Source organism: Cellulomonas sp. Leaf395 (assembly GCF_001424125.1).
GTDB lineage: Bacteria > Actinomycetota > Actinomycetes > Actinomycetales > Cellulomonadaceae > Cellulomonas.
In genome coordinates, this window is record NZ_LMQI01000004.1 from 108,043 (window position 1) to 217,985 (window position 109,943).

Below are 109,943 nucleotides of genomic sequence, written 5' to 3' on the forward strand. Positions count from 1 at the left end.
ACCAGCTTGGCCTGGACGGCCGGCAGGTCGACGCTGACCCCGACGCCGAGCTGCACGTCGAGGTTCTCGAACGGGATCGCGGCGACGTGCGCGCGGTGGATCGCAGCCAGCGTCGCGTCCGGGGCGACGCCGATCCTGGCCAGGTACGCGTCGAGGTCGAGGCGGTCGACGCCCCAGGGGTCCGTCACAGCTCGTCGCGGGGGACGACGAGGACCGGGACGGGTGAGTGCCGGACGATCTTGGTCGCATGGGTGCCCAGGAACACGCGTCGGAGCGTACCGGCGCTGGAGGACCCGAGGACGAGCAGCTCGTTGGGCGTCCAGTCGACGGAGCTCAGCGTCTCGCTCCAGCTGGATCCGGACGCGACCACGAACGTCGTGTCAGGGTCGAGCTCGTCGGCGAGAGTGAGCGCGAGCGCCGACTGTGCCTGCGCCATCTGCTCGCGCCACTGCGCGGTGACCTCGGACTCGATGTCGGTGCCGATCTCCGGCGGGTACATCGGCGCGGAGCGGACCCCGAACGACGCGATCCGCAGCTGCACGTCGATCTCGCGGGTGAGCCGCGCGGCCCAGCGCACGGCCGACGCGGCGACGTCGGACCCGCTGAACGAGCAGGTCAACCGGTGCGCGGCGACGTCGGTCGTGCTCGGCGCGCACCGGTACGCGCGCGGGGCGATCGCCAGCGGGACCGGGGCGGAGTGCAGCAGGTGGTCGGCCGTCGAGCCGACGACGACGCGGCCCTCAGGGCCGTCGGGCGACGAGCCGAGCACCAGCGCCGTCGCATCCCGTTGCTCCGCGAGGGCGGCGAGCGCGCGGGGCGTCGAGCGGTCCGTCAGCCGGACGAACTCCACGGTCAGGTCGTCGGCGCGGCCTGCGATGACGTCGAGCGCCTCCGCCTCCGCCTCGTCCCCACGCGCCTGGACCCACTCCTGCATCTCGCCGTCGACGCGGGCCATGGAGGGCACGGTCCAGCCGGGCGGGATGACGGTGGCGATGACCAGCACGTAGGCGCCGGTCGCCTCGGGGAGCGTCCGGGCGAGCGTGATGCCGAGGTCGATCGCGCCGCGGATGTCGCCGAACGGGTTGGCGCCGACGACGATCGTCATCGCAGGTCCCCCTCGTGGACCAGGCCGGCATCGACCGCGCGCTGGAGCAGGGAGTGCTTGCGGCCCCACAGGAAGTAGAACGCGAGCACCACGCTGAGCCACAGCGCGAACCACACGTACGTGTACCAGTGCAGGCCGGACAGGATGTAGAGGCAGGCCAGGATCGCGAGCACGGGGGTGACCGGGTAGCCGGGGACCTTGAAGCCGCGCGGCAGGTCGGGGCGGGTGCGGCGCAGGATGATGACGCCCGCTGAGACGACCATGAAGGCGACGAGGGTGCCGATGGACACCAGGTCCCACAGGTAGTCGAGCGGGACGAACGCGGTGAGCAGGCCGACGACGACGGCGACGATGACCGTGTTGTTCACCGGGGTGTGGGTGCGGGGGTTGACCCGCGCGAACGCCCGCGGCAGCAGTCCGTCGCGGCCGATGGCGAACAGGATGCGCGTCTGCCCGTACATGGTCACCAGGGTCACCGAGAAGATCGAGATGACTGCGCCGGCGGACAGGATGGTGCCCGGCCAGGTCGCCCCGACCACTTCCTCGAGGATCTTGGCGAGCCCGGCTTCCGCCTGCTCGGGGTCGCTGAACGCCTGCCACGGTTGGGTGCCCAGTGCGGAGACGGCGACCAGGACGTAGATCGTGGTGACGATCGCCAGGGCGCCGAGGATGGCGCGCGGCATCGTCCTCTGCGGGTCGCGGACCTCGTCGCCGGCCGTCGAGATGGCGTCGAGACCGATGAACGTGAAGAAGATCGTCCCCGCGGCGGCGGTGATGCCGGTGATGCCGTTCGGGGCGAAGTCCGCGAAGTTGTCGGCGCTGAAGCCGGTGAACGCGATCGCGACGAACAACAGCAGGACCGCCAGCTTGATGATGACCATCACGGCGTTGACCGTGGCGGACTCGGACGCGCCCCTGATCAGCAGGACCGCGCACATGGCGACCAGGATCAGGGCCGGCAGGTTGATGATGCCGGGGTCGGCGTCCCAGGGTGCGGCGGACAGCGCGGTCGGGATCTGCCAGCCGAACAGGTTGTGCAGGAGCTGGTTCAGGTAGTCGCTCCACCCGACCGCGACGGCCGCCGTCGAGACGCCGTACTCCAGCAGCAGGCAGGCCGCGACACCCATCGCGACCACCTCGCCGAGCGTCGCGTAGGCGTAGGAGTACGTCGACCCGGAGACCGGTACCGCCGAGGCCATCTCGGCGTACGACAGGGCGGAGAGGCCGGCCGCGAGCCCGGCCAGGAGGAACGAGATGATCACCGCCGGGCCCGCGTCGGGCACCGCCTCGTGCATGACGAAGAAGACACCCGTGCCGACCGTCGCGCCAACGCCGAACATCATCAGGCCGAACGTGCCGATGGACCGCTCGAGCCCCTCGCTCGACCTCACGGACGCGGCGGTGATGGGCTTCCTGCGCCACAGCTGCGCCCTCAAGGTCGACTGCGGAACGGTCATGGACGGGCCTCTCCAAGAGGGCCCACATCCCCCGGGCCGTCGCCGTGTGTGTCAGCCACGGTAGGAGTCGGGTGGAGAAGCGGCAAATCCCTGCCGGTCGTACAGGGGGCTCACAGGAAAGACCCGATGAGACGGTCGCTCAAACCGGTCACGGCCGATGTCATTTGTCGCTACTGTCCGCGCATGATCACAACACTCGCCACCGAGGTGGCCAACACGACTGCCGCCGCCGGCGCCAGCGCAGGTGCGCTCGTCGGCGGCCTCATCGGCTACCTGATCCTCGCGTTCGCCCTCGTCGGCGTCTTCAAGAAGGCCGACGAGCCTGTCTGGCAGGCGTTCGTGCCGATCTGGAACTACATCGTCCTCATCAAGATCTCGGGCAAGCCGATCTGGTGGATCGTCCTGTTCCTGATCCCGATCGTGAACATCGTGATCATGGTCCTCGTCTTCCACGGCCTGTCGACCTCGTTCGGCCACGGCGCCGGCTTCACTGTCGGCCTGGTCTTCCTCAGCATCATCTTCCTGTACATCCTCGGCTACGACTCGAAGCCGTACCAGGGTGCCGCCGCCGGCGACCGCGTCGCCGGCTACGCCATCGCCTGACCGCGCTCTCCACGAGACGGCCGTACCCCCCGGGGTGCGGCCGTCTCGTGCGTGGGTCACCATCGCGGATGACGACTTTCGACGCTCTCGCCGATGAGGGGTTCATCTCCCTGACCACGTTCCGCAGGTCCGGCGTCGGTGTGCCGACGACCGTGTGGGTGGGCCGCGACGGTGACGCCCTGCTGGTGACCACCCCGCGGGGCAGCGGCAAGGTCAAGCGGCTCCGCCGGGACCCGCGCGTCTCGATGTCACCGAGCGGCCGGCTGGGGAAGGTCGAGGACGACGCCCCCACGGTGGCCGGGGTGGGCGAGATCCTCGACGACGACACCGCACGTGAGCGGTGCAACGAGATCCTGCAGGAGAAGTACGGCCTGGAGTACCGGGTGATGATGGGCCTCGAGAAGCTCGGCCGGAAAGGAGACGACAACCGCGTCATCCTGCAGATCACGAGGGCTGACCCGACGGCGTAGCCTGCCGCCGTGCCCCTGACCCACGCGGAGATCACCGCGATGTTGCGCGCCGCCGGCTGCGTGTTCGCCGAGGACGAGGCGGCGTTGCTCCTCGACGCGGCTGCGGGCGACGACCTCGAGCGGATGGTCGAGCGGCGGGTGGCCGGGGAACCGCTCGAGGTGGTCGTCGGATGGGCCGAGTTCTGCGGGCTCCGGATCGAGATCGACCCCGGCGTGTTCGTGCCACGGCGACGGACCGAGCTGCTGGTGCGGGAGGCGGCGCGCCTGGCGCGTCCGTCGGCCGACCCCGCCGTGGTGCTGGACCTGTGCTGCGGGTCCGGGGCCCTCGGCGTCGCGCTGGCGCACCGTCTCGGGTCCGTGTCGCTGTACGCCGCCGACGTCGAACCGGCCGCGGTCCGGTGCGCGCGGCGGAACGTCGGAGCCGTGGGCGGCCAGGTGTTCGAGGGGGATCTCGACGAGCCGCTGCCGGCGTCGTTGCGCGGGCGGGTCGAGCTGCTCGTCGCCAACGTGCCGTACGTGCCGACCGACGACATCGCGCTCATGCCTCCCGAGGCGCGCGTGCACGAGCCGCGGGTCACGCTCGACGGTGGTCCCGACGGGCTCGACGTCCTGCGGCGGGTCGCGTCCGTGGCGCCGCGCTGGCTGGCGCCGGGCGGGCACCTGCTGGCGGAGACCAGCGATGCCCAGGTCGCCGCGGCTCTCGACGTGCTCACCGCGGCCGGGCTGGCGGCACGGACGGTGTGGGACGAGGAGTCGGAGGCCACCGTGGTGGTCGGGACGCTGTCCCATGAGTGAGGTGGTCGGCCAGCTCGTCGCGCTCGCCGACCCGGAGCGGGCCGCGGGGATGGCGCGGTTCTTCCAGACCGGACCAGGGCAGTACGGCGATGGTGACCGGTTCCTCGGGCTGACCGTGCCGCAGGTGACGGCTGTCGCCAAGCAGCACCTCGCGATGCCCGTGGCGGAGCTGGAACGCCTGCTCGAGGACGAGCGGCACGAGGTGCGGCTGCTCGCCCTGAAGATCATGGCGTCGCAGTGCGCCGCGGCGAGGACGTCGTCGGAGCGTCGTCGGGAGCTGCTCGACCTCTACCTGCGGCGGACCGACCGCGTGAACGGCTGGGACCTGGTGGACGCGAGCGCACCGGACGTCCTCGGGCGCGCGGTGCTCGCCGGCCTGCCGACCGAGGTGCTGTACCGCCTGGCGGCGTCGGACGTGCTGTGGGAGCGACGCATCGCGATCGTCGCGACGTTCCGGCTGATCCGTGCCGGGTCCCTGGACCACACGTTCGCCCTGGCCGCGCTGCTGGAGGGCGACTCGCACGACCTCATCCACAAGGCGGTCGGCTGGATGCTGCGGGAGGCCGGCAAGCAGGACGAGCCGCTGCTTCTCGCGTACCTCGACGAGCACGCGGCGACCATGCCGCGGACCGCGCTGCGGTACTCGTTGGAGCGGCTGGAGCCCTCGGTCAGAGCCCACTACATGGGGCTGAGGAAGCGGCCCTAGCCGCCTGCGATCTCCAGCCAGTGCGGGTTGGTCATGATGCCGAGGAGGTTGCCGAACGGGTCGACCACGGACGCGGTGGTGAAGCCCTCTCCGCGCTCGCGGATCCCGTCGTGCTCCGTCGCACCCAGGGCGATCAGGCGCGTGAGGGTGCCCTCGAGGTCGTCGACGTGCCACGACACGACGGCGCCGCTGGGACCGCCGCCGTTCGGGACGTAACGGCGGTCGATGATGCCCAGCTCGTCGAGGTGGTCGCCGATCCGGAACTCGATGTACCCGTCGCGGGCGAAGTACGGCCCGAAGCCGAACAGCTCGGTGTACCAGGTGCGGGCGGCGGCGAGGTCGTCGGCGTAGAACGAGACGTTGGCAAGTCCCCGAAAGGTGTTCTTGGTGGTTGTCATGACTCCATCCTTCGCCGCTAAGTGCTCACCTTCTGAGCACTTTCTCTGCGACGCTTGAGGCATGCGCGCAGACCGGTTGGTGGCCACCCTCCTGCTGATGCAGGCGCGCGGGCGGGTGACCGCCGCCGAGGTGGCCACCGAGCTCGAGGTGTCCGCGGCGACGGCCCGGCGCGACCTCGAGGCGCTGTCCACGGCGGGCATCCCGGTCTACCCGCAGCCGGGGCGCGGTGGCGGGTGGTCACTCGTCGGCGGTGCGCGCACGGACCTCACCGGGCTGACGTCGTCGGAGGCGCAGGCGCTGTTCCTGCTGGTCGGGTCATCGTCCGACCGGTCGGCCGACGCGACGTCCGCCTTGCGCAAGCTGGTCCGCGCGCTGCCCGCGACGTTCCGCGCGGAGGCCGAGGCCGCCGGGCGCGCCGTCCTGGTGGACCCCGTCGGGTGGGGGTCCGCGGCCCGGTCCCGGCAGCCGTGGGTCGAGGAGCTGCAGGGTGCGGTCGTCCGGCGGCGGCAGGTCGCCCTGACGTACGCCGGCCGCTCGGGAGAATCGGTGCGGACCGTCGATCCGTGGGCGCTCGTCGACAAGGGCGAGGTCTGGTACCTCGTCGCCGGCACGCCCGCGGGGCGCCGGACGTTCCGGCTGGACCGGATCGTCGGTCTGTCGGTGCTGGACACCCCGGCGCCCCGGCCCGACGATCTCGACGTCGCGGGGATCTGGGAGTCGGTGGTCGACGAGGTCGAGCAGCGCCGCGGGCGCGTGACGGCGACTGTCCTGACCACGCCGTTCCTCGTGCGGGTGGTTCGGGACCAGTTCGGGCGGCACGCGTCGGTCGTCGGTCGCGGCAGCCTCGAGGGTGATGGTCGCGTGCGGCTGGAGGTGGCGTCGCACACCGCGCGGTCGGTTGCGGAGAAGCTCGCCGGGTTCGGGGCGGCGGTGGAGGTGCTGGAGCCCGAGTCGGTCAGGGACGAGCTCGCCGCGCTGGGTGCCGAGCTGGTGGCGCAGTACGTGACTGTCGGTGGGCGCGGCTAGCGTGCCGCGCATGATCACCGAGGGAACGTTCACCGTCAGCGGGTTCACCGGGGTGCCCATCGCGGAGGAGGGGCCGATCGTGACCGCGCTCGGCGTCGGCATCGCCACGATGGAGAAGCAGTACGCGGGCGGGGTCGAGGGCCGGTCGACCACGCTGTTCACGTTCGCGCACGACCAGGCGCGCGGCGTCGGCACCTATGTGGCCATGGAGTCGTTCGAGGGCAGCCTCGACGGTCGCGCCGGCACCTTCAACTTCGTGCACGCCGCGTCGACGAGCGGCACCGACCGCTACGCCGAGCACTTCCTGATTGCTCCGTCGAGCGGCACCGGCGACCTCGTCGGCATCGCCGGCAGCGGTGCCCTGGTGGTCGACGCGGACGGGACGCACCGGATGCGGTTCGACTACACGCTGGAGTGAGCTTGCGACCGTTCGGCACGCTCCTGCGCAGCGAGGGCCGACAAGGTCAGGAGCTGCTTGCGCATCATCACCAGGTCGCCCCACGCGAGGAGCCGGTTGCGGATCGCCGCCGCGCGGCTGGTCGGTCTCGTGCCACGGATGACCGCCACGAGCCTGCTCTGCTCGGGCCCCACGGGAACCGTCGCATACGTGAGGACGATGTCGCCGTACACCCGGGTGCTGAGCCCCGGCGCCATGCGGAAGGTCAGGTGCTCCCCGACGACGAACGACTCGAGCGTGAAGATCGTCGAGAACGTCTGCCCGACCTCCAGGTCCCACGTCCACGGCAGGGGCCGACGAGGGCTGCGACGGCCGGTGTTGTCGATCCAGTCGTAGCTGTAGGGCGCGACGCGGAACTGGCAGACCCACCTGAAGAGGACGTCCGCGGGGGCGGCGACATCCACGCCTCGCATCCACCGGTCCCCCGGGTCCGGCAGCAGGTGGTCGCACGGGTAGGTCCGCTCCTGCTCGGCACTCGTGACGCCCCAGGTCGTGGCGATGCTCATGGCTCCCCCTGCCGTCGTCGAGGCGACCCACGCTAGGGCGGTCGTGGTGCGTGCGCACTGGTCTCTCAGCGGGCACACAGCCCCGTCCCGACCCCACGCCTCCACAGACCCCGCGGCGGGCTCCTGTTCGTCGGCGGCGCCGCGGGCACTCGCTCGGCCGGTCGATCCCGATACGCTCGCCACCGTCGTCGACGAACCGACGGGAGGAGCCCCATCACCGTGATCGCCACCGTCCTGGACGCAGCCGTGTCCGACGAGCCGTGGCTCGTGATCGTCGCGACGCTCGGCCCGCTGGTGGCGGCGATCGGGGCGATCGGCGCGCTGATCATCGGCATCCAGACCGTGCGCCAGCGCACGGCGGCCGATGCCCAGACGCAGTGGTGGGCCCGGGTGCAGTGGGCGGCCGGCCTGGCGCTCGAGGCCGACGAGAGCAAGCGGTCCGTGGGGTTCGACGCTCTCGCGCTGCTGGCGTCGTCACCGCTGGCCGGGCCGGACGACGCCGCGTTCCTCGCGGGGCTGTCGTTCGACGTCCTGGGGGAGGTCCGGGACCGGGGCGTCGTCGACGACGTGGACTTCGTGCCGGTCGGCGACGAGCCGTTCGTGCGGACGTCCGACGCGCGGCCGGTGGTGGAGGTGACGCGGTCCGAGGTGTCCGCGGCGAAGCTGCGCGTGGTCGCCGACCGTGGCCGGGGGCGCGCGACGCCCCCGTGGATCGCCCGGCTCGCCGCGACCGCGTCAGGTTCCTGACGAGCGCCGAGTCCTGAGGCGCTCGCGCGTGGACGTCGAGCCTCGTCGGAAAGCGCGGTAAACACTTACTGCCCTGTCACCGTTTCTATTGACACGTGACACCAACCCGGTACCTTTTGTCCTGGCCGGCAACAAATGTCGGCTCTCGGCGCCAACGGCGGTGCCCCCTCGTGTGCGGGGACCCGTCGTGCGACGTGCCCTGAACGCAGAGAGGTCGCCCGATGCACCTTGCCAGGCAGAGCCCCGCACGTTCCCGTCGCAGGCGGACGGTGACGGCCCTCGCCGCACTCGCCGTCGCGCTCGTCCCCCTGGTCGCGGCCCCCGCCGCGCAGGCGGCCCCGCCCGTCGACCTCGGCCCGAACACGATCGTGTTCGACCCCAGCCAGCCGATCGAGCAGATCCAGGCCACGGTCGACGCCATCGCGACGCAGCAGGTGCCCGCGCACTTCGGTGAAGGGCGGTACGCGCTGCTGTTCAAGCCCGGCACGTACGGCACGCCCGAGCAGCCGCTGCGGTTCGAGGTCGGCTACTTCACCGAGGTCGCCGGGCTCGGTCAGGACCCGGGCGACGTCGTCATCAACGGCGCCATCGAGGTCTACAACCAGTGCCTGCCGGTGCCCGAGGGTGCCCCCGCGAACTGCCTCGCGCTGGTCAACTTCTGGCGCTCGCTGTCCAACCTGACCATCCAGTACGCGGCCGGCGACGCCGACGGCTGCCGCAGCTCCGCCAACTTCTGGGCCGTCTCGCAGGCCGCCCCCATGCGCCGCGTCAACGTGACGGGCGCCAACGTGAGCCTCATGGACTACTGCACCGCCGGCCCGCAGTACGCGTCCGGTGGCTTCATCGCCGACTCGACGCTGCCCTACGTGGTCAGCGGCAGCCAGCAGCAGTTCCTCGTCCGCAACGGCTCGGTGGCCGGCTGGAGCAACAGCGTCTGGAACCAGGTGTTCGCGGGCGTCCAGGGCGCTCCCGCCACGGACTGGGTGGTGAACAAGTACACGACGCTCGACACCACGCCCGTCTCCAAGGAGAAGCCGTACCTCTACCTCGACGACGCCGGGAAGTACCAGGTCTTCGTCCCGTCGGCGCAGAAGGACTCCGCCGGAGCCACGTGGGCGACGGGCAGCACGCCCGGGACGGCGATCCCGCTCAGCAAGTTCTTCGTCGCCAAGCCCGGTGACAGCGCCGCGAAGATCAACTCCGCGCTGGCGCAGGGCAAGAACGTGCTGCTCACCCCGGGCGTCTACCGCGTGAACAAGACGCTCAACGTGCTCTGGCCGAACCAGGTCGTGCTCGGCCTCGGGCTGGCGACGATCATCCCGGACAACGGTGTCGTGGCCATGCAGACGCTCGACGTCCCCGGCATCGACATCGCCGGGATCATGTTCGACGCCGGCACGGTGAACTCCCCGGCGCTGCTCCGGCTGGGTACCAAGGTGTCGACGCTCGACGGCAAGCTCACGAAGCCGCTCCTGAGCAGCGCGAACAACCCGACCGCCGTGCAGGACGTGTTCTTCCGGATCGGCGGCGAGGACGTCGGCAAGGCCACCCAGAGCCTGGTGGTCAACACGAACCAGACGATCATCGACCACACCTGGGCGTGGCGGGCCGACCACGGCACCGGCGTCGGCTGGGACGTGAACACGGCGGAGACCGGCGTGCTGGTCAACGGCAACGACGTCACCGCGACGGGCCTGTTCTCCGAGCACTACCAGAAGTACAACGTCATCTGGAACGGCGAGCGGGGCCGGACCATCATGTTCCAGAACGAGCTGCCCTACGACGCGCCCGACCAGGCGTCCTGGCAGCACGACGGCGTGAACGGCTGGGCCGCCTACAAGGTGGGCGACAAGGTCAAGGTGCACGAGGCCTGGGGCATGGGCGCGTACATCTACACCAACGTGAACCCGACCCTGCACGCCACCCGGGCGTACGAGGTGCCGGTCACGCCGGGCGTGAAGCTGCACAACGTGCTGACGGTCTCGCTGAACGCGGCGGGCACCATCGACCACGTCGTCAACGACACGGGCGACCCGGTGACGCCGACCTTCGCGGGGCCGAGCACGGTGCTGGAGTGGCCGGTGCCCTGACCTGAGGGCGGCACGGACGGGGGGCCCGACCCGGTGCGGTCGGGCCCTTCGTCGTCTGCTCAGTCGTCCGGCAGCGCGAGGCCGAAGATCCGGCGCTGCGGTGGGGCGAGGGTGTCGGCGCCGGGCTCGGGGGCCGGGAACCCGCCCGCGCGGGGTGGCCCGACCCAGAGCCGCCACCCGGCCCCGTCGCGGTACACCTGGCCCAGCGTCGCGAGGTGCGCGCGGCCCGCGGCGGCAATCTGCGCGCGCACGGACTCCTCGTGCGACGGTGGGACGAAGCCGACGGTGTGGTTGCGGCACACGAGCACGACGTGCTCGCCACCCTCCGTCTCGAACGTGAGGTCGACGCGGACCGGTGCCGACGAGCCGCGCTCAGCACCCGTCAGCGCCGCGGACAGGCCGATCTGCAGCGCGGCCGCCTCGCCGGCGACGAAGCCGTCGCCCACGTCCGCGGTGACCCTGCCCCGACGCGTGAACATCCCCACGGCACCAGGGTCCCACCTGCACCTGGGTCCAGGCGCGTGTGAACCCGACCCTGCCCCCCGCCGCGTCCCAGAACCGCGCGATGGCGGGGAGGTCGGAGGCGGGCATCCGTCCACGCGAGAACTCGTCGGAACATCGTGTCGAAGGACGCCGTCGCCGATCGACGACAGGGTGAAGGACCCCGGACCGGCACTAGCGTCGGACGGGCACCCAGCCGAAGGAGACAACCATGAAGGTCCTGGTCATGATCAAGGGCGAGGGCGTCGACGAGGACAGGGCCGCTCCCACCGACGAGATGTTCGCGGTGATGAACGTCTACAACGAGCAGCTGGTGAACGCCGGGATCATGCTCGGCGGCGGGGGGCTCCAGCCCAGCAGCAAGGGCGCCAAGGTTGTCTGGGACACCCGCGGGGAGGTCTCCGTGGTCGACGGCCCGTTCGCGGAGTCGAAGGAGATCATCGCGGGGTACTGGATCTGGCAGGTGAGCTCGCTGGACGAGGCAGTGGAATGGGCCAGGCGCTGCCCGTCCACCGCGGGGATGCGCTCCGAGCTGGAGATCCGGCCGTTCTACGAGATGGAGGACTTCGCCCAGGTGGTCTCCCCGGGGATCCTCGCGAAGGAGCAGGCCCTGCTGGACCGGGTCCAGGAGCAGCACGGCTGATGACCGACGCGCGGCGGACGGTCGAGGTCATCTGGCGGATCGAGTCGCCGCGCCTCATCGCCGCCCTCACCCGCCTGGTCCGGGACGTCGGCCTGGCCGAGGAGCTGGCGCAGGACGCGTTCGTCACCGCGCTGGAGCAGTGGCCGGTCACGGGCGTCCCGGACGAGCCCGGTGCGTGGCTCATGGTCACGGCACGGCACCGGGCGATCGACCTGATCCGACGGGAGCAGAACCGGGCCGCCAAGTACGCGGTCGTGGCTCACAGCCTGGCCGACGTCGAGGCTGCCGACCGGATCGTCGACGAGCCGATCGGCGACGACCTGCTGGCTCTCGTGTTCCTCACCTGCCACCCGGTGCTGCCACGGGAGTCGCGGATCGCGCTGACGCTCCGCCTGTTCGGTGGCCTCACGACCGACGAGATCGCCCGCGCCTACCTGGTGCCCTCGCCGACCATCGGGCAGCGGATCTCCCGCGCCAAGCGCACGCTCGCGGAGGCTCACGTCCCGTTCGAGGTGCCGCAGGCCGACCAGCTGCCGACGCGGGTGAGGTCGGTTCTCGAGGTTCTGTACGTGATCTTCACCGAGGGTCATTCCGCGACGTCGGGCTCCACGTGGGTCCGTCGGGACCTCGCCGACGAGGCGATGCGGCTCGGTCGGGTCCTCGCCGGCCTCCTGCCGCGCGAGCCGGAGGTCTTCGGGCTCGTGGCCCTGATGGAGCTCCAGGCGTCGCGGTTCGACGCCCGCGGCGACGGCGTGCTGCTCCAGGACCAGGACCGTCGACGCTGGGACCGCACGCTGATCGAGCACGGCATGGCGGCCCTGGACCGGGCGACGACGCTCGGTCGGCCGCTCGGTCCGTACACCGTGCAGGCGGCGATCGCGGCGTGCCACAGCCGCGCGGGCCGGTTCGAGGACACCGACTGGGAGGCGATCGTGGCCCTCTACGACGCGCTCGCGCAGCTGTCCCCGTCCCCGGTGGTCGAGCTCAACCGCGCGGTCGCCGTCCTGCACGCCGACGGACCGGAGGCCGCGCTGGTCGCGCTCGACGCGATCCGGCACGACCCGCGGCTCGCCCGCTACCACCTGCTCGGCGCGGTGCGGGCGGACGTGCTGGCGCGCCTCGGGCGGACCGACGAGGCCGCCGAGGAGCTCGAGCGGGCCGCCGCACTGGCGCCGACGCAGCGGGAGCGGAACCTGCTGATGGCCCGCTCTGCGGCCGTCGCGGAATCTCCCGCGCTCGATGTCGGAGGCGACTGACACGATGACGGACATGACTGAGGAGACGAAGGGAGCTGTCGTCGCCGAGGAGCGGCCCGGCTGGCGTCGCGAGGTCACGCTCTTCCTGTCGGGGCAGACGATCTCGCTGTTCGGCTCGATGCTCGTGCAGTACGCGGTGATGTGGCACCTGACCCTGGAGACCAAGTCCGGCGGGGTCATGGCCCTGTACGCGGTGTTCGGCTTCCTGCCCCAGGCCGTCATCTCGATCTTCGGCGGCGTCTGGGCGGACCGGCTGGACCGCAAGAAGCTGATCATCGGCGCGGACGCCACCATCGCGATCGTCACCCTGGCGCTGGCGATGTTCATGGCGGCGGGTGCGACCGACCTGTGGCTGATCTTCGTCGCCATCGCGATCCGCTCGGCCGGCGCGGGGATCCAGATGCCTGCCGTCGCGGCCCTGCTGCCGCAGATCGTGCCGACGGACAAGCTCATGCGGGTCAACGGCATCAACGGCACCATCCAGTCCGCCATGATGCTCGTCGCGCCCGCCGCGGCTGCCGCTGTCTACGCAAGCATGTCGATCGTGGCGGTGTTCTACATCGACGTCGTGACCGCGGTCATCGGCATCGGCCTGCTGCTGCTCGTCACCGTTCCCCGGCTGGTCCGCTCGGAGGAGACAGCGCACCTCGGCTACTTCGACGACCTGGTCGGGGGCGTGAAGTACGTGGTCACCCACACGTTCGTCCGCTGGATCCTCGTCCTGTACGCGGTCGTGTTCGTGCTCATCGTCGCCCCCTCGTTCCTGACCCCGCTGATGATCGTGCGGACGTTCGGCGAGGAGGTGTGGAAGCTCACCGTCAACGAGCTCGCGTTCAGCATCGGGATGGTGCTCGGTGGCGCGGCCGTCGCGGCGTGGGCCGGAACATGGAACCGCGTGCGGATGATCCTGGTCTCGACCCTGGTGTTCGGCGCCATCTCGATCGGCCTCGGGCTGTCCACGAACCTCTGGGTGTTCTTCGCGTTCATGTTCCTGCTCGGCCTGTCCGTGCCGGCCTTCTCGACGCCGTCGTTCACCGTGCTGCAGGAGACCGTGGAGCCCGAGATGCAGGGGCGGGTGTTCGGGTTCGTCGGGATCGTGATGGCGCTGTCGATGCCGTTCGGCATGGCGGTGTTCGGGCCGCTGGCGGACACGTTCAGCGTCGAGTCGCTGCTGATCTTTGCCGGTGTCGCGCTGCTGCTCGTCGTGGCGCTCGCGCTGGCCGTGCCCGGTGGTCGCCGCGCGGTGCGGGCCGCGAACGAGCACGCGACGGTCTGAGCGCTCGCTCGCGACGGGGTCGACCGGCTGACCGGCGTCGGTCTGCGTCGTCGGGCAGGATGACGCCATGCTCGCGCCGTTCACCCTCACCGGCCGCCACGTCCGGCTGGAACCGCTCGCGCTGACCCATGTGGACGGCCTCGCGGCGGCCGCCGCGGAGGAACGGGGCAGCTACGGGTACACGTGGGTTCCCGACGGGCCCGACGAGACGCGGACCTACGTCGTGGCGGCGCTGGAGCAGGCGGCCGGCGGACGCGCGGTGCCGTTCGCGGTCCGACGCCTCTCCGACGACGCGATCGTCGGCAGCACCCGGTTCCTCGACCTCGAGGTGTTCCCGGACCCGATCTCCTGGCCGCCCGGCATCGGGACCGGCGTGGAGCCGAGCGACCAGAGCCCGCCGTCCGTCGCCGAGATCGGCAGCACCTGGTACGCGGCGTCGGCGCAGCGGACAGCGGTCAACACCGAGGCCAAGCTGCTCCTGCTGACGCACGCGTTCGAGACGTGGCGGTCGCGTCGGGTCACGCTGAAGACCGACGCGCGCAACGCGGCGTCGCGGCGGGCGATCGAGCGGATCGGCGGCCGGTTCGAGGGCGTACGCCGGGTCCACACGGTGGCGACCGACGGGGGTCTGCGGGACACGGCGTACTTCTCGATCGTCGCCGCGGAGTGGTTCGTCGTCCGCGCAGGCCTGGTCAACCGCCTGACCTGACCACCCCGCACAACGTCCGCAGACGAACGCGCCCCAGCGCTCACTTGTGCGGACGTCAGTGGGGCTGCCCTTCGGACGTCCGCACATCAATGCGCCCCAACGCTCTGTCGTGCGGACGTTGCGGCGGGGAGCTTCGGACGTCCGCGCATCGTGTCCCAGCGCTCCTTTGTGCGGACGTTGCCGCCAGGCCTAGGACTCCGCGGTCGCGGTGCGTTGCTGGCGCAGGAAGTCGCGTTCCGGGGCGGTGGTCGTCAGCGCGAGGGCGTCGTCGTAGGCCGCGGCGGCCTCCGCCCGTCGGTCCAGGCGGCGCAGGAGGTCGGCGCGGACGGCGTGGAACAGGTAGAAGCGTTCGAGCGGCAGGTCGTCGACGAGGGCCAGCCCTGCGGCCGGACCGTCCAGCTCCGCCACCGCCACCGCCCGGTTGAGCGCGACGACAGGGCTCGGTGCGATCGACATCAGCTGGTCGTACAGGATCACGATCTGCCGCCAGTCCGTCCCGGCGGGCTCGCTGTGCACCGCCTGCATCGCGGCCTGGAGCTGGTACGGACCGAGGTGGTCGCGGCGCAGGCAGCGGCGGACGAGGGTGCGGCCCTCCTCGACCTCGGCGGCGTCCCAGAGCGACCGGTCCTGGTCGTTCAGGAGCACGAGCGACCCGTCGGCCGACACCCGGGCCCCTCGGCGGGCGTCGGTGAGCAGCATGAGCGCCAGCAGGCCGAGCGCCTCGGGCTCGTCGGGCATGAGCTCGACCAGCACGCGGCCCAGCCGGATCCCCTCGGCGCACAGGTCGTCACGGGTGAGTGCGCCGGAGCCCGTGGTGAACACCAGGTAGACGACGGCGAGCACGGCACGGAGCCGGTCGGGCAGGTCGGCGTCCGACGGGACCCGGTAGGGGATGCGGGCGTCGCGGATCTTGCCCTTCGCGCGGACCAGCCGCTGCGCCATCGTCGGCTCTGGGACCAGGAACGCTCGGGCGATCTCCTCGGTGCTCAGCCCGCCGAGCATCCGGAGCGTGAGCGCCACCTGAGCCTCGACAGACAGCGCCGGGTGGCAGCACGTGAAGACGAGGCGCAGCCGGTCGTCGCGCACGGGCCCCTCCTCCACCGGGTCGTCGCGCTGGTGCAGCAGCGCCGCCTGCGCGTGCCGGTCGTCGCGGGACGCCTCCCGGCGCAGCCTGTCGATCGCCTTGCGCTTCGCGGTCGTGATGATCCAGCCGGCCGGGCTCGGGGGGACCCCCTCGGTCGGCCAGTGCTGGACAGCCGCGACGAACGCGTCCTGGACGGCTTCCTCGGCGACGTCGAGGTCACCGAAGGACCGGGCGAGGACGGCAACCGCGCGACCGTGCGCGGCGCGGAAGACCCGCGCGATCGCATCCTCGTCCGCAGCGGTCACTAGTACCGGAAGGGTCGGACCTCGATGGGGAGCCCGGTGGCGACGGCCAGCTGCCCGCCCCAGTCCATCGCTGCGTCGAGGTCGTCGACGTCGATGATCGTGAAGCCGCCCAGGTGCTCCCTGGCCTCGACGAACGGGCCGTCGGTGGTGACCACCTCGCCGTCCTTCGCGCGCAGGACCGTGGCCGTGCTCGGGTCGTGCAGCCCGCCGGCGTAGACCCAGATACCGGCGTCGCGCATGGCCTCGTCGACCGCTCCGACGGCCTGCATGATCGGTTCGAGGAACTCGGGGGCGGGCGTGGGTCCGTCGGGCTCCAGCACGCTCAGCAGGTAGTGGCTCATCGCGTCCTCCTCGGTGTGCGGCGCCGGTCCTGCGCCGGCCGCTCACCCTCTGTACGAAGGGGGAGCGGCCGGATCGACAGGGTCCGCCGACCAAACTATCGAGGCACGTAGTCGAACGTCTCCGGGTCGGGGCCGGTGCGCTCGTCGCGGTTGAGACCGGAGATGTCCGCGACGTCCATGTCGGACAGCTCGAAGTCGAAGATCGCGAAGTTCTCCTCGATCCGGCTGCGCGTCACCGACTTCGGGAACACGATGTCGCCGCGCTGGATGTGCCAGCGGAGCGTCACCTGCGCCGGCGTGCGGCCCAGCGACTCGGCGATCCGCACGATCGTCGGGTCGTCCAGCACCTTGCCCTGGGCGATGGGGCTCCACGCCTCCGTGGCGATGCCGTGCTCGGCGTCGAACGCGCGCACCTCCGCCTGCGTGAGGTAGGGGTGCACCTCGACCTGGTTCACGGCGGGCGTGATCGTGGTCTCGGCGTGGAGGCGGCGCAGGTGCTGCGGCGTGAAGTTGGAGACGCCGATGGCCTTCGCGCGGCCGGACCGGTAGAAGTCTTCCATCGCCTTCCACGTGTCGACGAAGTTGCTCACCGTCGGCAGCGGCCAGTGGATGAGGAACAGGTCGACGTACTCGAGGCCGAGCGTGTCGAGCGTCAGGTCGAACGCGATCGCTGCGTCCTCCGGGTCGTGCGCGTCGTTGTTGAGCTTGCTGGTGATGAAGACCTCGTCGCGAGCGAGCCCGGAGGCGGCGACGGCCTCCCCGACGCCCTGCTCGTTCTTGTACATCTGCGCGGTGTCGATGTGGCGGTAGCCCACCTCGAACGCCTGCAGGACCGCGTCCTTGGTCTCCGCGGGGTCGATCTGGAAGACGCCGAAGCCCAGCTGGGGGATCTGCACGCCGGTGTTCAGGGTGATGTTCGGGACTGTGCTCATGCCTCCCATTCGAACCCCTCCGGAGCATCGGCGCATGCTACCGTGCCAACTAACCAGTTGGTTGCCCCCCTCCCGAGGAGCCCTCGATGTACGTCGTCCCCGACCAGACCGGACGCACGGTCGTCGTCACCGGAGCCAACAGCGGGACCGGTCGGGAAGCCGCGGAGCGTCTCGCCGCCGCCGGCGCCCACGTCGTCCTTGCGGTCCGTAGCGCGGAGAAGGGCGAGAAGGCGCTCGCGGAGATCCTCGCGGCCCACCCCGACGCCTCCGCCGAGGTGCGGATCATCGATCTTGCAGCGCTCGCGTCCGTCCAAGCCTTCGCCGACGACCTGAGCCGCGACCTGCCGCACCTCGACACCTTGATCAACAACGCCGGCGTGATGACCCCGCCCACCCGGTTCGAGACCGAGGACGGGTTCGAGCTGCAGCTGGGCACCAACTACCTCGGCCCGTTCGCGTTGACCACCCGCCTCCTACCCCTCCTGCTCGCGGCACCCGACGGGCGGGTCACCACGATGAGCAGCGGCATGGCGAACGTGGGCCGCATCCGGTTCGACGACCTGCAGTGGACCCGCCGCCGCTACAGCCCCTCGCGGTCGTACGCGCAGTCCAAGCTGGCCGACCTCCTGCTGGCCCGACACCTCGCCCGGGTCTCGATGCAGCGCGGCTGGGCGCTGCGCAGCAACGCGGCCCACCCGGGGTTCACGCAGACCAACCTCCAGACCGCGGGCGCGTCGCTCGGCAGCGACACCGTCCACCGCGCGTCCATCGGCAAGCTGCCGTTCGTGCCGTCGCAGCTGCCCCCCGAGGGTGCCGAGCCGATGCTGTTCGCGGCCGCCGACCCGCGTGCCGTCGAGGGCGGCTACTACGGCCCGAGCGGTCGGTTCGAGCTCGTCGGCCCCACCGGTCCCGCTCGGCTCAACCGGCGCATGCGCGACGACGACGTCGCGGCCCGCCTGTGGGCGGTCGCCGAGGATCTCACCGGCACGGCCCTGCCCGCCTGATGGCCCCCGACACCCCGCGACGGATCCTCGACGCGGCCGCCGACGAGTTCGCCGAGCGCGGGCTGGCCGGCGCGCGGGTGGACCGGATCGCGGAGCGGGCCGCCGCGAACAAGCAGCGGATCTACGCCTACTTCGGCAGCAAGGACCAGCTGTTCGACCGGGTGGTCGAGGACAGGATCGAACAGCTGCTGGACGCGGTGCCGTTCGACCCGGTCGACCTGCCCGGCTACGCGGTCCGGCTCTGGGAGTTCAACATCGCGCACCCGTCGCTGGTGCGGCTCCTCCTGTGGCACGCGCTGGAGCGGCCCGGTGTGCAGCTGTCGCACTCGGTGTCCTCGCACGCCCGGAAGGTGGCCGCGCTCCGTGCTGTGCGGGCGGACGACGACTGGCCCGCGGACCGGCTGCTCGGTCAGGTGCTCGCGCTGGTGCACGGCGTCACGCTCGCCCCCGCGCCGGACCCGGACCAGGTCCGCGCGGACCTGCACCGCGCCGTCGGCCGGCTGGTGGGCTGACAGGCTCGACCGCCGCTCGGGTCGGCTCGTGGCGGGCGGCGTCGACCGTCGGTGTCGGTGGTCGGTGGAAAGGTCGTGCTCGCGCGCGTGCGCGCGTGGCACCCTGCCTGTGACCGACCTGCAAAGGAGCTCCGGCATGTCGCACCCCCTCGCTTCTCTCATCACCGGACCCGTGCTCACCCCGGACGAGGAGGGGTTCGCCGACGAGGTCGCCCCCCACAACCGCGCTGTCGTGAACAGCCCCGACGTCGTCGTCGGTGCGACGAGCACCGAGGACGTCGTGGCGGCCATGCGCTGGGCCGCCGAGCAGGGCGTGCACCTGACCGTGCTGGCCACGGGGCACGGCGCGACCACCCCCGTGACGTCCGGCGTCCTGCTGACCACCCGCCGCCTCGGCGGCGTCGAGGTGGACCCGGAAGCCAGGGTCGCGACGATCGGCGCCGGCGCCCGGTGGACCGACGTCATCCCCGCCGCCGACGCGCACGGGCTCAACCCGGTCGCCGGCTCGTCCGCCAACGTCGGCGTCGCCGGCTACCTGCTCGGCGGGGGGATCGGGCCGTTCGCCCGGAGCCATGGGTTCAGCTCCGACCGGGTGGAGTCGTTCACCGTCGTGACCGGGACGGGGGAGGTGGTCGAGGCGTCGGCCGACGAGCACCCCGACCTGTTCTGGGGGCTCCGTGGCGGCAAGGTCGGCCTCGGCGTGGTGACGCAGGTGCGGGTGCGGCTCGTCGCGATCCCCGAGCTGTACGCCGGCTCGCTCTTCTTCGACGCCGAGCACATCGAGACGGCCCTGCGCGGCTGGATCGCGTGGACGGCCACCGCGGACGCGCAGACAACCACCAGCGCGGCGATCGTCACGTTCCCCGACCTGGAGGTCGTCCCGCCGCACCTGCGTGGACGGACGGCACTGACCCTGCGGGTCGCGCGGCCCGGCGACGAGGCCGCGGGCGCGGCGGCCACCGCACCCCTGCGGGCGCTCGCGCCGACGTTCCTGGACGCGGTCGGCGTGCTGCCGGTCGCACGCGCGGCGGAGATCCACAACGAGCCCGTCCATCCCGCGCCCAGCTGGACGCGGGGGATCATGCTCAGCCACGCGGACGACGACCTCGCGACCGCCTGGCTCGGCGCGGTCGGGCCGGGGACCGATCAGCCGTTCGTGGCCGCCGAGCTGCGCCACGTCGACGGCGCCACCGGGGTGGACGTGCCCGGCGGGTCAGCCGTCGCGGGACGGACGGCGGCGTTCGTCGCCGGTGTCGTCGGCCTCGACCCGGCGCAGTTCGACACGGTGCTGCCCGCGGCGGCTGCGGCCGTCGCTGATGCGGTGGCTCCCTGGACGGCGGCGGAGCTCAACCCGAACTTCGCCGGGAGAGGGGCCGCGGTGTGGGACCCGGCGACGGCAGACCGTCTGCAGCTGCTGCGCCGGACCTACGACCCGGACGGCGTTCTCGCGTGACCGCTGTCTGGGGAGGAGTGGTGAAGGGTGCTCCGTTTTCACCCGCTCGACCGTCGGGCGGTGACACGCTCTCGGAGCGTCGCCCCCGCACCCGTAGCAGTGTGCCGTGAGCGCGACCGAGCCGTGACGTGACGAGAGGACAGCATGACGTTCGCAGGGGAACGGGCAGCATCCAGACGACGACTCCTCGGTGGTGGGATCGCTCTCGCGACCGTCGCCGCCGGTCTGGCCGCGTGCTCGGCCGAGCCGCCGGGGCCCGACACCGCGACGAAGGCGCTCGCGACAGCGCTCGCCTCCGGCGACTTCGCCAAGGCGCCGTTCGCCGGCGGCACCGGGGACACGTCGGCAGCGACCGCCGCCAGGACCGCGGCGTACGAGGGCCTCGCCCCGTGGCAGCCGGAGGTCGCCGTCGTCTCGACGACCATCGACGAGCAGGACAAGGACCTCGCCACGGTGACCCTCGGGTACACGTGGGACGTCGACGAGAGCGACGCCGACTGGACGTACGAGACGCGCGCGAAGCTCGCCCGGGACGACGAGGACGTCTGGCACGCGACGTGGTCGCCCTCGCTCCTGGCGCCCGACCTCGTCGCGGGCGAGGTCCTCACCGTGGAGCGGGCGCGGGCGGACCGCGCGAACGTGCTCGGTGCGGGCGGTGCCGTGATCGTCGAGCCACGCCTGGTCCACCGCCTCGGCATCGACAAGACGCAGATCGCCGCCCCCGAGCAGGACGCGGCCGCGCGTGAGCTCGCAGGTGCCCTCGAGATCGACCCCGAGGCGTACGCGAGCAAGGTCGCCGCGGCGGGCGAGAAGGCGTTCATCGAGGCGATCACCGTCCGTGACGGCGACCCGAACTACGACGTCGCGGCCCTCGGAGTGCTGCCCGGCGTGAACGACGTCACCGACACGGTGCCGCTCGCTCCCACCCGCCAGTTCGCCCGCCCGATCCTCGGGACGGTCGGGCCGGCCACCGCGGAGATCATCGAGAAGTCGGACGGGGCCGTCTCGGACGGCGACCTCGCGGGCCTGTCCGGGCTCCAGCGCCAGTACGACGCCCAGCTGCGCGGGCTGCCCGGCCTCACGATCACCGCGTCGCAGGCCGACGGCACGGCCCCGCGCCAGCTCTACACGGTCGAGCCCACCCCGGGCACGCCGCTCACGACGACGCTCGACGTCGGGCTGCAGAACGCGGCCGAGTCCGTGGTCGCCTCGGTCACGCCCGCCAGCGCCGTCGTCGCCATCCGGCCGTCCACCGGGGACGTGCTCGCCGCGGCCAGCGGTGCCGGCGGTGAGGGGATGTCGACAGCGACCCTGGGCCAGTTCGCGCCGGGCTCGACGTTCAAGGTCGCGTCCGCGCTGGCGCTCCTGCGGTCCGGGCTGACCGCCGACGGTGACACCACCTGCCCGGCGACGGTCACGGTCGACGGTCGGTCGTTCACCAACTTCCCCGAGTACCCGGCGGACAAGCTGGGCACCATCCCGCTGAGGACGGCCTTCGCCCACTCGTGCAACACCGCCTTCATCTCGGCACGTGACGCGGCGGACCAGGACGCGCTCATCGACGCCGCCGGGTCGCTCGGCCTCGACCCCCATGCCTCGCTCGGGTTCCCCGCGTTCCTCGGGGACGTCCCCGGTGACTCGGACGGCACCGACCATGCCGCGTCGATGATCGGGCAGGGACGCGTCCTGGCGTCACCGCTCGGCATGGCGACCGTGGCCGCGTCGGTGGCCCGCGGCGAGACCGTGGTTCCGCGTCTCGTGGTCACGGCGGACGATGCGGCGACACAGGAGCCGACCGACGACGACACCGCGTCCAGCGGAGAGCCGACCGACGCCCCCCGACCGATCGTCCCGCTGACCGCGGACGAGGCCGCGACGCTGCACCAGCTGATGCGGGGCGTGGTGACGGAGGGTGGCGCGACGTTCCTGCTGGACGTCCCGGGCGACGAGGTGGCTGCCAAGACGGGCACCGCGCAGTTCGGCGAGGCCGACAACCTGCAGAACCACGTGTGGATGATCGCGATCCAGGGTGACCTGGCCGTCGCGGTGTTCGTCGACGTCGGCGAGTACGGGTCGACCACCGCCGGGCCGCTGCTGGAGGAGTTCCTGCTGGCGGCGCAGGGCTGACGCGGTGGTCAGAGGGCCACGGTCCGGGCGTCCTCGTTCGTGAACGTGTCCAGCTCGACCAGCAGGAACGCGCCCACGACGAAGATCACGGCGCCGGTCAGCGCTTGGAGGAGATCCACGAACGGCACGAGCGCGCCCTGCGAGCCGCCGGCTCCAAACCCGCCGGCTCCCGCGACGAGAAGCATCGTCGGGTACAGGCCGTTCCCGAAGACGGCGCCGCCGCCTACCCAGGCAAGGGTGACCGGCACCCAGGTGGCTCGCTGCGGCGGGCGACGGTAGACCAGGGCAAGAAGACCCACGGCAGCGGCGATCGCGAACAGCGCTGTCCCCGCGTCTGCCAACGCCTCGGCGACCCCTCGGGCCCCGATGAGACGCGGCGACAGGCCCGACGTCGAACCCAGCGCCCAGGACGACCGTGCGAGCACCACGACCGCGAGCATTCCGGTGATCAGCCACACGAACAGGATCAGCACCGACTGGTACGGACCCGTCGGGTGATCGGTGATGCGGCTCCTGAACACCCGCGGCCACCGATCGCGGGCTTAGAGGACGAACGACGCGGTGATGCCGATGGCCTGCGCGCCGAAGCTGCCGTAGACCAGGGGGCCGACCCACGGGGCGAGCGACCCGTCGCCCACAGCGGAGGAACCGGTCAGCGCCGCGACCGCCACGACCGACCCGGTGAAGATGAACGGAGCCAGCAGGCCGATCCCCACCCACGTGGGGGCGAGGACCAGCCACGCAGGTGCGCGGAGGCCCCACGAATGAGTGAAGGCCAGGATGATCACGATCGCGACGACCTCCATCGCGGCCGTGACCACGTTCCCGCCCCGGACCACGGCGGCACCCAGCGGTGAGACGGTGCTGATCCCGACGGTCGAGCCCGCGATCCAGAAGAGCTTGAGCGTGAAGTACGGCAGGATCGCGGCGATGGCGAGGTACCCCACGACCAGCCGGGCTCGGCCGGTCCGCCGCGGCGGGGCGGCGGCCGTGACCGCTGCGAGCGCGCCGGTTGCTTCCATCGATCGCACATCCCCCATCGTTGAACCGTATGAGGCGCGTGAAGTCTTTTGTCCAGCGGCGTCGCGGTCCACCGAGGAGCCGCAGGCGAGTCGTGAGGGCGTCGTCGTGAGAGCGTCGGAGTCATGAGTGACGACGACACCCGGACGCAGTACGACCGCATGGTCGCGGGCGACTGGTACGAGGCCGACGCCGAGATCCACGCCTTGACGAGTGCCGCGCAGGCCCGCGCGGAGCGGTTCGCGCAGGCGGTGCGCGACGGCGACGACGACGCCGTCGACCGGCTGCGGGAGCTGCTCGGCTCGCTCGGCGACGGCTCGTGGATCCGCCCGCCGCTCTACGTCGACCTCGGGGTGCACCTGCACGTCGGTGCGCGGTCGTTCGTGAACTTCGGTCTGGTGGCGCTCGACGTCGCGCACATCCGCATCGGTGACGACACGAAGATCGGCCCGAACGTGCAGCTGCTGACGCCGATCCACCCGGTGGACCCGGAGCCGCGCCGCAACAAGCTCGAGGCTGCCAAGCCGATCACCATCGGCGACAACGTCTGGCTCGGTGGCGGTGTGATCGTCTGTCCGGGGGTGACCATCGGGAACAACACGGTGGTCGGCGCCGGGGCGGTCGTCACCAAGGACCTGCCCGCCAACGTGGTCGCGGTCGGCAACCCGGCCCGCGTGATCAAGGAGATCTGATGGCAGAGCTGAGGACGGAGCGCGCCGTCGGCGTCATGCTCCCGCGGGACCTGCCCGCCCACCAGTTCCGGACGTACGCGCAGCGCGCCGAGACGCTCGGGTTCGACGAGCTCTGGGTGGTCGAGGACTGCTTCTTCCGCGGGGGTGTCGCGCAGGCGGCCGCCGCGCTCGCGATGACCGAGCGGATCCGCCTCGGCATCGGCATCCTGCCCGCCGCGGTGCGAAACGCGGCGTTCACGGCGATGGAGGTCGCGACGCTCGCGGAGCTGTTCCCCGGCCGGATCGACGTGGGCATCGGGCACGGGATGCCCGGCTGGATGCGGCAGGTCGACGCGTGGCCGGCCAGCCAGCTGACGATGCTCGGCGAGCACCTCGACGCGGTGCGGGCGATCCTGACTGGGGCGTCCACCAGCGTCGAGGGCCGATACGTGACGCTCGACGGCGTCGAGCTGAACACGCCGCCGAGCAGCGTCCCGCGGATCCTGGCGGGGGTCCGGGGACCGAGGTCGCTCGCGCTCGCGGGCCGGTCCGCCGACGGCACGATCCTCGCCGAGCCGGTCACGCCGGAGTACGTCGCAGAGGCGCTCCGGCACATCGCGCCGACGCGGGAGCACCGGATCGTCGCGTACTGCGTCGCGGTGGTCGACGACGACGCCTCAAGCGCCCGCGACGCTGCCCGGCCCGCGCTGGAGTGGATCGGCGACCCGGACTGGGACGTGCACATCGCGCCGTTGCCGTTCGCCGACGAGTTCCGCGCGCTGCGCGCCGGGGCGGCGAGCCGTGCGGACTTCGCCGCGAGGATGCCCGACGCGTGGGTCGACCAGCTCGCCGTCGTCGGCACCGTCGAGGGCGCTCGCGCGCGCATCGGGCAGCTGCACGACGCGGGCGTCACGACGGCGGTCCTGATGCCGGTCGGCCCGGACCCGCTGGACGCGCTGGAGGACCTGGCGCGGGTGCTCTAGAAAGACACCCGGCCGGACCCGCCTGGCAGGATGCCGCCATGGTCAGCGCAGTCCGACTCATCCGATCGTCCCAGCTCAGCGACGTCGCGCAGTACGCGTACGCGGCCACCGCCGACAAGGATTCCCGGCTCATCTTCCTCGCCGGCGCGTGCCCGCTCGAGGACGACGGGTCCACGGCGGCAGTCGGCGACTATGCCGGTCAAGCCGCCCGGTGCATCGAGACGCTCACCCTGGCGCTCGACGCCGCCGGGGCGACGATCGAGGACGTGATCAGCACACGCGTGCTCGTCGCGTCCTCGCGGCAGCCGGACCTCGTCGCCGCGTGGAACGTCGTCCGGGACGCGTTCGGCGACCACGACGTCCCGAGCACCCTGCTCGGCGTCACCGTGCTCGGCTACGCCGATCAGCTCGTCGAGATCGAGGCTGTGGCCGCCGTCGTCGACTGAGCCTCGGTCACGCGACCGTCGGCTGGAGATCGAGCAGGTCCGCGATCTGCGAGGCCACGGCCGAGGGCGGCCGGTCGTCGTTGCTGACGACGAGGTCCTCCAGGCCGGCGGCGACGAGCAGGACGGCGAGGACGTCGGTCCGGGCCAGGTGCCAGTCCCGCTCCGGGCCCGGCGGGTGCCGGGCGACCAGGCGGGCGTGCCGGGTGGCCGTCGGTGCGTCGATCCGGACCACCCGCATGGGCTCGCCGAGCGCGTCCGCGTAGGCGTCGCGCTGCGCGGCGGTCTCGATGACGCGCGGCAGGATCAGCACCTCGAGCCCGGCATCGCGCCAGTGCTGACGCATCGCACGGAGGTGGGCGACGACCATGCGCTCGTTGAAGGGGTCGTCGGGCGGCGCGGACGTCTCGTTGGCGATGGCGTCCACGTCGAGCTCACCGGCGGCGAGCCCGCGGACGAGCAGTGCGTCGCGCAGGGCGACCGCGAGCGTCGACTTGCCTGCACCGACGGTTCCTGAGAGCGCGATGACCTGCATGCCGCCCATCCTGCCGCCCATCCTGCCGTGTAAAGAACTCTTGACACGATGTCTGGTTCGTCATACCTTCGCCATGTCAATGTTTCTTTACACAGGAGACCTCCGATGGGCGCCCACACCGAGACTCGCACCATGCAGGCGATCGTCCAGCGCGCGTACGGCTCGCCGGAGGTGCTCACCTACGGGACGGTCCCGAGGCCGGCACCGAAGGCCGACGAGGTGCTGATCGCCGTGCGCGCCTCGTCGCTCAACTTCGCCGACGTCGCCATGGTCACCGGCCGGCCGGCCCTGATCCGGGCCGTCTCCGGGCTGCGCAAGCCCAAGCACCCGGTGCCCGGCAAGGACGTCGCCGGTGTCGTCGAGGCGGTCGGCGCGGAGGTGACCGACCTCCGGCCCGGCGACGAGGTGTTCGGGGAGGCCGTGGCGGGCGTGTGGGCGCAGTACGTGTGCGTCCCGGCGACGCTGGTCGCGCCCAAGCCTGCGAACCTGACCTTCGAGCAGGCCGCCACCCTCCCGCTCGCGGCGGGTACGGCGCTCGACTGCGTCGCCGGGGTCCAGCCCGGGCAGAAGGTGCTGGTCAACGGCGCGTCCGGTGGGGTCGGCTCGTTCTCGGTCCAGGTGGCCAAGGCGCTCGGCGCCGAGGTGACCGGGGTGTGCAGCGGGCGAAACGTGGAGCTGGTGCGCGGGGTCGGGGTGGATCACGTCGTCGACTACGAGCGCTCCGACTTCACCAGCGACGGCACCCGGTACGACCTGATCATCGACCTCGTCGGCAACCGGAGCCTCGCGGCCTATCGGCGGGCGCTGGCCCCGCAGGGCACGCTCCACCTGTCCGGTGGCGGCGGAGGTCGGATCATCGGTCCGCTGGCCCGGCTCGCGCAGGCGCTCGTCGTGAACCTGTTCGTCGGGCAGCACCTGCGGCCCGTCCTGGCGACCCCGAGCCGCGGGAAGCTCGACCGGCTGCGCGAGCTCGCCGAGGCCGGTTCGCTCACCCCGGCGATCGAGCGGACCTACCCTCTGAGCGACGCTCCCGAAGCGATGCGTCGCCTTCAGGAAGAGCACGCCCGGGGCAAGACCGTCCTCACCGTCGCGCAGGAGAGCTGATGTCGTACGAAGAGCGGAACATCTGGGTGTTCCTCGTCGTCGCGGTGACCTTCTACACGGCGTACGTCGTGGTGGTGCTGAGCCGGGCGCGGGACGTACCGCTGACCGAGGTGGACTACGCCGCCCCGCTGCTCTGGTCCATCGGCGGCGCGATCGTCGCGGGGATCGTCGGCAGCATCGGTGTCGGGCTGGCCAACCGGCGCGACGGCCACCTGACGGACCAGCGGGACAAGGAGATCAACCGCCTCGGCGAGCGCACAGGCAACTCGTTCGTCGTGATCGGCAGCCTCGCCGCCATGGTCCTCGCCCTGCTGGAGGCGGACTGGTTCTGGATCGCGAACGTCGTGTACCTCTGCTTCGTCCTCTCGGCGATCCTCGGCTCCGTCACCAAGCTCGTCGCCTACCGACGGGACTTCTCCACGTGGTGAAGCCCACGCAGGTCACCAACTCCATCCGCACTCTCCGGTTCACCCACGACGAGATGACGCAGGCCGAGCTCGCGCAGCGCATCGGCGTCACCCGTCAGACGGTCATCGCGATCGAGCAGGGGCGCTACTCCCCGTCGCTCGAGATGGCCTTCCAGATCGCCCGCGTGTTCGACGTCCCGCTCGACGACGTCTTCCAGTACCCGGGCTGATCGCACAGCACGCCGCACGGGGCCGCGAGGTCTCGCGATCCGTCATGCCCTCGAGAGGACTGTCCGATGAACGCACGCCTGGCTGGACTGCTGTACCTCGTCGTCGCCGTCTGCGGTGGCTTCGCCGAGCTGTTCGCACGGTCGACGGTGAAGGCGTCCGACGACGTCGCCGAAGCCCTCCGCGACGGTGCGGAGCTCATGACGGTCGCGTTCGCCGCCGACCTCGTCGCCTACACGTGCTTCCTGCTCGTCGGCATCGCCCTCTACGCGCTGCTCAAGGACGTGCACCGCCCCGCCGCGGTCGCGATGCTCACCATGAACGCGGTCAGCGTGGCGATCCAGAGCCTCAACCTGGTCAACCACGCAGGCGCCGGGCTCGCGGCACAGCGGGGGGCCGACGAGCTCGCCGTGCTGTTCCTCGACCTGCACGGCGTCGGGTACCTGGTCGCGCAGGTCTTCTTCGGCGGGTGGCTGATCCCGCTCGGCTACCTGGTGGTCCGGTCGGGCATGATGCCGCGCGTGCTCGGGTACGCGCTCGTGGTCGGTGGCGTCGGGTACCTGCTCGGCCTCGTCGTCGAGCTCACTGCCTCCTCCGCGGACGCCGCCGCCCTGGTTCTGGGCCTGCTGGGCGGGGTCTCCGAGATCGCGTTACTGCTGTGGCTCCTGGTCAAGGGGGTGCGCGCGCCCGTCCGCGAGGAGGTCGCACCGGCGTTCGCCGTGGCCCGATGACACGGCTCGACCGCCCACGGGCTCGTGGGCGGTCGAGTGGGCTGGCGCTCAGCTGATCTTGCGGCGGTACGTGCGCATCGCGAAGACGTAGGCGACGACGAGGATGCCGACGCACCAGGCCAACGCCACCCAGATGTCGTTGCCCACCGGCTGCCCGGCGAACAGGTCCTGGATCGTGTTGACGATCGAGGTGACCGGCTGGTTCTCCGCGAACCAGCGCACCGGACCCGACATGGTCTCGGTGGGGACGAAGGCCGAGCTGATGAACGGCAGGAAGATCAGCGGGTAGGAGAACCCCGCGGCGCCGTCGACGGACTTCGCCGAGAGGCCGGCGATGACGGCGACCCAGGTGAGGGCCAGGGTGAACAGGGTCAGGATCCCGGCGACGGCGAGCCACGCCCCGATCCCGGCCGAGGTGCGGAACCCCATGAGCAGGCCCACCGCCACGATGATCACGATCGTGATCCCGTTGGACGCCAGCGAGGTGAGCACGTGCGCCCACAGCACGGACGGCCGGGAGATCGGCATCGAGTGGAACCGCTCGAAGATGCCGCTCTGCAGGTCGGTGAACAGCCGGACGGCCGTGTAGGCGATGCCCGACGCGATCGCGATCAGCAGGATGCCCGGCAGCAGGTAGTTGACGTAGTTGTCGGTGCCTGCCTGGATCGCGCCGCCGAACACGTAGACGAACAGCAGCATGAGGGCGATCGGCGTGACCGCGGTCGTGATGATCGTGTCCGCGCTGCGGGTGATGTGACGCAGCGAGCGACCGGTCAGATCGGCGGTGTCGCTGACGAAGTGGGTGGTGGTCATGACAGGTCCTCGCTCAGCTCGTTGGTGCTTCCGGTGCCGACGAGCGCGAGGAAGATCTCCTCCAGCGTCGGCTGCTTCTCGACGTACTCGACGGTCGCCGGGGGGAGCAGCTTCTTGAGCTCCCCGAGGGTGCCGTTGGCGATGATGCGGCCGTGGTGCAGGATCGCGATCCGGTCGGCCAGCTGCTCGGCCTCGTCCAGGTACTGCGTGGTGAGCAGGACGGTCGTCCCCTGTGCAGCCAGCTCCTTGATGACCTGCCACACCTCGAGGCGCGCCTCGGGGTCGAGGCCGGTGGTCGGTTCGTCGAGGAAGAGCACCTTCGGCTGCCCGATGAGGCTCATCGCGATGTCGAGCCGACGACGCATGCCACCGGAGTACGTCGCCACCTTGCGCGAGCCCGCCTCGGTGAGGCTGAAGCGCGCGAGGAGGTCGTCGGCGATCTGGTCGGTGTTCTTCAGGTGCCTCAGCCTGGCCACCAGCACGAGGTTCTCCTTGCCGGAGAGGATCTCGTCGACCGCGGCGAACTGCCCGGTCAGGCTGATGGACTCCCGGACCTGGAACGCGGCGGTCGCGACGTCGGACCCGGCGACGATGGCCGTGCCGGCGTCCTGCTTGAGCAGTGTCGACAGGATCCGGATCATCGTGGTCTTGCCGGCCCCGTTCGAGCCGAGGAGGGCGAAGATGCTGCCCGGTGCGACCTCGAAGTCGACGCCGCGCAGGACGTGCAGCTCCTTGTAGGACTTCTCGATGCCCTGCACGCGGATGGCAGGTGCGGTGATGGTTGACATGGTCGTGCTCCTCTTCTCGGCTCTCACCGAGCGCGCTGGACGGTGATGTTGCCCGACTGGGTGCGGGCGCGGACGGCCACGGACTGCTCGGACTCGTCGGGGGCGCGGTCGCCCTCGAGCTGGTTGCGGACGTGGCCGCTCCTCGAGGACAGGTCGAGCCAGGCGGGAACGCCGTCCCGCACGCCGAGGGTGATCTGGCCGTAGCCGCTCTCGACCTGGATGGAGCCGCTCGAGATCTCGTGCAGCTGGATGCTGCCGTAGGAGGTCTTCGTCGTGACCGAGCCGAGGGCCCTCGTGATCTCCAGGTCGCCGTAGGAGAGCCTGGCGTCGAGGTCGCCGCCGGACTCCCCGACCTGGACGGACCCGTGCGACGCCTTGAGGACCGCGTCGCCGGTGACCGTGCCGACCCGGATCTGCCCGTGGTCGGCGGTGATCTCCAGGGAGCCGTCCACCGTGCCGACGGTCGCGTTGCCGTGTCCGGCGCGCAGCCACAGGTCGCCGGTCGAGTCGACGTCGACGGGGCCCATCGCGCACTTGATGCGGGTGGCGCCGAGCCGTCCGACGGTGTGCACACCGCCGAGCGAGCCGTCGGCGGTGAGCCTCGAGCCGGCCGGCAGCTCGACGCGCACGTCGACGGACTCGGTCGGGCCGATGATGCTGAAGCGGGGCTTCGGGCCCGTGACGGTGAGGCGCTGGCCGTCGAACTCGACCTTCGTCTCCTCCGCGCCCCGGCGGTCGACCGCCTTCGCCGGGTTGGTCGGCGACACGGTCACGACGGTGTCGGTGCGGTCGCCGGCGACGACCTCGATCTCGCCCACCGGCAGGTGGATGGCGAGGTCGATCGGGGTGGGCGTGGGGTACGTGGGCATGCTGACGCCTGCCTTCCTTCTGGGTGTGTTCGTCCGGCCCCGCGGGTCCGCGTGGCTGGTGGGTGTGCTCGGGTGGGCGGGTTAGCGCGCCCAGCCGGCGAAGCTGTCGCCGGTGCGCAGCGTGCGCTGTGCGGATCGTCGTTGCTTGGGCTGGAGTGCGGCGGCGACCGCCCGCACCAGCCACGTGTTGACGGACAGTCCGTCCGCGATGGCGGCCTCGTCGACCTTCGCCTTGAGGGCGTCCGGCAGGCGGAGCGTGGTGCGCGAGGTGCTGACGTCGTCGAAGTCCACCGAGGTGGCGGGCTCGTCGTCGCTGTCGGACTCGGTGCTCGCCTGGGAGACGACGAACTCGATCTCACGGCCGCGCAGTCGCAGGTCGACCGAGCCGGGTGCCAGGTCGCGGGTGATCTCCCCGGCTGCGGCCGAGAGGACGTCGAGCAGCACGAGTCGCGCCGCGGAGTCGAGGCCGGCGACGAGCCGTTCGGCGACGGCGCGGGTGTCGTCGGTGCCGTTCTCCGCGGATTCCAGCAGCTGACGCTGCAGGTCGTTGACGTACTGTCCCAGGTCCATGGCACCAGCATGACACCACTGTGGTGTCAGGTCAAGTAATTGTGGTGTCAGATTCGCGCAAAGTGGTGTCAGGCACCGGAAGCGCAGGTCAGACGGGCGTGGTCGACCACCGGCTGCTCGCCGTCGGCAGCGAGGGCGTGGTCGCGTTCGGGACGGGTCGAGGCTGGGCCACCGCTCAGGACGGCCAGGTCGTCGCGTGCCGCGAGGTTGGTGCAGCGACGGCCCGACATCTCGGACCTGACGTGATGGGATGTGAGGATGAAGCAGCCCGTCTACGCACCGGGTCAGCCCGGATGGATCCGCGATCTCGGTCGCACAGGCCTGCAGGTCTCGGCCGTCTGTCTCGGCGGTGGACCGCTCGGCAGCATGCCCGCGCTCTTCGGTCGCGACGTCTCCGCCGACGAGGGCGTCGCCACGGTCCTTGCCGCACTCGACAGCCCGATCCGGTTCATCGACACGTCCAACGGCTACAGCGACGGTGAGAGCGAGCGTCGCATCGGCGCCGCGCTCGTGGAGGCGGGCGGGGTGCCCGAGGGCGTCGTCATCGCGACGAAGGTCGACCCGGCGGGACGCGACTACTCCGCCGACCGCGTGCGCGCGTCCGTCGCGGAGAGTCGCGAGCGCCTCGGCATGGACCACCTGCCCCTGGTGCACCTGCACGACCCGGAGTCGTTCGACTTCGAGGAGATGTCCGCGCCGGGCGGCCCGGTCGAGGCGCTCGTCCGGTTGAAGGAGGAAGGGCAGGTCGGCGCGATCGGCCTGGCCGGCGGGCGGGTGCAGGAGATCGCGAAGTACCTGGACCTGGGCGTCTTCGACGTCCTGCTCGTGCACAACCGCTGGACGCTCGTGGACCGCACCGCGGGCCCGCTCCTGGAGGAGGCCGTCCGGCAGGACATGGGGATCCTCAACGCCGCGGTCTACGGCGGCGGGATCCTGGCGTTCCAGTCCGGCGGGCCGACGAGCTACGGCTACCGACCGGCACCGCCCGAGACGCTCCAGGCGGTCGAGGCGATGCGTCGGGTGTGCTCCGACTTCCACACCGACCTCGGCTCCGCGGCGCTGCAGTTCTCGCTGCGGGACGAGCGGATCGCATCGACTGTCGTCGGCATGAGCCGCCCAGGCCGCGTCGCCCGCACGCTCGACCTGGCCTCGGAACCGCTGCCGGACGCCCTGTGGCCGGCCCTGGAGGCGCTCGTCCCACCGCCGCACGTCTGGCTCGACGCCGACTGACGTCCCGGGTGTCGCGGCACCCCGACCGCGGAGCCCTCGGTCGGCGCGCTCGGCCGCTGCCGGGATAGCGTCGTGGGATGAGTCGTGTCGTGGTCACGGGTGGGTCGGGCAAGCTCGGGCGGGCGGTCGTGGAGGACCTGGCGACGCACGGGTATGACGTCGTCAACGTCGACACGGCTCTGCCACCGCCCGGTCAGAAGGCGGTGTTCAGCCAAGTCGACCTCACCGATCTGGGCCAGGTCACCGAGGCACTGACCGGGATCGACGACCGGTACGACGGCGTCGACGCGGTGGTCCACCTCGCGGCGATCCCCGCGCCGGGCCTGCGCCCGAGCGGCGCGACGTTCGCCAACAACGTCGTGGCCACCCACCACGTGTTCAGCGCCGCGCGCCGGGCGGGCATCAAGAACGTCGTCTGGGCGTCCAGCGAGACCGTCCTCGGGCTGCCGTTCGAGACACCCCCGCCGTACGTCCCCGTCGACGAGGAGTACGCCGTCCGCCCGGAGAGCACCTACTCGCTGGGCAAGGCGGTCGAGGAGGAGATGGCCAAGCACTTCACACGCTGGGACCCCGAGCTCAAGCTCGTCGGGCTGCGGTTCTCCAACGTCATGGACGTCGCCGACTACGCCGCGTTCCCGTCGTTCGCCGCCGACCCGCGCAGCCGCATCTGGAACCTCTGGGGGTACATCGACGCCCGCGACGGCGCCCTGGCGGTCCGGCTCGCGCTCGAGAGCGACCTGCGCGGGTTCGAGGCGTTCATCGTCGCGTCGCCGGACACCGTGCTGGAGCGACCGTCGGCCGAGCTCGTCGCCGAGTACTTCCCCGACGTCCCGGTCACCCGGCCGATCGAGGGCCGCGAGACGCTGCTGTCCATCGACAAGGCCCGCCGCCTGCTCGGCTACGACCCGCAGCACACCTGGCGCGACGAGGTCTGAGGCGCGCAGCCTTCACCGTTCGAGACCCCAGCGGTCTCCGCGGCCTCGACGCCGCGTTCATAGTGAGCGCAGGAGCGACCGTAGGGTCCCCGAGTGGCGCCATTCAACGGCCATGTCACCCGGTACCGGCGGTATCAGCAAGGGCTCCCGGCGTCCTTCTTGGGCACACCTCGATCCCAGGAGCCCACGATGAGCACCGCCGCCCCGTTCGCCTTTCTGGTCCACCCGCGCGCGCGGATCGGGGAGGACCTGGCCCGCGTCTGGCGTCCGCTCGGTCGGGTGCCGGAGGGCTGGATCGACTCTGCGGTGCGTCGCCTGCCGCTCCCGTCGTACGCGATGGCTCGGGTGCACCTGGACTCGGCGCCCGTCGGGCACGTCGTGCTCGTCCCGTTCGGGGCCAAGCACCTGCTGTCCGAGCCGCACGAGGGCCGGGCGCGCGTCGGTCGGGCGATCGACCACGCGGTCCGGCTCGGCGCGGGCGTCGTCGGGCTCGGGGCGCTCACCGCGACGGTCACGGCCGGCGGCGCGACACTGCGCAAGCGCTCGGACATCGGCGTCACCAACGGCAACGCGTACACGGCGGCCATCGTCGAGGACCAGCTGATGGCCCTGCTCACCGACCTGACGGACCGTCGCGTGGCCGTCGTCGGAGCCACCGGGTCCGTGGGGACCACGCTGGTCCGCCTGCTCGCGCGGTCGGGCGCCGTCGACTCTCTGCTCCTCGTCGCGCGCGGGGTGCCCAAGCTCGCCGCGCTCGCCGCCGAGGTGGGCCGCCGGGTGCCGACGACCACGTCGACGGACATGTACGACGTGCGTGGCTGCGACGCGGTGGTCCTGCTGACGGCGTCGGCCGACGCGCTGCTGGGCGCCGAGCACCTGGCGCCGGGCGCGCGGGTGCTGGACGCGACCCAGCCTCGCAACACGTCACCGGACCTCGCGGCAGCACGCCCCGACGTCACGGTGGTCGACGGTGGCGTGGTCCAGGTCCCCGGCATGCACCTGCGCGGCGGTGACATCGGCCTGCCGCGCGGGCAGGCGTACGCGTGCTTCGCGGAGACGTTCCTGCTCGGGCTGGCCGGGCACGTCGGACACTTCTCGACGGGCGTGCCGACCCTCGACCACGTGTCGCACATCCGGGGCCTGGCCGACCGGTTCGCGCAGCACGGGTTCGCGGCGGCCGCACCGGCGAGCTTCGGCCGGCCGCTCGTGGGTGTGCTGGCGGGTGCCCGGTGAAGCGCGTGGTCCTGCTCGGCGGCGGCTACGTCACTCTGCACGCCTACGGGGCGCTGGTCCGCCGGCTGCGCGGCGAGCTGCGCCGGGGCGAGATCGAGATCGTCGTGATCAGCGCCGACACGGTGCACAACTTCCACGGGTTCACCGGCGAGGTCGTCGCGGGACTGCTCCCGATCGCGCTGACCCAGACGCCGCTGACCGAGGCGATGCCGCGGGCCCGGGTGCTGCACGCGCGGGTCACGCGCGTCGACCTGGTCGCTCGGCGGGTCCACTTCACCGACGACGAGCTCGCCTACGACGCGCTCGTCGTCGGCACCGGAGGGCGCGAACCGCTCGACGCGGTCGACGGGCTCGCGGGGCGCGGGCTCACTCTGCGCGGACCGGGCGACCTGGCCGACCTGCTCCAGCGGGTGCAGGTGCTGGACGGTCCCGTGGTGGTCGTCGGCGGCGGGCTCGCGGGGGTCGAGCTCGCCGCCGCGCTCGCGGCCCGCGCCGCGCCGGTGGTGCTGGTCCAGTCGGCGGACCGGGTGGTGCCCGCGCTGCACACGGAGCAGCCGCGGCTGGCGGCCCGCTGCACCGCCGAGCTCGGACGGCTCGGGGTCGACGTCCGCACCGGGGTGCGGGTGGCCGCGGTCGACGACGGGTCGGTGACCCTCTCCGACGGATCCGTCGTCCGCACGCACGTCGTCCTGGCCACCACCGGTCAGCGCGCCGTCGCTCTGGCCGGCCTGGAGTCCCTCCCGCGCGACGACCGCGGTCGGCTGGTGACCACCCGCGACCTGCTCGTCGCGCCCGACGTCTGGTCCGCGGGCGACGCGGCCTGTGTCGCGCACCCGCGCAGCGGCCTGCCCGTCACGGCCAACGCGCTGTGGGCGATCAAGGCCGGTGACCACGTGGGCCGCAACGTCGCTCGCGCGCTCCGGGGACGGTCGGGCACGCCGTTCCGGTACCTCGGGCTGGGCCAGGCGGCCTCGTTCGGGGTCGGCCGCGGCGTCGCGGACCTGTACGGGTTCCCGCTGACCGGCTGGGTCGCGTGGCTGATGCGGGTCGGGTTCTTCCTGCGGTTCATGCCGTCGCGTTCCCGAGCGTTGCGTGTCCCGGGGGAGCTCGCCCGCCGGTCCCGGGCCGGTGGGCCGCCGACGAGCCTGCAGACCGCCGTGCCTCGGTGAGACGTCAGGTCCACTTCGTCCGTCCGCCGTGACAGGGTGGGGCTGGACAGGGCGGAGGCGGCATGACGGACACGAACGAGACGACGTTCCTCGCGCCCGAGGAGCCCGTCGACCTCGACAACTGCGCACGCGAGCCCATCCACGTGCCGGGGAGCATCCAGCCGCGCGGCGTCCTGCTCGCGGTCACGGAACCGGACCTGGTGGTGGTGCACACCTCGCAGAACGTCTCTCAGATCGTCGGCTTACCCGTGGACGACGTGCTGGGCCACGACCTGCAGCACGCGCTCGGCCCCGACGCGGCGAACGCGATCGAGCACCACGTGCGGACGTGGGGGAACCTGCGCGCCCGCAACCCGCTGCTGGTCGAGGTCGCCGGTGTCGAGCACGACGTCGTCCTGCACCGCGTCCTGCGCGGGGACAGCACGCTGCTGGTCGTCGAGCTGGAGCCGTCGTCGGGACCTCGCCCGTTCTCCTTCCCGAACACCTACCAGGCGGTGCGCGGCGCGGTCGAGCAGCTGAACCACGCGCACGACCTGGCGCAGCTCTACGAGATCACCGCGCGCGAGGTGCGGGCGCTGACCGGCTTCGACCGCGTGATGATCTACCGCTTCGACGACGAGTACAACGGAGAGGTCGTCGCGGAGGCCAAGCGCCCCGACCTGAACCCGTTCCTGGGGCTGCACTACCCGGCGTCCGACATCCCGCCGCAGGCCCGCGCGCTGTACGAGCAGAACTGGGTGCGGCTCATCTCCGACGTCGGCTACACGCCGTCGCGGATCGTGCCGGGTCTCGACGATGACACCGGCGAGCCGCTCGACCTCACGCACTCGATCCTGCGCAGCGTCTCGCCCGTGCACCTGGAGTACCTGGGCAACATGGGCGTCGCCGCGTCGATGTCGATCTCGCTGCTGCGCGACGGTCGGCTCTGGGGCCTGATCGCCTGCCACCACTACTCGGGTCCGCACGATCCGCCGTACGGGGTGCGTGCCGCCGCGGAGTTCCTCGGGTCCAGCCTCTCCCTGCGCCTGGTCGCCCGCGTCGAGGAGGACGAGCTCGAGGCCCGGCTCCGTGCGGCGGGGACCCTGTCGCGACTGCTCACCGCCGGCCGCGACCACGACCGCGCGCTGGCGACCTCGCTGGTCACCGGCACGTCCGTGCTCGACCTGGTCCCGGCGCAGGGCGCGATCGTCTCCGCGGACGGCGTCGTCGACTCCGTCGGCGACGTGCCGGCCGACCCCACCGCGCTGCTCGCGTGGGTGGCGGACCAGGACGCGGACGTGATCGTGCGCGGCGCCCTCGCCCAGGAGGAGCCTGCGCTCGCGGCGGCCGTGCCTGGCGCGGCCGGCCTGCTGGCGCTGCGGTTGCCCGAGGGTCAGGCCGTCGTGTGGCTCCGGCACGAGGCGGTGCAGAACGTCGACTGGGGCGGGGACCCGCACAACAAGGCGATCGCCAAGCGTGAGGGTGACGGCGTCCGGCTCAGTCCCCGCAAGTCGTTCGCGGCGTGGCGGGAGACCGTGCGCGGCCGGTGCGAGCCCTGGTCCGGACGCGAGGTGCGCTCGGCGGAGGAGCTGCGCGCGCGGCTGCTGGAGGCGCTGCTGCAACGGTCGCGGCTCCAGATCCGTACGGCGGAGACCGTGCAGCGCAGCCTGCTGCCCGCGTCCCTGCCGGATCCGGTCGGCTGGGCGGTGCACGCGCGCTACGAGCCCGCCGCGGGCGGTCGGGTGGGCGGCGACTGGTACGACGCGCTCGAGCTTCCCGACGGTCGGTTGGCCGTCGTCGTCGGTGACGTGGCCGGTCACGGGCTGTCCGCCGCGGCGGCGATGGGGCAGATCCGCAACGCCCTGCGTGCCTACCTGCTGCGGGGCGACTCCCCGGCCCAGACCCTGGCCTCGCTCGACCACGCGGTCCGATGGACGATGCCGTTCGAGATGGCGACCGTCGTCGTCGCCCTGGTGGACCTGGCGACGGGCGACGTGACGCTGTCTGCCGCCGGGCACCCGCGCCCGCTCCTGCTCGAAGCCGGCGGAGCGGCGGTTCTTCTCGACGCGCTGGTGGACCGGCCGCTCGGTGCCGGGTCGGGCGAGCCGCCGACGACCACGCTCACGCTCCCCCCGGGCGGCGGGCTCGTGCTCTACAGCGACGGACTGGTCGACTCGCGCCAGACCTCGCTGCGCGACGGGCTGCGGCGGCTGCTCGCGCAGTTCGACCACGACGACGGGCGGGCGGTCGACATCGACGCCGTGCTGCGCGAGTGCCGCGATCCCGCGTCGGTGGACGACGTGACGCTGCTCCTGCTGTGCCGGGACCGCTAGCCGCTCCCGCTCAGGTACCGTCCACCCCGTGACGCTCCGACGGACCCTGGCCCGCGCCTACTGGCGCCTCAGCCGCTGGACCCTGCAGACCGAGCGGGTGCCGGTCGACGGGGCGGGGCTGCTGATCGGGGCGCCCCACACGTCGAACTGGGACTTCATCTTCATGCTGGCCATCTCCGGCGAGGCCGACCTGCCGATCCGCTGGCTCGGCAAGCACCAGCTGTTCAAGGGCCCTGCCGGGCCGATCATGCGAGCCCTGGGCGGCATCCCGGTCGACCGACGCAACCCGGCGGGCCTGGTCGACGAGATCGTGGCGCGCATCCAGGGCGGTGACCGGTTCTACCTCGTCGTCACGCCCGAGGGCAGCCGCAGCGGCTCCGGCTGGAAGTCGGGGTTCTACCGGATCGCCCGCGCGACCGACCTGCCGGTGACCCTCGGCTACGTCGACCGGACGACGATGACCGCCGGTCTCGGTCCCACGCTGACGCTCACCGGCGACGTCGCCGCCGACATGGACGTCGTGCGCGCGTTCTACGCGGACAAGTCCGGGTTCGCGCCCTCCCGCCGGACGGAGCCGCGCCTCCGGGAGGAGCTCCCGGAGGCGGGGCTGCCGACGGCGGACTGAGTCAGACCAGCGAGCGGAAGAACGCGTCCACGTCGCTGACCAGGACGTCGGTCGCCTCGTGCGCGGCGTAGTGGCCGGGGGTGTCGTACACGTTCCAGCGCACGATGTTCGCGTGGTCGCGGCGCGCGAACCGACGGATCCCCGGGAAGTCGTTGCTCGAGCCGGCCAGCGCCGTGGGCGTCGTGGTGGGGCCCGTCGGCCGCTCGGTGGAGCCGGCCATCTCCTTGTAGAAGCGGATCGACGAGCCCGCGGTCTGCGTGAACCAGTAGACCGCCGCGTTCGCGACGACGAACTCGTCGTCCAACCCCACCATCAGCTGACCGTTCCAGCCGAGCAGCCCGGTCGGGGAGTCCGCGAGCGCGTGCGCGAGGGTCTGCGGCTGCTGCGACTGCAGCACGTTGAACGCACCCAGCGACTCCCAGAACCACTGCAGCTTGGCCATCGCCGCCTGCTCCTCCGCGGTGAGGTCGGCCAGCTCCGCGGGGTCGCCCGACGGGAACGAGAACAGCTGCGTGACGTGCACGCCGATCACGTGCGGGTCGATCCGGCCGAGCTCGGGGGAGATCATCGAGCCGGCGTCGTTGCCCACGGCGCCGTACCGCTCGTAGCCGAGGCGGGCCATGAGCTCCTTCCAGGCGCGCGCGGTCCGCGGGATGTCCCACCCGCGGTCCGTCGTCGGCCCGGAGAACCCGTACCCCGGCAGCGACGGGATCACCAGGTCGTAGCCGGCGGCGGCGAGGGGCTCGATGACGTCCAGGTACTCCACGACCGAGCCGGGCCAGCCGTGCGTGAGGATCAGCGCGACGGGCTCGGCCGCGCCGGAGCGGACGTGCAGGAAGTGGATGGTCTGCCCGTCGATCTCGGTGGTGAACTGCGGGTACGCGTTCAGCCGAGCCTCGAGCGCGCGCCAGTCGAACGTCGTGCGCCAGTGCTCGGCCCACGCCTTCACCTGGCTGAGCGCGACGCCGTACTCGCTGCCGGAGCCGGGGATCTCGTCGGTCCAGCGCGTGCGGGCGAGCCGGGCCTGCAGGTCGTCGAGGTCGGCCTGCGGGACGTCGACACGGAAGGGGTGGATCGTGCTCATGGCTGCCTCCTGTGGTGGAACGGAACATATCGTTCCGTCTGCACACCAGACTAGCGGAACGAAACATTCCGTTCAAGTGCTAGCGTCCAGCCATGAGTGCTCCCCTGAGCGGACGGAAGGCGCAGGCCGCCCGCAACGACGAGGTGATCCTTGCCGCGGCGCGCGCCGTCTTCATGCGCACGCCTGACGCCCCGATCGCTGCGGTCGCGCAGGAGGCCGGCGTCGGGGTCAGCGCCCTCTACCGGCGGTACTCCGGCAAGGAGGACCTGCTGATCACCCTCTGCGCCGACGGGTTGCACCGCTTCATCGCCGTCGCCGAGCGTGCCGCGCAGCTGCCCGACCCGTGGGACTCCTTCGCGGCGTTCGTCGGCGGCGTCATCGAGGAGGACACCCACTCGCTGACCGTCCACCTCGCCGGGAGGTTCACGCCGACGCCCGAGCTGGGTGACCTCTCGCAGCACGCGAGCAGCCTCGGGAACGCGATCTTCGACCGGGCGACCGCCGCGGGTGTTCTCCGTGACGACCTCGTGAGAGAGGACGTCGCGATGATCTTCGAGCAGGTCACCGCTGTGCGGGTCGACGACCCCGAGCGCACCCGGGTCCTGCGGGCGCGGTACCTCGCGCTGCTGCTCGACGCCGTCCGCATCGACGCGCGGACCGGCACCCTGCCCGGACCCGGTCCCACCGGTGCCGAGCTCGGTGCGAGGTGGACCCCGCGCTGAGCGGTGGGTGTCGGAGCCTCTCGCTACGGTCGACGTGCCGCACCGTTGCCTCGTGAGGAGTCCCGCATGGACGAGTTCGACTGGTCGATCCTGGGCGTGGCGACGCCCCGCGCGGTCGTCCGCGGACAGCTCGAGTACTCCTGGTGGGAGCTCGGGCAGCGGCTCGAGACCCTCACACAGGACGAGTTCGCGTGGGAGCCCGGGCCCGGAGCCCTCAGCGTCCGCCGCCGGGACGACTCCACCGCGCCGCGGAGGTTCGGCGTCGGCGAGTGGGTGGTCGAGTGGCCCGAGTCGGGGGTGAACCACCCTGGACCCCGGACGGTCGCGTGGCTGGTCGCGCACCTGACCGACGTGCTCACCGAGCGCTACGACTGGACCTTCGGCGACCACGAGGCCCGCCGTCCCACGCTCACCTACTCCGGCGAGGTCGGTCCGGCCGTCGCCGGACTGACACGCGTGGTCGACCTGTGGCGTGCGGGGATCGCGCAGATGTCCGACGATGACATCTTCACGGTCGGGTTCAGCCAGGCCACCGAGATCGACCAGCAGGCGCCGTTCGCGCACCTCGTGGCGCACATCAACCGGGAGATCATCCACCACGGCTCGGAGATCAACACGTTGACGGACCTGCACCGCGCGCGAGGAGGCGCCCATGTCTGAGAATCACGTCGCGCGGGCGACGGTCGAGATCCCCGCTTCTGCCGAGAAGGTCTGGGACACGCTCGTGGACCCGGAGTCCACCTGGATGCTAGGTGCGCGTGTGACCAGCACGTACGTCGTCGGCGTACCCATCACGTTCGAGGGCCAGTGGGACGGCAAGCCGTTTCAGGACCACGGCGAGATCCTCGAGGTCGACCGCCCGCAGCGCCTGCGCTACACCCACTTCTCTCCGCTCAGCGGCCGGCCGGACGTGCCCGAGAACTACCACCTGCTCACGTTCACCTTCGAGGAGCACGACGGGTCGACGGACGTGACCCTGGAGCAGGACGGCAACGGGTCCGCGGAGGAGGCGGCGCACGCGACGGCGAACTGGGAGCAGGTGCTCGGGGCGCTGCGGGATGCGGTCGCTCGGGATGCGAGCACCGGTTCATCGTCGTAGCGTCGAGTTGTTGCCAACCCGAGAGGAGTGATTCTGATGGGTCTCGACGACAAGATCAGCAACGCTGCGGAAGAAGCCAAGGGCAAGGTCAAGGAAACGGCCGGCAAGGCGACTGACGACGAGCGTCTCGAAGCAGAAGGCAAGGCAGATCAGGCCAGCGCGAACGTGAAGCAGGCCGGCGAGAACGTCAAGGACGCGTTCAAGTGATCTGAGTTCGGCACATCATGGCGAGGGCCTCCACCGATGGTGGGGGCCCTCGTCGCGTCCCGGCAGGGCGACGCGCCGACCGAGGGCGCAACATCCAGCAACACTCATTGCGCAATGACTATTGCGCAACGAGTGTTGCGAGTCCTACTCTCGACGCATGAGCACCAGTGAGGTCGGCGACACCCGCCCGAGCCCGAGCGACCCGGAGCGCATGCGAGCGCTCGCGCACCCGCTGCGGCTCGCCCTCCTGGAGTTCCTGGACGACGTCGGCGAGGCGACCGCGACGCAGTGCGCCAAGCACACGGGCGAGTCGGTGGCCAACTGCTCCTTCCACCTGCGCCTCCTCGCCCGCTACGGCTTCATCGAGCCGGCGGAGCAGCGCGGCCGCGAGCGTCCCTGGCGGAGTGCCGAGCGCACGTACTTCGAGCCCGACCCGTCCGTGCCCGGTTCGGTCCGCGCGGTCGTCGAGCTGGCCGAGGTGACGGTGCGCCAGAAGGCCGAGGGGTTCATCGGCTTCCTCCGGCAGCGGGCCGACCGCGCCGAGGAGCTCGCGGGAACCCCGCTGCCGGTCTCGATGACCAAGGACACGTTCTGGGCCACGCCGGCCGAGACCGAGGTGCTGATGCAGTCGGTGAACGCCCTGCTCGCTCCGTACATCCATCGCGTCCGGGACGCGGCTGACCGCCCGGCGGGCGCGCGCCTGATGCGCTGGTTCGCCACCAGTCATCCCGATCTCGCCTTCCCTCCCGCACCAGGTTCGGAGGCGTCCGACGCCCCCGACGCGGCGACCGAGCCGCCCGAGCCGTCCCCGCCCGAGAAGGAGGCGTGACATGGTCGCGCTCACGTACGACGTGCGCACGGTGCGCATCCCCGTCCCCCGGATCGTCTTCCGCATGCGCGCGCCACGTCGCCCTGCTCGACCCGCCAGGCCTGCACTTCGGGCACCCGAGCCGTGGCAGCGCGCCGAGCGCGCAGCCTCCGAGCGGCGCCGCGACGCCCATCGCGACGCGGCGCTCGCTGTCCACCGCTGACCGACCGCGCCCGCTCCGGGCGACCGTCGGCGACGACGGCGGAGTGGTGAACCGCTAGGCGTGGCGGGCGTCGGCACCTCGGCAAACTTCCTGGTCACGGCCGGATCCACCGGCCGAGGATCCCTCGAGCCCGACGGTCGTCACTCACCCGTCCGGGTGAAATGGACGTATGTCCGAATTTGCTCGGTTGACACGCTTCCGCGCTCTCTCATGTTGCTCTAATGTCTGAGTTTGTCAGCGATAACGGCAAACCCTCTGCAAGGAGGGGACGCAAAGCCACGGGACCTACACGGTCAGCCGGGCTACCGAACAGACAGGACATGTCATGGACCAGCGTGGGTACTCAGCAGACCCGTCCGAGACTTCCACCCCGGTTCTCCCGGCTCTCCGCGTCACGGCGTGGGCCGGGCTCGCTGCCCGTCGCAGCGCGATCGAGCTGGTGCCGGCGCAGCGTGAGCACGCGGCGGCCTGAACGACCACCCACCGGGATATCCCTCAGATCTTCTCTCAGAACCCCTCGGACCCGACGGTCCGAGGGGTTTTGTGACGTTGCAGGTCACACCTACCTGGCGCTCGCAATTGTGGCGAACTGTCGGTTAGCCTCGGGCGCAGCAGGCTGGCCAGTAGAGGCCGGCCGCCGTTGAGAGAAGGTCGCATGGACAGCTTTGCACAGTGGTTCTGGCTGCTGATCTGGTGGTTCTTGTTCTTTGCTTACCTCGTCATCCTCTTCCAGATCATCGGGGACCTCTTCCGCGACCGCGACCTCAGCGGTTGGTGGAAGGCGCTGTGGATCATCGGCTTGATCGCCGTGCCGTTCCTCGTCGCCCTGATCTACATCATCGCCCGTGGCAGGGGGATGGCCGAGCGGCAGCTGGAGGCAGTCCAGCAGGCCAAGGCCGACACGGACAGCTACATCCGTGAGGTGGCGGCGGGCAAGTCGCCCGCGGAGCACATCACCGAGGCGAAGGCGCTCCTGGACGCCGGCACGATCGACGCGAACGAGTTCGCCCAGCTGAAGGCCAAGGCGCTCGCCTGACCGAGATCGACCCCGTAGGACCAGCACGACCCTCCGGGCCGGCACCGCACAGGTGCCGGCCCGGAGGTGCGTCTACAGCTCCCCGGTCCTCTGCAGGTACCGCATGGCTGCCCACCCGAGCGGGATGCGCAGCCAGTAGGTGGCCACGCGGAAGAGCACCGCGATCGACGTGGCGATACCGGCGTTGATGCCGGTGGCGGTGGTGAGCGCGGTGGCGAGTGCCAGCTCGATGGTCCCCATCCCGCCGGGGGTCGGGACCAGGGCGCCGGCGGTGTTGCCGGCGAGGTACACGAGCGCCACCTGGATCAGGCTGGCCTCCTGCCCGAATGCGGCCAGGCAGGCGTCGAACGCGAAGATGAAGCCGAGCGTCATCAGCAGGTTCCCGCTGACGGCCAGTGCGAGGCGCCACGGCTGACCGAGCACCTCGATGAGCCGGGGCCAGGTCTGCCGCAGGGTCGGCATGGTCTTGGCGAGCACCCACTGGCGCACCTTGGGTACCAGCAGGCCGGAGGCGACGAGCGCGGCGACGATCCCGATGGCGAACAGCACGCCCGGGGAGATCGGCAGGGGCGACTCGTCGGAGCCGGACGCGATGCTGAGCACCAGGAGCAGCCCGAGGGTCACCACGAACTGGCTGACCTGGACCAGGGCGACGGTCGCTGCGGCGAGGGTCGTCGACACGCCGCGGCGGGTGAGCATCCGCAGGTTCAGCGCGGCGGGGCCGATACCGGCCGGGGCGGCGAGCCCCACGAACGTCGCGGCGGTCTGCACCAGCGTGGCGCGCCAGAAGGGCAGCTTGACCGGGGAGAACGCCACGAACGCCAGGGCGGCACCGAACAGCGTGACGAGGCCGAGCGCGAACGCGACCACCGTCCAGCGCCAGTCGCCCGCGGAGAGTGCGGACGTGATCTCCTCGACGTTGATGCTCGTGATGACGAAGACGATCGCGATGATCGGCACGACGATCGTCAGGACCATGCGGGCGCCGAACCGGACCAGCTGCTGCGGCTCCACGTCGGCCTCGGGCAGGTGGGCGACGAGCGCCGACCGCAGCTCGGTCAGCACCTTCTTGTTGGCGCGGATCTCGTCGCGTGTGAGGCGCGGCAGCGTGATCATCTGCAGCAGCGGCCCGATCGCGGCGATGTGCTCGTCGGGCAGGACGGCGGCCGCCGAGTCGAGGGCGCGCGTGGCGCCGACCCGCAGCGCGAGCACCGCCAGGAGCTGGGTGACGTCGATCCGCCTCGCCAGCTCCGACGACGCGACGTCGCCCTGCTCCCAGCTGGTCAGCCAGACGATCGGGCGACCGACGACCATCTCCACGAGCAGCACGTCGCTGGTCAGGGACCGGTGCGCGATGCCGGCGTCGTGCGCGAGCTGGAGCTGGGCCCAGATCTCCTGGAGCACCTCGTCGGTGAGCAGCTCGGCATCGAGGTCGCTCAGCGGCACCGCGCGGTCGGGCCGTTCCTGCACGAGCAGCATCGAGTCGTCGGCCTCGGCGATGCTCAGGAGCCTGGGCGTGCGGACACCGGCGGCGCGGGCGGCGTAGGCCAGCAGCGCGGCGCGCTCGGCGGCCTGGCGCAGCGACACGACCGACCGACGCTCGATCCCGCGCATCCGCAGGGACCGCCACAGCCGGTTGAGCATGCCGACCACCTGCCGGTCGCCGTCGATGACGACGAGGTCGAGCTCCTCGCGGTCGCGCGTGGTCAGCTCGTAGAGGCGGTGGTGGGTGGACCGGGTCAGCGCCCGCGCGGCCTGGTCGCCGTCCAGCTCGGGCGCTCCCGGCGCCGCGGACGCGGTGGTCTCGTCGGCCACCCGCAGCAGCCGCACGGGTTCGAAGCCGGCACGCCGGACGCCCGCGACGAGGCTGTCCCCGTAGGCCCGTTCGGACAGCACGCCCGACATGTACCGCACCCCGAGCCCGGTGACGCGACCGATCAGGAACGAGACGACGAGCCCGGGCAACGAGACGCCGGCGGTGATGAGCAGCACGCCGATCGCCACCCACAGCAGGTTCCACGACCACTTGACGGTCCGGCGGCGCCCGCGCGGACCCACGACGGTGAGCAGGCCGACCAGCAGCGCGACGTACCCGGGGAGCGTCACCACCCACTCGCCCTGGTCCCGGATGGACATCCCGATGACGAGCTCCTCGGAGCCGAAGCGCTCGATGGCCCCCAGGGCGGCCTCGTTGAGCGCGAACGCCACGAGTGCCGCGAGCAGGCCCTCGACCAGCTGCCGCCCCAGCCGCCGGAACGCGAGCTCGGTGATGACTGCGAGGGGGACGGCGAGGATGACGAACACCTCGAGGCCGCGCCGGGGGACGAAGAGGATGCGGTTGAGCAGGGTGGCGAAGCCCTGCACGTCCTCGGCCACGCCCGACGTCGTGTTGTGCGCGTACGTGGCCAGGACCAGGACCAGCCCGATACCCAGGGCGGACAGCACGGTGCCCAGCAGGTCGCTCGGGTGGCGGACGCGGACGACCGGGACGTCGACGATCTCCACGTCCGCCGGGCGTGCGTCCGCGGCGGGTGCGGCGTCGTCGACGGGCGCGGGGACGTCGGTCGCGGTGCCCGCGCCGACGCCCGCGCGACTGGTGGGCGTCGCGGACATACGGGCGAGTCTAGGCAGCCCTGCCTCCCGCGTCCGTCAGGCCGGGCGTGCGCCGTCGTTCTGCGGTGTGACCTGCCCGGACGCGGTTTCGCGCGAGTCGGGACGCCTCGTCCGTGTCCTCCCACTAGCGTGGCGCCCGACGACTGTCCCGCTCACGTGGAACCGACTCCCTGTGGAGGCCCCGATGTCCGACGACCTGACCACCGCCGACGTCTCGTCCGCGCTGCGTCGCACCTGGTGGCTCCCGGTCCTGCGCGGGGTGGTGCTGCTGGTCCTGGGCCTGCTGATGCTCGTGCAGCCGCTCTGGTCCGTGACGGCCCTCGTCTGGATCTTCGGCATCTTCGCGATCCTGGACGGCATGGTCACCATCTTTCATTGGTTCGCGAACCGCCAGGAGGCCGGCGCGGGGTGGTTCCTGCTGTCCGGGCTCTTCAGCCTCGCGCTCGGCATCGTGGTCGTGGTCTGGACCCCCGAGACGGCCGCGATCCTCTTCTACCTGATCGCCGGGTGGGTGCTCGTCCTCGGGGTGCTCGGGATCATCGCCTCGGTGGTGCTCTACCGGGCACGCGACGCCGGCTGGTACTGGGTGCTGACCTTCGGGCTGGTGAACTTCCTGTTCGGCCTGCTGCTGCTGACTCACCCGCAGGAGTCCGTGACGGTGGTCGTCGTGCTGCTGGGGCTCTTCGCGTTCGTCGGGGGCGTCGTCCTGATCGTCAGTGGGTTCGCGTCGAAGCAGGTGGTCCAGGAGCTGGGCACCGGCTCGGCGACGGTCTGACCTCGGTCAGTTCAGCCCGAGCGCCGCGATCCATGCGGCGGGGATCAGCGCGTAGCCGACGAACACGACCATGTCCATGATCGTGTGCGCCATCACGAGCGGCATCACCCGCCGCTTGCGGCGGTAGTACTCGGCGAACAGCAGGCCCATGATCGCGTTCCCGACGAACGCGCCCCAGCCCTGGTACAGGTGGTAGGAGCCGCGCACGAGCGCGCTGGTGACGACGATCGCGGGTGCGTTCCAGCGCAGCTCGCGCAGCCGCTCCATGAGGTAGCCGACGACGATGACCTCCTCGAGCAGCGCGTTCTGCAGCGCGGCGAGGAGCAGGACGGGGACGGTCCACCAGGCGGCGTTCAGCGCGGAGGCCTGCACCTCGACGGCGAGCCCGAGGGTCCGCGCGACCGCGTAGAGACCGAGCCCGGGGATGCCGATGACCGCGGCCAGGCCGGCGCCGACCGCCAGGTCCCGCCAGGGCCGGGTGAAGTCCAGCCCGATCCGGCGGACGGCCGACTTCCCGTTGGCGGACAGCAGGTAGAGCGCCAGCGCGACGGGCACCAGCGCGAAGCCGACCTGGAGCAGCTGGTACGTCAGGTCGAGCCACGGGCGTGGGGACCGGCTGGGGTTGAGCGTGGTCGTCTGCTCCGCCAGCGGGGGTCCGGCAGTGAGCCGGTCGATGATGTTGACCACCGCGTACAGCCCGGACTTGCCCAGCGACAGGCCGAGGACGATCCAGATCTCGGTGGTGATCCGGCGGCGGTACGCGCGCTGGCTCGGGGGTGGTGCGACGCCGACGGCTGTGTCCACGGCTCGGTCACCGGCTGAGGGACCCTCCGGGCGCGCGTCGGCAGGCGGCGGCGCTGTCATGCCCGAAGCGTAGGCCCGGTCTCTGGGCGCCACCTGGATGCCGCCTGGGCAAGAAAGGGGTTGCCAGTGCGAGTAGCACAAACTAGTTTGTGGTACAAACCTTTGGAGGGACGATGGCGACCGATGAACCGCGCGACGTGACGTCCCGCACCGACGACGCGGCGCCGGACCTGGCCGAGGCGCTCGCGATCATCGCCGCGCAACGCTCCCGCGCCGACGACACCCGTCCGTCGGGCACGCTGCTGTTCGGGATCTGGGGCGTCGCCTGGCTCGTCGGCTACGGCGCGCTGTGGCTGACTGCCCGCGACGGCGGCACGCCGTCGGTGCTCGCCGCCGCGATCGCGATCGGCGGCGGCATCGCCGCGGTCGCCGTCACGATCGTGCACACCACGCACCGCACCCGGGGCATCGCAGGCGCCAGTGCGCGGCAGGGCCTCCTGTACGGCCTGGCGTGGCCGATCGGGTTCGTGGCCCAGAGCATGATCGTCGCGGGCCTCGGGCACGCAGGAGCGTCGAACGAGGTGACTGCTCTGGCGGCCAACGCGATCGCGGCACTCGTGGTCGGACTGCTGTACATCGCCGGCGGGATGATGCTGAACCTGACCTCCATGTACGTGATCGGCGGCTGGATGGCGCTGACCGGCGCTGCGGCGGCCCTCGCGGGGGTGCCCGGCTCCTACCTGGTGATGGCGCTCGCCGGCGGCGGGGGGATGCTCGTGGGGGCTCTGGTCGAGAGCGTCCGGGCTCGTGGCTGACGTCGAGCTGGACCCCGTCATCCACGCGCAGGCGCGGCTGCGCGTCGTCGCCACGCTGGCGTCCCTGGGCGCCCACGACCGCATCGCGTTCCCGCGGCTGCAGAAGCTGCTCGACATGACCGCGGGCAACCTCTCCACCCATCTGCGCCGACTCGAGGAGGCGGACTACGTGCTGATCACGAAGACCCATGAAGGCCGGACCCCGGCCACGTACGTGGAGCTCACGCTGGCCGGACGGCTGGCGTTCCGGACGTATACCCAGTCACTGCGCGCGCTGCTGGGTGACGCGTCATGAACGCGGTCGTGGAGCTCACGGGCGTGACCCGCACGTTCGGGGCGGTCACCGCGCTGGACGACGTCTCGCTGAGCGTCGGCGAGGGCCAGCTGGTCGGGCTGCTGGGCCCCAACGGTGCGGGCAAGACGACTCTGCTCAGCCTGGTCAGTGGGCTGCGCCGCGCCGACTCCGGCACGGTCCGGCTGTTCGGTGGGGACCCGCGCGACGCGTCGTCGCGGATCGCGCTCGGCACCACCCCGCAGGAGACCGGCCTGCCGCCGACGCTGACGGTCGGGGAGGTGGTGGACCTCGTCGCGAAGCACTACCCGGCTCCCATGACCCGGGGGGAGGCGCTGGCGCGCTTCGGGCTCGAGGACCTGGTCGCGCGCCAGACGGGCGGGCTCTCCGGTGGGCAGAAGCGGCGCCTCGCGGTCGCGCTCGCGCTCGTCGGCCGGCCGCGGCTGGTGCTGCTAGACGAGCCGACCACGGGGCTCGACGTCGAGGCGCGGCACATCCTGTGGCAGGCGCTGCGCGACTATCACGACGACGGGGCGACCGTGCTGCTGACCAGCCACTACCTGGAGGAGATCGAGGCGCTGGCCGAGCGGGTGGTGGTCATCGGCGGCGGTCGCGTGCTGGCCGACGACACCCTGGCGTCGGTGCTCGGTCTCGTCGCGCTGCGCCGGGTGGTCCTGTCGCTGCCGCCTGGGCGGACCGTCGACCTCGCGCGGCTGCCGGGTGCCACCAGCGCGCAGCAGGCTCCGGACGGGCGCTGGACGGTCCTCGCCAACGATGCGGACCGGCTGGTGCGCGCGCTCGTCGCGCAGGACGTGCCGTTCCACGACTTGGAGCTGCGCGGGGCCTCTCTGGAAGAGGCGTTCCTGACGCTGACGCAGAACGAGGAGGCCGTCCGATGAGCACCACGACCCTGAGCCCGCGACCGTTCTGGGCACTGGCCGTCGTGCACGCGAAGTTCCAGTTCCTGGAGACCGTGCGCATCCCCATCGCGGTGATCGGCAACCTGTTGTTCCCGTCGCTGGCGCTGCTGTTCTTCGTCATCCCGCAGCGCGCCGTGGCCGACGACCCCCTGATCGCCACCGCGGCGGTCGCACAGCTCGGCGTCTTCGCGGTGATGTCGACGTGCCTGTTCTCGTTCGGCGTGGGCGTCTCCGAGGACCGCGCGATGCCGTTCGACCCCTTCCTGCGCACCCTGCCCGCCGGCGCCGGTCCGCGGCTCATGGGTCGGGTGCTGAACGGGGTGCTCTGGTCGTACCTCGCCCTGGTGCCACTGGTGCTGCTGGGCGCGCTCCTGACGGCGGCGACCGTGACGCCCACCCAGGCGCTGGCTGCGATCGTCATGGTGCCCGCGGTCGCGGTGCCGTTCCTCCTGCTCGGGTTGGCGATCGGGTACCGGCTCAGCTCGAAGGCCGCGATCGCCGTGGTGCAGGCGACCCTGTTCCCGCTCGCGTTCGCCGGCGGGCTGTTCATGCCGCCCGAGGCGTTCCCGGCCTGGCTCGACGCGATCAGCAAGGTGCTGCCGTCGCGCGCGGCCCGCGACCTGGCGGTCCAGGCGGTGACGGGCTACCCCGCGTACAGCTACGCGCTGCTGGTGCTCCTGACTTGGACAGCGGTGTTCGCAGCGATGGCGGTCACGGCCTACCGCCGCGACGAGGGCCGCCGCTTCCACTGACGTCTGGTGGATCGGGCGGGTATGCCGCCCGATCCACCAGGGTCGTCACTCGAACCGGCGCAGGCGCAGCGAGTTGCCGACCACCAGGACCGACGAGAGGGCCATCGCGGCGCCCGCGATCATCGGGTTGAGCAGCCCGAGGGCCGCCAGCGGGATCGCGGCGACGTTGTAGGCGAACGCCCAGAACAGGTTCTGCTTGATCACCCGCAGCGTCCGGCGGGACAGTCGGATCGCGTCGCCGGCGGACCGCAGGTCGCCGCGCACCAGCGTGATGTCCGACGCCTCGATGGCGACGTCCGTGCCGGTGCCCATGGCCAGACCGAGGTCCGCGGTGGCCAGGGCCGCCGCGTCGTTGACCCCGTCGCCGACCATCGCGACGCGTGCACCGTCCGCCTGGAGACGGGCGACGACAGCGACCTTGTCGGCGGGCAGGACGTGGGCGACGACGTCGTCCTCGGAGATACCGACCTCGCGCGCGGCTGCTCGGGCGGCACCGGCGTTGTCCCCGGTCAGCAGGACCGGGCGCAGTCCCAGCGCACGCAGCTCGGCGATCGCCTGCGCGGACGTCGGCTTCACCGGGTCGCGCAGCACCAGCACGCCGCGGGGCGAGCCGTCCCACGCCACCATGACGGCGGTCGCGCCGTCGGCTTCGGCCGCTTCTAGGGCGTCCTGGAACGCCGTGGGGTCGATGCCCTGGTCGCGCAGCCAGGCGGGCTTGCCGACGAGGACGCGGCGACCCAGCCCGACGCCCGAGTGTGCTGTGCGGACGACGCCGGAGACGCCGTGCCCCGCCTCGGCGCGGAAGTCGTGCACCTGGTCGGCGCCGATGACGACTCCGTCGGCGCCGGTCCGACCGACGCTCTCGTGCGGATCGACGACCGCGGCCGCGATGGCCCGGCCGATCGGGTGCTCGGCGAGCTGCTCGACGGCTGCGGCGTACCGGAGCACCTCGGCCTCGCCGACGACCTCGACCAGCGCCATCCGCCCCTCGGTCACCGTGCCGGTCTTGTCCAGCACGACGGTGTCGATGGTGCGGGTCTGCTCGAGGATCTCCGGACCCTTGATGAGGATGCCGCGCTGCGCGCCGCGGCCCGTGCCGACCAGCAGCGCTGTCGGAGTCGCCAGCCCGAGGGCGCACGGGCACGCGATGATCAGCACGGCGACCGCCGCGGTGAACGCCGCCTGCGCGCCGGCGCCGCTGAGCAGCCAGACGGTGAGGGTGCCCAGCGCGAGGACGAGGACGACCGGCACGAAGACCGCGGAGATGCGGTCGGCCAGCCGCTGCACAGGAGCCTTGCCCGTCTGGGCGGTGGCGACGAGCCGGCCGATCTGCGCCAGCCGGGTGTCCGCGCCGACCCGGGTCGCACGCACGACGAGTGCACCGGAGGTGTTGATGGTCGCGCCGGTGACGTCGTCGCCCGGACCCACGTCGACGGGCACGGGCTCGCCCGTGAGCAGCGAGGCATCCAGGGCGGACGTGCCGCTGACCACGACGCCGTCGGTGGCCACCTTCTCGCCGGGCCGGACGACGAACTGGTCACCGACCACCAGGCGGTCGACGGGCACGCGGTGCTCGGTGCCGTCGACCAGCAGCGCCACGTCCTTGGCGCCCAGGTCGAGCAGCGTGCGCAGGGCGTCGCCGGCCCGTCGGCGGGACCGGTGCTCGGCGTACCGGCCGGCCAGCAGGAACGTGGTGACGACGGCGGCGACCTCGAAGTAGAGCTCGGGAATCTCCATCCCCGTCTCTGCACGGGGCCACAAGGACGGCGTCATGTTCAGCCCGAGCTCGCCCGCACCGCCGAAGAGCAGCGCCCACAGCGACCAGCCGGTCGCCGCGATGATGCCGATGGAAACCAGGGTGTCCATGGTCGAGGCGCCGTGCCGGGCGGCCCGGAACGCGGCCCGGTGGAACGGCCAGGCGGCCCAGGTGACCACGGGCAGTGCCAGCGCGGTCACCACCCACTGCCAGCCGGTGAACTGGAGCGCGGGGATCATCGACAGCAGCAGGACGGGGACCGTGAGGACGCTCGCGACCCGCAGGCGGCGGCGCAGCTCGGTGCCGCGCGCGTCGGTCGGGGCGGACGTGTCCTCGTCCGGGTCCATGTCGTGGCCGGGTGCCATGGCGTGACCGGAGAGGGCGTGCTCGAACGGGTCCATGTCCTCGTGGTGCATGAACTCCGCGGACGAGCCGTGGTGCTCGTGCGGTGCCGGTGGTGTCGCCGGGGCGTGCCGCGCGCCGACGACGGTGGCGTCGTAGCCGGCGGACCGGACGGCTGCGACGAGCGCGTCGGTGTCCACCGGTCCGTCCACGGTCACGCGGGCCGACTCCAGCGGGAGGTTCACCGTCGCCTCGACCCCGGGCAGGCGGTTCAGCTTCTTCTCGACGCGCGCGACGCACGAGGCGCACGTCATGCCCTCGATCGCGAGGTCGACGGTCCGGTCGGTCTCTGTCACAGCAAGGACCTCCGCGGGGTGACGGCGTATCCCGCCTCGACGACGGCCTCGGAGACGGCGTTGTCGGGAAGCGGCGCGTCGGAGACGACCGAGACGGACGACGACCCGCCGACGACCAGCTGGATCGCGACGTCCTGGACGCCGGGCAGGGCGGTCAGCTCGGAGGTGACCGCGGAGACGCAGTGGCCGCAGGTCATGCCGTCGACGCCGAACGTGGTGGTGTGGGTCATGGTGTGCTCCTTGGGGTTTCTCAGCTGCGGACGAGGCGGGCGATGGCGTCGGAGGCCTCCTTGACCTTCGCCGCTCCCTCCTCGGGGGACTGGCGGGCGGCGTCGACGACGCAGTGTGCGAGGTGGTCCTCGACCAGGCCGATGCTCACGGCCTGCAGCGCCTTCGTGACGGCGGCGACCTGCGTGAGGATGTCGATGCAGTACACGTCCTCGTCGACCATCCGGGCGATGCCGCGCACCTGGCCCTCGACGCGCCGCAGTCGCTTGAGGTAGTCGTCCTTGGCGTCGTTGTAGCCGTGCATGGGGCCCTCGTTCCGGGTCGGTCGAGTGGGTCTCTATGCACAACATCATACCCCTAGGGGGTATTCCCGGCCGCCGTCGGCGGCGCTACACGGCACAATCGACGGCATGCGGGTCTCGGCGAAGGCGGACTATGCGGTGCGGGCGTGCGCCGAGCTGGCGGCGTCCCCTCACGGGGACCCCGTGCGGGCGGACGACCTGGCGGTAGGGCAGCAGCTCCCCGTCGCGTTCCTGGAGCGGATCCTGGGCGACCTGCGGCGCGGCGGCGTGGTCACCAGCGTCCGTGGCCGGTCCGGCGGCTACCGGCTGGCGCGGCCGGCGGGCGAGATCACGCTGGCGGACGTGATCCGGGCCGTCGACGGGCCGCTGGTGACCGTCCGCGACGAGCGGCCGACCGCGCTGGAGTACGGGGGGTCGGCGCAGGCGCTGCTCGAGGTCTGGGTCGCGCTGCGCGTGAGCGTCCGTGACGTGCTCGACCAGGTGACGCTCGCGAGCCTGGTCTCCGGGGAGCTCCCGCCGCACGTCCACGAGCTCGGCGCTCGCGAGGATGCCTGGCTCAACCCGTAGCTGTCCACCATCCGACTGTCCATCTCACGTGGTGACACGGGACTACCGAGAGACCAAGACGGTCGGGATTATCGGGTGTTCGTTCCCCGTCTCCGAGGTGGTTCCTGTGCCCGCGTTGCTCCTGCTCGCCGTCGTCGGGTTCGCCGCCCAGCTGGTCGACGGCGCCCTCGGCATGGCGTACGGCGTCACGTCGACCACCCTGCTGCTGGCCATCGGAACCAACCCCGCGGCGGCGTCGGCCACGATCCACCTCAGCGAGATCGGCACCACGCTGGTGTCGGGCTTCTCCCACTGGCGGTTCGGGAACGTCGACTGGAAGGTCGTCCTGCGCATCGGCGTCCCCGGCGCGATCGGCGCGTTCGTCGGCGCCACCGTCCTGTCCCACCTCGCCACCGACACGGCCAAGCCCGTGATGTCGACGATCCTGCTCGCGCTCGGCGTCTACATCCTGATCCGGTTCACGCTGTTCGGTCTGCGCAAGGACCGCCTCGGCCTCCCTCTGCGCAAGCGGTTCCTCGCGCCCCTCGGCCTGTTCGCCGGCTTCGTCGACGCGACCGGCGGCGGCGGCTGGGGTCCCGTCGGGACGCCGGCCCTGCTCGCCTCGGGCCGGATCGAGCCCCGCAAGGTCATCGGCTCCATCGACACGTCCGAGTTCCTCGTGGCCCTCGCCGCCAGCCTCGGCTTCCTGTTCGCCCTCGGCTCCCAGGGCGTGAACCCGGTCTGGGTGGCCGCCCTCCTCATCGGCGGCGTGCTTGCGGCGCCCCTCGCCGCGTGGCTCGTCCGCAAGATCCCGGCCCGGATCCTCGGCTCGGCGGTCGGTGGCCTGATCGTCCTCACCAACGTCCGCACCCTCATCCGCGGCGAGTGGGTCGGCCTCGCCGACACCCCGGCCGAAGGCCTCATCCTCGGCGCGATCGCGATCGTCTGGGCCGGGGCCATCGCCTGGTCGGTCAGGGCGTACCGCAACGAGCTGGCCCTGGAGGCCGCGACGGTGACGGCGGACGACGAGGCCCTGCTGGACGTCGAGACGGTCGGCGCCGCCCGACCGGCCAGCTGACCCCCGCTCGACGACGAAGGGACCCGCCGCGGGGCAGGTCCCTTCGTGGTTGTCGGGCGTCAGGCGGTCGGTGCCGTGGCCCGTGCGGCGGCGCGGACGGCGGCCGGGAGGGCGGAGACGATCCGGTCGACCGCCGCGTCGTCGTGCGCAGCAGAGACGAACCAGGCCTCGAACGGCGAGGGCGGTGCGTACACGCCGGACTCGAGCAGCGAGCTGAAGAACGGGGCGTAGCGCCACGACTCGGTGGCGAGGACGGCCGCGTAGTCCCGGGCACCGTGCGCGGCGGCGTCGGCACCGAAGAACGTGCTGAACAGGTTGCCGGCCCACTGGACGGCGTGCGGCTGCCCCTGTGCCGACAGCGCGGCCGTGAGCTCACCGCGCAGCTGGGCGGAGACGGCGTCGACCCGCTCGTAGACCGACGCGTCAGCGAGGCGCAGCGTCGCCAGGCCGGCCGCGGTCGCCACCGGGTTCCCCGACAGGGTGCCCGCCTGGTAGACGGGGCCCGTGGGCGCCAGCAGGTCCATGACGTCCCGGCGCCCGCCGACCGCGGCGACCGGCAGGCCACCGCCGATGACCTTGCCGAACGTGTGCAGATCGGCCGCCCAGCCCTCGCGCAGGCCCTCGAGCCCCCACCAGCCGGAGTACCCGACGCGGAAGCCCGTGAGGACCTCGTCCTGGATGAGGAGCGCACCGTGCGCGAGCGTGAGGCGTCGCAGCGTGGCGTTGAACCCGGGCAGCGGGGGGACGACCCCCATGTTCGCGGGTGCGGCCTCCGTGATGACGGCGGCGATCCGGTCGCCGTGCTCACGGAACACGGTCTCGATCGCCTCGACGTCGTTGTAGGCGACGACGACCGTCTCGCCGGTGACCGCGGCGGAGACGCCGGCCGAGTCGGGCAGACCGAGCGTCGCGACGCCGGACCCGGCCGAGGCCAGCAGGGCGTCGACGTGCCCGTGGTAGCAGCCGGCGAACTTCACGATCAGGTCGCGGCCGGTGAACGCTCGCGCTAGGCGCAGCGCCGTCATCGTCGCCTCGGTGCCCGTGGAGACGAGCCGGACCTTCTCGGCCGGGGGGACCCGCGAACGGATCTCGTCGACGAGCTCGGTCTCGGTGACCGTCGGGGCACCGAAGCTCAGGCCACGACCGGCCGCCTCGCGGACCGCCTCGACGACCTCGGGGTGCGCGTGGCCGAGCAGTGCCGGGCCCCAGGAGCCGACGAGGTCGACGTACTCGTTGCCGTCGACGTCGGTGACGTAGGCACCCTGCGCGCTGGCGAGGAACCGCGGGGTCCCGCCCACGTTGCCGAACGCGCGCACCGGCGAGTTGACGCCGCCGGGGATGACGGCCTGCGCGCGGGCAAAAGCAGCGGCACTTGTCGTCGATGTCGAGGTGGTGACGCTCATCGGATCTCCTCTGCCAGCCAACGGGCCAGCTCTGTCGCAGAGTATGTGAGGACGTGATCGGCACCGGCGCGGCGGATGCTGAGCACGGACTCCAGGATCGCCCGTCTGCGCTCGATCCAGCCTCGTGCAGCGGCGGCCTCGATCATGGCGTACTCACCCGAGACCTGGTACGCGGCGACCGGAACCGTGGACATCGCGGCCACGTCGGCGAGGATGTCCAGGTAGGCGAGGGCCGGCTTGACCATGACGATGTCGGCGCCCTCGGCGAGGTCGATGGCCACCTCACGCACGGCCTCCCGACGGTTCGCGGGGTCCATCTGGTACGTGCGCCGGTCGCCCTCGAGCTGGGACTCGACGGCATCCCGGAAGGGTCCGTAGAACGCGGAGGCGTACTTCGCGGCGTAGGCCAGCACGGCGACGTCGTCGCGACCTGCGGCGTCAAGGGCGTCCCGGACGTACCCGACCTGGCCGTCCATCATCCCGCTGAGCCCCACGACGTGGGCCCCGGCCGACGCCTGTGCCAGGGCCATCTCCGCGTACCGGACCAGGGTCGCGTCGTTGTCGACGGCCCCGCCGGGCGTCAGGACGCCGCAGTGCCCGTGGTCGGTGAACTCGTCGAGGCACAGGTCGGCCTGCACGACGAGCGCGTCACCCACCTCGGCGACCGTGTCCGCGATCGCGAGGTTGAGGATCCCGTCCGGGTCGGTCGCCTGCGAGCCGACGGCGTCCCGCACGGTGGGGATCGCGAAGAGCATGACGCCCCCGAGGCCCGCCCCCGCCGCCTCGGCGACGGCCTTCCGCAGCGAGTCGCGGGTGTGCTGGTGGACGCCGGGCATGGAGCTGATCTCGCGCGGCTCCGTCAGGCCCTCCTTGACGAACACGGGGAGCACCAGCTGCGCGGGGTCGAGCCGCGTCTCGGCGGTCAGCCGGCGCAGCGCCGGGGTGGCGCGCAGCCGGCGCGGGCGGACGCGTCGAGCGTCGGTCATCAGAGCTCCTCGGGGCTGGGGAGGGGGCCGGGCAGGACGGTGGTGACCGCACGCGTGAGGGCGTCGACCATGCCGAGCATCGTCTGCTCGGTGGCGACGCCCGCCAGGGGCAGGCCCAGGCGCGCGGCCTCGGCGGCGGTGGAGGGGCCGATGCCGATCATCAGCGTGGTCGTCGGCGGCGTCCCCAGCCGCGCCGCCAGCTCCCGCACGGTGCTCGCCGACGTGAGCAGGGCCGCGCGGATGGTGCCGTCGGTCCACGCCTCGCGCACCTCGACGGGCGGCGGGGCGGCCGGCACGGTCCGGTACGCGACGACGTCGGTGACGTCCCAGCCGAGGTTCCGCAGGCCGTCGGTGATCGTGGCCGCGGCCAGGTCGCCGCGGGGGAACAGCACCCGGGCCGGTTCGGTGAGCGGGGGCCACGCCTCGACCAGCCCACGCGAGGTCGACCGACCGAGCGGCAGCAGGTCCGGCTCGATGCCGACCTCCCGCAGCGCCCGGGCGGTGCCGGGCCCGACGGCGGCGACGCGCACCTGGCCGTCGGCGAGCAGCTGCGTCAGGCTGCCGGCGCTCTCCTGAGCGCGGTCCACGAGCACCGGGACGGTGGCCGCGCTGGTCACGACGAGCCACCCGAACCAGCCGGACTCGAGGGCGAGCAGCGCGTCGTCCAGCTCGGTGGGGTCCTCGGGCGGCACGGTCTCGATGAGCGGCACGACAACGGCCTCGGCGCCGACCGCCGCGAGGGCGACGACCGCGGGACTGTGGCCGCCCGTCGGTCGGGGCACCAGGACCCTCCACCCGGACAGCGGGAGCACAGGCGTCGCGGTCATCGGGCGGCGCCCAGGGCCGCGAGGTCGGCGGCGCCGGCGTCGAGGAGGATCTCCGCGAGCCGGGTGCCGAGCGCACGTGCGTCGGCGGCGCTGTCGGCGCCCAGCGTCGCCGTCAGGCCGTGGCGCAGCGTCGCGCCGCCGTCCGGGCGGACGATCACGGCGTCGAGGAGCAGGGTCCGACCGTCGTCGGCGAGGCATCCCGTGGCGCCGATCGGGGCCGCGCATCCTGCTTCGAGACGGCTGAGCAGGGCGCGCTCGGCGAGGACCGCGAGGTGCGTGGGGCGGTGGTCGAGCGCGCGCAGGGCCCGCGCGAGCGGCTCGTCGGGGTCGAGCCCGCTCCGGACCTCGACGGCGAGCGCGCCCTGGCCGGGCGCGGGCGACATGACGTCGGGACCGAACGCCTCGGTGACGGCGTCGAGCCGCCCGAGCCTGGCCAGGCCTGCGCGGGCGAGCACGACGCCGTCCAGGTCGCCCGGCCCGGAGGTCGACCCGGCGACGCGGCCGAGCCGGGTGTCGACGTTGCCGCGGATGTCGACCACGACGAGGTCGGGGCGGGTGGCGAGGAGCTGGGCCGCGCGGCGGGGGGAGCCGGTACCGACGCGGGCGCCCGCGGGGAGCATCGCGAGGGTCAGCCCGTCCCGGGCGCACAGGGCGTCGGCGGGGTCCTCGCGCGGGGGGACGGCCCCGAGCACGAGCCCGTCGGGGTCCTGCGTCGGCAGGTCCTTCAGGGAGTGCACCGCGACGTCGCAGCGGCCGTCCAGGAGCGCGTCGCGCAGCGCGGCGACGAAGACCCCGGTGCCACCCAGGCTCTGCAGGGAACCGGTCAGGCGATCGCCCTCCGTGCGGACGTGCACGGTCTCGAGGGTGAGGTCGCCGCGGCCGAGGGCGGCGAGGGCGTCGACCACGTGACCGGTCTGCGTGAGCGCGAGGGCGCTCGCCCGGGTCCCGACGCGCACGTGCTGGAGCATGCGGTCAGTGTCCCTCTCGGCGGCGGGGATGTCGAAGCGCGGGAAATCCCTGAACTCTCGTGACCGGGTCGTGACACGTTGTCAGAAAATGCCTCAGGAAATGTGACCCACGACATTCTTCCGCCGCTTGCCGACGCGTTGTCAGAAAGTGACGAAGGAATTCCGCTCAGATCACTGACCGAGCCGCCGCCCGGGCGTCCGGGACCACCGAGGCCAACCCGTTGCCGGCCACCCACGCGCCGCACACGGCGATCCCCGCCAGCGGCTCGACCGCGGCCCGCACGTCGGCCACCACGCGCGCGTGCGCGGCGCTCGGCCGGGGCAGCGCCTGCGTCCACCGGACGACCGCGTGCCCCTCGAGCTGCCCGCGCGACAGCGGGGTGCCCAGCAGGACCGACGCGTCGCGCAGGGCCACGTCCACGTCGGGCTGCACGTCCTCGCCCGCCCGCCCGTACGACAGCCGCACCACGTGCCGGCCCGGCCCCGCGGCCTGCGCGAGCCACGCCCACTTGGCGGTGGCGTGCGTGAGGGCCTTGGCGGTGACGTCGTCGGCCTCGCGCGCGACGAGCACGCCGGTGCCGCGGGGGGGCGTGTCGAGCGCTGGGGCGTCCAGCACGAGGGTCACCAGCGTGACCTGCGCGCCCGGGTCCGGGCGGCCGACGGTCAGCCCCAGCAGGTCGACGGCCGACGGGGTGGCCAGCACCCACCGGTCGGCGGGCTCGTCGGCCAGGGAGGTCACGGTCACCCCCGTGCGGACGGTCCCGCCGTGCGCCTCGACGTCAGCCACCAGGGCGTCGACGAGCACGTGCATGCCGCCCGCGATCCCCTGCACGGCCGACCCCGCCGGAGCCGCCGCCCGCAGGCTCCGGACCGCCCGTGCCAGCGAGCCCCGCTCCCGGCGGAGCGCGTCGGGCAGGCCCGGCGCGACGGCACCGACCGCGAGGTCGTCGGGATCCGCGGCATGCACCCCACCCACCACCGGCCGCACCAGCCGGTCCAGCACGCGGGAGCCCATGCGGCGGCGGACGAGGTCGCCGAGCGACGTCGCCCCGGTGGCCGGGAGCACCAGGTCCAGGCTCGCGCGCACCGTCCCGACGAACCCGAGCGTCCGGCGCGCGGCCCACGGGTCCACGGGGATGCCCAGCAGGCCCGTGCGCGGCAGGGGGCCGTCGCCGTGCGGCAGGTGCACCCAGGCGCCCAGCGGCTCCGGCGTCCGGATGCGGTCCGCGAGCCCCAGGTCGTCCAGCAGCGCGGCCACCGTGCCGCCGCGCGTGGCGTAGGACTCCGCCCCCGCGTCGAGCCGCAGCCCCGCGACCGTGTGCCCGGCGACCGCCCCGCCGAGGGTGTCGCGCTCCTCCAGCACGAGGGTCCGCAGGCCCTCGTGGGCCAGCTCGCGCGCGGCGACGAGCCCCGCGATCCCGCCGCCGACGACGACCGCGTCCCAGGTCATCGTCAGATCTCGTGGACCAGCTGGGCCACGCGCGTGAGCACGGTCGGGTCGGTCTCCGGGGGGACGCCGTGCCCGAGGTTCACCACGTGCCCGGGGGCGACCGAGCCACGGGCGACGACGTCGCGGACGTGCGCCTCGAGCACCGGCCACGGGGCGGCCAGCAGCGCCGGATCGATGTTGCCCTGCAGCGGGGTGCTGCCGCCCAGCCGACGGTTCGCCTCGTCCAGCGGCAGCCGGTAGTCGACGCCGACGACGTCCGCGCCGACGTCGCGCATGGCGACGAGCAGCTCGCTGGTGCCGGTGCCGAAGTGGACCTTCTTGACGTCCAGGTCGGCGACGTGCGTCAGCGCCCGGGCCGACGCAGGAGCGACGTGCGCGGTGTAGTCGGACAGGCTCAGCGAGCCCGCCCACGAGTCGAAGAGCTGCGTGGCGCTGGCACCGGCCAGGACCTGCGCGCGCAGGAACGCGCCCGTCACGTCCGCCGCCCACTGCGTCAGAGCCGCCCACGTCTCCGGGTCGGCATGCATGAGGGTGCGGGCGGCCAGGTGGTCGCGCGACGGGCCACCCTCCACCAGGTACGCGGCGAGCGTGAAGGGCGCGCCCGCGAAGCCGATCAGGGGCGTCCCGCCGAGAGCGTCGACTGTCAGAGCGACTCCGTCCGAGACCGGCTGCAGCGCATCGGGCGTCAGCGGGCCGAGGTCGCGCAGCCGGGCGACGTCGTCGGCGGTGCGGATCGCGGAGCCCATCACCGGGCCGACGCCGGGCTTGATCTCCACGTCGACGCCCGCGAGCTTGAGCGGCACCACGATGTCGGAGAAGAAGATCGCCGCGTCCACGTCGTGCCGGCGCACCGGCTGCAGGGTGATCTCGCTGGCCAGCGCCGGGTCCAGGCAGGCGTCGAGCATCGCGGTGCCGCCGCGTGCCTCGCGGTACTCGGGCAGCGACCTCCCGGCCTGCCGCATGAACCACACGGGCCGTCGCGACGGGGCCTCGCCGGAATACGCACGGACCAGCGAAGAATTCTTCGTGCGGCCGTCGACGAGGGGGTGCGAGGAAGGAAGGTTCACGTCGCCGATTGTGCCGGACAAATGTCGAGATGATTAACTCAGGCACGTGGTGCTGCTGTCCCTCGCCGCCAGTCACCACGACCTCGACCTCGATGTGCTGGAACGTCTCTCGTCGGACGTCCACGCCGTCGCGTCCGAGCTCGTGGGCTCGACGGCCCACAGGTTCGTGTCCGGTGCCGTCGTCCTCGCGACGTGCAACCGGTTCGAGCTGTACCTGGAGGTCGACGACCCCGAGAACACCCCGTCGGCCCGCGCGGCAGCAGCACAGGCCGTCGCCGGCCGCTCCGGCTACAGCGCCTCGCAGGTCGACTCGCACCTGCGCGTCCGCACCGGCACCGACGCCGCCGCCCACCTGTTCTCCGTCGCCAGCGGGCTCGACTCGATGGTCGTCGGGGAGCGGGAGATCCAGGGGCAGGTCCGGCGCGCACTGACCTCCGCCCGCCGCGACGGCACGACGACCTCCGGCCTCGAGTCCCTGTTCCAGGCCGCCTCCCGCGTCTCGCGGCAGGTGGAGAGCCGTACCGGGCTCGGTGCCACCGGCCGCTCCGTGGTCGGCGTCGCCCTCGACATCGCCGAGCAGCACCTGCCCGACTGGTCCGCAGTCCGCTGCGTGCTCATCGGCACCGGCTCCTACGCGGGCGCGTCGCTGGCCGCGCTCAAGGCCCGCGGCGCCGGTGACATCCGGGTGTTCTCCACGTCCGGCCGCGCCCGCGCGTTCGCTGCCGCCCGCGGCGTCCGGTCGCTGCCCGCGTCCGCCGACCTCGCCGCCGAGGTGTCCGACGTCGACCTCGTGGTCGCCTGCAGCGGTGCGGCGGGCGCGGTCCTGGGGGTCGACGCGCTCGCCGCGGCCCGGCTGGGGACGTCCTCGCCGCTCACCGTCGTCGACCTGGCGCTGCGGCACGATGTCGACCCCGGCGTCCGCTCGCTGCCCGGCGTCCGGCTGGTCAGCCTGCACACGGTGGCCGAGCACGCGCCCGCGGAGCACGCCGCCGTCCGGGCCGCCCACGACGTCGTCGTCGCGGCGGCGGAGGCCTACGAGGCCGACCGCCGGGTCCGGGACTGGAACCCCGCGGTCGTCGCGGAGCGCTCGCGCGTGCTCGGCGGGCTCGAGGCCGGCCTCAGCGAGCTGCCCGACGCGCTGCGCGACGAGCGCGCCGAACGAGCGCTTCGGCGACGCACCCGCGCCGTGCTCCACGCCCCGACGGTCCGCGCCCGCGAGGCGGCACGGGCGGGGGACGCGATGACCTACGCGGCTGCCCTGACGGAGCTCGCGTCGATCCCGGTGCCGACCGTGGTGACCGACGCGCACTGACCGGATCAGTCCGCGACGTCGGCATGACTCGTGCGACGAGCTCGGCGCCGACGTCCGCGACGTCGGTCCGGCTCCCGTCGGCGATCGAGAGCACCAGCGCGGTGTCGGCCTCCGTGTCCACGCGGAGCTCGACCCCGTCGACGAGCGCGTGGTTGCCCCCCAGTGACTGCGAAACGCCCCTTCGGTCACGTGACCGAGGTCGCGTGACCGAAGGGGCGTGTTCGTCAGGGGTCAGCCGCGGATCCACTGCTGGGTCGGCGCCGCTGGGTCGCACGTCGCCAGTGCGAGGCCCCACTCGTTCGCGGGGGTCGCGAGGCACAGCGCGGGGTCGGCGACGCTGCTGATCGTCAGGTCGGCGTTCACCGTCCACTGCTGCTCGACGCCGCCGGAGCAGGCCTCGATCGCGAGCGCGCTGCCCGCGACGGGACCGTCGACGGGTTCGACGCAGAGGCGGCCGTAGACCGACAGCTCTCCGGCATCCGTCCAGTTGAACGACTGGTTGCCGCCGCCGTTGCAGTACCACAGACCCAGTAGCGTGCCCGGTGCGGTCGAGCCGCCCGGTACGTCGATGCACACGTTGTGCGCGACGCTCCTCAGGGGCTCGCCTGGAGGTGCGGGCGGCAGGTCGTTGAGCGGCTCCGTCTTGAGCAGCCCCCAGCCCCACTGGAGCTGTGCGAGTCCGGACTCGTTCGTCACCGTGAGCCCGCCGTCGGCGTTCTGCTCTGTCAGGGTGTACGAGTCGCCGGTGCGAAGCCCCGGCCAGTAGACGACGCCCATGCCCTGGTCGCGCGTCACCTCGGTGAGAGCGCCGAGGTACGAGGTCGACACGTCGCCCTCGTGGTTGCCGTAGTTCAGACCCGTGGTCATCGGCGAACCGGCCTCAGACACCAGGGTGCGCCAGCCGTACTCGCCGATGCGTGGCAGCAGGTTCGCCTTCCACGCGTCTTCGGTGGTGTCGCTCGCCCAGAAGCCGTAGAAGTGCAGGGAGAGCAGCGTGCCATCGAGTTCCTCGGCTGCGCCGACGCCGGTCACGTTGTCGTTGTATCCGGTGCCGGAGATGATCACGCGCGAGCGCGGCACGTCGGCGTGGTCGTCGAGCCACCCGGAGGCCAAGGACACCCATTCGTCGAGCGTGTAGCCGAACGGCTCGTTCATCGGCTCGAAGTACACCTTCGGGTTCTTGCCGTACTCGGCCACCACCGTGTCCCACATCGCGTCGAAGGCGGCGGGGTCGTCGACCCGCCCGTCCTTCGCGTCGTCGCCCTCCCAGTAGCTGAGGATGACCTTGAAGCCGCTGCCGACCGAGGCGTCGATCGCCGCCTGGTACGACTCCCACCAGTCGGTGCCGACGCTCGACGGGTTGATGGGCAACCGGACCGTGTTGGCCCTGACCTCCTGGCGGAATCCGCTGATGATCGCGGCGGACTTGTCGTAGGTGGTGCTGTAGTCGTCGTCGGCGCTGAGGCCCGACGGCACGACCTCGTCGTCGGCGTAGTTGTCTCGGGGGTCGGCCCAGTTCACGCCACGGAACTCGTTGGTGCTGTGCGGGCCTCCCTGACCTGCCATGGCCGGCAGCGGGGCGATGCACATCAGGAGGGCGGCGGCCGCGGCGGCCGCTCCGATCTGTCTCTTCATCGGGGTCCGTTCGGTTCGGGTGCGCGACTCTGCGCGGGCGTCGACGGGGTATCGACACCCCGCCAGCGTTGCACGCACCTGATCAAAACTCACGGGCTAGTACAACGTTGCTCGTCGAGCGTCCTGGCCGAACACCGAGGCTCGCGGACGCGCGAGCGCGGCTTCGAGCAGGCCGTAGTCGCGCACGTCGGGGGCGTGACCGAGGAAGGCCCCACGCAGGAGAAAAGAGCGTGCCGGGCCTGGACGGGGGGGAGGGCCAGGCCCGGCACGCGTCCCGTGAGGGTCACATCACGCTGGCGCGACCCTGGTACGGAACCCTCGGAGAAGTGCGCTCAGGAGCGCACCACCTGCTGTCGGGGGGCAGCAGGCCCGGGGGCCCAGGTGTGGGGGACCACCTGGTTGGTCTGGATGTCGGTGAGCTCGGCGGCGTACACGATGCCCTCGTACACGCCGGCTTCGACACGGGTGAGGTGGAGACGCTCGGCACGCTCGATGTCGTCCCCGAGGTGGGAGATCCGGGCGACGACGTACCTCTGGGCGTCCTGCCACTGGTCGACCACGCGGACGCCGAGGCCGTTCCAGCGGGCCGTGAGGTCCAGCTCGAACAGCTCGGTGACGTCCTGGCGGGCGACGCGGCGGTACCAGCGGCCCGACGGGGACTGGTGGAATCCGGTCTCCGCGAGCGGGGGGTTGGCCAGGGCGAGGACGACCGTGTGGCCACCGTCGACGACGTCAGCCTCGAGGTAGGCGCCGTGCCACTTGGCGACGGGCCCGACACAGCGGGAGAGGGACGCGAGCGACGGGCGGGGGGCGCCCAGCTGCGTGACCGTCCAGCCGGCACCGACGTCGCCGTAGCGCGCCAGCAGCGTGGAGGTCCCGTCGTCGTAGATGCGGATCAGCTCGGCGCCCGGGGGGATGCGCGAGTGGCGCAGCCACCAGAGCGGGAGGATGTATCCGGGCACGTCGCGGTACTGGAGCTGGGGGGATGACTCGAAGCGCAGCACATCGATCGAGCGGTCGTACGGGCTGAAGGGCGAACCCTCGTACCCGAGGCCGTGGACCTCGAACAGCTGCGCCGGGGTCGTCGCGAAGGCGACGTCCTCAGCACGCACCACGTACCCCGCCAGACGGTCGTGGCCCGCGGTGAGGTGCGCGCGGGTCAGCGCTGGCGTGATCGCTTTCTGCATGAGCGTCACGATGGGCATCCTTGCCAAGAAAAGGGTGATCCGGATGTTTCAGACCGGTCGGTGCACGATTGTGCAGGGCAAACCGGTCGCCTGTCCAGAAGCGATCACGGGTTCCCATGAAGTTGCAGGTCAGACCGCGTGAGAGCGATTCCGTCGAAGCGGTTTGTCTTCTGCGTGTGGGTCGGCAGAAGATGGTCGCGCGGCGTCGATCGTTCACCCGTTCGGAGCAGTTGCGGTGGCGGGCTCTGCCCGCAGGGTGTAGCCGGCCCGCTCAGGCGTCGAGGAAGCCGACGAGCGAGTCCGCGAGCCCCGTGTACGACGCGGGGGTGAGGTCGACGAGTCGTGCGGCGACGTCGTCGGGAAGCCCGAGCCCGCCGATGAACTCGCGCATGTCCGCGGCGGTCAGGCGCCGACCGCGGGTCAGCTCCTTGAGCCGCTCGTACGGGTTCTCCATGCCGGTGACACCCGCGACGGAGGCGGCGCGCATGGCCGACTGGACCGGCTCGCCGAGGACCTCCCAGTTCTCGTCGAGCTCGCGCGCCAGCAGCGCCTCGTCGACCGACAGGGCCTGCAGCCCGCGGGCCACGTTGTCGATGGCCAGGAGCGAGTGCCCGAACGCCGGGCCGATGTTGCGCTGCGTCGTGGAGTCGGTCAGGTCCCGCTGCAACCGGCTGGTCACCAGGGTGCTCGCCAGGGTGTCCAGCAGGGCGCTCGACAGCTCGAGGTTGGCCTCGGCGTTCTCGAACCGGATCGGGTTGACCTTGTGCGGCATGGTCGAGCTGCCCGTCGCGCCCGCCACCGGGATCTGGATGAAGACCCCGCGCGAGATGTACGTCCATACGTCGGTGGCCAGGTTGTGCAGCACCCGGTTGAACCGCGCGACGTCCGCGTACAGCTCGGCCTGCCAGTCGTGCGACTCGATCTGGGTGGTCAGCGGGTTCCACGTCAGCCCGAGGTGCTCGACGAACGCCTTGCTGACCGCCGGCCAGTCCGCCCCCGGCACCGCCACGACGTGCGCGCCATAGGTGCCCGTCGCACCGTTGAGCTTGCCCAGGTACTCGTCGGACCCGATGCGCGCGAGCTGGCGCCGCAACCGGTGCGCCAGGACCGCGAGCTCCTTGCCGAGCGTCGTCGGCGTCGCCGGCTGCCCGTGCGTCAGGGCGAGCATCGGCTGGTCCTTCAGCGACCGCGCGAGCTCGGCGACCTGGTCGACGAGGGCGGTCGCGGCCGGAGCCCAGACGTCCCGCACCGCACCGCGGACCATGAGCGCGTACGACAGGTTGTTGATGTCCTCGCTGGTGCACGCGAAGTGCACCAGCTCCCCGACGTCGTGCAGCGCCGACCCCTCCGGCGCGGCCGCCAGCCGGCTCTTGAGGAAGTACTCGACGGCCTTCACGTCGTGCACGGTGATCTTCTCGATCGCCGCCAGCTCTGCGACCTCGTCGGGCCCGAACGTCGCGACCACGTCCCGCAGGTACGCCACGTCCGCGTCCGTCAGCGCCGGGGCCCCAGGCACGACCCCGTTCGAGGTCAGGTGGATCAGCCACTCGACCTCGACGTGCACCCGCTCGCGGTTGAGGGCCGCCTCGCTCAGGTGGTCGACCAGCGGCGCGACAGCCGCGCGGTAGCGGCCGTCGAGCGGGCCGAGGGCGATGTGGGGGGTGACGTCCGCGAGCCGGACACGTGCGGGGGAGGTCATGTAGGCATCATCCCAGAGCGGGCCGGACGGGATCGGCCGTGTCCGAAGGCGTAGCCCTAGGCTGCCCACGACCGCCTCCCCCGTCGTCGGAAGAGCCCATGAACATCGCCCTGTGGATCGCCGCTGCCCTGCTCGCCATCGCGTTCCTGGCGACCGGCCTGCTGAAGATCACGCGGTCGAAAGAGCAGCTCGCTGCGGCGGGGATGGGCTGGACCGAGGGCTTCAGCCCGTCGACCATCACGGCGATCGGCGTCGCCGAGGTGCTGGGCGCGATCGGCCTGATCCTGCCCGCGGTGCTCGACGTCGCGCCGGTGCTCGTGCCCGTCGCCGCCGTCGGTCTGGCCCTCGTCATGGTCGCCGCGGCTACCACCCACCTGCTCCGCAAGGAGACGCGGATGGTCGTGCTCAACGTCGTCCTGCTCGCGCTGGCGCTGTTCGTCGCGTGGGGACGGTTCGGGCCGTACGCCTTCTGACGTCGGGCAGAAGTGGTGCGGCAGTCTGCGGTACGTTTCGCAAATCGCTACATTCCGGACATCGATGCGACGCTGCACCGTCTCGGTCACCACTGTCCCCGTCGCTCCGTTGCCCATCGCCGGCACCCGCGGCACGCCGGGTGGAGCACTGAGCGCGCACGAGGAGGAACGCATGAAGAACGTCCGAACGGGCCGCATCGGCGCCGCCGTGGGGGTGCTCGTCCTCACGCTGGTCGGCGTCGCCGCACCGGCTGGAGCGACCCCCCCGAGCGAGAGCTGGCAGGAGACGTGGGACGACACCGACGTCGTCGTGTGCGACGGGGGAACCGCCGACACGTCGGATGACCTCACGATCGAGGGGCACATCGTCGGCTCCATGGACTTCGTGCTGCGGGAACGAGGCAACACCGGGCTGTACTACATCGCGATCCACGGTCAGGAGAGCGGCACGTACACCAACGTCGACAACGACCTGTACTGGACCTCGACGAACACCTGGCGCGAGAAGGACCTCGACGTCTCCGAGGACGAGGACGGGATCCTCACCATCCGCGTCGGAACCTCGTTCTTGTTCAAGGTGCACAGCGCGGACGGCATCCCCGGCGGCGTCAACGCCGGCCGCTCCGAGTTCACCATCGTCTACGACCCCGCGACCGACACCGAGCTCTCCTTCACGGTGACCAAGGAGGTCGGTGCGCGGACGACCACCGACTTCTGCGACGACGCCTTCCGGTACACCAGCTGATCCGGCGTCGTCCGAAGCCCGATCGATCACGGAGGCGGTGCGTCGCCCCGCCTCCGTGATCGTCGTCGCGCCGCCGGACTCGAGATGGTGATCTGATCCGTCCGAGGCGACACTCCGATCAGTAGCCTGTGCCCACCGGCGCAGGTGGTCGGTCCCCCGACGACGAGGAGCCCCGTGGCGACGCAGGCTCGCAGGCCGAGCGCGGTCCTGCTCGTGGGAGCGTTCGTCGTCGTCGCGGTGCTCGGGTCGGCGCTGGCGGGACCGCTACGGCTGGTGCAGCGGAACGCGGACGGACCGTTCGTCATCCCCACGTTCGCACCACCGACGACCACCAGGACGCCGATCCCGTTCGAGCAGATGCTCGGTGCCGACCAGGTACCCGTGCAGACCCAGCGCTGGATCTACCTCGTGGGCCTCTTCGTCGCGGGCCTCCTGCTGGCCGTCGCGCTCGGTCTGCTGGTCCGGTGGATCCGGCGGCTGCTCGACCAGCGGGCGCCGTACGACGCCGACGCGGCCGACCCCGACGTCGAGCTCGGCGGGGACGTCCAGGACAGCGCGACACCGGCGCTGCGCGAGGGCGTCCGACGGGCCACGCAGGTGCTCGAGGAGGAGGTGCCGCCCGGCGACGCGGTGATCGCGGCGTGGGTGGCGCTCGAGGCGTCAGCCGAGCGCAGCGGGCTGGTGCGGGACCGTGCGCAGACCGCGACGGAGTTCACCGTCGAGGTCCTCGACGCCACCCGGGCGGACCCCGAGGCGACGCGCGTCCTGCTCCAGCTGTACCTGGCGGCGCGGTACTCGGAGCACGTCCTGACATCTCGTGACGTGGACCAGGCCCGGTCGAGCCTGGCGGCGATCGCCGTCGACCTGACCCGGCGGGCGGAGGACGCATGAGGTGGGACTGGCGACCGCCCGCGGGGTTCGTCGCGGCCTTTGTCGCGTGCCTGGCGGGCGGGCTCACCGTGGTGTCGGCGGGGCTCGTGGGACTGCTCGTGGCGGTGGCCGTGCTGCTGCTCACGCGGCTGGACGGAGCGCCCGATCCTGGCTGGGACCGCCGGCACTACGACCACCGGCACGGTGCCCGCGGGGAGGTGCAGGACCTCGCGTGGGGGATGGTCGGCCGGGACGGGCGGATCGGTGAGCGTGTCCTGCGCCAGCTGCGCGACGTGGCGCGGAGCCGGCTCGCGCGGCACGGACGCACGATGGACGACGCCGACATCGAGCAGGTGCTCGGTTCCCGTGCGCTCAGGACGCTGACCCGCACCCGCTCGCCCCTGCCCAGCGTCGCCGACGTGCGGCACACCTTGGACGTGCTCGACCGCCTCGGACCCGAGCGAGAGACCCCGACCCACGACCCCCGGGAGCCCCGGCCATGACTGAGCAGCAGCCCACCACCCTGACCGTCGCGCAGGTCGCGGACCGCGGGAGCGCGGTGCTCGACGAGGTCGCGACGCTCGTCGTCGGCATGCGTGAGCCGCTGAAGGTCGCGCTGGCGGCCGTCCTCGGCGGCGGGCACGTGCTGTTCGAGGACGTGCCCGGACTCGGCAAGACGCTGGCCGCGCGCAGCCTGGCGACCGCCCTGGGGCTCGCGTTCCGTCGGGTGCAGTGCACGCCCGACCTGCTGCCGTCGGACATCACGGGGTCGAGCGTCTTCGACCCGTCGACGGCGTCGTTCGCGTTCCGCCCCGGCCCGGTCTTCGCGGGGCTGCTCCTGGCCGACGAGATCAACCGGACCGCCCCGAAGACCCAGTCCGCGCTGCTGGAGGCGATGGCCGAGCGGCAGGTCACCGTCGACGGGGAGACGTACCGGCTGCCCGACCCGTTCCACGTGGTCGCCACGTCGAACCCCGTCGAGTACGAGGGCACGTACCCGCTGCCCGAGGCACAGCTCGACCGGTTCATGGTCCGCGTCGCAGTCGGCTACCCCGAGCGCGATGCCGAGGTCGACGTGCTGTCCCGGCGGCTCGCACGGCGGCAGGAGATGGGGTCGGTGCGGACCGTCGTCGACGCCGCGACGCTGCGCGCGATGCAGGCGGGCGTCGAGGCCGTCACGGTCGACGTCGACATCCTGCGGTACTGCGTCGACCTCGCGGCGGCCACCCGGGCGCACGACGCCGTCGAGGTCGGCGCCTCGCCGCGCGGGTCGCAGGCGCTGGTGCTCGTCGCGCGGTCGCTCGCCGTGCTGTCCGGGCGGGACTTCGTGACGCCCGAGGACGTCAAGGCCGTGGCCGTGCCCGCCCTGGCGCACCGGCTCTCCCTGACCCCGCAGGCATGGGCGACGGGTACCGCGCCGCAGGGGGTCGTCTCCGACGTCCTGACGCGGGTGGCGGGTCCGACGACGGCGCGACGCCTATGACCTGGGCGCGCTCGCGGGCGAGCGTCACCGGGGTTGCCGCCGGTCTCGTGCTGGTGGCGCTCGGTGCGCTGCTCGGGCGCCCGGACGTCGCGGTGCTCGGTGTGGCGCCCATCATCGCGGGGGTCTGGGACTGGCACCGTCGGCCGTCGGTGGACCCCACCGTGCGGATGGGGCCGTCGGCCGCACCGCCGACCGCGGGGACGCTGCGTGCCGACGCCGTGGTCGTGTCGCCCGGCACGGTGCTCGTCGGAGCCCGCCGCGGTGCCCGCGTGCTGCTCGACGCGTGGGTGCTGGTGGACGGCACCCGGCACCTGTCGCTCGTCGTGCACACCGTCCGGACCGGGCCGCAGGATCTCGCCTTCGTCGACGTGCAGGGCGTCGGCCCCGGCGCGGCGAGCGTCTCGGAGCCCAGCCCGCCCGCGACCCGCTCCGCCCTCGTGCTCCCCGGCGCTCGCCCGCTCGGCGAGCTGCCCCTGCCGCCACGGCTGCGCGGGCTCACCGGCGCGCACGAGTCCCGACGGCCCGGTGAGGGCGGCGGGCTGCGGGACGTGCACCCGTTCGCGCCCGGCGACCGGCTGCGGCGGATCGACTGGCGGGTCACCGCCAGGCGTGCCCCCGACCTGCACGAGCTCTACGTCCGGCGGGAGCACGCGCTCGCGGAGGCAGTCGTCGTCCTGGTCGTGGACTCCCGCGACGACGTCGGCCCCGACCCGATGACTTGGCGCGGCTCGATCCCGCCGAAGGCCCAGGACCCGACCTCGCTGGACCTGGCCCGGCAGGCCGCCTCGTCGGCCGCGCAGGGGTTCCTCGACCTGGGCGACCGGGTGGGTCTCGACGACCTCGGCGCGGTGCGGCGACCGCTCCCGCCGGGTGGGGGCCGACGACAGCTCGACCGCATCCGCCACGCACTGGCCCTGACGCGGCCCGAGGGTGACCCGCTGCGCCGCCTGCGTCCGCCGCGGATCCCGTCGGGCGCCCTCGTGATGCTCTTCTCGACGTTCCTCGACGACGAGGCCGCCCTGGTCGCGTCCGTCTGGCGCCGTGCCGGGCACCGCGTGGTCGCGGTCGACGTGCTGCCGACCCTGCGCGAGCGGCACCTCGGCGACCGGGAGCGGCTCGCGATGCAGATGATCCGGATGGCACGCGAGGACCGGCTGGCCGAGCTGGCCGACCTCGACGTCGAGCTGGTGACCTGGCGGGAGTCGCCGCACGTCGCGCTGGCCTCGCTGGCTCGGCGTGCGCAGCGCAGGGCGGGGGCCGCGCGATGAGCGAGGTGACCGTCGACCTCGTCCGGCCGATGCCGTCCTGGGTCCTGCGCGGGGTGGTGGCGGTGCTCGGTGCGGTGACCCTTCTCGTCGCGTTCGCCGGGTCGCGGCCTCATCAGTTGCTCGTCGCGGGGTTCGTCGCGCTGGTCGTCGCGACGGCGGTGGTCCCGGGTCTCGGCCTGACGGCGCTCGTCGTCCTGGTCGTCGCGATGCGGGTGGTCACCGGGGAGCCGCCGCCGCTCGGCATCGTCATGCTCCTGGTCCTGCTGGTGCACCTGACGCTCTGGGCGGGTGCGCTCGCGGCGCGGACCTCGTGGCGGACGCGGGTCGAGCTCGGCGTCGTGGTGCACGGGCTGCGTGACGTCGCGACGGTGCAGGTCGGGGCCCAGGTGCTGGCCGTGGTGGCGACGGTGCTCGGCGGGGTGTCGCTCGGCGTCGGCGACCTCTGGCGCGCGCTCGCTCTCGTGGCGGCCCTCGGGGCGTCGGCGCTGCTCCTGCCGCGCCGGCCGTAGGTGTCCGCCGCGCGGCGCCGAGTCGGCGTGGCGATCGAGCCGCCCACAGCCCACGGGGTCCACAGGGCTTCCCTGCGAGCACGCGGGGCTTCGTAGCGTCTCGGGCATGCCCTACGACGCACTGCCCCTCGTCCTGCGAGCGCTCGACGACGTCGAGAGCGTGTCTCGGAACCTGCGTGGCGCCGCGCAGACGCGGTGGTCGTCCGACGCCGCCGACCGGTTCCGCGTCGCCCTCGACGAGGCGCACGGCCGCGTGCACGACGTACGGATCGCGGTCGAGCGGACCGTGCAGCCGGTCGCCGCGGCAGGCCTCGGGGTGGGCGGCCGGTGAGCGGCAGCGCCACCGACGTCGCCACCGGGTACCGCGTCGCCGGCGGTCCCGGGCCGACCGTCGCCGACCTGGAGGAGCTGGCGTACGCCTGCCGGCTGCTCGAGGGCGCAGCGGACCGGCTCGACGCCGTGTCCTGGACCTTGGTGCGAGCGTCGCAGGCGTGCGACCCGCTGAGCCCGGCCGGGATCGAGGCTCGACGGGCCCTCGCGGCCGTGTCGGAGGGCCGGAGCTCCCCGTGGCGGGTCGCGGACCACCTGCGGGAGCTCGCGGCGGCGCTGCGCCGGGTGGTCGAGCTGTACACGGAGGCCGAGTCGTTCGCGCACCGGGCCTTCCGGGTCGGCGTCGTCACGGTCGCGGGGGAGCTCGGGGAGCGGCCGATCCTCGCGGCGACGCTCGGCGTGATCGGTGCCGGCATCGCCGCGGCGGCCCTGGGCGGCGTGGTCACCGGCATCGTGGGGCGGTCGGTGCTGTTCCAACGGCCGGATCCTTTCCTCCCCCTGATCGCTCACCACGCCCGCCGCGCGGCAGGGGCACTGCCCGGCGCGCTCACCGCCGACGGTCGCGCGGAGTTGGAGATGCTGGCGCTCGGCGCGTTCGTCCGCGCGTCCGCGCGCGGGCGGCAGGTCCCGACCCTGCGACCGGTCCCCGACGGCGCTCACATGCTCTTCGAGGCGGTGCCGTCGGCCGGGCCGACCGCCCTGCTGCTGCGCGCCGACCCGCCCCAGCTGCCCGCGCCGCGGACCGTGGCGGCCGTCCTCGAGAACGTGGCCCGCAGCTACGACCGCGAGCCCACCCCGTTCCGCCCGGGAACACCCGAGGGCGCGGTCTCCGTCCAGCTGCTCACGCATCCCGACGGCACACGCGCGTGGGTGGTCGAGATCCCCGGCACGGAGGACTGGGGCCTCAATGACGACAACACGATGGACGCGACGACCGGCGGCCGTCTCCTGGCAGGGCTCGCGGACGACATGACCGACGCCGTGCTCGACGCCATGCGGCTGTCGGGGGTCGGGCCCGACGAGCCCGTCATGCTGGCCGGCCACAGCCAGGGCGGGATGGTGGCCATGTCGGTCGCGTCAGCCGTCGGCAGTGCGTACTCGGTGCGCGCCGTGGTGACTGCCGGGGCGCCGGACATCCCGGCGCCGGCACCGTCGGGGGTGCAGGTGCGGCACTACCGGCACGCGGAGGACATCGTCCCGGACCTGGACGGCACTCCGGACCAGCCGGGTGCGGACGTCACGGTCGTCAGCAGGGACCTGGGCGCCACCGGCGGACCGACCAGCGCGTCGATCGAGGAGGCGCACTCGGTGCGCCGCTACGTCCAGACCGCCGCTCGGGCGGACCGGGAGCTCGCGGGGAGCCCCGGCATGCGGGCGTTCGACGCCGCCGCCCAGGAAGTGCTCGGACCGGACGGGACGACCGCCGTCACCCGCCAGTTCCAGGTGACGCGCGACCCGGCGCTGGTCGCCGCGCAGCCACCCCGGATGTCGCCTAGTAGGTGATCTCGGTGGAGGAGGAGGTCACGACCACGCGGTTGCCGGGGATGAGGACCGACAGGACGAGGCTGACGATCGAGATGATGATTGCGGCCCAGCACGCGACGCCGAAGTTGTCGATCCGCAGACCCCAGTCCGTCGCCTCCGTGATCCAGGCGGTCAGCATGAGCATGAGGGCGTTCACGATGATGGTGAACAGGCCGAGGGTGAGGATGTACAGCGGGATCGAGATGAACGCCACGATCGGTTTGACGATGGCGTTGACCAGCCCGAACACCAGCGCGATGAGCAGGATGATCGCGAGCGTCTCCCAGTTGCTGTCACCACCGACGATCGACAGACCCGGCAGGATCAGCGTCGCGAACCAGATGGCGACACCGTTGATGAGCACGCGGACGAAGAAGGCCATGCACCGATCCTGCCACCGGTCGGCGGTGCCCGGTGCGCGCGGTGGCATGCTGAACCCGTGACTCGCGTCCCCTTGCGTCCGGCCCTGGCAGACCTGCCGCCCTACGTCCCGGGGGCTCGTGTCCCGGTCGGCGCCGCGGCGTTCAAGCTGTCGTCCAACGAGAACCCGTACCCGCCCCTGCCGTCCGTCGTGCTGGCCATCTCCGAGGCGGCCGAGGACGTCAACCGGTACCCGGACATGTACGCGACCGAGCTGACGGCGGCGATCGCGTCGTCGCTCGCGGTCCCCGCCGAGAGCGTCGTCACGGGGTGCGGCTCGGTCGCGGTGCTGGGGCACGTGCTCACCGCGGTGTGCCGGCCGGACGACGAGGTCGTGATGCCGTGGCGCTCGTTCGAGGCGTACCCGATCGCGATCACGCTGGCCGGCGCCCAGGGCGTGCCCGTGCCGGTGGGGGACGACGGGCGGCTCGACCTCGAGGCGATGGCCGCCGCGGTCACCGAGCGCACCAGGGTCGTGCTGGTGTGCACCCCCAACAACCCGACCGGCCCCGCGGTGCACGCCGACGAGCTGGCCACCTTTCTGGCGGCGGTCCCCAGGGACGTGCTCGTCGTGCTCGACGAGGCGTACGTCGAGTTCGTCCGCGACTCGGAGGCGCCCGACGGTCTGGCCGTGTTCGCGGACCACCCGAACGTGGTGCTGCTGCGCACGTTCTCGAAGGCGTTCGGCCTGGCCGGTCTCCGGGTCGGCTACGCGGTCGCGCGTCCTCGCCTCGCGGCGGGGATCCGGGCGGCGTCCACCCCCTTCGGCGTCTCCCACGTCGGTCAGCTCGCCGCCCTCGCGTCGCTGCGCGCGACCGCCGAGCTCATGACGAGGGTGGACGCGATCGTCGCCGAGCGTGCACGTCTGCTCGCCTGCCTCCGGACGCAGGGGTGGGCCGTCCCGGACAGCCAGGCGAACTTCGTGTGGCTCGCGCTCGGCGACCACTCGACGGCGTTCGCGGAGCGCTCCGGGCGTGCCGGGGTGCTGGTCCGGCCGTTCGCCGGCGACGGCGTCCGGGTGAGCGTCGGTGAGCCCGAGGCGACCGATCTGCTGCTCGAGGTGACGGCGGACTGGCTGTCGCGCTGACGGTGCGGGAGGAGGTGTGGACGCTCCACAAGGGCGCGCTGAGGCTTGCCGGGGTCCTTTGCGCGTAACCTACGGTGCCGTAGCCTACGCTGTCGTAGGTTACGAGCCTCACCCCGGCGCGGCCCACCCGCCGCTGCACCGCGAAGGAGAACCGCGTGGTCCCGAACGGCCCCCAGACCGACGACGGCCTCGTGCAGCTGCTGACCCCGACCGGGCAGCGCACCGCACACCCCGATTACGACCCGCACGTCGCCCACCTCGACGCCGACCGCCTGCGCGCGCTCTACCGCGACATGGTGCTGGTGCGCCGGTTCGACAACGAGGCGACGTCGCTGCAGCGGCAGGGCGAGCTGGCCCTCTACGCGCAGTGCCTCGGCCAGGAGGCTGCGCAGGTCGGCTCCGGCCGCGCGCTGGCCCCGCAGGACCAGGTGTTCCCCAGCTACCGCGAGCACGGGGTCGCGTACACGCGCGGCGTCGACCTGGCGGACGTGCTGCGGCTGTTCCGTGGCATCGACCACGGTGGCTGGGACCCGACGGCGTTCGGGTTCCACCTGTACACGCTGGTCATCGGCTCGCACACGCTGCACGCCACCGGCTACGCGATGGGGCTGCAGCGCGACGGTGCGGTCGGCACGGGCGACCCGGCACGGGACTCGGCGGTCGTCACGTACTTCGGCGACGGGTCGACCTCGCAGGGCGACGTGAACGAGGCGCTCGTGTTCGCCGCGGTGAACAATGCCCCGGTCGTCTTCTTCTGCCAGAACAACCAGTGGGCCATCTCCGAGCCCACCAGCAAGCAGTCCCGCGTCCCGCTGGCCGACCGCGGTCCCGGCTTCGGCATCCCGAGCGTGCGGGTGGACGGCAACGACGTCCTGGCCACGTACGCGGTGACCGCGGAGGCGCTCGAGCGGGCGCGCTCGGGCGGTGGCCCGACGTTCATCGAGGCGTTCACGTACCGGATGGGCGCGCACACCACGTCCGACGACCCGAGCCGTTACCGCTCGGCCGCCGAGGAGGAGTACTGGCGCCAGCGCGACCCGATCGACCGGCTCCGGATGTACCTGGAGGACCGCGGCGAGCTGCCGCAGGACTACCTCGACTCCCTGGCTGCCGAGGGCGACGCGCTGGGTGAGCGCATCCGGATCGCGGTGCGCGCGATGGGCCGCCCGTCGCCCGCGTCGATGTTCGAGCACGTCTACGCGACGCCGAACTCCGTCGTGGAGTCCGAGCGTCAGTGGTTCGAAGCGTATGAAGCATCCTTCCTGGAAGGTGAGGGGAGTCACCGATGACCACCATCACGTTCGCCAAGGCGATCAACCACGGCCTGCGCAAGGCGCTCGAGCAGAGCCCCAAGGTGCTGCTCATGGGTGAGGACATCGGGGCGCTCGGCGGGGTGTTCCGCGTGACCGACGGGCTGCAGAAGGACTTCGGCCAGGATCGCGTGGTCGACACCCCCCTCGCGGAGTCCGGCATCGTCGGAACCGCGATCGGGCTGGCCATGCGCGGCTACCGGCCGGTGTGCGAGATCCAGTTCGACGGGTTCATCTTCCCGGCGTTCGACCAGATCACGACGCAGCTGGCCAAGATGCACTACCGGTCGAAGGGGCGGCTCACCCTCCCCGTCGTCATCCGGGTGCCGTACGGCGGCGGGATCGGTGCGGTCGAGCACCACAGCGAGTCGCCCGAGGCGCTGTTCGCGCACACGGCAGGCCTGCGGGTCATCAGCCCGTCCAGCCCGGTCGAGGCGTTCACGATGATCCAGCAGGCGATCGCGTCGCCGGACCCGGTGCTCTTCTTCGAGCCGAAGGGCCGCTACTGGGAGAAGGGCGACGTCGACCTGGACGCCGCGGTCGACGCCCCGCACCCCGCGCTCGACACCGCGAAGGTGCTGCGGCCGGGGACGGACCTCACGCTCGTCGCGTACGGCCCCACCGTGCAGACCGCGCTCAAGGCCGCCGAGACGGCCGCGGCAGAGGGCACCAGCATCGAGGTCGTCGACCTGCGGACCCTGTCGCCGCTCGACACCGCGACGGTCGCGTCGTCGGTCCGCAGGACCGGCCGCTGCGTCGTCGTGCACGAGGCCCCCGTCCTCTACGGCACCGGTGCCGAGGTGGCCGCCCGCATCACCGAGGACTGCTTCTTCCACCTCGAGGCACCCGTCCTGCGCGTCGGCGGCTTCCACACCCCGTACCCGGTGGCCAAGATCGAGCACGACTACCTGCCCGGGCTGGACCGCGTCCTCGACGCGGTCGACCGCTCGCTGGCCTTCTGAGGAGACGCTCCGTGCCGACCTTCCAGCAGTTCCCGCTCCCGGACGCGGGCGAGGGCCTGACCGAGGCCGAGATCGTCGCCTGGCACGTCGCCGTCGGGGACACCGTCGAGGTCAACCAGACGATCGTCGAGATCGAGACCGCGAAGTCGCTGGTCGACCTGCCGAGCCCGTGGTCCGGCGTCGTGACGCGCCTCCTGGTGGAGCCCGGCCAGACCGTGGACGTCGGGACGCCGATCATCGAGGTCGACACCGACCCGAACGGTCCGGCCCAGGTTGACGAGGGTCCGCCGGAGGTCACCGCGGCGGGGATCGCGCCGTCCGGCGGGGCGATCGAGCACGGCCACCGCGGCGGCGGAGACCGGCACGCGGGTGTGGAGCCCGGGGGTTCCGACGAGATCGCGGCAGCGCGCGCGGACCGCGCAGCCGACCCGCAGCCGGAACCTGCTGCCCGGGAGGCGGTGCTCGTCGGCTACGGGCTCGCCGAGCCCACCACCGGCCGCCGCGGTCGGACCGCGGATGGCTCACCGGCCGCCACCGCGCCGTTGGCGCCGCCTGCCGCCGCGGCGCCGTCGGCACCCCCGGCCGCCGCCGCGCCGTCGGCACCCGCAGCCGCCACCTCGTCGCAGCGCGAGGCCACCCGGCACGCGCTCGCCAAGCCCCCGGTCCGCAAGCTCGCGCGCGAGCTCGGGGTGGACCTGGACTCCATCTCGCCGACGGGCCCCGGCGGCATCGTCACCCGCGAGGACGTGCTCGGGCGCGCGGCCCAGGCGGAGGCGCGGACCCTGGCCACCTATCCGGGCGACGACGCCCCATGGCTGGCCAGCGGGACGGTCTCCTCCGACGGTCGCCAGACGCGCGTGCCCGTGAAGTCCGTGCGCAAGCGGACCGCGGAGGCGATGGTCACCAGCGCGTTCACGGCCCCGCACGTCACGGTCTTCCACACGGTCGACGTCACCAAGACGATGAAGCTCGTCGAGCGCCTGCGGGCCGACCGCGAGTTCGCCGACGTCCGCGTCACGCCGCTCCTCATCGCCGCCAAGGCGCTCATGCTGGCCGTCCGTCGGCACCCGGAGATCAACGGGAGCTGGGACGAGGCGACGCAGGAGATCGTCTACAAGCACTACATCAACCTCGGGATCGCCGCGGCGACCCCCCGCGGGCTCGTCGTGCCCAACATGAAGGACGCGCACCGCCTGAACCTCAAGGACCTGGCGAGCGCCCTCGCGGACCTCACGTCGACCGCGCGCGCCGGGAAGACGTCGCCCACGGACATGTCCGACGGCACCATCACGATCACCAACGTCGGCGTCTTCGGCATCGACACGGGGACGCCGATCATCAACCCGGGGGAGGCGGCGATCCTCGCGTTCGGCGCCATCCGGGAGCAGCCGTGGGTGCACAAGGGCAAGATCCGGATCCGGCACGTCACGCAGCTGGCGCTGAGCTTCGACCACCGGCTGGTGGACGGCGCGCTGGGCTCGCAGGTGCTCGCGGACGTCGCCCGCGTGCTGCACGACCCGTCGCACGGCCTCGTGTGGGGCTGAGCGGCGTCGCCGTGTGAGACTCGCCGGATGATCAGGACCCTCACCGAGGACGACGACCTCGAGCTCGAACGGGTCGGCTACGAGCGCGGGGACGTGCTGCGGCCGAGCACGGGCAGGCCGGACGCGCACCGGTACCGGGTCGAGGTGGCCAACCCCCTGGTGGTCGACGGGCTGGTGCTGCTGGAGGAGGACGCCGGCGCGTACCGGTTCCTGGACACCAACCGGGTCCCGCTGACCGTGCGCGACCTGCGCCGGTTCCGGGTCCTGGTGAAGGTGGCCGGAGCGCGCCCGACGAGCCACGAGGTGACCGGCGTCGCGTCGCAGCCGGAGTCGCCGGACCTCGCTGACCTGCGCGACGACGCCCTCGACAACGACCTGCTCGACGGGGTCGACTTCGCGATCGGCACGACCGTCGGCACGACGACAGGCACAGAGGCCATCACCTTCGACGACGGCTATGCCGTCGGCTACCGGGACGCCGGCACAAACACCACGCTGTTCGCGTCGCGGTCGTTCGCGCAGGCGCGTGCGGTGTTCCTCGACGAGGCGTGCTGGCTCGGGGCCGAGCGTGGGCGCGGGCCGTACGTCGGCCGCGACCAGGCTGTGGGCACCGAGGGCTGGACGTCCGCGCAGGTCGTCGCGGCCTACGAGCGTCGGCTGCTCGACGGTTCGTGAACGGTCCCGCTGCGGACCGGCGCGCGGCGTTCCACCAGGAGCGCCGCGACCCCCAGCACGATCGCCCCGATCTCCGAGATGGCCGACAGCCACACGGGGATGCCCACCCACTGCTCGTGCACGCCGAAGAACCCGCCGGGCGTGGTCGAGATGAGGAACGCCGTCAGGGTCGCGACGCCGAACCCGATGGCGCCCAGCAACGGCAGCCAGTGCCGCCAGACGAGCACCAGGACGCCGAGGACCAGCCCGCCGATTCCGTTGAGCAGGAACGCGGGGCCGACGACGGCGAGGGTGTTCATGCCGTTGGCCCACAGGTCCAGGTGGACCACCGCGGACAGCATCACGCACGCGGACAGGAGCGCTCGTAGGACGTCGGAGGCGGCCTGGGGGCCCGTGTGCCAGTCGCTGCGCCCACTCATGTCAGGCCTTCCCGGCCAGGACCGCACCGTTGCTGACGTGCACGTCGACCTCGGGGAGCGGTGACGGTGCGGGGCCGGAGACGTTCGCGCCGGTGAGGTCGTAGACGGAGCCGTGGCACGGGCACACCAGCTCGTCCTCGTCGGGCGCGACAGTGCACTGCTGATGGGTGCAGACCGCCGACAGCGCGACGATCGTGCCCTCCTCCGGCTGGACCAGGATGAGCGGGTTGCCGTCGGCGTCCTTCGCGGAGATCGCCCCGCCCACCGGGATGTCGGCCACCTGCGCCAGGGCCCCGCCGCTCGCCGCGGGCGCCACGTCGGACGGGGTGTCCGCGCCGCCGCACGCGGCCAGCACGCCCGCCGCCGCGACGCCCATGGTCACCAGACCGGCCCGGACCAGCACCTCCCGCCGGTCCAGGCAGCCGTCGCAGGAGTGGGGGACGGACGGTGCTGTCACGGACATCGGGACCTCCGGATCGGACCTGGTGGGGCTGACACCTGTGTCACGGTGCCGGGCCCGTCGAGGTTCACCCGGGTGCGGCACCAGTTCCAGGGTGCCCGCTCGGAGCCCGTTCGTCGTGGACGCGAGCCACGGCGGCCTCGTCGGCCACAACTGCCGTGACACCTCCGACGGCTGTTGTGCCTGCGGCAGTCGTGCCCGTCGCGGCCGCGGCGTCGTCGTCGAACCGGCCCTGGATGCCCGACACGTTGCGTAGCGGCAGCTCGGGGAGCATGACCGTGAGGATCACGCCGAACACCATGATGAAGGCGGCGAGCAGCAGCACGGTGTCCACCGACTGCGCGAAACCGTCGAGGAACGGCTGCGCGAGCCGCGGGTCGAGGTTGTTGATGAACGAGGAGTCGTCCAGCGACGGCACCGTGCCGCCGCCGTTCAGCATGCCCAGCACGGGCGCGTTCGCCGGGTCGGCCGCGACCGCCGGGTCCGCGACGGCCGCCTGGAACTCCGGCGTCGTCGAGGCCGTCCGGAACGCGGCCGCGATGTTGGGGCCGACCGTCGAGAACAGCACCGACAGGAACACGGCGGTCCCCAGGGTGCCGCCCATCTGCCGGAAGAACAGCGACGACGACGTCGCGACGCCCATGTCCCGCACATGCACGGCGTTCTGCACGGCCAGCACCAGCGGCTGCATCGTGAAGCCGAGACCGAGCCCGAACAGGATCGACACCGCGAACACGTACGGCATCGAGGTGTCGGCCTGGACCCGGGAGAAGAACAGCGCGCCCAGGCCCATGAGGACGGTGCCGATCACGGGGAACGCCTTGTAGCGGCCGGTGCGCGAGGTCGTCTGACCAGCGACGATGGAGCCCGTCATGATGCCCAGGGTGAACGGGATGAGCGACAGGCCGGCCTCGGTCGGGGACTGGCCCTTCACGATCTGCAGGTACAGCGGGAGCGTCGCCAGGCCACCGAACATGCCCAGGCCGATCACGGTGTTGGCGGCGGCGCCCACGGAGAACGTGCGGTTGCGGAACAGGTACAGCGGCAGGATGGCGTCGGCCTTGGCGTACCGCTCAGCCAGGATGAACGCCGCGACACCGAGCACACCGACGACGTAGCAGCCGATCGACCGCGGGGAGTCCCAGCCCCAGATCCGGCCCTGCTCGGCGACCACCAGCAGCGGGACCAGGGCGACGACGAGCGCCAGCGCGCCCGGGTAGTCGATCTTGTGGTCCACCCGCTTCAGCGGCGGCAGGTGCAGCACGCGCGCGACGACGATGATCGCGAGGATGCCGATGGGCACGTTGATGAGGAAGACCCAGCGCCAGCCCGTGATGCCGAGGATGGTCTCCGCACCCGCGAAGAACCCGCCGACCACGGGACCGAGCACCGACGCGGTGCCGAACACCGCGAGGAAGTAGCCCTGGTAGCGGGCGCGCTCGCGGGGGGCGACGAGGTCGCCGAGGATCGTGATCGCGAGCGCCATCAGGCCACCTGCGCCGAGGCCCTGGACGCCGCGGTAGACCGCCAGCTGGTACATGGAGTCGGCGGTGCCCGCCAGCAGCGAACCCACCACGAAGATCGAGATCGAGATCAGGTACAGCGGCTTGCGGCCGTAGATGTCGGAGAGCTTGCCGTACAGAGGCGTCGAGATCGTCGCTGTCAGCAGGTACGCGGTGGTCACCCACGCCTGCAGGGACAGGCCGTGCAGGTCGTCGCCGATGGTGCGGATAGACGTCGCGACGATCGTCTGGTCGAGCGCGGCGAGGAACATGCCGAGCATCAGACCGCCGAGGATCGTGAGGATCTAGCGGTGCGTCGGGGGCACGAATGTCCGGGGCTCGGTGACGCCGGCGGTGGAGTGCTGTGGGGGCATCAGGCCTTCTCGACCGGGGGGAATGATTGCGCGGGACAACCTATGGGACGCAACAACGGTGCACCCGCGACGTGTTTCCCGCCACAGAGACTCTCGTCCCGTGGCCGGGGGCGGACGATTGCGTCGGCGGGGAGGACGTGCCAGCTACCGTGTCCGGCATGCCCACGCTCGTGACCAGCCCCTGCGCCTCGCGCGCGGAGCGGTTGTGGCCGTCGTGACCGCCGCGCTCGCGGCCCTCGCGCACGCCCTGGCAGGCGGGTCCGCGACCACGCTCCGCGCCGTGCACCGCAGGAGGCGTCCGATCGTCGGGCTCGTCGCATCGGCGCTCGCCCTGGCGGCGGTCGTCCTCGGGGCGCCCGCGGCCCAGGCGCACAACGTCCTGCAGAGCACCGACCCCGCCGCCGGCTCCACCGTCCCGTTCGTGCCGGAGGTCCTCTCCCTGACGTTCAACGAGCCCGTGCTGGCCGTCGGGACGACGATCATCGTCCGCACCTCCGACGAGACCGTGGTGAGCTCCGGACCCCCGGTCCTCGTCGACAACACCGTCTCGCAGGCCGTCACCGGCGAGCTGCCCGCCGGCGAGTACACGGTCCTGTACCGGGTCACGTCGGCCGACGGGCACCCCATCGAGGACCAGTTCCGGTTCACCGCCGCGGAGGCCACGTCCTACGGGGTCGCGACGCCCGAGCCGACGACGAGCCCGTCGCCGACGAGCTCCGCCGAGGTCGTGGCGACCGAGTCGGCCGCGCCCAGCCCCTCGCCCACCCCGACCGAGGCGCCCGCCGCCGAGGGCAGCGTCTCCGGGGCTGTCCTCGTGGGCATCGCTGTCGCGCTCCTGGTGGTCGGCGGGGTCGTCGCGTGGCTGCTTCTGAGGCGTCGCCCGCCCGGGTCGCCGACGGAGCCGCCTGAGGGTTCGCCGCCGGGTTCGTGAGCGGGCCTCCGAGGTCATCCGCGTGACCGACGGCATGTCGGACCGGTCGTCGTGGCGACCTACGCTGGTCTGATGACTGCGCCGGTGACGAGCGCCGGCCGCGCAGGTGCCGGTGGGCCGGGGGTCGACGCGCGTCGACCCCCGAGCCCCTGGCGTGTGCTCGCTCTGGTGCTCGCCGCCGTCGCCGCCGCGTTGCTCGGAATCGCGTTCTCGGGCGCCGCGCTGCCGGCGCTGTTGCGTGACCCCGGCGCAGCCGTGCGCTGGGGCCTGCCCGCGACGGAGGTGCTCACCGAGCTTGCGGGGTCGGTGACGCTCGGCCTGCTCGTCCTGGCCGTGTGTGTGCTGCCCCGCCGAGCCGCCGTCGCGTCGACCCGCACCGCTCGTGCGGGCGTCGGCACGACCGACGGGCGGGCGTACCCGCGCAGCACGCTGCTTGCCGGGTTCGCCGCAGGCGCCTGGACGCTCCTGTCGATCGTGCACCTGGTGCTCACGTACGCGAACGTCGCCGGCCGGCCTCTGGACTCGGCGTCGTTCGGCGCGGAGCTCGGCGCCTTCGTCACGCAGATCGACCTCGGGCGGACGTTGCTGCTGATCACCACGGTCGCGGCGGTCGTCACCGCGCTCGCGCTCGTGGTCACCACGCCGACGGGCGCCGCCTGGACGGCCGCGATCGTGCTCGTGGCGCTCTGGCAGCAGGCGCAGCTCGGGCACGCCGCCGGCGCCTCGGGGCACGACATCGCGACCTCCTCGATGGTGGTCCACCTGGTCGGCGCCGCGATCTGGATCGGCGCGCTCACGGCCCTCGCCCTGCTGGTCCGGCGGGTGGGCACCGACCTGTCCGCGTCCGCCGCGCGGTACTCGGTCATCGCCGGCTGGTGCTTCGTCGCCGTCGCCGCCTCGGGGCTGGTCAACGGTCTGCTGCGCACCACCGGCTGGAGCGACCTGACGACCACCTACGGCCTGCTGCTGCTGGCCAAGGTCGCCCTGTTCGGCGTCCTCGGGCTGCTCGGCCTCGCGCACCGGCGCACGGTCCTGCCGCAGCTGGCGACACGCACCACCGACTGGCTGTTCTGGCGCCTGGTCCTCGTCGAGCTGACCGTCATGGGGGCCGTCTCCGGGGTGGCCGTTGCGCTCGGGGAGACTGCGCCGCCCGTGCCGGAGGAGCCGCCCGTCGACCCGTCCCCGGCCTACCAGCTCACCGGGCACCCCCTTCCGCCCGAACCGAGCGGGCTGCTCTGGGTCACCGAGTGGCGCTGGGACCTGGTGCTCGCGTCCGCGGCCGTCGCCGGGCTCGTCGTGTACTGGCGGTGGGTGCTGCGGCTGCGTCGCCGCGGCGACTCGTGGTCGATGGCGCGCGCGGCGTCGTGGACCGTCGGCATGGTCCTGTTCTTCTGGGCCACCAACGGCGGACCCGCCCTCTACGGGCACGTCCTGTTCAGCGCGCACATGGTCCAGCACATGGTGCTCGCGATGGTCGTCCCGCTGTTCCTCGCGCTCTCGGCGCCGATCACCCTCGCGCTGCGCGCCCTGCCGGTCCGCTCGACCCAGCTGCGCGACGACGACTCCCGCGGCCCCCGCGAGTGGATCCTCACGATCGTCGACAGCCACGTCGGCCACTTCCTCGCGCACCCCGTGGTCGCCGCCGTGAACTTCATCGGCTCGATGCTGCTCTTCTACTACTCGGGTCTGTTCGAGTGGTCGCTGCGCAGCCCCGTCGGGCACCTCGCGATGGTCGTGCACTTCACCGCCGCCGGGTACCTGTTCGTGAACGCTCTCGTCGGCATCGACCCCGGGCCCAAGCGGCTGCCCTACCCGCAGCGTCTGCTGCTCCTGTTCGCGACGATGGTGTTCCACGCGTTCTTCGGCGTGACCCTGGTGTCCGGCGACGTGCTGCTGGTCGCCGACTGGTTCGGCCTCATGGGCCGCCCCTGGGGGCCGTCCGCGATCGCCGACCAGCAGCTCGGCGGCGCGATCACGTGGGGCATCGGCGAGATCCCGACCCTGGCCCTGGCGGTCGGCGTCGCGCTCGCGTGGTCCCGCGATGACGACCGCACCGCCCGCCGCCGCGACCGCCAGGTCGACCGCGACGGCGACGTGGAGCTGGACGAGTACAACGCGATGCTGGCCAACCTGGCCGACCGCGACACCCACCCACCCGCCTGATCGATCGTCCGCGGCCCGCCTCCGCCGCCGAACCCGACATGGGTGCCGTCGTGGCACGCAGAACGGCATCCATGTCGGGTTCGCCACCACCCACGCGCCTGTCGCGTCGGGGGAGGTGTGGTGGGTGGCGCGCCCGCAGCCACGTCGGGTTCGGCGGTGAGTCTGGCCCGGGCAGGCGCAACGTGAGGCGCCCACAGCCCATCGACGCACGCGGTGGTCCACCAGCAACGGCGCGGGGGGCTCGGCGGCGGCGACGGACGCTTGAGATGGAGCTGTGCGTCGCGTGCAGCTTCCGCCCCTGTCCTTGATGACGCTGGCGCGCCGGCAGGAAGGGCTGGTGTCGGCCGGCCAGTGCGACCGTGCCGGGGTGGGTGCCGCGCGGCGCGGTCGGCTCGTCCGGGACGGCGTCCTGGAACATCCCACCAGGGGCGTGCTCGACGTCGAACCTGGTCGCGACCGGCGCTACGACGCCGACCATCGGCGACGCCGGGCGGCATGGCTCGGCATGCTGGCGCTCGGCCCGGGTGCGATCGCCGTCGGGGCGTGCGCGCTGGCGCTGCACGGTGTGGAGGGGCTGCCACTGGACATCCGGCCGGAGATCGCCCTGCCTGGTGGCTCCGCGGGTCGACACCGCGCGGACGTCCGCGTGCGCACCTTCGGGCGGTTCGAGTCGTTCCGGTACGGCGACCGCACGATCGCGGCTCTCGTCCCCGCACTGGTGCAGGCACTCCCGGAGCTCCCTCGCGCGCACGCGGTGGCCGTGCTGGACAGCGTTCTGCAGCGCGGACTGCTGACCGACGCGACCTTCGAGGTCGTCCGTGAGCGCGTGCGCGGTCGGCGCGGAGCGGCGGGGCTGGCCGCCTCGTGGCATCTGGTGGATCGGCGAGCCGAGTCGCCCCTGGAGACTTTCGCGCGGCTCGAGTGCGTCGACGCGGGCGTGCCGCCGGACGACCTGCAGGTGGAGATCCGCTCTTCACGCGGGCACCTGCTCGGGCGCGGAGACCTGGGCTGGCGTCTGCCGCACGGGCGGTGGCTGATCGCGGAGATCGACGGTCGCGAGTTCCACGAACGACCGGACGCACTCCTGCGCGACCGCAGCCGCCAGAACGCCCTGGTGAGCTCGGGCCGCGTCGACATCCTCCGCTTCACAGCGACAGACCTGTCCACGCGCGCGATCGTCCCGTCAACGGTCCGCACAGCCCTCAACCGGTACACCGAGCGGTCGAACCTGACATGAATGCCGTCACGGGCTCCGGAACGGCATCCGTGTCGGGTTCGCCATCGGGACACCGCCCAGCAACGGGTGGTAGGACGGAGCGCATGACTTCTACGCCCTTTCATGAGCTCGATCAGTACATCGCGATTCCTCGGGTGAGCGGGTTGGTGCTGTCGCCGGACGGGACGCGGTTGGTGACGAGCGTGGCGACGCTCGATGCCAAGTCGACCAAGTTCGTGACCGCCCTGTGGGAGGTGGACCCAACCGGGGAGAAGCCCGCCCGGCGGCTGACCCGCAGCGCCAAGGGGGAGGCCAGCGCCGCGTTCACGCAGAACGGGGACCTGCTGTTCACCAGCGCGCGGCCGGACCCGGACGGCAAGGAGGACGACGACGAGCCCGTCCCGGCGCTGTGGCTGATGCCTCGGGACGGTGCGGAGGCGCGCGTTGTCGCGGACCGCGCGGCAGGGCTGGGCGGGGTGCAGGTGGCTCGCGACACCGACGTGCTGCTGATCAGCTCGGACGTCCTGCCGAGTGCGACCGACGCCGAGACGGACGAGAAGCTGCGCAAGGCCCGCAAGGAGAGGAAGGTCCAGGCGATCCTGCACGACGGCTACCCGGTCCGGTACTGGGACCACGACCTGGGGCCGGAGTCGCCGCACCTGTTCGTCGCGGACATCGGCGCCGACGTCGTCGCGCCCCTGGCCGGGGCGAAGGACCCCCGGCTCACGCTCACGGACGTGACGCCGGGTGCACGGTCGGCGCTGGTCGAGCAGGCCGCGGCGATCAGCCCGGACGGGCGCACGGTGGTGACCGGCTGGAACCTGCCGCTCGCGCGCGGGTCGCAGCGGGGCCGGCTGGTCGCGGTCGACGTGGCGTCGGGGGAGCACCGGGTGCTCGTCGACGACCCCGCCGCGGACCTCTGGTCGCCGGCGATCTCACCGGACGGTCAGTGGGTGGCTTACGTGCGCGAGACCGTGTCGACGCCGCACGACGCTCCCCGCGTCACGCTCCAGCTGGTCGCGCTGGGCGGCGGGGAGCCGCGGACGCTCGCCGAGAGCTGGGACCGGTGGCCGCAGCACCCGGTCTGGCTGCCCGACAGCGCGGCCGTGCTCGTGACGGCGGACGACGACGGTCGCGGTCCGGTATTCCGGATCGATCTTGCCTCCGCCGCGGTCACGCGGCTGACCAGCGACGACGCCACGTTCACGGACGTGTCGGTGAGCCCGGACGGCTCGGTCGCGTTCGCGCTGCGGACGTCGTACGAGGCGCCGTCGCACCCGGTCCGGATCGACCTGGAGACGGGCGCGACGACGGCCCTGCGGAGCCCGGCCGCGACGCCCGAGCTTCCGGGCACGCTCACCGAGGTGGAGACGACCGCGGAGGACGGCCGACGGGTTCGCGCGTGGCTGGCGCTGCCGGAGACCGCGACGAACGAGAACGGCAAGGCTCCTTTGCTTCTCTGGATCCACGGCGGTCCGCTCGGCTCCTGGAACGCGTGGTCGTGGCGCTGGAACCCGTGGATCCTCGTCGCGCGCGGTTACGCGGTCCTGCTGCCCGACCCGGCGCTGTCCACCGGCTACGGCCAGGACTTCGTGCAGGCCGGCTGGGGGGCGTGGGGCGCAGCGCCGTACACGGACCTGCTGGCCATCACGGACGCCGCCGAGGCGCGCGACGACATCGACGAGACGCGGACGGCCGCGATGGGCGGCTCGTTCGGCGGCTACATGGCGAACTGGGTGGCGGGGCACACCGACCGGTTCCGGGCGATCGTCACGCACGCCAGCCTGTGGGCGCTGGACCAGTTCGGGCCGACGACGGACGCGGCCTACTACTGGGAACGCGAGATGACCCTGGAGATGGCGCTGACGAACTCGCCGCACCGGTTCGTCGAGAAGATCGTCACGCCGATGCTCGTCGTGCACGGCGACAAGGACTACCGGGTGCCCATCGGTGAGGGGTTGCGCCTCTGGTACGAGCTGCTGGCCAAGAGCGGCCTGCCCGCCGACGAGGACGGCAAGACACCCCACCGGTTCCTGTACTTCCCCGACGAGAACCACTGGGTGCTCAGCCCGCAGCACGCGATCGTCTGGTACCAGGTGGTCGAGGCGTTCCTGGCGGAGCACGTGCTCGCCCGGACGGGTGAGAATGCCCCGGTCTACCCCGAGATCCTGGGGTAAGGAGCGCTCTCGACGTGCGGGGTTGCCCGGTCGGCACCAGACTCACCGGTCGAGGCCGAGCGACCCACGCCCGGCTCGACGGAAGGACCGACAATGGGTATCGGAGGCGGAATCGCCCTCATCGTCATCGGCGCGATCCTCTCGTTCGGCGTCAGCGACGCCATCGACGGGGTCAACCTCACGGTGATCGGGTACATCTGCATGGGTGCGGGTGCCATCGCGTTGATCCTGGCCATCGTGCTCAACAACCAGCGCAGCAACACCTCCCACACGGCGGTCGTCGAGCAGCGCACCACGCCGAACGCGGCGCCGGCCCCGGCCGCCGCCCCGGTGCAGCAGGTCCAGCCGGTGCAGCCGGTGCAGCCCGTCCAGCAGCAGCAGCCGCCGGCAGCGCCCCCGGCCGTCTGACCGAGCACCACGAGACGCCCCCTCCTGCGGGAGGGGGCGTTTCTCATGCCTCCAGCGGGCCGCGCACGATGGAGTCTCCGGAGTGCGCCGGGTCGCCGTCGAACTGCTCCTCGGACACGTCCACCACGGAGAACTGCTCGAGATCGAGCCCGGCCGGCAGGTCGAACCGGCCGGTCGCGCCCTCCAGCGTGCCCACGCTGACCAGACCGCTGACGTCCGGCTTCAGCAGCCAGACCTCGCGGAAGCCGTCGTCGGAGGACTCGCTCTGAGCGAGATCGACCACGAGGACGCGTGACCCGTCGGACAGCGTCTCCACCACCGCGGACCCGGACGCGTCCCACCCGGGCAGCGGTTCGAGCACCGCGGTGGCGATCACGGTGGCCGGGTCCTCCTGCGTCACGACCCACCATGTCCCGGCACCGCCGACCACCAGGCCGACGGCGGCGGCTGCAGCGATCCAGCGCCCCGCGCGGGGGCGCCGGGAGTCGAGCGGGACGACCGGGGCGATCGCGTCGGCGTCCCCGGACGGCGTCGCCGTCGACGAGACGGGTGCGACAGGCGGGTCGGGCGCAGCGGCAGAGGTCGGAGCGGCGCCGGCCAGCCCGAGCTCCGCGGCGACGCGGTCCCAGACGTGCGGAGCAGGCGCGACGAGCGCGGCGTCGGCGCCACCGGAGCGCGCGAGGGCGACGACCTCGGTCAGGGACGCGAGCTCGTCGGTGCACCGCTCGCACTCCTCGATGTGCGCGAGGTCGGCCGTGGTCCCGGCGGGCTCGCCGAGGGCGAGGAGCGAGAGCAGGTCGTCGTCCACGTGAGACTCATCGAACGGCACCGTCCACCTCCCATCGGGTCCGCAGCCGGGCGAGACTACGCCGGACATGGCTCTTGACCGTGCCGAGCGGCAGGTCCAGCCTGTGCGCGATCTGGTCGTGCGTGAGGTCGTCGAAGAACGCGAGCCGCAGGATCGTGCGCTGCGGGTCGCCGAGCCGCTCGAGCTCGTCGGCGACGACGACCTGGTCGACCACCCGGGTGTCGACGGACGGCACGGGCCGTTCGGCCGCGCCGGCGACGGACTTGTCGCGCAGCCGCCGGTCGCGTGACCGCTTCTCGTGGGTGTCCGCGACGACGTGCCGCGTGATGCCCAGCAGCCAGGCGGGGAGCCGCGACTTCGACGGGTCGAACCGCTCCCGGCTGCGCCACGCCTCGACGAACACCAGCTGCGTCACGTCCTCGGCGTCCGTGACGCTGCCGAGCGAGCGGAGCGCGACGGTGTGCACGAGCGCGGACCAGCGTCGGTAGGCCTCGGCGATGGCCGTCTCGTCACCACGCGCGAACGCGGCGCCGAGCTCCTCGACGTTCTCACCGTCCGGGTCGAGCCGGTGCGCCGGGCGCGACGAGTCACCGGACCCGGGCGCTGGTGCGCTCACGGACGGCTCCTCCCTCGTCGGCTCCCCGACGACGGGAGCGATCAGCAGCGTAGTCACAGCTACCCACCGATCGGCTCGGCCGTGACGACGACGTTGTCCGTATAGTGCCCGATGTCGCGGCGGAACGTGCCACCGCAGGTCACGAGGACGAGCCGCGGCGCGCCCGACCGGTCGAACCACTGGTCCACGGGCGCCCCGTCCTTCGGGATCTTCTCGACGCTGACGACGCGATACTGGTGGGGGATCCCGTCGGCGGTCGTCACGGTCACGGCAGCACCGGCACCGACGTCGAGCAGCTTGGCGAACTGGCCGATGCCCGTCTGCACGCTGTCGACGTGCGCCGCGACCACGGTCGCTCCGGCGGGGTCGGCCGGCGCGGGTCCGAACCGGTACCACCCGGCGCGGTCGGCGTCCTCGGGGATCTCCATCTCGCCGTCGTCGCGGACCCCGACCGGGTCGACGGCCATGTCGATCCCGACGTCCGGCACGGCGAGCCGCACGGGCGGCGGCGTCGCGGAGGTCTGCGCGGCGCCGAGCGTCGCGTCCACCACGGGGACCGAGGGGATCGACGAGACCGACGGGACCGACGGCGGTGCGGGGGTCGGCCGCGGCGCCGCCGTGGAGGACGGCGACGCCGCGACCGCCGGCCCGGGGTCGCTGTCACGACCCGGGCCGGTGCACGCGGTCAGCAGACTCATCGCCGTGCCGAGTGCGGCGACGGTCGCGAGCGCGCGTGCCGAGACCCGGGAGCGCGCGGACGCACTCCCGGGTCGCGACGTGGTGATCATGAGGACAGTCAGCTCCGCTGGGTGGCGGCGCGGCGGGCGAACCCGGCACCGATCAGACCGGCGACGGCCAGGCCCACGATCGCGAAGGTCCACGCGGACGTGCCGTCCTCGGACACGAGGCCGAGCTCGCCGGCGCTCACGCCGGACGGGCTGCTGTGCAGGCCGGTGATGGTCTGCGTCGCGAGAGCGAGCGTGGCGGGCGACGCGGTCGCGCTACCCCAGGCGTAGACGATGGTGTTCGTGCCTTCGGCGACCGGCACGTCGGCCGGGCCGAGCAGGGCCGGCGTGGTGGTGCCTGTGGCGGTCACGCTGGCGGGCACCGTGCCGGCGGGGAGGTTCAGGACCTTCTCGTTCGGGTTGGTGAGGTTGGTGATCACGGCCGTGGTGCCCGCGAGGATGTCGACGCCAGGGGCTGCGGCCACGTGCCGGACGGTGAGTCGGCCCTCGCCCGCGGCGGTGGCGGAGATGTCGTTGGTGAACAGCGTGGCCGTCGGGGTGCCTGCGGCGTCCAGGTGGGCGGCTGCCGTGTAGTTCTTGCCGGCCTCGAGCGCCAGGTCGACGGGGCCGATGGCGGGTGCGCTCGCGTCGGCCGCGTCGGAGGCGGTGATCGCGACCGTGTACGTGCCGGCGGGCAGGTCGAGCGGTCCGGCCAGCGAGCCCGGGGTGAAGTCGTCGAGCGTGCGCTCACCGTTGACCCAGACGTCCACGGTGAGATCAGGGACGCCGTGCAGGACGGAGAGCTTTGCGGGGTCGGCTGCCGACGCCGGGACGGCGGCGAGCGTGACGAGGGCGAGGGTGCCGGCGGCGATGCCGGAGAACAGTCGTGCGCGCATGGTGCGTCCTTCGAGGACTGGCCCGGCGGGGGTTCCCCCGGGCGGCCGATGTGGTGACACCCCTTCTTCGTCCGCCGGGCCGTCCTCGGATGCACTACGCGCGTGCGGCCTCCGCGATCACCGCTGCCAGGTCCGCGGGCCGGGAGAACATCGGCCAGTGACCCGTCGGCATGTCGACGTAGGTCAGGTCGGTGATCTCACCCAGCTCGGTGTGGAACGGCGGACCGCCGTGGGCCATCGGCTTGAGCTGCTCGGACGAGAGGCTGGTGCAGATCGCAGTCGCCGGCACGGTGAACCGCCGCGGGTCGGTCACGTGCACCGCGCCTCGCACGACCTGGGCCGGGTGCGGGACGGCGCGACGTCGGAACTCCGCGAGGTGCTCGTCGTCGATGCCCTCGATGCTCGAGCCCTGAGCCGCGAACTCCTCCCACGTGGGCAGCGGGACCTCGGCGTCCTGGGGCGCGGAGGCGTCGATGGCGGCGCCCTCCTCGAGCGGGCCGGAGTCGACGTAGATCGCACGCCGCACACGGTCGGGCCGCCTGTCGACGACCTCACCGACGATCGCACCGCCGCCGCTGTGGCCGACGAGGACGACGTCGCCCTCGAGACCGTCGACGAGGTCGGCGACGGCCTGCACATGGTCGGCGCGCGTGATGTCGCCGCGGGCCGCGCCCGGCTCGAGCCCGGGGAGGTCCGGTGTGTGGACGTCGAACTCGTCGGGCAGCGCGGCGACGACGTCGTCCCACGCCCAGCCGCCGAGCCAGAAACCGGGGATGAGGATCAGTGGAGTAGTTGTCATGGATCCACGGTCCACCCGGTGCGGTGACACCGGCGTGTCACCTTCGTGTCACCATGATGGAGCCATGAACCGCACCGACCGCTTGTACGCGCTCGCGGAGGAGCTTCGCCGCGTCGGCCACGCCGGGACCACGAGCACGCGGCTCGCCCGGTTGTTCGAGGTGTCGCAGCGGACCGTCAAGCGCGACGTCTCCGCGCTGCAGCAGGCCGGGCTGCCGGTGGTCGCGCAGGCAGGGCTGGGCGGCGGTTACGTGCTCGACGCGTCCGTCGGCCTCCCGCCCGTGAACTTCACGCCCGCGCAGGCCGTCGCGCTCGCGCTCGCGGTCCGGGCGCTTCCTGCGGGCAGCCCGTTCGGCACCGACGCCGAGGCAGCACGCGCCAAGGTGCTCGACGCGCTGCCTGCCGCCGACCGCGCCCGAGCCGACGAGCTGTCCGGCCGCGTCTGGTCCCGACCGGACCGGGCCGCCGAGGTGTCGGCGCCGCACGTGCTGCGTGCGGTCGAGGAGTCGCTCGGGCGGCACCGGGTGCTGGCGATCGAGTACCGCCGCTCGGACGGCACCGTCAGCCGGCGTCGCGTCGAGCCTGCCCTGCTCGCCCGCACGGGAGGCCGCTGGTACGTGGTGGCGTGGTGCCAGTCGAGGGAGGACCTGCGCTGGTTCCGTCTGGCGCGGATCCTGCGGGCAGACCTGACACCCGAGCGCTACGACCCCCGGGCGGTGGCTGACGTCGGCGAACCGCCACCCGACGCCCGCCCGGTGTCGTCGCGACCCTCGGACTGACGCTCCGCGCAGAACGGCAGTTCCGGACGAGAGCGGCACCCTGAGCCGCCGCGCGCGTCGCACAGTCATGTTCTCGAGCCCATGTCCGAAAGGGGTGGAGCGTCCTCGCCGGAGCCACTACCTTGAGAGCGCTCTCAGCCGGCCGAAGGAGTCCCGCGTGCGTCCAGCCCTGCCTCCGGCCCTTGTTCCCGTTCGGGCTGTTCCACGAAAGAGGTCGTGATGCTCCGCTCCTGGTACCGCTCGGCGGTGCTCCCGCGACGGGACATCCTCCGGCTGCTGCCCACGGCAGGCGCGGGTCTCGTGGCCGGGCTGCTCCTGCTCGACGTCGTGCTCGGTCTCCTGCCGGTCGCGTTCGTGCTGGCCACGTCCGTCGTGGTCGGGCAGGTGCCTGCGGCGGTCGACGGCGGCACCGGGTCCGCCGCGTGGAGCGACCTGGTGCGCACGTTCGTCCTGGCCGCCGTGCTGTTCCTCGGCCGGCAGGTCCTCGCTCCCGTGCAGACCGCGCTCGGCGTCCGCATGCAGCGCCGCGTCGACGGCGCCCTGCGGGACCGGGCGCTGCGGGTCGCGCTGCACTCGACGAGCATCGCGCCGATGGAGGACCAGGCCACCCTCGAGGCGCTGACGGAGGCGACCCGGGAGTTCGAGGCCGAGTTCCGCAGCCCCGGGTCGGCGGCCGCGGGGCTGCTCGCGCTCGTCGCGCGGTACGTGCAGCTGGTCGGGTTCGCCGCGGTGATCGGCGTCGTCGTGTCGTGGCCGGCCGCGGCGGCGATCCTTCTCGCGACCCTCGTGTTCCGGTACGGGCAGCGCGGCGGGCTCCGTCGGTACTCGCAGGTGTGGTCGCAGGTCATCGGCTTCCGCCGCCGGTCGGTGTACCTCCGCGAGGTCGCGATGGGGCCCGAGGCGGCCAAGGAGATGCGGGTCTTCGGGCTCGCCGACTGGTTCACGGACGAGTACGTCGACGCGACGACGCACATGCTGGACCCGGTCGCCGCCCGTCGCCGACAGCTCTACCTGGTGCCGTACCTCGTCTACACGGCGATCGGGCTGGTGATCAGCGCGGCCGTGCTGGTGTCCATCGCGAGATCCGCATCGGCAGGGGAGATCACGCTCACCGCGCTCGCCCTCGGCATCCAGTCGGTGGTCGCCGCGATCGCGCTCGGGGAGTACTACCCCGAGTCGGACGTGCAGACGCAGTACGGGATGCAGGCCGTCTCGGCGCTCGCCGAGTTCGAGCGACGGATGGCCGACGCCGAGGCGCGGCTCCCCGACGCGGGCACCGGGCTGTCCGTGCCGACCGCGGCGCCGCAGAGGTCGCTGCGGTTCGAGGACGTGCACTTCGCGTACCCGGGCAGCAGCCGACCTGTGCTCGACGGCCTCGACCTGGAGCTGCCCGCGGGACTGTGCACGGCGATCGTCGGCGTGAACGGCGCAGGCAAGACGACGCTCGTCAAGCTCCTCACGCGCCTGCACGAGCCCACCGCGGGCCGGCTCACGGTGGACGGCACCGACCTCGCGAACCTCGACGTCGCCGCGTGGCGCCGCCAGGTCAGCGTGGTGTTCCAGGACTTCGTCCGGTACGAGCTGTCGGCCGCGGACAACATCGCGGTCGGCGCGGTGCACGCTCTGCGGGAGGCTGCGGTGGTGCGCAGCGCCGCCGAGCGCGCGGGGATCGCGGAGGCCGTCGACACGCTGCCCTCCGGCTTCGACACCACCCTGTCCCGCGCGTACGAGGGCGGTGCCGACCTGTCCGGCGGGCAGTGGCAGCGGATCGCCATCGCGCGGTCGCTGTACGCGCTCGAGGCGGGTGCACGCCTGCTGGTGCTGGACGAGCCGACCTCCGCGCTCGACGTCCGGGCGGAGGCCGCGTTCTTCGACCGGTTCGTCGAGCTCACGCGCGGAGTCACGTCGGTGCTCATCTCGCACCGGTTCTCCAGCGTGCGGCGGGCGGACCGGATCGTCGTCATCGACGCGGGCCGCGTGGTCGAGCAGGGCACGCACCACGAGCTCGTCGCCGCCGACGGGCACTACGCACGGCTGTTCCGGCTGCAGGCCGAACGTTTCGCCGCAGGGCTGGACGCCGACGGGAACGAGGTGGAGTCATGAGGCAGACGCTGTCCGGGAGCTGGGCGCTGTTCCGGCTGGCGGGGCGGATCAGCCCCGGCAAGCTCACGTTGTCCTCGATTCTCATGGTGCTGCAGTCGGTGGCGCTGCCGCTGGCCGCGCCCGCGCTCGCCGCCCTGACCGACGCGGCCGTCGCCGGGGACGCCCGGCGGGCGTCGATCGCTGCCGTGCTCGTCGCGGTGCTCGTGGTCGCCGCGCTGACCGCGGGGCACTTCGCGCACATCTTCTACTTCGAGCTGGGTGACGCGGCGGTCATGCGCCTGGAACGCGATCTCATCGCGCTCTCCCACGTCTCGCCGGGCATCGAGCACCACGAGCGGCCCGAGTACGCGGACCGGCTGCAGGTGCTGCGCACGGAGCTGGACCGGTCGGGCTGGGGATCGATGCAGGCGCTGCTGTCCGCCATCGGGCTGGGCGTCGCGCTGCTCATCACGGGTGTCCTGCTCGCACAGCTCAACCCGTGGCTGCTGCTGCTGCCGCTCGCTGCGCTCCCGCCGCTGATCCTCGGGCGGCGGGGTGAGAACGTCCTGGGTGGGGCGCGCGCCGCCGCCGCCGCCGACAATCGGCGCGCGCGGCACCTGTTCGTCCTGGCGCTCGACGCCGCGGCGGCCAAGGAGCTGCGCACGTGCGGGCTCGGCGAGGAGGTCCGGACGCGCCTGCGGACGTCCTGGGACGCGGCCACCGCGATCCTGTGGGCGGGCGAGGTGCGCGCGGACGCCCTGCGGGCGGCCGGGCAGCTGGTGTTCGCGGTCGCGTACGTGGCGGCAACCCTCCTGGTGCTCCGGGACGCCGTCGCCGGGCAACGCACTGTCGGCGCCGTGGTGCTCGTCATCACGCTCGCCTCGCAGGTGAACCAGCAGGTCACCGCCGCCGTCACCATCCTCCAGCAGCTCCAACGGGCGGCCCGGAGCATGACCGACCTGGCGTGGATGCGGTCGTTGGTGCAGGCGCAGACTGTGCACGGAGCGCAGGTGGCGGCACCCGACTCGCTGCGCGACGGCATCCGGTTCGACGGCGTCTCGTTCACGTACCCCGGCACGGACGCGCCCGTGCTGGAGGCGGTCGACCTGTTGGTGCCCGCGGGCACCAGCGTCGCGATCGTCGGTGAGAACGGCGCCGGCAAGTCGACGCTGGTCAAGCTCCTGTGCCGGTTCTACGCCCCCACCAAGGGCACCATCACCGTGGACGGCGTCGACCTGCACGACCTCGACCCCGTCGACTGGCGCGACCGCACCGCGGCGGGCTTCCAGGACTTCTGCCGGTTCGAGCTGCTGGCGCGCCAGAACGTCGGCGTCGGGGACCTGCCCCGGATCGACTCCGACGAGGCCGTGCTCGGCGCCCTGGACCGCGCGCACTCCTCCGACGTCCTGGCCCGCCTCGAGGACGGGCTGGACACGCAGCTGGGCACCAGCCACGCCGACGGCGCCCAGCTGTCCGGCGGCCAGTGGCAGAAGCTCGCGCTCGGCCGGGCGATGATGCGCGAGCAGCCGCTGCTCGTCGTGCTCGACGAGCCGACGTCGGCCCTCGACGCCCAGGCCGAGCACGACCTGTACGAGCGGTACGCCGCCCACGCGAAGGCCGTCGGCGCGACGACCGGTGCCGTGACCGTGCTGGTCTCGCACCGGTTCTCGACCGTCCGCATGGCTGACCTCATCGTGGTCGTCGCAGACCACCGGATCGTCGAGTCCGGATCCCACGAGGACCTGGTCGCGCGGGACGGTCTGTACGCCGAGCTGTTCGGGATCCAGGCGGCCGCCTACCTCTGAGCTCCGCTGGACGGACCTGCGCTTGTGGGTGCCGACGGGCAGACTGGCACCGCTCCGGGAGGTACCGGGCGGAACGAGCAGGGGGAGCTTCATGGACCACGGCGAGGCACGCAAGACCAAGGCGCAGGCGGTCGACCACGCACGGGAGCTGTCCGAGCGGGTCGTGCGACCGTCCGACATCGCGCACGGCGGTCCGGCGCTGGCCATCGGTCTCGCACCCCAGCCGGACGGGTCGTACGCGCTGGCGGTCCGCTACCGCCTGGGTCTTCCGTCGGTCCGCCGCATCGCGCGCGAGGTCGTCGCCGAGGTGGGGCCTGAGGTGGACGTCCGCCGCACGGGTCGGATCAGCACGCTCGCGGTCGGCGACGACCCGACGAAGGTGCGCCCGCGCCCGCCGGTGATCACCTCCCGCTCGCTGGGGGAGACCGGTCGCACGCGCCCTCTGCGGCCGGGCGTCTCCATCGCCCACGTGGACGTCACGGCCGGGACGCTCGGTGCGTTCGTCCACAAGGACGGGGTCGTGCACGCGCTGTCGAACTACCACGTGCTCTCGGGGTCGCCCCAGGCGAAGGTGGGCGACGTGATCCTGCAGCCCGGTCCCGCCGACGGGGGGCGGGCACCGCAGGATCGCGTCGGCACGTTGGCCGGCCGCGTGGACCTGGACCCTCGTCGCGACGCCACCGTCGACTGCGCCATCGCGCTCCTGGACGACCAGGAGGTGGACCCGGCGTACCCGGTCGGCCTCATCTCCACCACGGCCGTCGCGCTCGGCGGCGAGAACGTGGCGAAGATCGGCCGCACGACGTCGATCACCCGAGGGCGCGTGACCGCGATCGAGCTGGACAACGTGGTCGTCGGCTACGGCGAGGAGCTCGGGGAGATCAGCTTCGACGACCAGATCGAGGTGGAGTCCACGGGAAGCGGGCCGTTCTCCCGCGGTGGTGACTCGGGGTCGCTCGTGTACCGGGAGGACGGCGTCGCCCTCGGCCTGCTCTTTGCAGGCTCGGAGTCGGGGGGAGACAATGGCACCGGGTTGACGTACATCAACCCGATCGATGCCGTTCTGGACGCCCTTGGGGTCACACTGGTCTGACGACCGTCGGACCTGCCGCCCCTGCGGCCGCGTCGCGGTCGGCGGGAGGCGGGACACATGGCGGACCTCGAGCAGGCCCGGGCAGCGAAAGAGCGCCTCCGGATGACCTTGAAGGGGCGCTCCGACGTGCGCGGGATCGGGATCGCCCGTGCCGCCGACGGGTACCAGCTCCAGGTGAACATGTCACGGGACCCCGGCTCGGACCTGCCGGGGGCGGTCGACGGTGTCGACGTCCGGGTCCGGGTGGTCGGCGCCATCCGCGCCAGCGCCTGAGCGACTGATCTCGACCAGCCGGGCAGGGCGGAAGGCTACTGTTTCCTGACACAGCGTCAGTACCCGAGGAGCCCCGTGACCGCCAGCACCGTCATGTCCCCGCTGTCCGTCGCGCTCCGCGAGGGGACCCGGGACGAGCACGAGACGGCTGAACGCTCGGGATTCGTGGAGCAGCTGCTCGCCGGCCGGCTGGACCGCGCCGCGTACGCCGACCTCGCCGCCCAGCAGCTGGTCGTCTACACCGCGCTGGAGGCGGCCGGGGCCCGGCTCAAGAACGACGGTGACCTGGTGTTCGCCGAGCTCACCCGCGTGCCCGCGATCGAGCAGGACCTCGGCCACCTGTACGGCGCCGACTGGCGGACGCAGGTGCGCGTCCTGCCCGCCACCCGGGTCTACGCCGACCGGCTCGCGCAGACCGCGGACTCGCTGCCCCAGTACGCCGCGCACGCGTACACGCGCTACCTCGGCGACCTGTCCGGCGGGCAGATCATCAAGCGGATGCTCCAGCGCCACTACGGCTTCACATCCGAGGGCATCGCGTTCTACGACTTCCCCCAGATCCACAAGCTCAAGCCGTTCAAGGACGTGTTCCGGGAGCGGCTGGACGCCCTCCCGCTCGACGACGAGGCCCGCGCGGCCGTCGTCGAGGAGGCGCGTCTCGCGTTCCGGCTCAATGCTGACGTGTTCGGCGAGCTCGGGGCTGCCCACGTCCGGTGACCGCCGCGGTGCCGACCGGGCTCGCACGGGCTTCTGCTTGGGCAGGACGGGTGATCTCATGCACCTCTCATGCCTCCGCGTCGCCCCATCCGGTATGGAGGGTCGATGATGGGCGACGTGATGCGTCGCAGCTCGGCTGCTCCGGGTGCGCGCGCGGACAACAGGTCCGCCGCGGACCTCGTCGGCGTGCGCGCGCTCGCCGTGGCTGCGCACCGCCTCGACCGCTGCCGCTCGATCGACGAGGTCGCGCGCGTGGCGACGACCACCGGCCTCGAGGTGCTCGACGCGCGGCACGTCGCGTTCTGCCGCATCGACCAGGACACGTGCCGGATCGTCGTGGTCGAGCCGCCCCCTGCTGATCCACGCGCGGTCTGGATGGTGCGTGCCTCGTACCGCGCCGACGACCGCCCGGCGCTGCGCGCCCTCATCCGCGACCGTGCCAGCTGGGCCGCGCACGCGCGCACCGTGCACGACGAGCCGACCGTCCCGGACGACCCCGACGCCGGCGACCCGGTGGAGGTCGACACCCTGCGTGAGCTCGACGCCGCGTCAGCGCTGTCCGCGCCTCTGGTGGTCAACGGCAGCGTGTGGGGGCAGCTGTACGCCGTCCGCGGCCGACCGGGCCCGCCGTTCAGGGTCGACGACATCGCCCGCGCCGAGGTGCTCGCCGCGCTCGTCGCCGGCGCCGTCGCCCGCGTCGACCTCGAGGCGCAGGTGCGGCACCTCGTCGCCGACGACCCGCTGACGGGCCTGGCCAACCGCCGCATCGCGGACGCGGAGGCGGAGGCGGCGCTGGAGTCGGGCCACGAGACCTGCATCGTCATGTGCGACGTCGACGGGCTCAAGCGGGTCAACGACGAGCTGGGCCACGACACGGGCGACGACCTGCTGCGCTCCGTCGCCGACGTCCTCAGCCGGGCTGCCGCGGCGCTGCCGGGATCGACCGCCGCGCGGATCGGGGGCGACGAGTTCTGCCTGGTGACCGTCGGCCGGCGGCGCGCCGAGGTCGCGGACGTCATGGCGGAGACCATCGCGGCGTTCCCCCTCCCGCACGGTGCGGCGATCTCCTACGGCATCGCCTCCACGGCGGTCACCGGGTCCGTGTCCGCGCGGCACCTGTTCCGGCAGGCCGACACCGCGCAGTACAAGGCCAAGCGCGCCCGGGCACGGGCGCTGCGCTCGCTGGTGCCCGCCACGGCGGACGCCGCCGTCACGGCCGAGCGGGTGCTGGTGGCGGGGACGGCCGCGATCGTCGCCGCGCAGTCCGGCGTCGTCCCGCGGCTCTGCGCCTTCGCCGCGGCCGCCACCGAGACCCTCGGCGGGTCCGCCTGGGCCGTCCTCACCCGGCGCAGCGCCGCCGAGCCGCCGTCCGCGGTGGCCCGTGGCGGGAGCCCGGCGGAGCTCGGGGTCGAGTCGTCCACCGCCGTCGTCATCCACGACCTGTGGCAGGTCGAGATCGGCATGTCCGCGACGGCGGCCACGGGAGAGGTCGTCGCGACCTCCCTCGACGCGCTCGCGGCGGTCGCGATCCTCGGAGCTCGCTAGCCCCCTCAGCCGTGCAGCGGCAGCGTGAGGGTCGCAGGCGCACCCTCGACGAGCCGCACGGGCACACCCCAGTCCTGCGCGTTCAGGTGGCACGCCGGGTACTCGATCGCGGGGTCGGCGTCGCAGCTGGCCGCGTGTGCGGTGACGTGCAGGACGCCTTCCGGCACGGCCGGGTCGAGGCGGAGCACCCGGTCGAGGGGGACGTCGTCGCCGGCGCCCTCCAGGAGCAGCCCGGGCGGGGTCGACGAGACCTGCAGCCGGGTGGACGGGCCGTAGCGGTCGTCGTACTTCTGGCCGGCCGCCGGGGTGAACACGACGTCGAGCCGCACCTCGCCGGGTGACAGCTCCGTCACGGGCCGCCGCGTGCGGTGGGAGCCGGAGTCCAGGATCTGGCCGACGAGCGTCGCGGGCAGCGCGATCCGCGTGAGGCGGTGGGCCGCGGACTCGACGACGAGCAGGGTCGACCCGCCGTCCAGCACGACGATCCCGCTGGGCTCAGCCAGGCCGGTGGCCAGGGTGGTGACCTCCCCGGCCCCGCCGGCCCCGCCGTCGCCGTACCGTCGGACGGCACCGTTGTACGTGTCCGCGACGACCACCGAGCCGTCGGGCAGCGCCGCGACGCCGAGCGGGTGCTGGAGGCGCGCCTCGTCGGCGGGACCGTCACGGTGGCCGAAGTCGAACAGCCCCTCGCCGACGAGGGTGTGCACGGTCCGCTCCACCGGGTCCACCCGGCGCAGCGCGGAGGTCTCGGAGTCGGCCAGCCAGATCCGGTCGTCGGCCGCGATCGCGAGCCCGGACGGCTGCGCGAACCACGCCTCGTGCAGCGGGCCGTCGAGCAGCCCTTCGTTCATGGTGCCGCCGAGCAGCTCGATCGAGCCGTGCGAGTCGTCGAACGACCAGAGCGTGTGGTTGCCGGCCATCGCGACGACGAACGCCCCGAGCGGCTCCGACCACGCGACGTCCCAGGGGGAGGAGAGCTTGTGCCGACGAGGACCGGGGACGAACGTGCCGCTGCCCGCCGTCAGGCCCGCGACCGCGTCGCCCGGTTCCCCGACGACTGGGATCGACGCGAGCTCCTCGTCGGCCTCGTCCTCGTCCGACGGCACGAAGTTGTCCGCCGCGCCCACCATGTACTGCGCGCCGGTCCCCGCCACGGTGGTCACCGCGCCGTCCGCCAGCCGCACCCCGCGCAGCGCGTGGTTCACCGTGTCCGCGACGAGCACGTCGTACCCGAGCGAGTGCCGCAGATCCTCCGGGACCAGGCACAGGCCGTTCGGCTCACTGAACCGCGCCTCGTCGGGGCCGCCGTCCGCGAGCCCGCGTTCGCCGGACCCGATGCGCCGGACCAGCGTCTCGCCGTCGGGCTCGAGCTCGGCCAGGCTGTGGTGCCCGGCGTCCGCTACCAGCAGGTGCCCGTCCGGCAGCACGATCGCCTTGGCGGGGAACCGGAGCGTGCCCTCGCTGGGCGCCGGCGGGACGTACGGTCCGTCGCCGCGGTGCAGGGTGCCCTTGGCCTCATGCTCGGCGACCAGCTCCCCCACCAGGATCTCGACGTTGCGCTTGTGCCCCTCACCGGCCATCTGCGCGACGACGTAGCCCTCGGGGTCGATGACCACGAGCGTCGGCCACGCTCGCGCCGTGTAGGCCGACCACGTGACCAGCTCCGGGTCGTCCAGCACCGGGTGGTGGACCTCGTAGCGCTCGACCGCCGCGGCCAGCGCCACCGGATCGGCCTCGTGCGCGAACTTCGGGGAGTGCACGCCGACGATCACCAGCACGTCGCGGTGCTGCTCCTCGAGCTCACGCAGCTCGTCCAGGACGTGCAGGCAGTTGATGCAGCAGAACGTCCAGAAGTCGAGGATGACGATCTTCCCGCGCAGGTCCGCCAGGGTCACCGACCGCCCACCGGTGTTCAGCCACCCCCGCCCGACGAGCTCGGACGCACGGACCCGGGGCAGTCGACTCTCACGCACGGCTCCATTCTGCGCGACCGCGCCGCTCCCCCGCGCACGGGTAGCCCGCGACGGAGGCTCAGGTGCGGTCGAGGACGTAGATGCGCGGGTGGTGGCCCTTGGCGAACACCTTCGTGGTGGAGCGGACCCGCCAGAGGGCGTCCGCGTCGCGCAGGCAGCGCTCCATGACCTTGACCTCGTGCGTCAGCACGACGAACCGGGCGCCGGGCGCTGCCGTGTCGTAGGCCGCCTGGAGCATGCCGGCATGGACCTCGGCGTTGGTGGCGTGCGAGCCGTGCAGGGTGCCCCACGGCGGGTCGGCCAGGAGCAGGGCCCAGCCGGTGCCGACGGCCTCGACGAGCGCGGGGCCGGTGCAGTCCGCGCGCAGGAGTCGCGCGTCGACCGCGGCGGCGCCGAGGTTCTCCGACGAGGCGGTGAGGGCGTCGGCGGACAGGTCCACCCCGACCGCCTCGGCCGCGGGACCGGCGTCCAGGCGCTCGACCAGGAGCGTCCCGGAGCCGCACATGAGGTTGAGCACCCGGTCCTGCGCACCGACCCCGCCGAGGCGCACCATCGCCGCGGCGATCGTCGCGTTCGCGGCGCCGGGGAAGTCGGTGACGCGCCACCGCCGTGCGGACAGCGGCCGCGCGCCGACGCGGACCAGGACGTCCCACCCGGGGTCGCCGGACGCTCCCGGGCGCACCCCGCGACGCACGCGCAGGACCAGCTCACCCTGCGACTCGTCGTACCGCAGGCCGGTGGCCTCGGCGAGCAGCTCCGCCAGCCGTGCGAACACCGCCGAGTCGCTGCCCGCGGCCTCGAACCGGAACGTCGAGGAGCTGCCGACCTTCAGCGAGGCGTACATCGCGTCGACGATGCGCTGGAGGTGGTCGCCGCTGGTCAGCGACTTGGGGCGCGGGACGTCGAACCGCAGGACGACGAAGGCGGCGACGGCGGTCCTCAGGTCGAGGACGGCGGCCAACGGACCCCAGTGGGACACGTCGAGCGCATCCTCGCGGCCGGGTACCGGGGTCGGTGCGCCGTCGAGCATCAGCACCTCGGCGGCCTCGTCGGCGAGCACGTCGCCGAGGCCGGGCAGGAAGGTCAGCTCGAGACTCGTCGACCGCCGGACGGGGGGACGCGTCCGGGGTCGCCGCCCGACGGGGTGGCTGCCGTGATGAGCGGGAGGTGTACCGCCGCGTGCGCGCTTCGCCACCGGGTCAGGCCGGCACGGGAGCGGGCACCGGCGCGGCGCCGACGGCGCGGAGCACGAACGCCTCGGTCTGCTCGATCGCGCGCTCGCGCTCGGGCCCCTCCGCGGGGACGCCACGACCGGACAGGCACGCGTTGACGAGCGGGACGGTGACGTCCAGGTCCTGCGGGGGGAACGCGCCGGACTCGATGCCCGCGGCGAGGATCCGGCGCAGGATCTGCTCGACCACCATGACGTGCTCGCGGACGCGCTGCTGGGTCCCGCGCGAGAGGACCGACCGCAGCTCCGGCCCGGGGGCCAGGTGGTACACCCTCGTCAGCGCGGCCTGCTGGCGGACGTACGTCTGGAGCTGCTCGGTCGGGTCCTCGATGTCGTCCAGCGCACGCTGCAAGGTGGCCGCGTACTGCTCGGTCTCGTGCGTGATGAACCCGAGCAGGAGGGACTCCTTGTCGGGGAAGTGGTTGTAGACGGCCGTGCGTCCGACGCCGGCGGCGGACGCGATCTCGGCGAGCGTGATGGCGTCGAACCCCTGGTCGGCCATGAGCGCCGAGAGCGCCGCGAAGAGCTTCTGGCGCGTCTGCTCGCGGTGCTCGTGCAGGGACCCGCCGATGATCTTGGGCATCGTGACATGATCGCACGTTCTGTCACCAAATGGGTACGGGGCCTCGGCCGACGGGCGATGAACCGATCAAGACGCCCGTTCCGCGGGATCACCCGGCAGAATGCCCGTATTGTGCTCGACTCCGCGGTCCGGGTTCGTACACTCGGAACCGCGCGGGGGCCGGGCGGTCTTCGCGCGAGCGTGTGCGTTCTCGACGAGAGGTCGGGAGGAGTCGAGATGCCGGAGACGGTGGACACCGCCCGTGTGCGCGCTGCCCACGAGCGCTTCGTCGCCACGGGCCAGGTCTCCAGCCGCACGGTCCGCACGGTCGTCGCCGACTCGTGGCGGCGCAGCAAGCGCAGCGGCGTCGACCCCGAGGTCCAGAACGCGCCCGTTGACATGGGCGGCAACGACCTCACCGGCTACCGCAGCTCGCTCGCGCTCGCGGCCGCCATGCCGGTGGTCCGGGACCTGCTCGTCGCCCCCGGCTCGGACGCCGGCTGGGTCACCGCGCTGACCGACGACGTCGGCCGGATGCTGTGGGTCGAGGGGGACCAGGCGCTCCGTCGCCAGGTCGAGGGCGTCGGCTTCGTGGAGGGCGGGGTGTGGCGCGAGGACTCCGCCGGCACCAACGCGCTGGGCACCGCACTGGCCACCGACCAGCCGGTCCAGGTGGTGGAGTCCGAGCACTACGCGCGCAAGGTCCATCCGTGGAACTGCGCGGCCGTCCCCATCCATGCCGCGAGCGGGCAGGTCCTCGGCGTCCTCGATGTCACCGGCGGCCGGATGGTGGCGTCCGCTCTCGTCATGGCCCTGATCCGCGCCACCGTCGCGGCCGTCGAGGCGGAGCTCGCCCGCGCCGCTCCGCCCCCTCGCACCGAGAAGCACCCGGTCATCGTGCTCAGCGGCACGTCGACCGCGCGGCTGCGGGTGCTCGGCACGCCGACGGTGCACATCAACGGGATCGACGTCCGGCTGAGCCTGCGGCACGCCGAGCTCCTCCTGCTCCTCGCACGCCATCCCGCCGGGCTGAGTGCCGACGAGCTCGCCGTGCTGCTCAGCGAGCAGGAGCTCTCGGACGTCACCGTGCGTGCCGAGGTCTCGCGCCTGCGCCGGCTCGTCGGACCCCTTCTCAGCGAGTCCCGCCCGTATCGGTTGACGGCGCCGCTGCGCATCGACGTCGACATGGTGCACGCGCTGCTCGACACCGGAGACGTCGACGCCGCCCTCACCGCCTACCCCGGACCCGTCCTCGCCCGGTCCGTGGCGCCGGGGGTCGAGCGCATCCGCGACGACCTCGCCGCGGACGTGCGCGCGGCCGTGCTCGCCAGTCCGCTGCCCGGTGTGGTGAGCCGCTGGCTCGCCTCGGACGCGGGCGCGGACGACTGGCAGGCCTGGGAGCGGCTGGTCTGGCTGGCGCCCAAGGGGTCCCCGGTCCACGTGCGTGCCGTGAGCCGCCTGGACCTGCTGGGACAGCGCCTCGGCGCGCCCCGGCACGCCTGAGGACCCCGTCCCGATCCGACGCTCGCCTGCAACGTTCCTGCAACGTGCTGCGCCCTAGGTTCCTCGCGTAGCGAGGCGACCCGTGCTGGTCGACGGGCAGACGAGCGGCGGCTGGGCGAGGATCGGAGGGGAACTTCGCCCGGCCGCGGCGCTCAGTGCAGGGAAAGACCAGGGGGGCACGATGATCATCGACGCGGGAGAGCCCGGACGGGACGCCCGTTCCGGTGCGCGCGACGACGGGTGGATCGCCGGGGAGTTCGTCGCACCCGCCGCAGGCTGGATCGACGAGTCCCTCTACCGGCAGGCTGACGCTCCGGGCGCGACGTGGCTCATGACCTACTCGGGGTCCGAGGCGGACCACTAACCTGCGGTCCATGACGAACGACGAGATCCAGCCCGACACCAAGGACTGGACGTGGGTCCTTCATCAGCGCTGCCCCGAGTGCGCCTTCACGGCCACCGACGTCGACGGCCCCGCCATCGCCGGTACGGTGCGGGACCTGACCCCGCGGTGGGTGTCCGCGCTGCACCGCGTCGACGCCCGCGACCGTCCGGACCCGACCACGTGGTCGACGCTCGAGTACGGGGCCCACGTGCGCGACGTGATGCGGATCTTCGGTGCCCGTCTCGAGCTGCTGCTGACGCAGGACGACCCGCAGTTCGAGAACTGGGACCAGGACGCGACGGCGCTCGCGGACCGGTACGACCTGCAGGACCCGCAGGTGGTGGCGGTCGAGCTCGCGGAGGCGGCGGACAGCACCGCCGCCCTGTTCGACTCGGTGGGCGACGACCAGTGGAACCGGTCGGGCCGGCGGTCGAACGGGTCGGAGTTCACGGTGCTGACGCTGGGGCAGTACTTCCTGCACGACGTGGTCCACCACTTGCACGACGTGCGCGCCTGAGTGCGGGCATGAGTCTCCCGGGCACTGTCCACAGGCTGTGTCCACAGCCGTGTGCAACACCGTCGAACCTGTGGACAAGTCGCTGACCACTGCGGACCTCCCGTGAGCGCCACGGAACTTCACCTGCTCGAATCACAACCTGTGTACGGTCCTCCGGCATGAGCCTGCCGCTGGTCGACCTCCCCGGGGAGCTGGACGGTCGGAACGTCCTCGTGGTCCCCCACGGCACCGACGTCGTCGCCCTGGCCACCGCGTGGTTCCCTGACGCCGCCTGGACGCGCGAGCCGGTGAGCGCCGCCGAGGCGGCGAAGGTCCGCCCGATG

At 72.5% G+C, this 109,943-nt stretch carries 118 protein-coding genes and 1 riboswitch (2 of these 119 only partly in view); of the genes, 75 read left to right on the plus strand and 43 right to left on the minus strand.

Features of this window, described 5'->3' with window-relative positions; genetic code table 11:
- The 3 genes in view from ASG23_RS11755 to ASG23_RS11765 are tightly spaced (each overlapping or abutting the next) and all read right to left on the minus strand, a layout consistent with a single transcriptional unit that may run on beyond the window.
- Positions 1–188: the 5' end (the start) of an arylamine N-acetyltransferase family protein gene (locus ASG23_RS11755; RefSeq protein ID WP_056024948.1), read on the minus strand. Its footprint begins 592 nt before the window's first position; 188 of the gene's 780 nt are visible here — the first part of the coding sequence; it begins with the start codon at positions 186–188; its stop codon lies beyond the left edge, outside the window.
- Positions 185–1,105: a universal stress protein gene (locus tag ASG23_RS11760; RefSeq protein WP_056024952.1), complete on the minus strand. Its 921-nt coding sequence runs from the start codon at positions 1,103–1,105 to the stop codon at positions 185–187. Before ASG23_RS11760 ends, ASG23_RS11755 begins: the two co-directional genes overlap by 4 nt.
- Positions 1,102–2,562: an APC family permease gene (locus ASG23_RS11765; protein WP_056024954.1), complete on the minus strand. Its 1,461-nt coding sequence runs from the start codon at positions 2,560–2,562 to the stop codon at positions 1,102–1,104. Before ASG23_RS11765 ends, ASG23_RS11760 begins: the two co-directional genes overlap by 4 nt.
- 183 nt (positions 2,563–2,745) lie before the next feature.
- On the opposite strand from ASG23_RS11765, the gene ASG23_RS11770 reads away from it, so the two are divergent.
- The 4 genes from ASG23_RS11770 (at position 2,746) to ASG23_RS11785 (ending at position 5,136) form a co-directional block, all read left to right on the plus strand.
- Positions 2,746–3,165, plus strand: a complete 420-nt coding sequence (locus ASG23_RS11770) for a DUF5684 domain-containing protein (RefSeq protein WP_056024956.1) — start codon at positions 2,746–2,748, stop codon at positions 3,163–3,165.
- A 68-nt stretch (positions 3,166–3,233) separates the two neighbouring features.
- Complete coding sequence (locus tag ASG23_RS11775) at positions 3,234–3,635, plus strand: PPOX class F420-dependent oxidoreductase (protein ID WP_056024958.1); 402 nt, start codon at positions 3,234–3,236, stop codon at positions 3,633–3,635.
- A 39-nt stretch (positions 3,636–3,674) separates the two neighbouring features.
- Positions 3,675–4,430, plus strand: a complete 756-nt coding sequence (locus ASG23_RS11780) for a putative protein N(5)-glutamine methyltransferase (protein WP_056026208.1) — start codon at positions 3,675–3,677, stop codon at positions 4,428–4,430.
- Positions 4,423–5,136, plus strand: a complete 714-nt coding sequence (locus tag ASG23_RS11785; protein WP_056024960.1) for a DNA alkylation repair protein — start codon at positions 4,423–4,425, stop codon at positions 5,134–5,136. The genes ASG23_RS11780 and ASG23_RS11785 overlap by 8 nt, the downstream gene beginning before the upstream one ends.
- Here the strand turns inward: ASG23_RS11785 and ASG23_RS11790 are convergent.
- A complete protein-coding gene (locus tag ASG23_RS11790; protein ID WP_056024963.1) occupies positions 5,133–5,534 on the minus strand; it encodes a VOC family protein in 402 nt (133 codons plus the stop codon). The genes ASG23_RS11785 and ASG23_RS11790 overlap by 4 nt on opposite strands.
- 61 nt (positions 5,535–5,595) lie before the next feature.
- Here ASG23_RS11790 and ASG23_RS11795 point away from each other — a divergent pair, with 61 nt between their 5' ends.
- Together ASG23_RS11795 and ASG23_RS11800 are read left to right on the plus strand one after the other, a co-directional pair.
- Positions 5,596–6,561, plus strand: a complete 966-nt coding sequence (locus tag ASG23_RS11795; protein WP_056024966.1) for a helix-turn-helix transcriptional regulator — start codon at positions 5,596–5,598, stop codon at positions 6,559–6,561.
- Between the two features lie 10 nt (positions 6,562–6,571).
- The gene (locus ASG23_RS11800; protein ID WP_056026210.1) at positions 6,572–6,979 is read left to right on the plus strand and encodes a DUF3224 domain-containing protein; all 408 of its coding nucleotides are present in this window, start codon (positions 6,572–6,574) and stop codon (positions 6,977–6,979) included.
- Here the strand turns inward: ASG23_RS11800 and ASG23_RS11805 are convergent.
- On the minus strand, positions 6,964–7,524 hold the full coding sequence (locus ASG23_RS11805; RefSeq protein ID WP_056024968.1) for a hypothetical protein: 561 nt from the start codon (positions 7,522–7,524) through the stop codon (positions 6,964–6,966). The genes ASG23_RS11800 and ASG23_RS11805 overlap by 16 nt on opposite strands.
- A gap of 219 nt (positions 7,525–7,743) precedes the next feature.
- Between ASG23_RS11805 and ASG23_RS11810 the strand changes: the two genes are divergently transcribed.
- Positions 7,744–8,271 (plus strand): hypothetical protein, encoded by a 528-nt coding sequence (locus ASG23_RS11810; protein ID WP_056024971.1) that lies wholly within the window; start codon positions 7,744–7,746, stop codon positions 8,269–8,271.
- Between the two features lie 221 nt (positions 8,272–8,492).
- The gene (locus ASG23_RS11815; RefSeq protein ID WP_056024974.1) at positions 8,493–10,361 is read left to right on the plus strand and encodes a hypothetical protein; all 1,869 of its coding nucleotides are present in this window, start codon (positions 8,493–8,495) and stop codon (positions 10,359–10,361) included.
- 59 nt (positions 10,362–10,420) lie between these two features.
- Here the strand turns inward: ASG23_RS11815 and ASG23_RS11820 are convergent, their stop codons facing one another.
- On the minus strand, positions 10,421–10,846 hold the full coding sequence (locus tag ASG23_RS11820) for a hypothetical protein (RefSeq protein WP_157465630.1): 426 nt from the start codon (positions 10,844–10,846) through the stop codon (positions 10,421–10,423).
- Between the two features lie 227 nt (positions 10,847–11,073).
- On the opposite strand from ASG23_RS11820, the gene ASG23_RS11825 reads away from it, so the two are divergent.
- From ASG23_RS11825 to ASG23_RS11840, 4 genes are all read left to right on the plus strand, one after another.
- A complete protein-coding gene (locus ASG23_RS11825) occupies positions 11,074–11,505 on the plus strand; it encodes a YciI family protein (RefSeq protein ID WP_056024980.1) in 432 nt (143 codons plus the stop codon).
- A complete protein-coding gene (locus ASG23_RS11830; protein ID WP_056024983.1) occupies positions 11,505–12,761 on the plus strand; it encodes an RNA polymerase sigma factor in 1,257 nt (418 codons plus the stop codon). Before ASG23_RS11825 ends, ASG23_RS11830 begins: the two co-directional genes overlap by 1 nt.
- A 13-nt stretch (positions 12,762–12,774) precedes the next feature.
- Complete coding sequence (locus tag ASG23_RS11835) at positions 12,775–14,037, plus strand: MFS transporter (protein ID WP_056026212.1); 1,263 nt, start codon at positions 12,775–12,777, stop codon at positions 14,035–14,037.
- A gap of 67 nt (positions 14,038–14,104) precedes the next feature.
- The gene (locus tag ASG23_RS11840) at positions 14,105–14,746 is read left to right on the plus strand and encodes a GNAT family N-acetyltransferase (RefSeq protein ID WP_056024986.1); all 642 of its coding nucleotides are present in this window, start codon (positions 14,105–14,107) and stop codon (positions 14,744–14,746) included.
- 189 nt (positions 14,747–14,935) lie between these two features.
- Here the strand turns inward: ASG23_RS11840 and ASG23_RS11845 are convergent, their stop codons facing one another.
- The 3 genes from ASG23_RS11845 to ASG23_RS11855 form a co-directional block, all read right to left on the minus strand.
- Positions 14,936–16,135 carry an RNA polymerase sigma factor gene (locus ASG23_RS11845; protein WP_056024989.1) on the minus strand — a complete coding sequence of 400 codons (1,200 nt, stop codon included), beginning with the start codon at positions 16,133–16,135 and terminating at the stop codon, positions 14,936–14,938.
- Entirely contained in the window at positions 16,135–16,476 is a 342-nt protein-coding gene (locus tag ASG23_RS11850) for a YciI family protein (protein WP_056024992.1), read from the minus strand. Before ASG23_RS11850 ends, ASG23_RS11845 begins: the two co-directional genes overlap by 1 nt.
- Positions 16,477–16,571: 95 nt before the next feature.
- Positions 16,572–17,408, minus strand: coding sequence for an aldo/keto reductase (locus tag ASG23_RS11855; protein ID WP_056024995.1), 837 nt, complete (start codon positions 17,406–17,408; stop codon positions 16,572–16,574).
- 86 nt (positions 17,409–17,494) lie between these two features.
- On the opposite strand from ASG23_RS11855, the gene ASG23_RS11860 reads away from it, so the two are divergent.
- The 4 genes from ASG23_RS11860 to ASG23_RS11875 all read left to right on the plus strand — a co-directional run bounded on the left by ASG23_RS11860 (position 17,495) and on the right by ASG23_RS11875 (position 22,504).
- Complete coding sequence (locus ASG23_RS11860; RefSeq protein ID WP_056024998.1) at positions 17,495–18,412, plus strand: SDR family oxidoreductase; 918 nt, start codon at positions 17,495–17,497, stop codon at positions 18,410–18,412.
- On the plus strand, positions 18,412–18,924 hold the full coding sequence (locus tag ASG23_RS11865; RefSeq protein WP_056025001.1) for a TetR/AcrR family transcriptional regulator: 513 nt from the start codon (positions 18,412–18,414) through the stop codon (positions 18,922–18,924). Before ASG23_RS11860 ends, ASG23_RS11865 begins: the two co-directional genes overlap by 1 nt.
- A gap of 136 nt (positions 18,925–19,060) precedes the next feature.
- Entirely contained in the window at positions 19,061–20,377 is a 1,317-nt protein-coding gene (locus tag ASG23_RS11870; protein WP_056025006.1) for an FAD-binding oxidoreductase, read from the plus strand.
- 144 nt (positions 20,378–20,521) lie between these two features.
- The gene (locus ASG23_RS11875; RefSeq protein WP_082516137.1) at positions 20,522–22,504 is read left to right on the plus strand and encodes a penicillin-binding transpeptidase domain-containing protein; all 1,983 of its coding nucleotides are present in this window, start codon (positions 20,522–20,524) and stop codon (positions 22,502–22,504) included.
- A gap of 8 nt (positions 22,505–22,512) precedes the next feature.
- Here ASG23_RS11875 and ASG23_RS11880 read toward each other — a convergent pair whose 3' ends face one another.
- Together ASG23_RS11880 and ASG23_RS11885 are read right to left on the minus strand one after the other, a co-directional pair.
- The gene (locus ASG23_RS11880) at positions 22,513–23,025 is read right to left on the minus strand and encodes a hypothetical protein (protein ID WP_056025009.1); all 513 of its coding nucleotides are present in this window, start codon (positions 23,023–23,025) and stop codon (positions 22,513–22,515) included.
- 21 nt (positions 23,026–23,046) lie between these two features.
- The gene (locus ASG23_RS11885) at positions 23,047–23,544 is read right to left on the minus strand and encodes a hypothetical protein (RefSeq protein ID WP_157465631.1); all 498 of its coding nucleotides are present in this window, start codon (positions 23,542–23,544) and stop codon (positions 23,047–23,049) included.
- 105 nt (positions 23,545–23,649) lie between these two features.
- Here ASG23_RS11885 and ASG23_RS11890 point away from each other — a divergent pair, with 105 nt between their 5' ends.
- The 3 genes from ASG23_RS11890 to ASG23_RS11900 are packed head-to-tail and all read left to right on the plus strand — an operon-like array spanning position 23,650 to position 25,624.
- Positions 23,650–24,216 carry a sugar O-acetyltransferase gene (locus tag ASG23_RS11890; protein ID WP_056025015.1) on the plus strand — a complete coding sequence of 189 codons (567 nt, stop codon included), beginning with the start codon at positions 23,650–23,652 and terminating at the stop codon, positions 24,214–24,216.
- Positions 24,216–25,178: an LLM class flavin-dependent oxidoreductase gene (locus ASG23_RS11895; RefSeq protein ID WP_056025018.1), complete on the plus strand. Its 963-nt coding sequence runs from the start codon at positions 24,216–24,218 to the stop codon at positions 25,176–25,178. The genes ASG23_RS11890 and ASG23_RS11895 overlap by 1 nt, the downstream gene beginning before the upstream one ends.
- A 38-nt stretch (positions 25,179–25,216) precedes the next feature.
- Positions 25,217–25,624 carry a RidA family protein gene (locus tag ASG23_RS11900; protein WP_056025021.1) on the plus strand — a complete coding sequence of 136 codons (408 nt, stop codon included), beginning with the start codon at positions 25,217–25,219 and terminating at the stop codon, positions 25,622–25,624.
- A gap of 7 nt (positions 25,625–25,631) precedes the next feature.
- Here ASG23_RS11900 and ASG23_RS11905 read toward each other — a convergent pair whose 3' ends face one another.
- Positions 25,632–26,156 carry an adenylyl-sulfate kinase gene (locus ASG23_RS11905; RefSeq protein WP_162242690.1) on the minus strand — a complete coding sequence of 175 codons (525 nt, stop codon included), beginning with the start codon at positions 26,154–26,156 and terminating at the stop codon, positions 25,632–25,634.
- A gap of 105 nt (positions 26,157–26,261) precedes the next feature.
- Here ASG23_RS11905 and ASG23_RS11910 point away from each other — a divergent pair, with 105 nt between their 5' ends.
- The 4 genes from ASG23_RS11910 to ASG23_RS11925 all read left to right on the plus strand — a co-directional run bounded on the left by ASG23_RS11910 (position 26,262) and on the right by ASG23_RS11925 (position 28,626).
- Complete coding sequence (locus ASG23_RS11910; protein WP_235521045.1) at positions 26,262–27,260, plus strand: NAD(P)-dependent alcohol dehydrogenase; 999 nt, start codon at positions 26,262–26,264, stop codon at positions 27,258–27,260.
- Complete coding sequence (locus tag ASG23_RS11915) at positions 27,260–27,688, plus strand: hypothetical protein (RefSeq protein ID WP_056025027.1); 429 nt, start codon at positions 27,260–27,262, stop codon at positions 27,686–27,688. The genes ASG23_RS11910 and ASG23_RS11915 overlap by 1 nt, the downstream gene beginning before the upstream one ends.
- Positions 27,682–27,897, plus strand: coding sequence for a helix-turn-helix transcriptional regulator (locus ASG23_RS11920; protein WP_056025031.1), 216 nt, complete (start codon positions 27,682–27,684; stop codon positions 27,895–27,897). Before ASG23_RS11915 ends, ASG23_RS11920 begins: the two co-directional genes overlap by 7 nt.
- 66 nt (positions 27,898–27,963) lie before the next feature.
- Positions 27,964–28,626, plus strand: a complete 663-nt coding sequence (locus ASG23_RS11925) for a DUF4386 domain-containing protein (protein WP_056025034.1) — start codon at positions 27,964–27,966, stop codon at positions 28,624–28,626.
- 48 nt (positions 28,627–28,674) lie between these two features.
- Here ASG23_RS11925 and ASG23_RS11930 read toward each other — a convergent pair whose 3' ends face one another.
- The 4 genes from ASG23_RS11930 to ASG23_RS11945 form a co-directional block, all read right to left on the minus strand.
- On the minus strand, positions 28,675–29,439 hold the full coding sequence (locus ASG23_RS11930; RefSeq protein ID WP_056025037.1) for an ABC transporter permease: 765 nt from the start codon (positions 29,437–29,439) through the stop codon (positions 28,675–28,677).
- Positions 29,436–30,227 carry an ABC transporter ATP-binding protein gene (locus tag ASG23_RS11935; protein WP_200941588.1) on the minus strand — a complete coding sequence of 264 codons (792 nt, stop codon included), beginning with the start codon at positions 30,225–30,227 and terminating at the stop codon, positions 29,436–29,438. The genes ASG23_RS11930 and ASG23_RS11935 overlap by 4 nt, the downstream gene beginning before the upstream one ends.
- A gap of 23 nt (positions 30,228–30,250) precedes the next feature.
- Positions 30,251–31,096, minus strand: a complete 846-nt coding sequence (locus ASG23_RS11940; protein WP_056025040.1) for a DUF4097 family beta strand repeat-containing protein — start codon at positions 31,094–31,096, stop codon at positions 30,251–30,253.
- Between the two features lie 81 nt (positions 31,097–31,177).
- Complete coding sequence (locus ASG23_RS11945) at positions 31,178–31,666, minus strand: hypothetical protein (protein WP_056025044.1); 489 nt, start codon at positions 31,664–31,666, stop codon at positions 31,178–31,180.
- Between the two features lie 258 nt (positions 31,667–31,924).
- On the opposite strand from ASG23_RS11945, the gene ASG23_RS11950 reads away from it, so the two are divergent.
- From ASG23_RS11950 to ASG23_RS11975, 6 genes are all read left to right on the plus strand, one after another.
- Positions 31,925–32,896 carry an aldo/keto reductase gene (locus ASG23_RS11950; protein ID WP_056025047.1) on the plus strand — a complete coding sequence of 324 codons (972 nt, stop codon included), beginning with the start codon at positions 31,925–31,927 and terminating at the stop codon, positions 32,894–32,896.
- 77 nt (positions 32,897–32,973) lie between these two features.
- Positions 32,974–33,831, plus strand: coding sequence for an NAD-dependent epimerase/dehydratase family protein (locus ASG23_RS11955; protein WP_056025050.1), 858 nt, complete (start codon positions 32,974–32,976; stop codon positions 33,829–33,831).
- A gap of 189 nt (positions 33,832–34,020) precedes the next feature.
- The gene (locus tag ASG23_RS11960) at positions 34,021–35,064 is read left to right on the plus strand and encodes a semialdehyde dehydrogenase (RefSeq protein ID WP_056025053.1); all 1,044 of its coding nucleotides are present in this window, start codon (positions 34,021–34,023) and stop codon (positions 35,062–35,064) included.
- The gene (locus ASG23_RS11965; protein WP_056025056.1) at positions 35,061–36,233 is read left to right on the plus strand and encodes an NAD(P)/FAD-dependent oxidoreductase; all 1,173 of its coding nucleotides are present in this window, start codon (positions 35,061–35,063) and stop codon (positions 36,231–36,233) included. Before ASG23_RS11960 ends, ASG23_RS11965 begins: the two co-directional genes overlap by 4 nt.
- A 62-nt stretch (positions 36,234–36,295) precedes the next feature.
- Positions 36,296–38,545, plus strand: a complete 2,250-nt coding sequence (locus tag ASG23_RS11970; protein ID WP_056025060.1) for a SpoIIE family protein phosphatase — start codon at positions 36,296–36,298, stop codon at positions 38,543–38,545.
- Positions 38,546–38,573: 28 nt separating this feature from the next.
- Complete coding sequence (locus ASG23_RS11975; RefSeq protein WP_056025064.1) at positions 38,574–39,170, plus strand: 1-acyl-sn-glycerol-3-phosphate acyltransferase; 597 nt, start codon at positions 38,574–38,576, stop codon at positions 39,168–39,170.
- A gap of 1 nt (position 39,171) precedes the next feature.
- On the opposite strand, the gene ASG23_RS11980 is transcribed toward ASG23_RS11975, so the two are convergent.
- Positions 39,172–40,254: an epoxide hydrolase family protein gene (locus ASG23_RS11980; protein ID WP_056025066.1), complete on the minus strand. Its 1,083-nt coding sequence runs from the start codon at positions 40,252–40,254 to the stop codon at positions 39,172–39,174.
- 92 nt (positions 40,255–40,346) lie between these two features.
- Between ASG23_RS11980 and ASG23_RS11985 the strand changes: the two genes are divergently transcribed.
- The 8 genes from ASG23_RS11985 to ASG23_RS12015 all read left to right on the plus strand — a co-directional run bounded on the left by ASG23_RS11985 (position 40,347) and on the right by ASG23_RS12015 (position 44,349).
- Positions 40,347–40,976: a TetR/AcrR family transcriptional regulator gene (locus tag ASG23_RS11985; RefSeq protein ID WP_056025069.1), complete on the plus strand. Its 630-nt coding sequence runs from the start codon at positions 40,347–40,349 to the stop codon at positions 40,974–40,976.
- A 66-nt stretch (positions 40,977–41,042) separates the two neighbouring features.
- Positions 41,043–41,636 (plus strand): DinB family protein, encoded by a 594-nt coding sequence (locus tag ASG23_RS11990; RefSeq protein WP_056025074.1) that lies wholly within the window; start codon positions 41,043–41,045, stop codon positions 41,634–41,636.
- Positions 41,629–42,075: an SRPBCC family protein gene (locus ASG23_RS11995; RefSeq protein WP_056025077.1), complete on the plus strand. Its 447-nt coding sequence runs from the start codon at positions 41,629–41,631 to the stop codon at positions 42,073–42,075. The genes ASG23_RS11990 and ASG23_RS11995 overlap by 8 nt, the downstream gene beginning before the upstream one ends.
- A 36-nt stretch (positions 42,076–42,111) precedes the next feature.
- Positions 42,112–42,282, plus strand: a complete 171-nt coding sequence (locus ASG23_RS12000; RefSeq protein WP_056025080.1) for a CsbD family protein — start codon at positions 42,112–42,114, stop codon at positions 42,280–42,282.
- 157 nt (positions 42,283–42,439) lie between these two features.
- The gene (locus ASG23_RS12005; RefSeq protein ID WP_056025083.1) at positions 42,440–43,111 is read left to right on the plus strand and encodes an ArsR/SmtB family transcription factor; all 672 of its coding nucleotides are present in this window, start codon (positions 42,440–42,442) and stop codon (positions 43,109–43,111) included.
- A gap of 1 nt (position 43,112) precedes the next feature.
- Positions 43,113–43,313, plus strand: coding sequence for a hypothetical protein (locus ASG23_RS12010; protein ID WP_056025086.1), 201 nt, complete (start codon positions 43,113–43,115; stop codon positions 43,311–43,313).
- Between the two features lie 235 nt (positions 43,314–43,548).
- Positions 43,549–43,623: riboswitch (cyclic di-GMP riboswitch) on the plus strand.
- 15 nt (positions 43,624–43,638) lie between these two features.
- Positions 43,639–43,785 (plus strand): hypothetical protein, encoded by a 147-nt coding sequence (locus ASG23_RS19910; protein ID WP_157465633.1) that lies wholly within the window; start codon positions 43,639–43,641, stop codon positions 43,783–43,785.
- 183 nt (positions 43,786–43,968) lie between these two features.
- Positions 43,969–44,349 (plus strand): hypothetical protein, encoded by a 381-nt coding sequence (locus ASG23_RS12015; protein WP_056025089.1) that lies wholly within the window; start codon positions 43,969–43,971, stop codon positions 44,347–44,349.
- 72 nt (positions 44,350–44,421) lie between these two features.
- Here ASG23_RS12015 and ASG23_RS12020 read toward each other — a convergent pair whose 3' ends face one another.
- On the minus strand, positions 44,422–46,962 hold the full coding sequence (locus ASG23_RS12020; RefSeq protein ID WP_056025092.1) for a lysylphosphatidylglycerol synthase transmembrane domain-containing protein: 2,541 nt from the start codon (positions 46,960–46,962) through the stop codon (positions 44,422–44,424).
- Positions 46,963–47,146: 184 nt separating this feature from the next.
- Here ASG23_RS12020 and ASG23_RS12025 point away from each other — a divergent pair, with 184 nt between their 5' ends.
- The gene (locus ASG23_RS12025; protein ID WP_056026225.1) at positions 47,147–47,737 is read left to right on the plus strand and encodes an HdeD family acid-resistance protein; all 591 of its coding nucleotides are present in this window, start codon (positions 47,147–47,149) and stop codon (positions 47,735–47,737) included.
- A 6-nt stretch (positions 47,738–47,743) separates the two neighbouring features.
- Here ASG23_RS12025 and ASG23_RS12030 read toward each other — a convergent pair whose 3' ends face one another.
- Positions 47,744–48,601, minus strand: a complete 858-nt coding sequence (locus tag ASG23_RS12030; RefSeq protein WP_082516139.1) for a CPBP family intramembrane glutamic endopeptidase — start codon at positions 48,599–48,601, stop codon at positions 47,744–47,746.
- 113 nt (positions 48,602–48,714) lie between these two features.
- Between ASG23_RS12030 and ASG23_RS12035 the strand changes: the two genes are divergently transcribed.
- From ASG23_RS12035 to ASG23_RS12050, 4 genes are read left to right on the plus strand one after another with little or no spacing between them, the layout of a single operon-like run.
- Positions 48,715–49,356, plus strand: coding sequence for a hypothetical protein (locus ASG23_RS12035; RefSeq protein ID WP_235521048.1), 642 nt, complete (start codon positions 48,715–48,717; stop codon positions 49,354–49,356).
- On the plus strand, positions 49,349–49,651 hold the full coding sequence (locus ASG23_RS12040; protein WP_056025097.1) for a transcriptional regulator: 303 nt from the start codon (positions 49,349–49,351) through the stop codon (positions 49,649–49,651). Before ASG23_RS12035 ends, ASG23_RS12040 begins: the two co-directional genes overlap by 8 nt.
- The gene (locus ASG23_RS12045) at positions 49,648–50,547 is read left to right on the plus strand and encodes an ABC transporter ATP-binding protein (RefSeq protein ID WP_056025100.1); all 900 of its coding nucleotides are present in this window, start codon (positions 49,648–49,650) and stop codon (positions 50,545–50,547) included. Before ASG23_RS12040 ends, ASG23_RS12045 begins: the two co-directional genes overlap by 4 nt.
- On the plus strand, positions 50,544–51,320 hold the full coding sequence (locus ASG23_RS12050; RefSeq protein WP_056025102.1) for an ABC transporter permease: 777 nt from the start codon (positions 50,544–50,546) through the stop codon (positions 51,318–51,320). Before ASG23_RS12045 ends, ASG23_RS12050 begins: the two co-directional genes overlap by 4 nt.
- 45 nt (positions 51,321–51,365) lie before the next feature.
- Here the strand turns inward: ASG23_RS12050 and ASG23_RS12055 are convergent, their stop codons facing one another.
- The 3 genes from ASG23_RS12055 to ASG23_RS12065 are packed head-to-tail and all read right to left on the minus strand — an operon-like array spanning position 51,366 to position 54,306.
- On the minus strand, positions 51,366–53,732 hold the full coding sequence (locus ASG23_RS12055; protein ID WP_082516224.1) for a heavy metal translocating P-type ATPase: 2,367 nt from the start codon (positions 53,730–53,732) through the stop codon (positions 51,366–51,368).
- Positions 53,733–53,770: 38 nt separating this feature from the next.
- Entirely contained in the window at positions 53,771–54,004 is a 234-nt protein-coding gene (locus ASG23_RS12060) for a heavy-metal-associated domain-containing protein (protein ID WP_056025107.1), read from the minus strand.
- A gap of 20 nt (positions 54,005–54,024) precedes the next feature.
- Positions 54,025–54,306, minus strand: coding sequence for a metal-sensitive transcriptional regulator (locus tag ASG23_RS12065; protein WP_056025110.1), 282 nt, complete (start codon positions 54,304–54,306; stop codon positions 54,025–54,027).
- 106 nt (positions 54,307–54,412) lie between these two features.
- Between ASG23_RS12065 and ASG23_RS12070 the strand changes: the two genes are divergently transcribed.
- On the plus strand, positions 54,413–54,871 hold the full coding sequence (locus ASG23_RS12070) for an RrF2 family transcriptional regulator (protein WP_056025113.1): 459 nt from the start codon (positions 54,413–54,415) through the stop codon (positions 54,869–54,871).
- Positions 54,872–54,977: 106 nt separating this feature from the next.
- Positions 54,978–55,928 (plus strand): sulfite exporter TauE/SafE family protein, encoded by a 951-nt coding sequence (locus tag ASG23_RS12075; RefSeq protein ID WP_056025117.1) that lies wholly within the window; start codon positions 54,978–54,980, stop codon positions 55,926–55,928.
- Positions 55,929–55,987: 59 nt separating this feature from the next.
- Here the strand turns inward: ASG23_RS12075 and hemL are convergent, their stop codons facing one another.
- From hemL to hemE, 6 genes are all read right to left on the minus strand, one after another.
- Positions 55,988–57,331, minus strand: a complete 1,344-nt coding sequence (hemL, locus tag ASG23_RS12080) for a glutamate-1-semialdehyde 2,1-aminomutase (protein ID WP_056025119.1) — start codon at positions 57,329–57,331, stop codon at positions 55,988–55,990.
- Positions 57,328–58,317 (minus strand): porphobilinogen synthase, encoded by a 990-nt coding sequence (gene hemB, locus ASG23_RS12085; protein ID WP_056025122.1) that lies wholly within the window; start codon positions 58,315–58,317, stop codon positions 57,328–57,330. Before hemB ends, hemL begins: the two co-directional genes overlap by 4 nt.
- A complete protein-coding gene (locus tag ASG23_RS12090) occupies positions 58,317–59,099 on the minus strand; it encodes a uroporphyrinogen-III synthase (protein WP_162242691.1) in 783 nt (260 codons plus the stop codon). Before ASG23_RS12090 ends, hemB begins: the two co-directional genes overlap by 1 nt.
- 41 nt (positions 59,100–59,140) lie before the next feature.
- On the minus strand, positions 59,141–60,112 hold the full coding sequence (gene hemC, locus ASG23_RS12095) for a hydroxymethylbilane synthase (RefSeq protein WP_056025128.1): 972 nt from the start codon (positions 60,110–60,112) through the stop codon (positions 59,141–59,143).
- A 166-nt stretch (positions 60,113–60,278) separates the two neighbouring features.
- Positions 60,279–61,562, minus strand: coding sequence for a protoporphyrinogen/coproporphyrinogen oxidase (locus tag ASG23_RS12100; protein WP_056025131.1), 1,284 nt, complete (start codon positions 61,560–61,562; stop codon positions 60,279–60,281).
- A 2-nt stretch (positions 61,563–61,564) separates the two neighbouring features.
- The gene (gene hemE / locus ASG23_RS12105; protein WP_056025134.1) at positions 61,565–62,629 is read right to left on the minus strand and encodes a uroporphyrinogen decarboxylase; all 1,065 of its coding nucleotides are present in this window, start codon (positions 62,627–62,629) and stop codon (positions 61,565–61,567) included.
- Between the two features lie 46 nt (positions 62,630–62,675).
- Between hemE and ASG23_RS12110 the strand changes: the two genes are divergently transcribed.
- The gene (locus ASG23_RS12110; RefSeq protein WP_056025137.1) at positions 62,676–63,941 is read left to right on the plus strand and encodes a glutamyl-tRNA reductase; all 1,266 of its coding nucleotides are present in this window, start codon (positions 62,676–62,678) and stop codon (positions 63,939–63,941) included.
- 231 nt (positions 63,942–64,172) lie between these two features.
- Here ASG23_RS12110 and ASG23_RS12115 read toward each other — a convergent pair whose 3' ends face one another.
- From ASG23_RS12115 to purB, 3 genes are all read right to left on the minus strand, one after another.
- On the minus strand, positions 64,173–65,576 hold the full coding sequence (locus tag ASG23_RS12115; protein WP_056025141.1) for a ricin-type beta-trefoil lectin domain protein: 1,404 nt from the start codon (positions 65,574–65,576) through the stop codon (positions 64,173–64,175).
- Positions 65,577–65,908: 332 nt separating this feature from the next.
- The gene (locus ASG23_RS12120; protein WP_442856821.1) at positions 65,909–66,763 is read right to left on the minus strand and encodes a hypothetical protein; all 855 of its coding nucleotides are present in this window, start codon (positions 66,761–66,763) and stop codon (positions 65,909–65,911) included.
- Positions 66,764–67,034: 271 nt separating this feature from the next.
- Complete coding sequence (gene purB / locus ASG23_RS12125; protein WP_056025144.1) at positions 67,035–68,462, minus strand: adenylosuccinate lyase; 1,428 nt, start codon at positions 68,460–68,462, stop codon at positions 67,035–67,037.
- 98 nt (positions 68,463–68,560) lie between these two features.
- Here purB and ASG23_RS12130 point away from each other — a divergent pair, with 98 nt between their 5' ends.
- The 9 genes from ASG23_RS12130 to ASG23_RS20705 all read left to right on the plus strand — a co-directional run bounded on the left by ASG23_RS12130 (position 68,561) and on the right by ASG23_RS20705 (position 75,643).
- A complete protein-coding gene (locus tag ASG23_RS12130) occupies positions 68,561–68,935 on the plus strand; it encodes a DoxX family protein (protein WP_056025147.1) in 375 nt (124 codons plus the stop codon).
- A 172-nt stretch (positions 68,936–69,107) separates the two neighbouring features.
- A complete protein-coding gene (locus ASG23_RS12135; protein ID WP_157465634.1) occupies positions 69,108–69,680 on the plus strand; it encodes a hypothetical protein in 573 nt (190 codons plus the stop codon).
- A 174-nt stretch (positions 69,681–69,854) separates the two neighbouring features.
- Positions 69,855–70,571: a DUF4129 domain-containing protein gene (locus tag ASG23_RS12140; RefSeq protein WP_056025153.1), complete on the plus strand. Its 717-nt coding sequence runs from the start codon at positions 69,855–69,857 to the stop codon at positions 70,569–70,571.
- Positions 70,568–71,053 (plus strand): hypothetical protein, encoded by a 486-nt coding sequence (locus ASG23_RS12145; RefSeq protein WP_056025156.1) that lies wholly within the window; start codon positions 70,568–70,570, stop codon positions 71,051–71,053. The genes ASG23_RS12140 and ASG23_RS12145 overlap by 4 nt, the downstream gene beginning before the upstream one ends.
- Entirely contained in the window at positions 71,050–72,033 is a 984-nt protein-coding gene (locus tag ASG23_RS12150; protein ID WP_056025159.1) for an AAA family ATPase, read from the plus strand. The genes ASG23_RS12145 and ASG23_RS12150 overlap by 4 nt, the downstream gene beginning before the upstream one ends.
- Positions 72,030–73,301, plus strand: a complete 1,272-nt coding sequence (locus tag ASG23_RS12155) for a DUF58 domain-containing protein (RefSeq protein ID WP_056025162.1) — start codon at positions 72,030–72,032, stop codon at positions 73,299–73,301. Before ASG23_RS12150 ends, ASG23_RS12155 begins: the two co-directional genes overlap by 4 nt.
- Entirely contained in the window at positions 73,298–73,810 is a 513-nt protein-coding gene (locus ASG23_RS12160; protein WP_157465635.1) for a hypothetical protein, read from the plus strand. The genes ASG23_RS12155 and ASG23_RS12160 overlap by 4 nt, the downstream gene beginning before the upstream one ends.
- 106 nt (positions 73,811–73,916) lie before the next feature.
- The gene (locus ASG23_RS12165; protein WP_056025168.1) at positions 73,917–74,141 is read left to right on the plus strand and encodes a hypothetical protein; all 225 of its coding nucleotides are present in this window, start codon (positions 73,917–73,919) and stop codon (positions 74,139–74,141) included.
- A complete protein-coding gene (locus ASG23_RS20705) occupies positions 74,138–75,643 on the plus strand; it encodes a thioesterase domain-containing protein (protein WP_056025171.1) in 1,506 nt (501 codons plus the stop codon). Before ASG23_RS12165 ends, ASG23_RS20705 begins: the two co-directional genes overlap by 4 nt.
- Here ASG23_RS20705 and ASG23_RS12175 read toward each other — a convergent pair.
- Positions 75,633–76,046, minus strand: coding sequence for a phage holin family protein (locus ASG23_RS12175; protein ID WP_056025174.1), 414 nt, complete (start codon positions 76,044–76,046; stop codon positions 75,633–75,635). The genes ASG23_RS20705 and ASG23_RS12175 overlap by 11 nt on opposite strands.
- Before the next feature lie 57 nt (positions 76,047–76,103).
- Between ASG23_RS12175 and hisC the strand changes: the two genes are divergently transcribed.
- From hisC to ASG23_RS12200, 5 genes are all read left to right on the plus strand, one after another.
- Positions 76,104–77,171, plus strand: a complete 1,068-nt coding sequence (hisC, locus tag ASG23_RS12180) for a histidinol-phosphate transaminase (protein WP_056025178.1) — start codon at positions 76,104–76,106, stop codon at positions 77,169–77,171.
- 155 nt (positions 77,172–77,326) lie between these two features.
- A complete protein-coding gene (gene pdhA, locus ASG23_RS12185) occupies positions 77,327–78,460 on the plus strand; it encodes a pyruvate dehydrogenase (acetyl-transferring) E1 component subunit alpha (RefSeq protein WP_056025181.1) in 1,134 nt (377 codons plus the stop codon).
- The gene (locus ASG23_RS12190) at positions 78,457–79,443 is read left to right on the plus strand and encodes an alpha-ketoacid dehydrogenase subunit beta (protein WP_056025184.1); all 987 of its coding nucleotides are present in this window, start codon (positions 78,457–78,459) and stop codon (positions 79,441–79,443) included. Before pdhA ends, ASG23_RS12190 begins: the two co-directional genes overlap by 4 nt.
- Positions 79,444–79,454: 11 nt before the next feature.
- A complete protein-coding gene (locus ASG23_RS12195) occupies positions 79,455–80,987 on the plus strand; it encodes a dihydrolipoamide acetyltransferase family protein (protein WP_056025187.1) in 1,533 nt (510 codons plus the stop codon).
- 27 nt (positions 80,988–81,014) lie between these two features.
- Complete coding sequence (locus tag ASG23_RS12200) at positions 81,015–81,662, plus strand: hypothetical protein (protein WP_056025190.1); 648 nt, start codon at positions 81,015–81,017, stop codon at positions 81,660–81,662.
- Here the strand turns inward: ASG23_RS12200 and ASG23_RS12205 are convergent.
- From ASG23_RS12205 to ASG23_RS12215, 3 genes are all read right to left on the minus strand, one after another.
- A complete protein-coding gene (locus tag ASG23_RS12205) occupies positions 81,632–82,081 on the minus strand; it encodes a hypothetical protein (protein WP_056025193.1) in 450 nt (149 codons plus the stop codon). The genes ASG23_RS12200 and ASG23_RS12205 overlap by 31 nt on opposite strands.
- Before the next feature lies 1 nt (position 82,082).
- On the minus strand, positions 82,083–82,544 hold the full coding sequence (locus tag ASG23_RS12210) for a QcrA and Rieske domain-containing protein (protein WP_056025196.1): 462 nt from the start codon (positions 82,542–82,544) through the stop codon (positions 82,083–82,085).
- A 64-nt stretch (positions 82,545–82,608) separates the two neighbouring features.
- The gene (locus tag ASG23_RS12215; RefSeq protein ID WP_235521118.1) at positions 82,609–84,348 is read right to left on the minus strand and encodes an MDR family MFS transporter; all 1,740 of its coding nucleotides are present in this window, start codon (positions 84,346–84,348) and stop codon (positions 82,609–82,611) included.
- Between the two features lie 274 nt (positions 84,349–84,622).
- Here ASG23_RS12215 and ASG23_RS12220 point away from each other — a divergent pair, with 274 nt between their 5' ends.
- The 5 genes from ASG23_RS12220 to ASG23_RS20550 all read left to right on the plus strand — a co-directional run bounded on the left by ASG23_RS12220 (position 84,623) and on the right by ASG23_RS20550 (position 91,312).
- Complete coding sequence (locus ASG23_RS12220) at positions 84,623–85,348, plus strand: copper resistance CopC family protein (protein WP_056025198.1); 726 nt, start codon at positions 84,623–84,625, stop codon at positions 85,346–85,348.
- A 72-nt stretch (positions 85,349–85,420) separates the two neighbouring features.
- Positions 85,421–87,511 (plus strand): cytochrome c oxidase assembly protein, encoded by a 2,091-nt coding sequence (locus tag ASG23_RS12225; RefSeq protein WP_056026231.1) that lies wholly within the window; start codon positions 85,421–85,423, stop codon positions 87,509–87,511.
- Positions 87,512–87,794: 283 nt separating this feature from the next.
- Complete coding sequence (locus ASG23_RS12230; RefSeq protein WP_235521052.1) at positions 87,795–88,748, plus strand: hypothetical protein; 954 nt, start codon at positions 87,795–87,797, stop codon at positions 88,746–88,748.
- A gap of 83 nt (positions 88,749–88,831) precedes the next feature.
- Positions 88,832–90,904, plus strand: coding sequence for a S9 family peptidase (locus ASG23_RS12235; protein ID WP_056025204.1), 2,073 nt, complete (start codon positions 88,832–88,834; stop codon positions 90,902–90,904).
- 93 nt (positions 90,905–90,997) lie between these two features.
- Entirely contained in the window at positions 90,998–91,312 is a 315-nt protein-coding gene (locus tag ASG23_RS20550) for a DUF6458 family protein (RefSeq protein ID WP_235521054.1), read from the plus strand.
- A gap of 43 nt (positions 91,313–91,355) precedes the next feature.
- On the opposite strand, the gene ASG23_RS12245 is transcribed toward ASG23_RS20550, so the two are convergent.
- From ASG23_RS12245 to ASG23_RS12265, 5 genes are all read right to left on the minus strand, one after another.
- Positions 91,356–92,120: an anti-sigma factor gene (locus ASG23_RS12245; protein ID WP_235521056.1), complete on the minus strand. Its 765-nt coding sequence runs from the start codon at positions 92,118–92,120 to the stop codon at positions 91,356–91,358.
- Positions 92,121–92,127: 7 nt separating this feature from the next.
- Complete coding sequence (locus ASG23_RS12250) at positions 92,128–92,736, minus strand: RNA polymerase sigma factor (protein WP_056026233.1); 609 nt, start codon at positions 92,734–92,736, stop codon at positions 92,128–92,130.
- 59 nt (positions 92,737–92,795) lie between these two features.
- Positions 92,796–93,524 (minus strand): class F sortase, encoded by a 729-nt coding sequence (locus tag ASG23_RS12255; protein ID WP_235521058.1) that lies wholly within the window; start codon positions 93,522–93,524, stop codon positions 92,796–92,798.
- An 8-nt stretch (positions 93,525–93,532) separates the two neighbouring features.
- Positions 93,533–94,357 (minus strand): DUF4397 domain-containing protein, encoded by an 825-nt coding sequence (locus ASG23_RS12260; RefSeq protein WP_056025210.1) that lies wholly within the window; start codon positions 94,355–94,357, stop codon positions 93,533–93,535.
- Between the two features lie 94 nt (positions 94,358–94,451).
- On the minus strand, positions 94,452–95,156 hold the full coding sequence (locus tag ASG23_RS12265) for an alpha/beta hydrolase (protein WP_056025212.1): 705 nt from the start codon (positions 95,154–95,156) through the stop codon (positions 94,452–94,454).
- 64 nt (positions 95,157–95,220) lie between these two features.
- On the opposite strand from ASG23_RS12265, the gene ASG23_RS12270 reads away from it, so the two are divergent.
- The 7 genes from ASG23_RS12270 (at position 95,221) to ASG23_RS12300 (ending at position 103,449) form a co-directional block, all read left to right on the plus strand.
- Positions 95,221–95,934: a helix-turn-helix transcriptional regulator gene (locus tag ASG23_RS12270; protein WP_056025215.1), complete on the plus strand. Its 714-nt coding sequence runs from the start codon at positions 95,221–95,223 to the stop codon at positions 95,932–95,934.
- 219 nt (positions 95,935–96,153) lie between these two features.
- Positions 96,154–98,037: an ABC transporter ATP-binding protein gene (locus ASG23_RS12275; protein ID WP_056025218.1), complete on the plus strand. Its 1,884-nt coding sequence runs from the start codon at positions 96,154–96,156 to the stop codon at positions 98,035–98,037.
- Positions 98,034–99,821 carry an ABC transporter ATP-binding protein gene (locus ASG23_RS12280; RefSeq protein WP_056025221.1) on the plus strand — a complete coding sequence of 596 codons (1,788 nt, stop codon included), beginning with the start codon at positions 98,034–98,036 and terminating at the stop codon, positions 99,819–99,821. The genes ASG23_RS12275 and ASG23_RS12280 overlap by 4 nt, the downstream gene beginning before the upstream one ends.
- Before the next feature lie 91 nt (positions 99,822–99,912).
- Positions 99,913–100,914 (plus strand): hypothetical protein, encoded by a 1,002-nt coding sequence (locus ASG23_RS12285; RefSeq protein WP_056025224.1) that lies wholly within the window; start codon positions 99,913–99,915, stop codon positions 100,912–100,914.
- A 102-nt stretch (positions 100,915–101,016) separates the two neighbouring features.
- Positions 101,017–101,187 (plus strand): hypothetical protein, encoded by a 171-nt coding sequence (locus ASG23_RS12290; protein ID WP_235521060.1) that lies wholly within the window; start codon positions 101,017–101,019, stop codon positions 101,185–101,187.
- Positions 101,188–101,262: 75 nt separating this feature from the next.
- Entirely contained in the window at positions 101,263–101,904 is a 642-nt protein-coding gene (locus ASG23_RS12295; RefSeq protein ID WP_327019469.1) for a biliverdin-producing heme oxygenase, read from the plus strand.
- Positions 101,905–102,009: 105 nt separating this feature from the next.
- A complete protein-coding gene (locus ASG23_RS12300) occupies positions 102,010–103,449 on the plus strand; it encodes a GGDEF domain-containing protein (RefSeq protein WP_235521062.1) in 1,440 nt (479 codons plus the stop codon).
- Between the two features lie 5 nt (positions 103,450–103,454).
- On the opposite strand, the gene ASG23_RS12305 is transcribed toward ASG23_RS12300, so the two are convergent.
- Genes ASG23_RS12305 through ASG23_RS12315 form a run of 3 tightly spaced genes read right to left on the minus strand, consistent with a single transcriptional unit; the run spans position 103,455 to position 107,236 of the window.
- On the minus strand, positions 103,455–105,422 hold the full coding sequence (locus ASG23_RS12305) for an NHL domain-containing thioredoxin family protein (RefSeq protein ID WP_056025230.1): 1,968 nt from the start codon (positions 105,420–105,422) through the stop codon (positions 103,455–103,457).
- A 58-nt stretch (positions 105,423–105,480) separates the two neighbouring features.
- Complete coding sequence (locus ASG23_RS12310; protein ID WP_235521064.1) at positions 105,481–106,617, minus strand: methyltransferase; 1,137 nt, start codon at positions 106,615–106,617, stop codon at positions 105,481–105,483.
- A 4-nt stretch (positions 106,618–106,621) separates the two neighbouring features.
- Entirely contained in the window at positions 106,622–107,236 is a 615-nt protein-coding gene (locus ASG23_RS12315; protein ID WP_056025233.1) for a TetR/AcrR family transcriptional regulator, read from the minus strand.
- 216 nt (positions 107,237–107,452) lie between these two features.
- Here ASG23_RS12315 and ASG23_RS12320 point away from each other — a divergent pair, with 216 nt between their 5' ends.
- The 4 genes from ASG23_RS12320 to ASG23_RS12335 form a co-directional block, all read left to right on the plus strand.
- A complete protein-coding gene (locus ASG23_RS12320; RefSeq protein WP_056025236.1) occupies positions 107,453–108,718 on the plus strand; it encodes a GAF domain-containing protein in 1,266 nt (421 codons plus the stop codon).
- 181 nt (positions 108,719–108,899) lie between these two features.
- A complete protein-coding gene (locus ASG23_RS19915; RefSeq protein WP_157465637.1) occupies positions 108,900–109,082 on the plus strand; it encodes a hypothetical protein in 183 nt (60 codons plus the stop codon).
- A gap of 10 nt (positions 109,083–109,092) precedes the next feature.
- On the plus strand, positions 109,093–109,620 hold the full coding sequence (locus ASG23_RS12330) for a DinB family protein (RefSeq protein WP_056025242.1): 528 nt from the start codon (positions 109,093–109,095) through the stop codon (positions 109,618–109,620).
- 158 nt (positions 109,621–109,778) lie between these two features.
- Positions 109,779–109,943: the beginning of a hypothetical protein gene (locus ASG23_RS12335; protein WP_056025245.1), read on the plus strand. 762 nt of this gene lie beyond the right edge of the window; 165 of the gene's 927 nt are visible here — the first part of the coding sequence; the start codon lies at positions 109,779–109,781; its stop codon lies beyond the right edge, outside the window.

Bases quoted from the DNA above. Each gene is read 5' to 3' on its own strand.
- ASG23_RS11960 (WP_056025053.1), top strand. From the start codon at position 34,021: ATGAGCACCGCCGCCCCGTTCGCCTTTCTGGTCCACCCGCGCGCGCGG.
- ASG23_RS12280 (WP_056025221.1), top strand. From the start codon at position 98,034: ATGAGGCAGACGCTGTCCGGGAGCTGGGCGCTGTTCCGGCTGGCGGGG.
- ASG23_RS11815 (WP_056024974.1), top strand. From the start codon at position 8,493: ATGCACCTTGCCAGGCAGAGCCCCGCACGTTCCCGTCGCAGGCGGACG.
- ASG23_RS11890 (WP_056025015.1), top strand. From the start codon at position 23,650: ATGAGTGACGACGACACCCGGACGCAGTACGACCGCATGGTCGCGGGC.
- hemC (WP_056025128.1), bottom strand. From the start codon at position 60,112: ATGCTCCAGCACGTGCGCGTCGGGACCCGGGCGAGCGCCCTCGCGCTC.
- ASG23_RS12205 (WP_056025193.1), bottom strand. From the start codon at position 82,081: ATGAGTGGGCGCAGCGACTGGCACACGGGCCCCCAGGCCGCCTCCGAC.
- ASG23_RS11895 (WP_056025018.1), top strand. From the start codon at position 24,216: ATGGCAGAGCTGAGGACGGAGCGCGCCGTCGGCGTCATGCTCCCGCGG.
- ASG23_RS12210 (WP_056025196.1), bottom strand. From the start codon at position 82,544: ATGTCCGTGACAGCACCGTCCGTCCCCCACTCCTGCGACGGCTGCCTG.
- ASG23_RS11775 (WP_056024958.1), top strand. From the start codon at position 3,234: ATGACGACTTTCGACGCTCTCGCCGATGAGGGGTTCATCTCCCTGACC.
- ASG23_RS11855 (WP_056024995.1), bottom strand. From the start codon at position 17,408: ATGAGCACAGTCCCGAACATCACCCTGAACACCGGCGTGCAGATCCCC.
- ASG23_RS12275 (WP_056025218.1), top strand. From the start codon at position 96,154: ATGCTCCGCTCCTGGTACCGCTCGGCGGTGCTCCCGCGACGGGACATC.
- hemB (WP_056025122.1), bottom strand. From the start codon at position 58,317: ATGACCGACGCTCGACGCGTCCGCCCGCGCCGGCTGCGCGCCACCCCG.
- ASG23_RS12045 (WP_056025100.1), top strand. From the start codon at position 49,648: ATGAACGCGGTCGTGGAGCTCACGGGCGTGACCCGCACGTTCGGGGCG.
- ASG23_RS12030 (WP_082516139.1), bottom strand. From the start codon at position 48,601: ATGACAGCGCCGCCGCCTGCCGACGCGCGCCCGGAGGGTCCCTCAGCC.
- ASG23_RS11970 (WP_056025060.1), top strand. From the start codon at position 36,296: ATGACGGACACGAACGAGACGACGTTCCTCGCGCCCGAGGAGCCCGTC.
- ASG23_RS11940 (WP_056025040.1), bottom strand. From the start codon at position 31,096: ATGCCCACGTACCCCACGCCCACCCCGATCGACCTCGCCATCCACCTG.
- ASG23_RS12290 (WP_235521060.1), top strand. From the start codon at position 101,017: ATGACCTTGAAGGGGCGCTCCGACGTGCGCGGGATCGGGATCGCCCGT.
- ASG23_RS12070 (WP_056025113.1), top strand. From the start codon at position 54,413: ATGCGGGTCTCGGCGAAGGCGGACTATGCGGTGCGGGCGTGCGCCGAG.
- ASG23_RS11935 (WP_200941588.1), bottom strand. From the start codon at position 30,227: ATGTCAACCATCACCGCACCTGCCATCCGCGTGCAGGGCATCGAGAAG.
- ASG23_RS11800 (WP_056026210.1), top strand. From the start codon at position 6,572: ATGATCACCGAGGGAACGTTCACCGTCAGCGGGTTCACCGGGGTGCCC.
- ASG23_RS11805 (WP_056024968.1), bottom strand. From the start codon at position 7,524: ATGAGCATCGCCACGACCTGGGGCGTCACGAGTGCCGAGCAGGAGCGG.
- ASG23_RS12265 (WP_056025212.1), bottom strand. From the start codon at position 95,156: ATGACAACTACTCCACTGATCCTCATCCCCGGTTTCTGGCTCGGCGGC.
- ASG23_RS12035 (WP_235521048.1), top strand. From the start codon at position 48,715: ATGGCGACCGATGAACCGCGCGACGTGACGTCCCGCACCGACGACGCG.
- ASG23_RS12130 (WP_056025147.1), top strand. From the start codon at position 68,561: ATGAACATCGCCCTGTGGATCGCCGCTGCCCTGCTCGCCATCGCGTTC.
- ASG23_RS11850 (WP_056024992.1), bottom strand. From the start codon at position 16,476: ATGAGCCACTACCTGCTGAGCGTGCTGGAGCCCGACGGACCCACGCCC.
- ASG23_RS20550 (WP_235521054.1), top strand. From the start codon at position 90,998: ATGGGTATCGGAGGCGGAATCGCCCTCATCGTCATCGGCGCGATCCTC.
- ASG23_RS11905 (WP_162242690.1), bottom strand. From the start codon at position 26,156: ATGCAGGTCATCGCGCTCTCAGGAACCGTCGGTGCAGGCAAGTCGACG.
- ASG23_RS12135 (WP_157465634.1), top strand. From the start codon at position 69,108: ATGAAGAACGTCCGAACGGGCCGCATCGGCGCCGCCGTGGGGGTGCTC.
- ASG23_RS12320 (WP_056025236.1), top strand. From the start codon at position 107,453: ATGCCGGAGACGGTGGACACCGCCCGTGTGCGCGCTGCCCACGAGCGC.
- ASG23_RS12300 (WP_235521062.1), top strand. From the start codon at position 102,010: ATGATGGGCGACGTGATGCGTCGCAGCTCGGCTGCTCCGGGTGCGCGC.
- ASG23_RS12285 (WP_056025224.1), top strand. From the start codon at position 99,913: ATGGACCACGGCGAGGCACGCAAGACCAAGGCGCAGGCGGTCGACCAC.
- ASG23_RS11760 (WP_056024952.1), bottom strand. From the start codon at position 1,105: ATGACGATCGTCGTCGGCGCCAACCCGTTCGGCGACATCCGCGGCGCG.
- ASG23_RS11840 (WP_056024986.1), top strand. From the start codon at position 14,105: ATGCTCGCGCCGTTCACCCTCACCGGCCGCCACGTCCGGCTGGAACCG.
- ASG23_RS11910 (WP_235521045.1), top strand. From the start codon at position 26,262: ATGGGCGCCCACACCGAGACTCGCACCATGCAGGCGATCGTCCAGCGC.
- ASG23_RS11870 (WP_056025006.1), top strand. From the start codon at position 19,061: ATGTCGCACCCCCTCGCTTCTCTCATCACCGGACCCGTGCTCACCCCG.
- ASG23_RS12190 (WP_056025184.1), top strand. From the start codon at position 78,457: ATGACCACCATCACGTTCGCCAAGGCGATCAACCACGGCCTGCGCAAG.
- ASG23_RS12115 (WP_056025141.1), bottom strand. From the start codon at position 65,576: ATGAAGAGACAGATCGGAGCGGCCGCCGCGGCCGCCGCCCTCCTGATG.
- ASG23_RS12235 (WP_056025204.1), top strand. From the start codon at position 88,832: ATGACTTCTACGCCCTTTCATGAGCTCGATCAGTACATCGCGATTCCT.
- ASG23_RS11780 (WP_056026208.1), top strand. From the start codon at position 3,675: ATGTTGCGCGCCGCCGGCTGCGTGTTCGCCGAGGACGAGGCGGCGTTG.
- ASG23_RS19915 (WP_157465637.1), top strand. From the start codon at position 108,900: ATGATCATCGACGCGGGAGAGCCCGGACGGGACGCCCGTTCCGGTGCG.
- ASG23_RS12225 (WP_056026231.1), top strand. From the start codon at position 85,421: ATGACTGCGCCGGTGACGAGCGCCGGCCGCGCAGGTGCCGGTGGGCCG.
- ASG23_RS11765 (WP_056024954.1), bottom strand. From the start codon at position 2,562: ATGACCGTTCCGCAGTCGACCTTGAGGGCGCAGCTGTGGCGCAGGAAG.
- ASG23_RS11830 (WP_056024983.1), top strand. From the start codon at position 11,505: ATGACCGACGCGCGGCGGACGGTCGAGGTCATCTGGCGGATCGAGTCG.
- ASG23_RS12010 (WP_056025086.1), top strand. From the start codon at position 43,113: ATGGTCGCGCTCACGTACGACGTGCGCACGGTGCGCATCCCCGTCCCC.
- ASG23_RS11790 (WP_056024963.1), bottom strand. From the start codon at position 5,534: ATGACAACCACCAAGAACACCTTTCGGGGACTTGCCAACGTCTCGTTC.
- ASG23_RS12150 (WP_056025159.1), top strand. From the start codon at position 71,050: ATGACTGAGCAGCAGCCCACCACCCTGACCGTCGCGCAGGTCGCGGAC.
- ASG23_RS11930 (WP_056025037.1), bottom strand. From the start codon at position 29,439: ATGACCACCACCCACTTCGTCAGCGACACCGCCGATCTGACCGGTCGC.
- ASG23_RS12025 (WP_056026225.1), top strand. From the start codon at position 47,147: ATGTCCGACGACCTGACCACCGCCGACGTCTCGTCCGCGCTGCGTCGC.
- ASG23_RS11865 (WP_056025001.1), top strand. From the start codon at position 18,412: ATGGCCCCCGACACCCCGCGACGGATCCTCGACGCGGCCGCCGACGAG.
- ASG23_RS11835 (WP_056026212.1), top strand. From the start codon at position 12,775: ATGACTGAGGAGACGAAGGGAGCTGTCGTCGCCGAGGAGCGGCCCGGC.
- ASG23_RS12060 (WP_056025107.1), bottom strand. From the start codon at position 54,004: ATGACCCACACCACCACGTTCGGCGTCGACGGCATGACCTGCGGCCAC.
- ASG23_RS19910 (WP_157465633.1), top strand. From the start codon at position 43,639: ATGGACCAGCGTGGGTACTCAGCAGACCCGTCCGAGACTTCCACCCCG.
- ASG23_RS11955 (WP_056025050.1), top strand. From the start codon at position 32,974: ATGAGTCGTGTCGTGGTCACGGGTGGGTCGGGCAAGCTCGGGCGGGCG.
- ASG23_RS11885 (WP_157465631.1), bottom strand. From the start codon at position 23,544: ATGGGGGATGTGCGATCGATGGAAGCAACCGGCGCGCTCGCAGCGGTC.
- ASG23_RS12145 (WP_056025156.1), top strand. From the start codon at position 70,568: ATGAGGTGGGACTGGCGACCGCCCGCGGGGTTCGTCGCGGCCTTTGTC.
- ASG23_RS11875 (WP_082516137.1), top strand. From the start codon at position 20,522: ATGACGTTCGCAGGGGAACGGGCAGCATCCAGACGACGACTCCTCGGT.
- ASG23_RS12050 (WP_056025102.1), top strand. From the start codon at position 50,544: ATGAGCACCACGACCCTGAGCCCGCGACCGTTCTGGGCACTGGCCGTC.
- ASG23_RS11900 (WP_056025021.1), top strand. From the start codon at position 25,217: ATGGTCAGCGCAGTCCGACTCATCCGATCGTCCCAGCTCAGCGACGTC.
- ASG23_RS12270 (WP_056025215.1), top strand. From the start codon at position 95,221: ATGAACCGCACCGACCGCTTGTACGCGCTCGCGGAGGAGCTTCGCCGC.
- ASG23_RS11825 (WP_056024980.1), top strand. From the start codon at position 11,074: ATGAAGGTCCTGGTCATGATCAAGGGCGAGGGCGTCGACGAGGACAGG.
- ASG23_RS11795 (WP_056024966.1), top strand. From the start codon at position 5,596: ATGCGCGCAGACCGGTTGGTGGCCACCCTCCTGCTGATGCAGGCGCGC.
- ASG23_RS11915 (WP_056025027.1), top strand. From the start codon at position 27,260: ATGTCGTACGAAGAGCGGAACATCTGGGTGTTCCTCGTCGTCGCGGTG.
- ASG23_RS12015 (WP_056025089.1), top strand. From the start codon at position 43,969: ATGGACAGCTTTGCACAGTGGTTCTGGCTGCTGATCTGGTGGTTCTTG.
- ASG23_RS12065 (WP_056025110.1), bottom strand. From the start codon at position 54,306: ATGCACGGCTACAACGACGCCAAGGACGACTACCTCAAGCGACTGCGG.
- ASG23_RS11990 (WP_056025074.1), top strand. From the start codon at position 41,043: ATGGACGAGTTCGACTGGTCGATCCTGGGCGTGGCGACGCCCCGCGCG.
- ASG23_RS12055 (WP_082516224.1), bottom strand. From the start codon at position 53,732: ATGACGTGCGCCTCGTGCGTCGCGCGCGTCGAGAAGAAGCTGAACCGC.
- ASG23_RS12315 (WP_056025233.1), bottom strand. From the start codon at position 107,236: ATGCCCAAGATCATCGGCGGGTCCCTGCACGAGCACCGCGAGCAGACG.
- ASG23_RS12020 (WP_056025092.1), bottom strand. From the start codon at position 46,962: ATGTCCGCGACGCCCACCAGTCGCGCGGGCGTCGGCGCGGGCACCGCG.
- ASG23_RS11945 (WP_056025044.1), bottom strand. From the start codon at position 31,666: ATGGACCTGGGACAGTACGTCAACGACCTGCAGCGTCAGCTGCTGGAA.
- ASG23_RS11985 (WP_056025069.1), top strand. From the start codon at position 40,347: ATGAGTGCTCCCCTGAGCGGACGGAAGGCGCAGGCCGCCCGCAACGAC.
- hemL (WP_056025119.1), bottom strand. From the start codon at position 57,331: ATGAGCGTCACCACCTCGACATCGACGACAAGTGCCGCTGCTTTTGCC.
- ASG23_RS11770 (WP_056024956.1), top strand. From the start codon at position 2,746: ATGATCACAACACTCGCCACCGAGGTGGCCAACACGACTGCCGCCGCC.
- ASG23_RS12120 (WP_442856821.1), bottom strand. From the start codon at position 66,763: ATGCAGAAAGCGATCACGCCAGCGCTGACCCGCGCGCACCTCACCGCG.
- ASG23_RS12200 (WP_056025190.1), top strand. From the start codon at position 81,015: ATGATCAGGACCCTCACCGAGGACGACGACCTCGAGCTCGAACGGGTC.
- ASG23_RS11785 (WP_056024960.1), top strand. From the start codon at position 4,423: ATGAGTGAGGTGGTCGGCCAGCTCGTCGCGCTCGCCGACCCGGAGCGG.
- ASG23_RS12155 (WP_056025162.1), top strand. From the start codon at position 72,030: ATGACCTGGGCGCGCTCGCGGGCGAGCGTCACCGGGGTTGCCGCCGGT.
- ASG23_RS12160 (WP_157465635.1), top strand. From the start codon at position 73,298: ATGAGCGAGGTGACCGTCGACCTCGTCCGGCCGATGCCGTCCTGGGTC.
- ASG23_RS12100 (WP_056025131.1), bottom strand. From the start codon at position 61,562: ATGACCTGGGACGCGGTCGTCGTCGGCGGCGGGATCGCGGGGCTCGTC.
- ASG23_RS12255 (WP_235521058.1), bottom strand. From the start codon at position 93,524: ATGATCACCACGTCGCGACCCGGGAGTGCGTCCGCGCGCTCCCGGGTC.
- ASG23_RS11980 (WP_056025066.1), bottom strand. From the start codon at position 40,254: ATGAGCACGATCCACCCCTTCCGTGTCGACGTCCCGCAGGCCGACCTC.
- ASG23_RS12330 (WP_056025242.1), top strand. From the start codon at position 109,093: ATGACGAACGACGAGATCCAGCCCGACACCAAGGACTGGACGTGGGTC.
- ASG23_RS11925 (WP_056025034.1), top strand. From the start codon at position 27,964: ATGAACGCACGCCTGGCTGGACTGCTGTACCTCGTCGTCGCCGTCTGC.
- ASG23_RS12260 (WP_056025210.1), bottom strand. From the start codon at position 94,357: ATGCGCGCACGACTGTTCTCCGGCATCGCCGCCGGCACCCTCGCCCTC.
- ASG23_RS12165 (WP_056025168.1), top strand. From the start codon at position 73,917: ATGCCCTACGACGCACTGCCCCTCGTCCTGCGAGCGCTCGACGACGTC.
- ASG23_RS12000 (WP_056025080.1), top strand. From the start codon at position 42,112: ATGGGTCTCGACGACAAGATCAGCAACGCTGCGGAAGAAGCCAAGGGC.
- ASG23_RS11995 (WP_056025077.1), top strand. From the start codon at position 41,629: ATGTCTGAGAATCACGTCGCGCGGGCGACGGTCGAGATCCCCGCTTCT.
- ASG23_RS11950 (WP_056025047.1), top strand. From the start codon at position 31,925: ATGAAGCAGCCCGTCTACGCACCGGGTCAGCCCGGATGGATCCGCGAT.
- purB (WP_056025144.1), bottom strand. From the start codon at position 68,462: ATGACCTCCCCCGCACGTGTCCGGCTCGCGGACGTCACCCCCCACATC.
- ASG23_RS11860 (WP_056024998.1), top strand. From the start codon at position 17,495: ATGTACGTCGTCCCCGACCAGACCGGACGCACGGTCGTCGTCACCGGA.
- ASG23_RS12175 (WP_056025174.1), bottom strand. From the start codon at position 76,046: ATGGCCTTCTTCGTCCGCGTGCTCATCAACGGTGTCGCCATCTGGTTC.
- ASG23_RS12005 (WP_056025083.1), top strand. From the start codon at position 42,440: ATGAGCACCAGTGAGGTCGGCGACACCCGCCCGAGCCCGAGCGACCCG.